Source organism: Xanthomonas sp. fls2-241-TYG-148, assembly GCF_030208815.1.
Taxonomy (GTDB): Bacteria; Pseudomonadota; Gammaproteobacteria; order Xanthomonadales; family Xanthomonadaceae; genus Xanthomonas; species Xanthomonas campestris.
The window spans coordinates 1-115,343 of the sequence record NZ_JARVTE010000006.1; the positions used below are offsets into that span (position 1 = coordinate 1).

The 115,343-nt window shown below is 66.1% G+C and carries 94 protein-coding genes, 2 other RNA genes and 2 pseudogenes (1 of these 98 running past the window's edge); 49 read left to right on the forward strand and 49 right to left on the reverse strand.

Going from position 1 to position 115,343, the window contains the following annotated elements; all coding sequences use genetic code 11:
- Positions 1-305: 305 nt before the first annotated feature.
- The 3 genes from QRM60_RS09205 to folE are packed head-to-tail and all read right to left on the reverse strand — an operon-like array spanning position 306 to position 3,091.
- Positions 306-1,013, reverse strand: coding sequence for a DUF4194 domain-containing protein (locus QRM60_RS09205; RefSeq protein WP_115541491.1), 708 nt, complete (start codon positions 1,011-1,013; stop codon positions 306-308).
- Entirely contained in the window at positions 1,000-2,469 is a 1,470-nt protein-coding gene (locus QRM60_RS09210; protein ID WP_285446050.1) for a DUF3375 domain-containing protein, read from the reverse strand. Before QRM60_RS09210 ends, QRM60_RS09205 begins: the two co-directional genes overlap by 14 nt.
- Positions 2,470-2,488: 19 nt before the next feature.
- Complete coding sequence (gene folE, locus QRM60_RS09215; RefSeq protein ID WP_043922256.1) at positions 2,489-3,091, reverse strand: GTP cyclohydrolase I FolE; 603 nt, start codon at positions 3,089-3,091, stop codon at positions 2,489-2,491.
- Positions 3,092-3,224: 133 nt separating this feature from the next.
- Between folE and QRM60_RS09220 the strand changes: the two genes are divergently transcribed.
- The 5 genes from QRM60_RS09220 to QRM60_RS09240 all read left to right on the forward strand — a co-directional run bounded on the left by QRM60_RS09220 (position 3,225) and on the right by QRM60_RS09240 (position 8,625).
- Positions 3,225-3,668, forward strand: a complete 444-nt coding sequence (locus tag QRM60_RS09220; RefSeq protein ID WP_011039231.1) for a MarR family transcriptional regulator — start codon at positions 3,225-3,227, stop codon at positions 3,666-3,668.
- 73 nt (positions 3,669-3,741) lie between these two features.
- On the forward strand, positions 3,742-3,960 hold the full coding sequence (locus QRM60_RS09225) for a DUF1656 domain-containing protein (RefSeq protein WP_011039232.1): 219 nt from the start codon (positions 3,742-3,744) through the stop codon (positions 3,958-3,960).
- A complete protein-coding gene (locus QRM60_RS09230) occupies positions 3,957-4,880 on the forward strand; it encodes an efflux RND transporter periplasmic adaptor subunit (RefSeq protein ID WP_285446051.1) in 924 nt (307 codons plus the stop codon). The genes QRM60_RS09225 and QRM60_RS09230 overlap by 4 nt, the downstream gene beginning before the upstream one ends.
- Positions 4,877-6,328, forward strand: coding sequence for an efflux transporter outer membrane subunit (locus QRM60_RS09235; protein WP_285446052.1), 1,452 nt, complete (start codon positions 4,877-4,879; stop codon positions 6,326-6,328). The genes QRM60_RS09230 and QRM60_RS09235 overlap by 4 nt, the downstream gene beginning before the upstream one ends.
- Positions 6,325-8,625 carry an FUSC family protein gene (locus QRM60_RS09240; protein WP_285446053.1) on the forward strand — a complete coding sequence of 767 codons (2,301 nt, stop codon included), beginning with the start codon at positions 6,325-6,327 and terminating at the stop codon, positions 8,623-8,625. The genes QRM60_RS09235 and QRM60_RS09240 overlap by 4 nt, the downstream gene beginning before the upstream one ends.
- A 353-nt stretch (positions 8,626-8,978) precedes the next feature.
- On the opposite strand, the gene QRM60_RS09245 is transcribed toward QRM60_RS09240, so the two are convergent.
- The 3 genes from QRM60_RS09245 to QRM60_RS09255 form a co-directional block, all read right to left on the reverse strand.
- On the reverse strand, positions 8,979-10,340 hold the full coding sequence (locus QRM60_RS09245) for an MFS transporter (RefSeq protein ID WP_011039236.1): 1,362 nt from the start codon (positions 10,338-10,340) through the stop codon (positions 8,979-8,981).
- 192 nt (positions 10,341-10,532) lie between these two features.
- On the reverse strand, positions 10,533-11,078 hold the full coding sequence (locus tag QRM60_RS09250; RefSeq protein ID WP_285446054.1) for a YdeI/OmpD-associated family protein: 546 nt from the start codon (positions 11,076-11,078) through the stop codon (positions 10,533-10,535).
- A 110-nt stretch (positions 11,079-11,188) separates the two neighbouring features.
- Positions 11,189-12,091, reverse strand: a complete 903-nt coding sequence (locus QRM60_RS09255; RefSeq protein WP_285446055.1) for a LysR family transcriptional regulator — start codon at positions 12,089-12,091, stop codon at positions 11,189-11,191.
- A gap of 100 nt (positions 12,092-12,191) precedes the next feature.
- On the opposite strand from QRM60_RS09255, the gene QRM60_RS09260 reads away from it, so the two are divergent.
- Together QRM60_RS09260 and QRM60_RS09265 are read left to right on the forward strand one after the other, a co-directional pair.
- The gene (locus QRM60_RS09260; protein WP_285446056.1) at positions 12,192-13,031 is read left to right on the forward strand and encodes an SDR family oxidoreductase; all 840 of its coding nucleotides are present in this window, start codon (positions 12,192-12,194) and stop codon (positions 13,029-13,031) included.
- Between the two features lie 143 nt (positions 13,032-13,174).
- Positions 13,175-14,440, forward strand: coding sequence for a phospholipase D-like domain-containing protein (locus QRM60_RS09265; RefSeq protein WP_043877851.1), 1,266 nt, complete (start codon positions 13,175-13,177; stop codon positions 14,438-14,440).
- A gap of 31 nt (positions 14,441-14,471) precedes the next feature.
- Here the strand turns inward: QRM60_RS09265 and QRM60_RS09270 are convergent, their stop codons facing one another.
- The gene (locus QRM60_RS09270) at positions 14,472-14,987 is read right to left on the reverse strand and encodes a hypothetical protein (protein ID WP_115579730.1); all 516 of its coding nucleotides are present in this window, start codon (positions 14,985-14,987) and stop codon (positions 14,472-14,474) included.
- Between the two features lie 260 nt (positions 14,988-15,247).
- Between QRM60_RS09270 and QRM60_RS09275 the strand changes: the two genes are divergently transcribed.
- The 4 genes from QRM60_RS09275 to QRM60_RS09290 all read left to right on the forward strand — a co-directional run bounded on the left by QRM60_RS09275 (position 15,248) and on the right by QRM60_RS09290 (position 18,887).
- On the forward strand, positions 15,248-15,454 hold the full coding sequence (locus QRM60_RS09275; protein WP_070694021.1) for a hypothetical protein: 207 nt from the start codon (positions 15,248-15,250) through the stop codon (positions 15,452-15,454).
- Positions 15,441-16,556, forward strand: a complete 1,116-nt coding sequence (locus tag QRM60_RS09280) for a type II toxin-antitoxin system RelE/ParE family toxin (protein WP_192884408.1) — start codon at positions 15,441-15,443, stop codon at positions 16,554-16,556. The genes QRM60_RS09275 and QRM60_RS09280 overlap by 14 nt, the downstream gene beginning before the upstream one ends.
- A gap of 137 nt (positions 16,557-16,693) precedes the next feature.
- Positions 16,694-16,948, forward strand: a complete 255-nt coding sequence (locus tag QRM60_RS09285) for an Arc family DNA-binding protein (RefSeq protein WP_115579732.1) — start codon at positions 16,694-16,696, stop codon at positions 16,946-16,948.
- Between the two features lie 319 nt (positions 16,949-17,267).
- Positions 17,268-18,887, forward strand: a complete 1,620-nt coding sequence (locus tag QRM60_RS09290; RefSeq protein WP_115579733.1) for an alpha/beta hydrolase-fold protein — start codon at positions 17,268-17,270, stop codon at positions 18,885-18,887.
- 554 nt (positions 18,888-19,441) lie between these two features.
- On the opposite strand, the gene QRM60_RS09295 is transcribed toward QRM60_RS09290, so the two are convergent.
- Entirely contained in the window at positions 19,442-19,843 is a 402-nt protein-coding gene (locus QRM60_RS09295) for an antitoxin Xre/MbcA/ParS toxin-binding domain-containing protein (protein ID WP_014509620.1), read from the reverse strand.
- 315 nt (positions 19,844-20,158) lie between these two features.
- Here QRM60_RS09295 and QRM60_RS09300 point away from each other — a divergent pair, with 315 nt between their 5' ends.
- A complete protein-coding gene (locus QRM60_RS09300; protein WP_192884409.1) occupies positions 20,159-20,614 on the forward strand; it encodes a hypothetical protein in 456 nt (151 codons plus the stop codon).
- Positions 20,615-20,642: 28 nt separating this feature from the next.
- On the opposite strand, the gene QRM60_RS09305 is transcribed toward QRM60_RS09300, so the two are convergent.
- Both QRM60_RS09305 and QRM60_RS09310 read right to left on the reverse strand, forming a co-directional pair.
- A complete protein-coding gene (locus tag QRM60_RS09305; protein ID WP_192884080.1) occupies positions 20,643-20,981 on the reverse strand; it encodes a hypothetical protein in 339 nt (112 codons plus the stop codon).
- Positions 20,982-21,099: 118 nt separating this feature from the next.
- Complete coding sequence (locus QRM60_RS09310; protein WP_285446057.1) at positions 21,100-21,996, reverse strand: RluA family pseudouridine synthase; 897 nt, start codon at positions 21,994-21,996, stop codon at positions 21,100-21,102.
- Positions 21,997-22,359: 363 nt separating this feature from the next.
- On the opposite strand from QRM60_RS09310, the gene QRM60_RS09315 reads away from it, so the two are divergent.
- The 3 genes from QRM60_RS09315 (at position 22,360) to QRM60_RS09325 (ending at position 26,214) form a co-directional block, all read left to right on the forward strand.
- Positions 22,360-23,196 carry a restriction endonuclease gene (locus tag QRM60_RS09315; protein ID WP_285446058.1) on the forward strand — a complete coding sequence of 279 codons (837 nt, stop codon included), beginning with the start codon at positions 22,360-22,362 and terminating at the stop codon, positions 23,194-23,196.
- Positions 23,197-23,226: 30 nt separating this feature from the next.
- Positions 23,227-25,815: a chromosome segregation protein SMC gene (locus QRM60_RS09320; protein ID WP_147157520.1), complete on the forward strand. Its 2,589-nt coding sequence runs from the start codon at positions 23,227-23,229 to the stop codon at positions 25,813-25,815.
- 138 nt (positions 25,816-25,953) lie between these two features.
- Positions 25,954-26,214 carry a hypothetical protein gene (locus QRM60_RS09325; protein ID WP_146049886.1) on the forward strand — a complete coding sequence of 87 codons (261 nt, stop codon included), beginning with the start codon at positions 25,954-25,956 and terminating at the stop codon, positions 26,212-26,214.
- 409 nt (positions 26,215-26,623) lie between these two features.
- Here the strand turns inward: QRM60_RS09325 and QRM60_RS21475 are convergent, their stop codons facing one another.
- Together QRM60_RS21475 and QRM60_RS09335 are read right to left on the reverse strand one after the other, a co-directional pair.
- A complete protein-coding gene (locus tag QRM60_RS21475; protein ID WP_315968449.1) occupies positions 26,624-27,439 on the reverse strand; it encodes a peptidoglycan-binding domain-containing protein in 816 nt (271 codons plus the stop codon).
- A gap of 551 nt (positions 27,440-27,990) precedes the next feature.
- Positions 27,991-28,548, reverse strand: coding sequence for a hypothetical protein (locus QRM60_RS09335; RefSeq protein WP_103702339.1), 558 nt, complete (start codon positions 28,546-28,548; stop codon positions 27,991-27,993).
- Positions 28,549-28,812: 264 nt separating this feature from the next.
- Here QRM60_RS09335 and QRM60_RS09340 point away from each other — a divergent pair, with 264 nt between their 5' ends.
- A complete protein-coding gene (locus QRM60_RS09340; RefSeq protein WP_115541473.1) occupies positions 28,813-29,145 on the forward strand; it encodes a hypothetical protein in 333 nt (110 codons plus the stop codon).
- A 25-nt stretch (positions 29,146-29,170) separates the two neighbouring features.
- A complete protein-coding gene (locus tag QRM60_RS09345) occupies positions 29,171-29,488 on the forward strand; it encodes a hypothetical protein (RefSeq protein WP_162604188.1) in 318 nt (105 codons plus the stop codon).
- Positions 29,489-29,677: 189 nt separating this feature from the next.
- Here the strand turns inward: QRM60_RS09345 and QRM60_RS09350 are convergent, their stop codons facing one another.
- The 5 genes from QRM60_RS09350 to QRM60_RS09370 all read right to left on the reverse strand — a co-directional run bounded on the left by QRM60_RS09350 (position 29,678) and on the right by QRM60_RS09370 (position 45,198).
- A complete protein-coding gene (locus QRM60_RS09350; RefSeq protein ID WP_119960814.1) occupies positions 29,678-29,968 on the reverse strand; it encodes a HigA family addiction module antitoxin in 291 nt (96 codons plus the stop codon).
- Positions 29,969-30,136: 168 nt separating this feature from the next.
- Positions 30,137-32,434: an AAA family ATPase gene (locus QRM60_RS09355; RefSeq protein WP_285446060.1), complete on the reverse strand. Its 2,298-nt coding sequence runs from the start codon at positions 32,432-32,434 to the stop codon at positions 30,137-30,139.
- A gap of 358 nt (positions 32,435-32,792) precedes the next feature.
- Positions 32,793-36,761 carry an exodeoxyribonuclease V subunit beta gene (gene recB, locus QRM60_RS09360; RefSeq protein WP_285446061.1) on the reverse strand — a complete coding sequence of 1,323 codons (3,969 nt, stop codon included), beginning with the start codon at positions 36,759-36,761 and terminating at the stop codon, positions 32,793-32,795.
- On the reverse strand, positions 36,758-40,162 hold the full coding sequence (recC, locus tag QRM60_RS09365; protein WP_285446062.1) for an exodeoxyribonuclease V subunit gamma: 3,405 nt from the start codon (positions 40,160-40,162) through the stop codon (positions 36,758-36,760). Before recC ends, recB begins: the two co-directional genes overlap by 4 nt.
- 293 nt (positions 40,163-40,455) lie before the next feature.
- Positions 40,456-45,198: a putative Ig domain-containing protein gene (locus QRM60_RS09370; RefSeq protein WP_285446063.1), complete on the reverse strand. Its 4,743-nt coding sequence runs from the start codon at positions 45,196-45,198 to the stop codon at positions 40,456-40,458.
- 316 nt (positions 45,199-45,514) lie between these two features.
- Between QRM60_RS09370 and QRM60_RS09375 the strand changes: the two genes are divergently transcribed.
- The 4 genes from QRM60_RS09375 (at position 45,515) to QRM60_RS09390 (ending at position 47,839) form a co-directional block, all read left to right on the forward strand.
- Entirely contained in the window at positions 45,515-46,060 is a 546-nt protein-coding gene (locus QRM60_RS09375; protein ID WP_115557190.1) for a tail fiber protein, read from the forward strand.
- Between the two features lie 74 nt (positions 46,061-46,134).
- Positions 46,135-46,662, forward strand: a complete 528-nt coding sequence (locus QRM60_RS09380) for a tail fiber protein (RefSeq protein WP_012439714.1) — start codon at positions 46,135-46,137, stop codon at positions 46,660-46,662.
- Between the two features lie 60 nt (positions 46,663-46,722).
- Positions 46,723-47,262 (forward strand): tail fiber protein, encoded by a 540-nt coding sequence (locus QRM60_RS09385; RefSeq protein WP_011039265.1) that lies wholly within the window; start codon positions 46,723-46,725, stop codon positions 47,260-47,262.
- A gap of 64 nt (positions 47,263-47,326) precedes the next feature.
- Positions 47,327-47,839: a GNAT family N-acetyltransferase gene (locus QRM60_RS09390; protein WP_193589201.1), complete on the forward strand. Its 513-nt coding sequence runs from the start codon at positions 47,327-47,329 to the stop codon at positions 47,837-47,839.
- Here the strand turns inward: QRM60_RS09390 and QRM60_RS09395 are convergent.
- On the reverse strand, positions 47,832-48,119 hold the full coding sequence (locus QRM60_RS09395; RefSeq protein WP_040942156.1) for a hypothetical protein: 288 nt from the start codon (positions 48,117-48,119) through the stop codon (positions 47,832-47,834). The two genes, QRM60_RS09390 and QRM60_RS09395, sit on opposite strands and share 8 nt — an antisense overlap.
- A 239-nt stretch (positions 48,120-48,358) precedes the next feature.
- Here QRM60_RS09395 and QRM60_RS09400 point away from each other — a divergent pair, with 239 nt between their 5' ends.
- The 6 genes from QRM60_RS09400 (at position 48,359) to QRM60_RS09425 (ending at position 52,565) form a co-directional block, all read left to right on the forward strand.
- A complete protein-coding gene (locus QRM60_RS09400; protein ID WP_042595386.1) occupies positions 48,359-49,153 on the forward strand; it encodes an ABC transporter ATP-binding protein in 795 nt (264 codons plus the stop codon).
- On the forward strand, positions 49,153-49,902 hold the full coding sequence (locus QRM60_RS09405) for an MlaE family lipid ABC transporter permease subunit (RefSeq protein WP_012439718.1): 750 nt from the start codon (positions 49,153-49,155) through the stop codon (positions 49,900-49,902). The genes QRM60_RS09400 and QRM60_RS09405 overlap by 1 nt, the downstream gene beginning before the upstream one ends.
- 108 nt (positions 49,903-50,010) lie before the next feature.
- Positions 50,011-50,553: an outer membrane lipid asymmetry maintenance protein MlaD gene (gene mlaD, locus QRM60_RS09410; protein WP_014509648.1), complete on the forward strand. Its 543-nt coding sequence runs from the start codon at positions 50,011-50,013 to the stop codon at positions 50,551-50,553.
- Positions 50,550-51,215 carry an ABC transporter substrate-binding protein gene (locus QRM60_RS09415; RefSeq protein ID WP_070694076.1) on the forward strand — a complete coding sequence of 222 codons (666 nt, stop codon included), beginning with the start codon at positions 50,550-50,552 and terminating at the stop codon, positions 51,213-51,215. The genes mlaD and QRM60_RS09415 overlap by 4 nt, the downstream gene beginning before the upstream one ends.
- Positions 51,205-51,498, forward strand: a complete 294-nt coding sequence (locus QRM60_RS09420) for an STAS domain-containing protein (RefSeq protein ID WP_012439719.1) — start codon at positions 51,205-51,207, stop codon at positions 51,496-51,498. Before QRM60_RS09415 ends, QRM60_RS09420 begins: the two co-directional genes overlap by 11 nt.
- Before the next feature lie 11 nt (positions 51,499-51,509).
- Positions 51,510-52,565, forward strand: coding sequence for a VacJ family lipoprotein (locus QRM60_RS09425; protein ID WP_285446064.1), 1,056 nt, complete (start codon positions 51,510-51,512; stop codon positions 52,563-52,565).
- 153 nt (positions 52,566-52,718) lie between these two features.
- Here QRM60_RS09425 and QRM60_RS09430 read toward each other — a convergent pair whose 3' ends face one another.
- From QRM60_RS09430 to QRM60_RS09455, 6 genes are all read right to left on the reverse strand, one after another.
- The gene (locus tag QRM60_RS09430) at positions 52,719-53,072 is read right to left on the reverse strand and encodes a lysozyme inhibitor LprI family protein (protein WP_014509651.1); all 354 of its coding nucleotides are present in this window, start codon (positions 53,070-53,072) and stop codon (positions 52,719-52,721) included.
- A gap of 234 nt (positions 53,073-53,306) precedes the next feature.
- A complete protein-coding gene (locus QRM60_RS09435; protein ID WP_285446065.1) occupies positions 53,307-53,852 on the reverse strand; it encodes a glutathione peroxidase in 546 nt (181 codons plus the stop codon).
- Between the two features lie 83 nt (positions 53,853-53,935).
- Positions 53,936-54,313, reverse strand: a complete 378-nt coding sequence (locus QRM60_RS09440; RefSeq protein WP_161963442.1) for a hypothetical protein — start codon at positions 54,311-54,313, stop codon at positions 53,936-53,938.
- A gap of 462 nt (positions 54,314-54,775) precedes the next feature.
- On the reverse strand, positions 54,776-56,308 hold the full coding sequence (rmuC, locus tag QRM60_RS09445) for a DNA recombination protein RmuC (protein WP_285446118.1): 1,533 nt from the start codon (positions 56,306-56,308) through the stop codon (positions 54,776-54,778).
- A 442-nt stretch (positions 56,309-56,750) separates the two neighbouring features.
- On the reverse strand, positions 56,751-56,990 hold the full coding sequence (locus QRM60_RS09450) for a zinc-binding dehydrogenase (protein ID WP_285446066.1): 240 nt from the start codon (positions 56,988-56,990) through the stop codon (positions 56,751-56,753).
- Positions 56,987-57,994, reverse strand: coding sequence for a zinc-binding alcohol dehydrogenase family protein (locus tag QRM60_RS09455; protein ID WP_285446067.1), 1,008 nt, complete (start codon positions 57,992-57,994; stop codon positions 56,987-56,989). The genes QRM60_RS09450 and QRM60_RS09455 overlap by 4 nt, the downstream gene beginning before the upstream one ends.
- 95 nt (positions 57,995-58,089) lie before the next feature.
- Here QRM60_RS09455 and QRM60_RS09460 point away from each other — a divergent pair, with 95 nt between their 5' ends.
- The 5 genes from QRM60_RS09460 to QRM60_RS09480 all read left to right on the forward strand — a co-directional run bounded on the left by QRM60_RS09460 (position 58,090) and on the right by QRM60_RS09480 (position 61,880).
- Complete coding sequence (locus QRM60_RS09460) at positions 58,090-59,010, forward strand: LysR family transcriptional regulator (RefSeq protein ID WP_285446068.1); 921 nt, start codon at positions 58,090-58,092, stop codon at positions 59,008-59,010.
- Between the two features lie 103 nt (positions 59,011-59,113).
- Positions 59,114-59,344: a hypothetical protein gene (locus QRM60_RS09465; protein ID WP_285446119.1), complete on the forward strand. Its 231-nt coding sequence runs from the start codon at positions 59,114-59,116 to the stop codon at positions 59,342-59,344.
- A 91-nt stretch (positions 59,345-59,435) separates the two neighbouring features.
- A complete protein-coding gene (locus tag QRM60_RS09470) occupies positions 59,436-59,687 on the forward strand; it encodes a hypothetical protein (protein ID WP_285446069.1) in 252 nt (83 codons plus the stop codon).
- 44 nt (positions 59,688-59,731) lie between these two features.
- A complete protein-coding gene (locus tag QRM60_RS09475; protein ID WP_285446070.1) occupies positions 59,732-60,112 on the forward strand; it encodes a hypothetical protein in 381 nt (126 codons plus the stop codon).
- Positions 60,113-60,464: 352 nt separating this feature from the next.
- Positions 60,465-61,880 carry an amino acid permease gene (locus tag QRM60_RS09480; RefSeq protein WP_012439724.1) on the forward strand — a complete coding sequence of 472 codons (1,416 nt, stop codon included), beginning with the start codon at positions 60,465-60,467 and terminating at the stop codon, positions 61,878-61,880.
- Between the two features lie 238 nt (positions 61,881-62,118).
- On the opposite strand, the gene QRM60_RS09485 is transcribed toward QRM60_RS09480, so the two are convergent.
- The 8 genes and pseudogenes from QRM60_RS09485 to QRM60_RS09520 form a co-directional block, all read right to left on the reverse strand.
- On the reverse strand, positions 62,119-64,593 hold the full coding sequence (locus tag QRM60_RS09485; RefSeq protein ID WP_285446071.1) for a GH92 family glycosyl hydrolase: 2,475 nt from the start codon (positions 64,591-64,593) through the stop codon (positions 62,119-62,121).
- A gap of 97 nt (positions 64,594-64,690) precedes the next feature.
- Positions 64,691-67,564: pseudogene (locus tag QRM60_RS09490) on the reverse strand (TonB-dependent receptor).
- 539 nt (positions 67,565-68,103) lie between these two features.
- The gene (locus QRM60_RS09495; protein WP_011039284.1) at positions 68,104-68,493 is read right to left on the reverse strand and encodes a DUF2628 domain-containing protein; all 390 of its coding nucleotides are present in this window, start codon (positions 68,491-68,493) and stop codon (positions 68,104-68,106) included.
- 107 nt (positions 68,494-68,600) lie between these two features.
- Entirely contained in the window at positions 68,601-70,349 is a 1,749-nt protein-coding gene (locus QRM60_RS09500) for a diguanylate cyclase (protein WP_285446072.1), read from the reverse strand.
- A 230-nt stretch (positions 70,350-70,579) separates the two neighbouring features.
- Complete coding sequence (locus QRM60_RS09505) at positions 70,580-71,758, reverse strand: sugar diacid recognition domain-containing protein (RefSeq protein WP_285446073.1); 1,179 nt, start codon at positions 71,756-71,758, stop codon at positions 70,580-70,582.
- A gap of 50 nt (positions 71,759-71,808) precedes the next feature.
- A complete protein-coding gene (locus QRM60_RS09510) occupies positions 71,809-72,984 on the reverse strand; it encodes a glycerate kinase (protein ID WP_285446074.1) in 1,176 nt (391 codons plus the stop codon).
- Between the two features lie 34 nt (positions 72,985-73,018).
- A complete protein-coding gene (locus QRM60_RS09515; RefSeq protein WP_285446075.1) occupies positions 73,019-74,329 on the reverse strand; it encodes an MFS transporter in 1,311 nt (436 codons plus the stop codon).
- A 412-nt stretch (positions 74,330-74,741) separates the two neighbouring features.
- Positions 74,742-75,992, reverse strand: a complete 1,251-nt coding sequence (locus QRM60_RS09520) for a dipeptidase (RefSeq protein WP_285446076.1) — start codon at positions 75,990-75,992, stop codon at positions 74,742-74,744.
- A gap of 309 nt (positions 75,993-76,301) precedes the next feature.
- Between QRM60_RS09520 and QRM60_RS09525 the strand changes: the two genes are divergently transcribed.
- On the forward strand, positions 76,302-78,173 hold the full coding sequence (locus QRM60_RS09525; RefSeq protein ID WP_285446077.1) for an Svx/AvrXca family virulence/avirulence protein: 1,872 nt from the start codon (positions 76,302-76,304) through the stop codon (positions 78,171-78,173).
- Positions 78,174-78,293: 120 nt separating this feature from the next.
- On the opposite strand, the gene QRM60_RS09530 is transcribed toward QRM60_RS09525, so the two are convergent.
- The 3 genes from QRM60_RS09530 to QRM60_RS09540 form a co-directional block, all read right to left on the reverse strand.
- A non-coding RNA gene (locus QRM60_RS09530) (sX9 sRNA) lies at positions 78,294-78,368 on the reverse strand.
- Positions 78,369-78,541: 173 nt separating this feature from the next.
- Positions 78,542-78,859 (reverse strand): hypothetical protein, encoded by a 318-nt coding sequence (locus tag QRM60_RS09535; protein WP_011039291.1) that lies wholly within the window; start codon positions 78,857-78,859, stop codon positions 78,542-78,544.
- A 208-nt stretch (positions 78,860-79,067) separates the two neighbouring features.
- Positions 79,068-80,237: a class I SAM-dependent rRNA methyltransferase gene (locus QRM60_RS09540; protein WP_011039292.1), complete on the reverse strand. Its 1,170-nt coding sequence runs from the start codon at positions 80,235-80,237 to the stop codon at positions 79,068-79,070.
- 263 nt (positions 80,238-80,500) lie between these two features.
- Between QRM60_RS09540 and QRM60_RS09545 the strand changes: the two genes are divergently transcribed.
- Together QRM60_RS09545 and QRM60_RS09550 are read left to right on the forward strand one after the other, a co-directional pair.
- On the forward strand, positions 80,501-81,457 hold the full coding sequence (locus QRM60_RS09545; RefSeq protein WP_050911854.1) for a TerC family protein: 957 nt from the start codon (positions 80,501-80,503) through the stop codon (positions 81,455-81,457).
- Positions 81,458-82,106: 649 nt separating this feature from the next.
- On the forward strand, positions 82,107-82,895 hold the full coding sequence (locus QRM60_RS09550; protein WP_285446078.1) for a rhomboid family intramembrane serine protease: 789 nt from the start codon (positions 82,107-82,109) through the stop codon (positions 82,893-82,895).
- 131 nt (positions 82,896-83,026) lie between these two features.
- Here QRM60_RS09550 and QRM60_RS09555 read toward each other — a convergent pair.
- The 4 genes and pseudogenes from QRM60_RS09555 to QRM60_RS09570 form a co-directional block, all read right to left on the reverse strand.
- A pseudogene (locus QRM60_RS09555) lies at positions 83,027-83,134 on the reverse strand (glycerophosphodiester phosphodiesterase); the annotation flags it as partial.
- Between the two features lie 140 nt (positions 83,135-83,274).
- Positions 83,275-84,375 carry a glycerophosphodiester phosphodiesterase gene (locus QRM60_RS09560; protein ID WP_285446079.1) on the reverse strand — a complete coding sequence of 367 codons (1,101 nt, stop codon included), beginning with the start codon at positions 84,373-84,375 and terminating at the stop codon, positions 83,275-83,277.
- 145 nt (positions 84,376-84,520) lie between these two features.
- Positions 84,521-84,595, reverse strand: a non-coding RNA gene (locus tag QRM60_RS09565) — sX9 sRNA.
- Between the two features lie 173 nt (positions 84,596-84,768).
- Complete coding sequence (locus tag QRM60_RS09570) at positions 84,769-87,084, reverse strand: TonB-dependent receptor (RefSeq protein ID WP_285446080.1); 2,316 nt, start codon at positions 87,082-87,084, stop codon at positions 84,769-84,771.
- A gap of 195 nt (positions 87,085-87,279) precedes the next feature.
- Here QRM60_RS09570 and QRM60_RS09575 point away from each other — a divergent pair, with 195 nt between their 5' ends.
- On the forward strand, positions 87,280-88,122 hold the full coding sequence (locus QRM60_RS09575; RefSeq protein ID WP_259175923.1) for a phosphatase PAP2 family protein: 843 nt from the start codon (positions 87,280-87,282) through the stop codon (positions 88,120-88,122).
- Positions 88,123-88,315: 193 nt separating this feature from the next.
- Here the strand turns inward: QRM60_RS09575 and mnmE are convergent, their stop codons facing one another.
- The 5 genes from mnmE to rpmH all read right to left on the reverse strand — a co-directional run bounded on the left by mnmE (position 88,316) and on the right by rpmH (position 94,833).
- Complete coding sequence (gene mnmE, locus QRM60_RS09580) at positions 88,316-89,656, reverse strand: tRNA uridine-5-carboxymethylaminomethyl(34) synthesis GTPase MnmE (RefSeq protein WP_285446081.1); 1,341 nt, start codon at positions 89,654-89,656, stop codon at positions 88,316-88,318.
- Between the two features lie 22 nt (positions 89,657-89,678).
- A complete protein-coding gene (locus tag QRM60_RS09585) occupies positions 89,679-92,381 on the reverse strand; it encodes a tetratricopeptide repeat protein (RefSeq protein WP_285446120.1) in 2,703 nt (900 codons plus the stop codon).
- An 89-nt stretch (positions 92,382-92,470) separates the two neighbouring features.
- Positions 92,471-94,192, reverse strand: coding sequence for a membrane protein insertase YidC (yidC, locus tag QRM60_RS09590; protein WP_115576265.1), 1,722 nt, complete (start codon positions 94,190-94,192; stop codon positions 92,471-92,473).
- Between the two features lie 15 nt (positions 94,193-94,207).
- Positions 94,208-94,654 (reverse strand): ribonuclease P protein component, encoded by a 447-nt coding sequence (gene rnpA / locus QRM60_RS09595; RefSeq protein ID WP_115557168.1) that lies wholly within the window; start codon positions 94,652-94,654, stop codon positions 94,208-94,210.
- Between the two features lie 38 nt (positions 94,655-94,692).
- On the reverse strand, positions 94,693-94,833 hold the full coding sequence (gene rpmH / locus QRM60_RS09600; RefSeq protein WP_002805908.1) for a 50S ribosomal protein L34: 141 nt from the start codon (positions 94,831-94,833) through the stop codon (positions 94,693-94,695).
- 242 nt (positions 94,834-95,075) lie between these two features.
- Between rpmH and dnaA the strand changes: the two genes are divergently transcribed.
- The 12 genes from dnaA to QRM60_RS09660 all read left to right on the forward strand — a co-directional run bounded on the left by dnaA (position 95,076) and on the right by QRM60_RS09660 (position 109,604).
- Complete coding sequence (gene dnaA, locus QRM60_RS09605; protein ID WP_014505929.1) at positions 95,076-96,404, forward strand: chromosomal replication initiator protein DnaA; 1,329 nt, start codon at positions 95,076-95,078, stop codon at positions 96,402-96,404.
- Positions 96,405-96,679: 275 nt separating this feature from the next.
- Positions 96,680-97,780, forward strand: coding sequence for a DNA polymerase III subunit beta (gene dnaN, locus QRM60_RS09610; RefSeq protein ID WP_011035260.1), 1,101 nt, complete (start codon positions 96,680-96,682; stop codon positions 97,778-97,780).
- A gap of 884 nt (positions 97,781-98,664) precedes the next feature.
- Positions 98,665-99,771: a DNA replication/repair protein RecF gene (gene recF / locus QRM60_RS09615; protein WP_115557167.1), complete on the forward strand. Its 1,107-nt coding sequence runs from the start codon at positions 98,665-98,667 to the stop codon at positions 99,769-99,771.
- Positions 99,772-99,884: 113 nt separating this feature from the next.
- Positions 99,885-102,329, forward strand: a complete 2,445-nt coding sequence (gene gyrB / locus QRM60_RS09620; RefSeq protein ID WP_042595423.1) for a DNA topoisomerase (ATP-hydrolyzing) subunit B — start codon at positions 99,885-99,887, stop codon at positions 102,327-102,329.
- Between the two features lie 67 nt (positions 102,330-102,396).
- On the forward strand, positions 102,397-103,233 hold the full coding sequence (locus tag QRM60_RS09625) for a CPBP family intramembrane glutamic endopeptidase (protein WP_161962882.1): 837 nt from the start codon (positions 102,397-102,399) through the stop codon (positions 103,231-103,233).
- 62 nt (positions 103,234-103,295) lie between these two features.
- On the forward strand, positions 103,296-104,102 hold the full coding sequence (locus QRM60_RS09630; protein WP_011035264.1) for a M48 family metallopeptidase: 807 nt from the start codon (positions 103,296-103,298) through the stop codon (positions 104,100-104,102).
- A gap of 138 nt (positions 104,103-104,240) precedes the next feature.
- Entirely contained in the window at positions 104,241-105,437 is a 1,197-nt protein-coding gene (locus QRM60_RS09635; protein ID WP_011035265.1) for a tetratricopeptide repeat protein, read from the forward strand.
- Between the two features lie 267 nt (positions 105,438-105,704).
- Positions 105,705-106,262: an energy transducer TonB gene (locus QRM60_RS09640; protein ID WP_014505935.1), complete on the forward strand. Its 558-nt coding sequence runs from the start codon at positions 105,705-105,707 to the stop codon at positions 106,260-106,262.
- Between the two features lie 85 nt (positions 106,263-106,347).
- The gene (exbB, locus tag QRM60_RS09645) at positions 106,348-107,109 is read left to right on the forward strand and encodes a TonB-system energizer ExbB (RefSeq protein ID WP_011035267.1); all 762 of its coding nucleotides are present in this window, start codon (positions 106,348-106,350) and stop codon (positions 107,107-107,109) included.
- Between the two features lie 46 nt (positions 107,110-107,155).
- Positions 107,156-107,578: a biopolymer transporter ExbD gene (locus QRM60_RS09650; protein WP_011035268.1), complete on the forward strand. Its 423-nt coding sequence runs from the start codon at positions 107,156-107,158 to the stop codon at positions 107,576-107,578.
- A gap of 3 nt (positions 107,579-107,581) precedes the next feature.
- Entirely contained in the window at positions 107,582-107,992 is a 411-nt protein-coding gene (locus QRM60_RS09655; protein WP_011035269.1) for a biopolymer transporter ExbD, read from the forward strand.
- 1,201 nt (positions 107,993-109,193) lie between these two features.
- Positions 109,194-109,604 carry a biopolymer transporter ExbD gene (locus QRM60_RS09660; RefSeq protein ID WP_285446082.1) on the forward strand — a complete coding sequence of 137 codons (411 nt, stop codon included), beginning with the start codon at positions 109,194-109,196 and terminating at the stop codon, positions 109,602-109,604.
- Between the two features lie 76 nt (positions 109,605-109,680).
- On the opposite strand, the gene QRM60_RS09665 is transcribed toward QRM60_RS09660, so the two are convergent.
- The 3 genes from QRM60_RS09665 to cls all read right to left on the reverse strand — a co-directional run bounded on the left by QRM60_RS09665 (position 109,681) and on the right by cls (position 112,263).
- Positions 109,681-110,451: a pyridoxine 5'-phosphate synthase gene (locus QRM60_RS09665; RefSeq protein ID WP_285446083.1), complete on the reverse strand. Its 771-nt coding sequence runs from the start codon at positions 110,449-110,451 to the stop codon at positions 109,681-109,683.
- A gap of 7 nt (positions 110,452-110,458) precedes the next feature.
- On the reverse strand, positions 110,459-110,728 hold the full coding sequence (locus QRM60_RS09670; RefSeq protein ID WP_115541431.1) for a hypothetical protein: 270 nt from the start codon (positions 110,726-110,728) through the stop codon (positions 110,459-110,461).
- Between the two features lie 74 nt (positions 110,729-110,802).
- Positions 110,803-112,263, reverse strand: a complete 1,461-nt coding sequence (gene cls, locus QRM60_RS09675) for a cardiolipin synthase (RefSeq protein WP_076038001.1) — start codon at positions 112,261-112,263, stop codon at positions 110,803-110,805.
- Between the two features lie 285 nt (positions 112,264-112,548).
- Between cls and QRM60_RS09680 the strand changes: the two genes are divergently transcribed.
- Positions 112,549-113,643, forward strand: a complete 1,095-nt coding sequence (locus tag QRM60_RS09680; RefSeq protein WP_285446084.1) for a PA0069 family radical SAM protein — start codon at positions 112,549-112,551, stop codon at positions 113,641-113,643.
- Positions 113,644-113,737: 94 nt separating this feature from the next.
- Here QRM60_RS09680 and QRM60_RS09685 read toward each other — a convergent pair whose 3' ends face one another.
- Positions 113,738-114,439, reverse strand: coding sequence for a 2OG-Fe(II) oxygenase (locus tag QRM60_RS09685; RefSeq protein WP_285446121.1), 702 nt, complete (start codon positions 114,437-114,439; stop codon positions 113,738-113,740).
- A 643-nt stretch (positions 114,440-115,082) separates the two neighbouring features.
- On the reverse strand, positions 115,083-115,343 hold the final stretch of the coding sequence (locus QRM60_RS09690; RefSeq protein ID WP_042595433.1) for an outer membrane protein transport protein. Its footprint extends 1,080 nt past the window's final position; the window shows 261 of its 1,341 coding nt (coding positions 1,081-1,341); its start codon lies beyond the right edge, outside the window — the gene reads right to left on this strand; the stop codon is at positions 115,083-115,085.

The window sequence follows — 115,343 nt, forward strand, 5'->3', positions numbered from 1 at the left end:
ACTTTTCTTTGCACAAGCAAAGAAAAGTGACTCGCGCCCGTAGGGCGTGAAAGCTCTGCCCAACACTCCACCCAACCTCAAGCAAACCCACAACCCACAGCCCACAACAAACCAATCATCGCCCGACGCCGTACCCTCATCCGCCCTTCGGGCACCTTCTCCCGGAGGGAGAAGGAAGATGCAGGCCCAGGCGCAGAACAAATCCGCACAGCACGGCGCCCGCCCCTGACACCGCACCCTCATCCGCCCTACGGGCACCGTCTCCCGGAGGGAGAAGGAAAATCCCGGCCCAGGCGCAGACGACATCAGTCCGCAGCAACCTCCCCCTCGCGCAACTCCCGATACGCCACCACCAACGCCTGTACATCCTCGGCCGAGAACAACAACTTCAACACCGGCGACACCTCGTAACGCTCCTCGCTGCCGCGCAACCGCGACAGCAACTGGTTCTCGCGCATCTTGCCGATGGCCGTCATCACCCGCCGCGTAAACCCGGCCCTGTCGGTGGACACGTTCTTTTCGTACACCGACAACGCCTCCACCAACTGCGCCTCGTCCACCACCGCGCGCTCGCCGCGCGTATCGGCTTCGGCCAGTTGCTGGCGCAGGAACAGCAGCAGCACCGACTCGATGAAGGTCAGCGGCGCGCTGCGCAGCAAGGTGGGCGATTCCAGCTCGGCGGTGTCGGCCTGGCGGGTGAACGCCACTCCGCCTTCGCGGTCCAGCACCAGCTCCAGGAACAGTTCGCACAGCACCTGCCGCACGGCCGGCTCGTTGCGCAGCAAGGCCGGCCACAAGGCGCCGTGCCGCTGCGCGTCGATGCTGGGGCCAGCCAACAGCTGGCACAGCGCGCGGCGCGCATCGAAGGGCAGCGTGCCGGTGTCGCCGAGGAACAACGCGCCACCCTGCGCGGCGCTGGCGGCATCGCTGGCTGGCAGCCTCAGCGCGCTGGCGTGTGCGTCGGCGTCATCGTCGTCGTGCGTGTCCAGCGCTGCCTGCTCAGACCAGTTCATTGCGTTTCTCCCGGGTAAACCACACCAAGGGAATGCGCGCGCGCCGCAACGTGCCGTCGCCGCCTTCCCATTGCACCGTTTCCATGTGGCCATCGATCACCAGGCCGTGGCGCGTGCCCAGCGACAGATAGCCGATCACACTGCCCAGCCCCTGCACCGCCGGCCGCTGCTGCAGCGCGTCGCCGATAGTGAGCCGCGGGCGCTCGCCCAGCAGCGCGTGCAGATCGCGGCGCAGGCTGCGCACGTCGATCTCCGATTGCGCGACCAAGTCGCCCACGCTGTCCAGCGAGATCTCTGCCGCGTCGGCCGCGTACACGCGGCCATCGACCTGGGTGAGGCGCGGGTCGTGCAGGCGCCACTGCGACAACGAGCGCAGGCGGCTGCCGCTCAATGCCTGCGTGTAGCCGGTGGCGGCGGTGGCATGCAGGCTCTCGCGCAGGTGCAAGGCTTCGCCCTGTGCCTGCTTGAGCAATTGATTGAGCCGGCGCTGTTCCAGATACCCGCGGCTCTGCACGAACCCGCGCAGGCTGCGCGCGAAGTGCTGCATCACCGTGTGCACCTCGCCGCCGCGCTCCAGCAAGGTACCGGTGAGCCCGCGCAGGAAGGCGCGTTCGCGGCGGTCGAGCTTGCGTGCGAAGCCGCGTGCCAGCAGTGCGTCCAGCGCCTGGTCCAGCTGGCTGCTCTGCTGGGTGTCGTTGAGCAGGCTCCAGAACGCCTCGAAGGTGCGTCCGGCCTCGCTGTCGGCAATCACGTCCACGCCGTTGAACAACTGCTCCAGCACATCGCCGCGCGCGCCTTCGTCGTCGATGATGCGTTCGCGAAATTGCCGGTTGAGTTGTTCGAAGTCATCGCGAACGCGATGGAAATCTTCGGCCAGTTCATCGGAGAGATGGATCAGGTCGCGGGTGCGTTCCAGCGCGCGCTTGCCGTCCAGCGCACCGACGCGGCCGGCGGCCACCCGCTCGATCTCGGCATCGATGCGCTCGCGCTCTGCGCGCAGCGCGGCCAGGCGCGCGTCCGGGTCGGCTTCGGTCTGGCCGGCCAGTTGCACCAGCTGCTGGATCACCAGCGACAGCCGGCTTTCGGTGGCGCTGCTACCACTCTCGCGCAGGCCGGCAATGAAACGGATGGCCTGGGTGGCGGCACGCGAGAGTTCGTATTCTTCTTCGGCCGCGCCTTCGGGCAGGCGACGTTCCAGCCAGCCCTGCGCCAGCCAGTGCGCCAGGTAGGCCTGCGCGGTGCGCGGCAGCTCGCGGGAGAGTTCGTCGCCGCGCAAGACATCCAGCTGGCGCTGCAGGCGCGCATGCAACACCGCCGATGGCAGCCGGCGTTCGCCGTCCATCAACAGGGTCTGCAGCAGGCCGATCAGCTCCGGTGCGTGATCGGCGGCGAGCAATTTCCACGCCGGCTGGTCGCGCAAGTGGCGGTAGCCGGCAATCCGTGCCTGATGCTTCATGACGCCTGCCGGAGCTGCCTCAACGCTTGCCGCCCACTTCGATGAACTGCAGGAATTCGGCGCGGGTGCGCGCGTCCTCGCGGAAGCTGCCGAGCATCTTGGAGGTCACCATGCTGACGCCGCGCTTGTGGATGCCGCGGGTGGTCATGCATTCGTGCGCGCCTTCCACCACCACGCCCACACCGCGCGGTTGCAGTACGTCCTGGATGCACTGGGCAATCTGCGCAGTCATCTTTTCCTGCACCTGGAAGCGGCGCGCGTAGCTTTCCACCACGCGGGCCAGCTTGCTGATGCCCACCACCTTGCCGCGCGGCAGGTAGCCCACATGCACCTTGCCGATGATCGGCGCCATGTGGTGCTCGCAATGGCTTTCGTAGGAGATGTCGCGCAGCACGATCAATTCGTCGTAGCCGGCCACTTCTTCGAAGGTGCGCTCCAGGTATTCGCGCGGTTCTTCGCGGTAGCCGCTGAACCAGTCGCCATAGGCTTCGGCCACCCGGCGCGGGGTGTCCAGCAGGCCTTCGCGGGCAGGATCCTCACCGGCCCAGCGCAGCAGGGTGCGCACGGCCTCTTCGGCCTGGGCCTGGGTAACGGATGAATCGGGCTGGTCGGACTGGCTCATGCGCATGCACCCAAAGGGGGCGTGCATGGTACCCGAGGACGGGGCGGCGGCCCCAGCAGTGGCCCGCCCTGCCTGCCAGGGGTTTAGTTGACAGTTGATTCATTGTTGAATTGATAGCATCCTATCTATTGTAATGACTACCTATCTCCCTCCCCGCGCCCAGCTCAGTGCCGGTCTGCTGGTTGCCAGCCGCCAATGGCAGCGACTGGCCGACCAGGCATTTGGCGAGTTCGGCCTGTCCAGCGCCTGCACCGGGCCGTTGCTGATGATTGGCCGCTCCGGCGGCGGCATCCGCCAGGTGGCCCTGGCCCAGCAGCTGGGCATGGAAGGCCCTTCGCTGGTACGGCTGCTGGACAAGCTGTGCGCGCAGGCGCTGGTGCGCCGCGAAGCCGACAGCAGCGACCGCCGTGCCAACCAGTTGTGGCTGACCGAGGCCGGCCAGGCGTTGGTCGGGCAGATCGAGGCGCGCCTGGTGGCGCTGCGGGCCGAGGTGTTCGGCGCGCTCAGCGATGCCGAGGTGGAGGTGGTGTTGAAGCTATGGGGCCTGATCGCCGAGGCGAACGCGCGCCTGCCCTAGTTGTGCCGACGACCCGCCGTGGTTGCCGCGTGGCCTGGCCGCGCCGGGCGTCGTTGTTCCCCTTCCCCAGCATATGTGGCCGATGTACGGAGAATTCAGTCTCTACGGTGTGTTCGTTCCCACCTTGCTGGCGTTGATGACGCTGGCCTACCTGCTCAACAGCGCGGTCGGCGCGCTGCTGACGCGGGCCGGAGCGTATCGCCACATCTGGCACCCGGCCCTGTTCAACCTGGCGCTGTACATCGCCCTGCTGGGCGGCCTGTTTTCCCTCATGCGTTGGATGCAATCGTGAAGAAGCTGATCAAGACGGCGGGGCCGGCGATGCTGACCCTGGCAATGGTGGTGGTGGCCGCGGTGGTGCTGCAGCACCTGTGGCGGTACTACATGGATGCACCGTGGACGCGCGATGCGCATGTGGGCGCCGATGTGGTGCAGGTGGCGCCGGATGTGTCCGGGCTGGTGGAGCAGGTGGCGGTGGCCGACAACCAGGCGGTCACGCGCGGGCAGCTGCTGTTCGTGGTGGACCGCGCGCGTTATGCGATTGCGCTGGAACAGGCCCGCGCCGCGCTGGCCGAACGCCAGGCCACACTGACCCAGCTCCGCCGCGAGATCGCACGCGACCGCAGCCTGCAGGACCTGGTGGCCGCCGAAGACGCCGAAGTGCGCCGCTCCAACGTGCAGAAGGCGCAGGCCGCCGTGGCCACCGCGCAATCGGCGGTGGATTTGGCCCAACTCAACCTGGACCGTACCGAAGTGCGCAGCCCGGCCGACGGCCATGTCAGCGACCGCACCGTACGCGTGGGCGACTACGTCAGCGCCGGGCGCCCGGTGGTGGCAGTGCTGGACACCGGCTCGTTCCGCGTCGATGGCTATTTCGAGGAGACCCGCCTGCAGGGCGTGCACCCGGGCCAGCGCGTGGACGTGCACCTGATGGGCGAGCCGGTGACGCTGCACGGCCACGTGCAGAGCATCGCCGCCGGCATCGAGGACCGCTACCGCACCGGCAGCGCCGGCGCCCTGCCCAACGTCACTCCCGCCTTCGACTGGGTGCGGCTGGCGCAGCGCATCCCGGTGCGCATTGCGCTGGATGCGGTACCGGCGCAGGTGCAGTTGATCGCCGGGCGCACCGCCACCGTCACCATCCTGCCCGATGCCGCGCGCGCCGCAGCGGCCAGTGCGCCTGCCCGCGTGCAGGCGAAGGCCGCGCCATGAGCCGCGCCGCGTTGCGTCACCTGGGTCTGGCGGCGGCGTTGACCGCACTGAGTGCCTGCAGCACCGTCGGCCCCGACTACGCGCTGCCGCGCGAGGCGGTCTACAACCGGCCGGCCGCCAACGCGCCGTTCCTGGACACCGGCAACGCGCAGGTGCAACCGGGCGCGCCACTCCCGGCACGCTGGTGGGCGCTGTATCAGGACCCGATGCTCGATGGCCTGGTCGAACAGGCGCTGCGCGACAACGTCGAGCTCAAGGTGGCCAGCGCCAACCTGCGCCGCGCCGCGGCCGTGTACGAACAGGCGCTGGACGCCGGCGGGTTCGACTATGAAGTGGAAGCCGGCGTCAGCCGCGCGCAGGTCTCGGCCGAAGCCTTCCTGCAGGAAGAAAAACTGCCCGTGTTCAATCTGGCCGACGGCAAGTTCGGCGTGTCCTACCAGTTCGATCTGTTCGGCAAGCTGCAACGCGGCGCCGAAGCTGCTCACGCCGACACCCAGGCCGCGCAGGCGGCGATCGACCTGGCCCGCGTCAGCGTGGCCGCGCAGGTGGCCGGCAGCTATGTAGAGATCTGCAACGCCAACCACGAGCTGCATGTGGCCGAGCACTCGCTGCAACTGCAACAGCGCAGCCGCACGGTGACCCAGCGCCTGATCAGCGCCGGCCGCGGCACCCCGCCGGATCTGGCCCGCGCCACCGCGCAGGTGGCGATGCTGGAAGCCGCATTGCCGCCGCTGCGTGCACGCCGCCAGGCCGCCGGCTACGCGTTGGCCGCGTTGCTGGGCAAGACCCCCGGCGAACTGCCGGCCGGGGTGGACAGCTGCGCGCACGCACCGGCACTGCAACAGCCGATCCCGATCGGCGACGGCCGCACCCTGCTGGCGCGCCGCCCGGACGTCCGCCAGGCCGAACGCCGGCTGGCCGCGGCCACCGCGCGCATCGGCGTGGCCACCGCCGAGCTGTATCCGGACATCCGCTTGGGCGGCTCGATCGGTGCCACCGGTCTGCTGGCCGATATCGGCGAGCCGGCGACCCACGCCTGGTCGATCGGCCCGCTGATTTCCTGGACGCTGCCGTCCAGCGGCGCGCATGCCCGCGTGCGTGCCACCGAGGCGGGCGCCGACGCGGCGGTGGCGCAGTTCGACCACACCGTGCTGCAGGCACTGCGCGAAGTGCAGACCACGCTCTCGCGCTATGCGCAGGACCTGGACCGCCTGCGCCTGCTCGAACAGGCGCAGCAACAGGCCGAACTGGCCTCGTCGCAGAACCGCCGGCTGTACCAGGGTGGGCGCACGCCCTACCTATCCAGCCTGGATGCCGAGCGCACCCTGGCCACCGCCGACATGACCCTGGCCGATGCGCAGGCGCAGGTGTCCAAGGACCAGATCCAGTTGTTCCTGGCCCTGGGCGGCGGCTGGGAACCGGCCACCGACGCGACCGCTGCGCGATGAACGCCTTGCTGCGCGACCGCCAGGCGTGGCTGTTTTCGGCCAAGACCTTCGCTGCGGCGATCGCGGCCTTGTACGTGGGCCTGGCCGGCAATCTGTCGCGCCCGTACTGGGCGATGGCCACGGTGTACATCGTCTCCCAGCCTCTGCTCGGCCCCACCCGCGCCAAGGGCGTGTACCGCGTGCTTGGCACCCTGCTGGCCGGCGCGGCCACGCTGGTCATGCTGCCCAACCTGGTGGAAACACCGCTGCTGCTCAGCGCGGCGATGGCGCTGTGGTTGTCGGCCTGCCTGTTCCTGGCGCTGCTCAATCGTGGCCCGCGCGGGTATGCCTTCCTGCTGGCCGGCTACACCACCGCCTTTATCGGCTTCCCGGCGGTGACCGCGCCGGAAGGCATTTTCGACACCTTGGTGGCGCGCAGCGAAGAAATCATTCTGGGCACGGTGATGGCGGTGCTGTTCGCCGCGCTGGTGTTCCCGGCCTCGGTGCGGCCGATGCTCACCGCGCGCATCGGCAACTGGATGCAGGACGCGGCGCAATGGTGCCGGCAGGTGCTGCAGCGCGGCCCGGCACAGGCGCCGCGCAACCGGCTGGCTGCCGATCTGGTGCAGTTCGAGGCCTTGATCGCCTTCGTGCGGCATGACGACCCGCGCCACGCCGGAGCCGCCCCCGCGCTGGAACAATTGCGCGCGCGCATGTTGCTGCTGCTGCCGGTGCTGTCCTCGATCGCCGACCGGCTGGATGCCTTGCACGCAGCCTCACGCGCGCTGCCGGGCGAGCTGATCGCGCTGCTGGAGGACATCGGCGCCTGGGTGGAGCGCGCTGGGCCCGATGCCGCGCAGAACGCGGCTGAGCAGCCCGAAATGATCTCTGCAGGCGACGCCGATGCGGACGCGGCGGTAGCCGGCCTGCGTGCCCGCATCGCTGCACTGCGCCCGGCGGTAGATGACGACCTGCAGCATCTGCTGCTGGCCAGCCTGCTGCTGCGCCTGGAGGAACTGCTGGATCTGTGGCAGGACTGCCGCGCGCTGGAATCCGCCTTGCTGCAGGGCACTGCGTTACCTGCGTTGGCGGCTGCAGCACGCGATCGCGCTGCACCGGAAACCGAAGCCGGGGCCGGCGCCGAGGTGCGCCTGCGATCGATACTGCCGCAACGCGTAGACGGGTCTGGCGGCAACGCATCGGCAAGTGCTCCCGCACACGCGGACACCGCGCCCAGCGCCGCGCCCAGCCAGCCCGCATCCCTGCTACAACGCCTCACCCGCTCTTCCAGCCGCCTTTCCGCCGATGCACCGGCCACGGCAGGTGACGCACGGCATATCGACTACGGCATGGCGGCGTTTTCTGCGTTGAGCGCCGGCTCCGCGCTGATGGCGTACTGCGTGCTGTGGATCGGCATCGGTTGGGAAGGCGGCGGCAACGGCGCGATGATGGCGGCGGTCACGGCCGCCTTCTTTGCCGCGCAGGACGACCCCGCGCCCAGCATGCTGTCCTTTCTCACCTGGGCGGTGGTGGCCAGCGTGGTGGCAGGCATCTACCTGTTCGGCATCTTCCCGGCCATCCACGATTTCCCGATGCTGGTGCTGGTACTCGCCGCGGTGTTCCTGCCGCTGGGCGCGTTGCTGCATCGGCCCAAGACCATGTTGATCGCGCTGCCGCTGGTGGTGAATCTCACCGCGCTGCTGAGCCTGCAGAACACCTACAACGCCAACATCCAGAGCTTCGTCAACGCTGCGGTGGCGATGGTGCTGGGAATTGGATTTGCCGTGGTGCTGACGCGGCTGTTCCGCTCGGTGGGTGCCGAATGGAGCGCGCGCCGGCTGGTGCGGCAGGGCTGGCGCACACTGGCCGCCGCTGCCGATGGCCGTGGTGCGCAGGACCGCCACCAGTTCGCCGCACGCATGCTCGATTTGCTCGGCCTGCTCGCGCCGCGCCTGGCGGTGGCACCGCCCGGTAGCGACCTGGCATCGGTGGACATGCTTACCGAAATCCGCGTGGGCTTGAACATCCTGCAGCTGCGCCGCGCCCGGCATGGCCTGCCGCCAGCGAGCATCGCCGCGGTGGACGCGATCCTGGCCGATGTCGCTGCGCATTACCGGCAGCAGGTGGCGCACAAGCGCCCGCTGCCCGGCCCCGACACCTTGCGCACACGCCTGGACGCCTCGCTGGCGCGCGTTGGCCAGGTGCCGGCCGGCACGCACCGCGATGAAGCCCTGCTCGGCTTGATCGGGCTGCGTTCCAGCCTGTTCGTTGACGCAACCGTGCCGGACCACGCGACAGGGCATCCGCAGTTGGCGTGAGGGTGGCTTCTTTCAAAGCGATCAAGCAGTGCTTGCATGCCACTGGCGCGCGTTGCCTTGTGTGCCGGTGTTGCGACACGGAGCCGCGTGTGGCGAGTCATGAGTACGCAAGAGACAGCACCGACACGTGCGGTGCAGATCGTCATCAACCACCGCGCGGCTCGTGGACCGAGACAGCGCGCTCACCACCATCTCAAGACGCCATTTGACGCAGCAGGCGCCTCATCTTCAAAGACGTGTGGCGGCAAGGTAGTCCTCGCCGCCACCTGGCAGTGCGCTGAGCCGCACCCTCATCCGCCCTTCGGGCACCTTCTCCCGATCGGAGAAGGATCCCCAAGACACGCCAGCACGCCTCAGCGCTTGCGCGTATGCATCACGTCTTCGTGGTCCAGCCAATTGCTGCCCTTGTTGGTCAGGAAGAAGATGTAGACCACCAGCGACACCGCGATCACCGCCGTGGCGTAGATCACGAACTCGCTCACGTGGCCGGTCTTCAACGAGGCCTGGTACAGCAGCGGCGCGGTGCCACCAAACGCGGAATTGGCCAGCGCATAGCCCAGGCCGACGCCCAGCGCGCGCACATGGGTGGGGAACAGCTCGGCCTTCACCACCGCGTTGATCGAGGTGTAGCCGGTCAGGATCACAAAGCCCACGGTGAGGATCGCAAACGCGGTGAGCCAGTCGGTCTGCTTGGGCAGTTCCATCACCAGGAACCAGGTGTAGAGCACGCCGCCGATGCCGAAGAACACCAACAGGCTCTTGCGGCCCACGATGTCCGACAACCAGCCACCCACCGGCTGCATCAGCATCAGCACCGTCAGCGCAACCAGGTTGATGATGGTGCCGGCCATCACGTCGCCACCGGCGAACGCGGTCTGGATCATCTTCGGGCCGGTCACCGAGTAGGTGTAGAACGCGATCGTGCCGCCGGCGGTGATCAAGAAGCACAGCAGCAGCGGGCGCCACTGGTTGACGAACAACTCGCGCATCGAGCCGGACGCCTTGGCCTTGCCGGTGCGCGAATCGGCAATCGATTCGGAGCTCAGCGACTCGTCCATGGTCTGGCGCAGCCAGAACACCACCAACGCGCCGATACCGCCCAGGCCGAACGCCACGCGCCAGCCCCACTCCGACACCTGCGGCGCATCGAAGAAATGCAGCATCACCAGCAACGTGGTCTGCGCCAGCACGTGGCCGCCCACCAGGGTGACGTAATGGAACGACGACAAGAATCCGCGCCGGCCGGGAATGGCCGCTTCGGACATGTAGGTGGCGCTGGTGCCGTACTCGCCACCGGTCGCAAAGCCCTGCAACAGGCGCGCCAGCAACAGGATGATCGGTGCGGCAATGCCAATGGTGGACACCGTCGGCGTGATCGCGATGACGAACGAGCACAGCGCCATCATCGACACCGAAATGGTCAGCGCCAACCGGCGGCCATAGCGGTCGGCGAAGCGGCCGAAGTACCACGCGCCGATCGGCCGCATCAGGAAGGTCATCGCGAAGATCGCCCACACGAACATGGTGGCGTTCTTGTCTTCCTTGGAGAAGAACTGCGATTCGAAATAGGTCGCGAACACCGAGTAGACGTAGACGTCATACCACTCGACGAGATTGCCGGCCGATCCCTTGAGCGTGTTGGACACCGAGCGGCGAAGGCTGCCGGGTGCTGCGCCAGAACCGGCGGCAATCGGAGACGATGGGGGTGCGCTCATGCGGTCAGAACCTCTTGGTGGGACAGCCCCGGAGTATAGGTGCGCGCTTGTGTGACGCATGTAAGCATTTCGGCGCATAGGCAGGCGCCGCGCAAGCGGCTAGTCCGCCGGTGTGTGCGGCTGGAAACCACTACGTTGCAGGCGCGCTGCGCCTGTTCCATTGCCACGCGCCATTGCGTGAGGCGTGACGCTTCAGCTCGCTTTCGGCGTGGGTGCGCTCAGCGATTTGCTGTACATGCCCGAGCGATCGAAGCAACACGCGCGCCGCTTGCCGGACGCCAGCATGTCGCAGGCGGTGGCAATGCGCTTGCTTCGCGTCTCGGACTTTTTCCCCGAGGTGACCCAGAAAATCCAGTCGCGCCGCGCCACCGCAGTGATGTCATTCCAGGTCGCCTGCGCGGCGGGATGCGCGGCAAGCGCGGCGTGCAGATCGTCGGGCACCACCGGCTCGGGTTCCACCTCCGCCGGTGCGATCTCCAGCGTCACCGTGTCGCCGGCGGCCACCCCGGCGGCGCGCTGCAGCGCGGCGTCCAGCTTCAGCCAATGCCCGCCCTGCCCGTCCGGTTGCAGCGTGGCCTGCAATGGATGCCCGGCCAGGCTGCCGCGCACGCTGACCATGCTGCGCGTCGGCAATGCGCCGCTTGCGTTGGCAGGCAGCACTAGAAACACCCACGCGGCATCGGCCGGCATTGCCGGTTGCAGCAAGGTGGCGGTGCAGCGGATGGCGGCGGTGCCCATGGCGCGGACGATAGCACCGCAAATGGCTGGCATCTGCTGCCTGCGCGGTGCGGTGCTGGCGCGTGCGCAGGCATGCAAACAGCCACACGCTCGAGGCCGTATGCGCGCGCTCACGCCTCCTGCGGCAGCAGTTCCTTGAGTGTATCGATCAACGCGCGCAAGCCCGGCGGCACCTGGCGTCGCCCCGGGTAATACAGCACCAGCCCCGGAAACGCCGGGCACCACGCCTCCAACACCTGCACCAGCGTGCCGCGCTGCAGTGCTGCGCGCACCGCGTATTCGGGCACATAGGCAATGCCCAGCCCGCCTTCGGCGGCTTCGCACATCAGCGGGATCTGGTCCAGGGTGAGCCGCCCGGGCACATCGATCACCATGTCCTCGCCACGCCGTTCGAACTCCCAGCGGTACAGCTTGCCGCTGGGCATGCGGTGGCGGATGCAGGCGTGCCGCTGCAGGGCATCAGGCGTGTCGGGTGTCCCGGCGCGTGCGAGATAGTCCGGTGCGGCAACTGCCACGAAACGCGCCGGCCCACCGAATGGCACCGCCACCATGTCCTGCGGCACCGACTCACTGAAGCGGATGCCGGCATCGAACCCGGCCGCCACGATATCCACCAGCCGGCCTTCGCTCACCAGATCCACCGACAGCGCCGGGTAGCGCGCCAGCACCTGCGGCACCACCTGCTGCAGCAGCAACTGCACCACCACTTCGGGCGCGTTGATCCGCACGGTGCCGGTGGGCCCGCCGCGGAAATCGTCCAGCTCCAGCAACGCCTGGTCCACGTCCTGCAGCGCCGGGACCAGCTTTGCGTACAGGCGCGCGCCGGCTTCGGTGAGCGACACGCTGCGCGTGGTCCGGTGCAGCAGGCGCACGCCGAGGTTGCGCTCCAGCGCGCTGATCACATGGCTGAGCGACGACGGCGCCAACCCGACCTCGCTGGCCGCGCGCCGGAAGCTGCGGTGCGTGGCCACGGCGGTGAACGCGGCAAGGTCGTTGAACGAGGGCTTGGGCATTGGTGGCAAAACCGCATCAACTCATTCGAATTCTATGCCATAGACCCAGCAATCCGCGGTTTCTAGAGTGGGGCTCCTCTCCGAACCACAGGCCATTCCCATGTCCAAGACCTGGCTCATCACTGGCGCCTCCTCCGGCTTCGGCCGCGGTCTGACCCAGACCCTGCTGGCGCGCGGCGATCGCGTCGCCGCCACCGTGCGGCGGCGCGACGCCCTGGCCGATCTGCAGGCAGCGCACGGCAACGCATTGACCGTGCTGCAGCTGGACGTGCGCGACACCGCCGCGGTGCAGGCGGTCCTGGCACAGGCATTCGCGGCGCTGGGCCGCATCGATGTGGTGATCAGCAACGCCGGCTACGGCACGCTGGGCGCGGCCGAGGCCGCCACTGACGCGCAGGTGCGCGCGTTGATCGACACCAACCTCATCGGCTCCATCAGCGTGATCCAGGCGGCGCTGCCGCACCTGCGCCGGCAAGGTGGCGGGCACGTGGTGCAAGTGTCCTCCGAGGGCGGGCAGATCGCCTATCCCGGCTTCAGCCTGTACCACGCCAGCAAGTGGGGGATCGAAGGCTATGTCGAAGCGGTGCGCCAGGAAGTGGCCGGCTTCGGCATCCAGTTCACCCTGGCCGAACCCGGCCCGGCGCGCACCAACTTCGGCGCCGCGCTGGAACGCACCGCACTGCCGCCCGACTATGCCAACACCCCGGTCGACGCACTCCTCCGCGCGCTGGACGACGGCAGCTGGGTCATCACCGGCGACCCGCAGCGCATGGTGGACGCGATGATCGCCTGCACCGAACAGACCCCACCGCCACTACGCCTTGTCATGGGCACCGCGGCGTATCACGCCATCCACGCCGCCCTCAGCAGTCGCCTGGCCGCGCTCGAAGCCCAACGCGCGATCGCGTTTTCCACCGATGCACCGGCGACGGCGCACTAGCGCAAGCCGCAGCGCTGATAACGGCCGCTCGCACCTCTCTGCCAGCACGCAGTTGCCGCTCCCCTTCACAACCTCCACCGCGCCGGCTTGCCAGAATGCCGGCCGCTTGAGGCCGCGACGGCGCGGGAAACGGGAGTGGATGCATGACATGGATCATCGTGGCTTCGGTCATTGCCACGCTGGTGGGCGGGTTGCTGGCGCTGAACTTCGCCACGCCGGAAAAGAAGCTCCAGCACATCCCCAAGCATCTGTACGACGTGGCCGACCCGCAGTTCAAGCGCGAGATGTCGGTGTTGCTGGGCCCGGCGATCCTGCCCGGCAACAAGGTCGATGTGCTGCAGAACGGCCAGGAGATTTTCCCGGCGATGCTGGCCGCCATTCGCGCAGCAAAGCGCACCATCACCTTTGAAACCTATATCTACTGGTCGGGCGAGATCGGCCGCGAGTTCAGCGAAGCACTGTCCGAGCGCGCGCGTGCCGGGGTGGAGGTGCGCGTCACCATCGACTGGGGCGGCAGCCTGAAGATGGATCACGCGCTGGTGGACACCATGACCGAGGCCGGTGTGGAAGTGCACCGCTACCGCCCGCTGGCCTGGTACAACCTGCACCGCATCAACAACCGCACCCATCGCAAGTTGCTGGTGATCGATGGCCGCATCGGCTTCACCGGCGGCGTGGGTGTGGCCGATCAGTGGATGGGCGATGCGCAGGACCCGGAGCACTGGCGCGATACGCATTACCGCATCGAAGGGCCGGTGGTAGCGCAGGTGCAGACCGCCTTCAACGACAACTGGATCAAGAGCACCGGCCGCGTGGTCAACGGCGCGGACTATTACCCGGCGCTCACACCTGCCGGCGACAGCGACGCGCAGCTGTTCGTGGCTTCGCCCTCCGGTGGCAGCGAGAGCATGCACCTGATGTACCTGGTGGCCATTGCCGCGGCGTCCACCTCCATCGATCTGGCGGCAGCGTATTTCGTGCCCGATGCCCTGATCACCCGCGCGCTGCTGGAAGCGCGCACGCGCGGGGTGCGCATCCGCGTGCTGCTGCCCGGCCCGCACATCGATGCGATTTCGGTGCGGCTAGCCTCCAAGGCCAGTTGGGAACCGCTGCTGCAGGCCGGCATCGAGATCCACGAATACCAGACCACCATGCTGCACACCAAGTTGCTGATCGTGGACGGGCTGCTGGTGTCGGTGGGCTCGACCAACTTCGACATCCGCTCGTTCCGGCTCAACGACGAAGCCAGCCTCAACGTGTACGACCGCACGCTGGCCGCGCGCATGACCACGGTGTTCGAACGCGACCTGCAGCAGGCGCAGGCCTACAGCCTGGAACGCTGGCGTGCGCGCCCGCTGCGCGAGAAGCTGGCCGAGAAACTGGTGATTCCGATCCGCTCGCAGGTGTGAGCTAGCAGCACGCCGACCAACGCCGGCTTTTTCAGTAACCCGAGGCCTGCAGGCGCAGCTGACGCAAGCGCCACCACACCCCGCCCACGTGCACCAGCGAGTACAGCACCAGCGCCGCGGCGATGCCGAGCGTGAGCGGGCTGGCCTGCGACCCGGCCACCGCCGCGCCGCCGCTGAAGGCGCCATCGGCCCAGCGCCACGCCAGGCGGCCAAGCAACACCAGCATCAGCGCGCCGCCAATCCACGGATTGGGCGTGTACCAGCCGCGGCCGTCCACCCATTCGGCATGCGTGTAGCGCAACGACACCGCACCCAGCCCCGCGCCGACCACCGCGCCCAGCGCCACAGCGGGCGCCACCCCAGGCAACCCGTAGGCGGCGTAGCCCAAGGCTGCAGTGGCCACCAGCAACAGGGCGGTGCGCAAGGTCGCGGCCACCGGCTTCCAGGGTTGGCGCCCGAAGCTGCGGCGGATGCGGCGGTAGTAGAAAAAGGCAACCGCAGCCATCGACAGATAGGGCGTCAGCGGGGCAATGGCGAAGGCGGGCATGCAACATCCTTTGCGGGGTGAGGTGGGTGAAGCAAGAGCTGCAGGATGAAACCCAGCCCGGGCACGAACAAGGTGCCAAGTGTCACTTTCTGCAGCCATCCGCGCCCGCCGTACCCCCAGCTCCCCGGCAACGCGCGTGGCGGCTTCGCACACACCGCGGCCGGCCGGTGAACGCAACGCCCGCCTGCGGCAGCCGTTGCCACACGCGGATCCAGGCGGCGGCGGTAGACTTGCCGCCAGTGTTCCCCCACCGCAGTGCCATGTCCCCCATCAAGCAACACGCGCACCAGCTGATCGACGCGCTGCCCGAGGCCGCCGGGTGGGACGACCTTGCGCGCGCGGTGGACGGCGCCGGTTTCGAGGCCGCGGTGCATGCAGGCATGGCCGCTGCCGACCAGGGCCAGATCGCCAGCCCGGCACAGGTGACGGCGATGTTCGCCAGATGGGGTGTTGATGTTGCGGCGTGACTGGACCGTCCCGGCCGCCACGCAGCTCGCCCACGCCCAGGATCACTACCACGCGCTCAACCCCACCGCGGCCGCGGCGATGGCCCGGCAGGTGCGCGAAGCCACCCGCACCCTGGCCGAGCAACCCGGCCGTGGCCGTACCGGCCGGGTCGCGGGCACCCGCGAATGGACGGTGAAGCACACCCCGTACGTGCTGGTGTACCGCGTGCGCGACGACGCCCTGCAGCTGCTGCATGTGCGGCTGGAGACCCAGGACTGGCTGCCGCGCACCGAGCCGGTGATCGAGCGCATCGAACCGTGGATTGCCGCGCTGATCAGCGCGCTGCTGCATGTGCTGATGCTGCTGATCCTGTTGTCGGCCTCCACGCCCAGCATGACCCCGCCGCAGGGCTCGGCCAGCGGTGGCCGTACCAAGGTGGACTTCGTCGGCGACACCTCCCAGCCCGATCAACCGGTGCCCTCGCCCACCCCGGTACCGCCATCGCCCACACCCACGCCCGTGCAACCGCCGCCGGCTGCCTCGCCGGTGCAGTCCACGCTGGTGCAGCAGGCCAAGAACCCGGTGCCGCCGCAGGGCGACACCGCGCCCGGCAGCCTGGCCGAACGCCGCCGACAAACCCGGCGCCAGACCCGTCCCACCCCGCCGCAACCGCCTGCGCCGCCGGCCGCCTCCACCCAGCGCCGCCCGGAAACCTGGACCGGCCGCCCGCCAGGCATGCTGGAGGAAGAGGCCGACGGCGCCGAAGACGGCACCGCCAACACCTCCACCATCAGCCAGGGCCGCCGCAACGACCGCAACAACGCCCAGCCCAGCATGGATGTGGGCGGCTTCCAGGTGTATTACGAAGTGCGCAGCGAAACCCAACTGCGCGCCTGGAAGGAGCAGGGCATGCAGGAGATCGCCATCATCCTGCCCGGCACCCAGCAACGCATGGTCTGCCCGCTGGACGTCGCGCTCAAACGCGGCTCCAGCAAATGCCGCCTGCTGCCGCCGGATTCGCCCGAGCTCAAGAGCATTGGCGACGCACGCGAAGTCATCAACATGATGGAGGTCTACCGCCAGGGCGAACCGGTGTGGCGCGGGCCTGGACCGTATCGGTAAGCGGTGGGACTGGTGGGCCCGGATTCCACTTACCTGCACGTGCCGGAATGGCTCCATCGATACCGGGCAGGTTGAAGTCGCCACAGTGCTTGCGCTTTTCTAAAGTGCAAGCAACCTGATTTCACCGGAAGGGCGATATGCCTTCTTTCACCGTCCGCAACATCCCGGAGGATGTGCATCGCGCCATCCGGGCACGTGCTGCCCAACACGGGCGCAGCACCGAGGCGGAGATCCGCGCGATCCTTGAATCAGCAGCCAAGCCAGCCGACCAGGTCAAACTGGGCGCGTTGCTGGTGGACATCGGCCGCGACGCTGGCCTGACAGCAAAAGAGGCCGACGCCTTCGCCAAGTTACGCGAGAAGGCCGCGATCAAGCCGATCGGTTTGAAGTGACCCTGCTCGATACCAGTGTCATCTCCGAGCTCTGGCGGCCTCAGCCCAACCCGCGTTGTCGGCTGGATCGATGCGCAGGCGGTTGAGACACTGTTCCTGTCGGTCGTGACCGTGGCCGAATTACGCTTCGGCATTGCCGTCATGCCCGAGGGCCGCAAGCGGTCCACATTGCATTCGCGGTTGGAACAGGTCCGCACCAACGGCAAGTCGCACCAAGCGACGTCCTCTCGCCCCCAGAGCACGTAAGCGGCGGGAAACTGGCTACAGTCTGCCCAGGGCGGTGTCGCCCACGCCATCCACCCGCTACCAAAGGATCTCCATGCTCCTGCATCGTCTTGCCCCGCGTGTGGGCCTGGCCATTGGCTTGTTGTGTGCCTGTTGCGCGCACGCCGCCACGCCGGTGGCGGCCCATCGCTTGCTGCGCGTCACCCTGGGCGGCGCCAGCGACCAGGTCGCGTCTGGCCGCTTGCTGGTGTTCGCCACCCTGGCCAAGGACGCGCAGGCGGCGGCCAAGGAGCGCAACAAGGACGGCAAGGTGGAACAGGTGGACGCAAGCCCGTTCCGCCCCAGCGCGGTGGCAGTGGCGGCGCAGGAAGTCACCGGCCTGGCGCCCGGCGGCAGTGTCAAGATCGACCTGGATAACCTCGCCTTCCCCAGCGCGTTTTCCGCGCTGCCGGCTGGCGAGTATCTGCTGCAGGCGGTGCTGGATGCGGACCACAACTACGGCTACAGCGGCCGCAGTGGCGGTGACCTGCTGAGCGCGGTCACGCCGGCCACGCTGGGCAAGAACGCCGCGCTGCCTACGCTGACCCTGAGCACACAGGTGCCGGTCTCCGACGACCCCTGGCAGGTATCGCCACGGGCGCCGCAGGCAGTGCGCGATGCCGTGCCCGAGGCCAAGTTGCACAGTGCCGATGCGTCGATGGTGAGCCCGGCGCTGAGTGCGTTCTGGGGCCGGCCCACGTCCATCCGTGCGCGCGTGCTGACACCGCCCGGTTACGACGCCAAGGCCGCCGCGCGCTATCCCACGGTGTATGTCACCCACGGCTTCGGCGGCGGCTATAACAGCTTTGCCGGCAGCATCGCCTCCACCTGGAGTGCGATGGCGGCCAAGCAGATGCCGCCAATGATCTGGGTATTCCTGGACCAGGCCACGCCCACTGGCACCCACGAGTTCGCCGATTCGGTCAACAACGGGCCCTGGGGCACCGCGCTCACCGAGGAGCTGATTCCGGCGCTGGAAAAGCAGTACAAGATGGACGGCAAGGCCAGCGGCCGGTTCTTGAACGGGCATTCGTCCGGCGGCTGGGCCACGCTGTGGTTGCAGACGCGCTACCCCAAGCTATTTGGCGGCACCTGGTCCACCTCGCCGGATTCCAGCGACTTCCACGACTTCACCGGCCCGGATCTGTACGCGCCCAACGCCAACGTTTATCGGCGCGCCGATGGCAGCCAGTTCCCGCTGGTGCGTGACCAGGGCAAGGTGTTGGCCGACCTGGAAACCTTCGCCAAGCTCGAACGCGTGCTCGGCCCCTACGGCGGCCAGCTCACCTCGTTCGAGTGGGTGTTCTCGCCGCGCGGCGCCGACGGGCGCCCGGTGCCGATGTTCGACCGCGACACCGGCAAAGTCGACCCGGCCGTGGTGGCCTACTGGCGCACCCACTACGACATTTCCGCGCGCGTGGCCGCGCAGTGGCCCACGCTCAAGCCCGACCTGGACGGCAAGATCCACCTGATCGTGGGCACCGCCGATACGTTCTACCTGGATGGCGCGGCGCGTAAATTCCAGGCGGTGCTGGACGGCCTGGGCGCCAAGAGCGACTTCCGTTATCTGGAAGGCCGCACCCACTTCGATCTATACAAGGAAGGCGAGGACAGCAACGCCTTGATGAAAAAGATCGCCTGGGAGATGTACGCGGTGGCGCGACCGAAGCGCTGAGCGTGCCGCTGCGTTGATGCCTGAGCTGTTGGGTGTGCCGGCCGTGCATGCGACGTGCGGCCGGTGTGTCAGGGCATGACGATCGCGGTGGCAGCGCACGTAGCAGATCGCCCGATCGCTGCGTGCGCTGGCATCGCCAATGACAGCAAGTAGCGCAGCCACACGCGCGACGACGCGTCGTTGCAGCTCGCTGCGCTGCGTCCCACCAAGCATCAACACCACTCACAGTGCAGCGCAGTTCTTCGTTAGACAACACTCACTCGCCCGCACGGGCGACAACGCACAACACGCATCAACCCAGCAATAACAGCACGCTGCGCAGCCACACGCGCAACGAACGCGTCATTGCAGCTTGCTGCACTGCGTACCGCCAGCATCAACACCACTCACGGTGCAGCACAGTTCTTCGTCAGCCAACACTCACTCGCGTGCACGGGTGACAACGCGCCACGCCCATCAACCTGCACCGGGGGACTCAGCCGCGCGCAGCGGCGCGTTGTGATGTGCACCATCCAGGCGCCGGCCCTGCAGCGGCGCTGTTACACATCAGTGACTCACGCCGAGCGCCTCGGCAACTCCCACTGCGCCTGTTGCCGTAGCACCAGCAGCAAGACCTGCAGCCGCCCGGCGCGCACCATGGATGCGGGTGTCTGGCCATCCAGTGCGTTCATCGGCTCACGGAACCAGCGGATCAGCGCCTCGTTGTTGCCGCCGTTCAACGCCCATGCGTGGCAGACGATCTCGCCCAGGGCCTCGATGCCGGCGCTGCCCAGCAGCTTGAGGTGATCGGGCGTGAACGCGAACAGCGACAGCACCAGCTCGGCATCGGCGGCCTTGCCGTGGTCGTGCTCCATCTGCTCGCTGTGCGCGGTGCGGTACGACGACGCCTGCGCGCGAAAATCTTCGGCACGCCGCATGCCGGTGAGCAGTGCTGCAATGAGGTCGGCGCGTTCCATGGGGCAGTCCACCAGTGTGATAGAGCGCACGCTATCTGCCGCACCGCCGCCGCTCAATCAGGAGTCTCCCGACAGCCGGTGAAGGCGTCAGCTTGCGTTGTCATTCGCGCCGGCCCGCCACGGCCATGTGCGCCACGCGGTGGCGGCGCTGTCCAGGCGCGGCGTGCGCTGCGTGGCGGCCCCTGCATCGCTGGCGCGGCGCCCCGCGTTCCCGGTGCTTAACGAACGGATTGCTAGGATCCGGGCGCGTCACTGGCAGCAGCCCGCGCTTGCAGGGCTGCAGGATTGGAGTGTCACCTCATGAGGAGTTGTCAGATGCCCTGGAAATCCGCTCTCACCGTGCTTGCCCTGTCCACCGCCGCCTTGCCGGCCTTTGCCCAGCCCGACCGCCAGGTGGTCGAAGACATGCTCACCCGCTCGGCCAACGTCTGCCCCGGCCACAGCACCGACCGTACCTCGCCCACCGTCAAGGCCGTGCCCGTCGGCGCGCTGCGCGTGATGCTCGAACGCGGCCTGGTGATGTGCCCGGACCGCCGCCTGGATGCCGCCGCGCCGGCGGTGTTCTATGGCCGCCTGGGCGTGTTCGCCTGGAACCCGGAAGTGCCCGCCGCCAAGACGGTGATCGTCCAGCAGATCAGCAACATGACCCGCAGCGAGGACTACCCTGTCGAGACGCTGGTGTGGGACGCCAAGGGCAAGGCCCTCACCCAGCAGACCGTGCCGATGTTCGAGCCCAGGCCGGGTGCGGCGGTGTTGTACAAGGTGCGTTGAGGCTGACCCGACTACACGCGGCGCCCAGTCAGACCCTGGCACCGCGCTGCCGGCTCGCTTCGGCCGCATCGGCCGGGCCATCGCCACCTAGCCGCTGCTCGTAAATCTCGTCGACCACGCTGCGTACCGCGCGGGCGGCATTGAAGATGCTCTCGCCCAGAACCGACAGACTGGTGGCATCCAGCGGCTTGCCGCTGCACACCGCCACCATGTCGCTCTGCGCGGTGATCGTCCGCAACAGCGTGTGGAACCGGTCGATCTGCTCGATGGTGACGCCGAAGGTGAAGTGTTGTTCGTGCATTTGCAGCTTGGCCGCTGGCGTAGTGCTTCGCCGAGCATTGGTCGAAAGGGCTTTCGAAGTGGTCATGGCGTCCGTCCTCGACGTGAGCGGACGGGATGTCCGCAAGGCCACCGTAGCGCGCTCTTTCGGATATCTGAAAACCAGATATTTCGTCTGATTTTTTGGCGAAGCACAGGTTCGCGTCTCAAGCCGATCTTGTCGGTTTGATCGTCGCGGTGAAGCGCCGAGGCTCTCCAGTAATCGGGTCATCGAACGCCAACGTGCGTGCGAACAACTGCAGCGGCCGCTCAGGGTCATCGGGCCGCTGATCTTCCAAGTCGGGATAGAAGCGGTCATGCAGGATCGGCGCGCCCAGCGCGGCCATGTGCACGCGCAGTTGGTGCTTGCGGCCGGTGACCGGCTCCAGCCGGTACGTCCACGTGTTTGCGCCACGCGCGATCACATCGATCACCGTCTCGCTATTCGGCTCGCCCACACCCTCGCGCATGCGGAAGAACGGCTGGCCCGGCTCCAGCCGGCTGCGATGCACATACGGAAACGTCAGCCCCGGTAGTGGCGGCGCCACCGCCAGGTAGTGTTTGTGGATGCGTCGCTCACGAAACAACGCCTGGTAAATCCCGCGTGTTGCCGGATTAGCTGAGAACAGCACCAGCCCGGCGGTATCGCGGTCGATGCGGTGCAGTGGCACCAGCGACGGATTATCAAAGCGCCGCACCAGCCGGGCCAGCAACGTCTCGCGCACATACGCACCCGCGGGGACGACCGGCAGGAAGTGCGGCTTGCAGGCAACCACAAGATGCGCGTCGGCATGCACTACCGTCTCTACCGCAGAGATGATGGGCTCATCCACCACCTCGCGGAAATAGTAGATCTCCGCGCCCAGCCGATAGGGCGCAGAAACCTCCAGTGCCTGCTGCTGCGCATCCAGCACACGCCCGCGCGCGAAGCGGTCACGCCACGTGGCAGCAGCCACGCTCGGAAAGCAAGTGCATAGCGCCTCAAACACCGTCTGCCAGGGGCCAGCGGGAAGTTGGAACTGGCTGGCGGGAATGCCATCGCGGATGGGGCGTGGAACGGACATGGCAGCGGCGAAAGCGCACTCAAGCAAATAGACGGGAATCGTACCTTGCCGCGACGACACCATCTGCAACTGTGCCGCGCCTCGCCAACGTCACGCGACGTTCGAGCGCTTTCCATGACACACGAGATTGGACAACCCACACAGCACTCTTGTGCGGCCTGGTTGAGGGTATCGATGCTCATGCGCGTGCGAGTAAGCCGATGCACGTGCAAGCGAACTCAAGCTGTAGCGCCGAAATCAGGCTCGTGTGCGCTCAAAACCTCGCGCCGATAGCAGATGCGACATTGCGCGCATCAGCACCGATGGTCTGCTGACAAAACCCGTTGCAGCGGCTATGGTCAAAGCTGGAACGGGGGTTCTTGCATGGGACGCAGAAAGAAACAAAGCGGGTTTGAAGCGTTGGCTACGTTGCCGTGGCCGGTGGGCGTTGTTGCAGGAATCGTTGCGTATCTTGGCGTGCGCTACGGCATTGGCTGGTGGTTCTCGCATCACGGCGGAATGCTGTCGCAGGGCATTGCACAGCAATCAACGGCGATGTTTGGACCACTGGCGTGGATGCTGCTTGGCATCTGCTGGCTCGCCGGGCTGTTCTCCTATCTGGGCGCACGCAGCCGGCGGCGCTTTCTGGAAACACGCACAAGCCTGGAGAGCCTGGCCGCCGGCGGCTGGCGACAGTTCGAACAATTAGTGGGCGAAGCATTTCGCCGCCAGGGCTACAGCGTTGAAGAAACCGGCCTGGGCGGCGCCGACGGCGGCATCGACCTGATCCTGCGCAAGGACGGCTGCCGCACACTGGTGCAATGCAAGCAATGGAAGCGCCAGCAGGTTGGCGTCAGCGTCGTGCGAGAGATGTACGGCCTGCTAGCCCATCACCAAGCCCACGCAGTAAAGATCGCCTGTATCGGTACCTACACGAAGGACGCTGAGCGCTTTGCCGAAGGCAAGCCGATTGAGTTGATTGCCGGCGAACAGTTGTTGGACATGATCCGAGCGGTGCAACAGCAAGGGGCAACACAACTTGCTGCGTCACCAGTACGCATCGACCCTGTCTTTGCCTCAACTGGGTCCACTGTCTCCGCAACCGGCACTGCCCTAGGCTGCCCACGCTGTGGCAGCGCGCTTGTGCACCGAAGAAACCGGCGCACTGGCGAGAACTTCCTAGGCTGCATTCAGTTCCCGAAGTGCAGAGGAACTGCATAAGTGGACCTGCCCCCCGTTTTTTAGGAGAAGATGAATATGGAAAACACCACAACAGCAGCCTCGGTAGAGGGCTGGCTCGACACCCGCGCAAGCTGGTTGCGAGTTGCAGCTCAAAATTTAGTATCCAAGGGTAAGATGCCCGATAACGCAGCCATCGATGCGTTAGCGGATCATTGCCACGCAGAAGCTACAGGTAAACTTCCCGTTCCATATCCATCGCTCATCCCGGGCATAATCCAAGCTACGCCGGTGGGTCCTAAACTCAGGATCAATAAGCTTTCCCATATCCACGGAGTCAATGCATTTGGCCCTCGGGCCGAGCTAAATCTTTCAGGCGACCTGACAGTAGTTTATGGCCCTAATGGAGCTGGAAAATCTGGCTACGCACGGCTTATGAAACACATGTGCGGCGCGAAAACGGCAGAACCTATATACGGTAACGTATTTGCAACTACTAATGAACCCGTTTCTGCTACTGTGCGTTACTCGGCAATCGGCATGAAGGATAGCAAGCCCTTCACAGATGAGAAGGACGTTGTTTGGCAAGCATCCCAGGGCACCCTCCAGCTTCTTGCGTCGGTTCACGTTTTTGATAGTGCTACTGCGACCCACTTAGGGCAGACTGCCTCGACAGCCACGCATTTGCCTCGGACTATGCGTTTCGTAAACCTGCTAATTGATATCTCCGACCAGGTTGCAGAGCGACTGCGGCTGCGCACTCAAGCGCTGGTGTCAACCTTGCCGCCTATTCCCGTGGAGTTCGCAAATACGCAAGCAGCTGCTTTCCATAAAAGCCTTGTAGCAACCACCACGATCAAAACGATCAACGAGGGCTGCCAGTTCACCGAAGCCCAACTAGCTGATCGCGTGGGTCAAGAGTCAGCTCTAGCCCAGGCTGATCCAGCAGTGGCATACGCCAAAGTTATTGCAGACCTCCAGCGCATCAAGGAATTAAGCCATGGAATCACAGCATGGGCGGCCACCTTTGGCGATGACCTCGGCCTAGCCCTGGCCGACGCCCAAGCAGCGGCTACTGAGGCCCGACAGGCAGCTATAGACCATGCCAAATGTTTTTTAGATGGCATTCCTCTGCCTGGAGTCGGCGAGAAGTCTTGGCAGCGTTTATGGATGGCTGCAGCGGACTTTGCAAAGACAGCCTACCCAGAACACGTGTATCCGAACATCGACGAGGGGGCTAGATGCGTGCTATGCCAGCAATCATTAGAGCTAGATGCTAAGAAGCGGATGGCCGATTTCACAGCCTACGTAACTAACCAGCTCCAATCTCAAGCGGCGGTAGCAGAGAAAACGTTAACTGACCTGATAGCCACCATTCCAGGCTCGCATCCCAGCACCTATTGGCTCTCCGTCGCATTATGGAGTGGAATGACACCAGAAGCAGCGATTTTAATGGGATTGCAGATCGATCAGCGCTTAGCGCGCCTGCGGGCATATGATGCTGAAGCCCCGCAGGTGGATTGGAATCCTTTTCAGTCGGCGGTTGAGTCTACTATGGCAGCACTAACCGCAGAAAGAGACATATTGGCTGCTCTCATCGACCCAACAGGTCGGGAGCATAAACACGCTCAGCTACTCGAACTGCGGGCTCAAGAGTGGGTTTCTAAAATTAAAGATGCCGTTTTGGCCGAGGTAGACCGCAAAAAGCATGTTTCCGAATTAGAAAACAGTGTGCGCTTGGCTCAGACCCATGCGCTCACCAAGTTTAGTAACGAGGTGGGAAAATCTGAACTAGCGGGCGGCTTTGTCGAAAGATTCAACACTGAATTGAAAGCACTAGGTGGAACTACTATTCCTGTTAATCTCGTGCACAAGTTAGAGGGAAAGGGCATCTTTTCGTTTTCCATCGGTCTCGATAGCGCGATTGGGAAGGTAAAGAGTCGCGATGTCTTGAGCGAAGGCGAGCAGCGCGTTGTGGCTCTAGCTGCATTTCTTGCCGATGTAACTGGGACAGATCGTTCATTGCCTGTCATCTTTGATGATCCCATTTCCTCCCTCGATCAGCGTTTCGAAGAAGCAGTGACCGCAAGGTTGGTCGAGCTGGCAAAGACCCGGCAAACAATTGTATTTACGCACCGCCTTTCTATGGGCGTACTCATTGAGCATGCTGCCGAGAAGCAAGAAGCTAAAGGCACAGTAGTCGTAGATGTTGTCGCTATTGACAGAAAGGGTACGGAAGCTGGTGTTCCTGCCACCATAAAAGTTTTTACGCAGTCGCCAAAGAAGGGGCTAAACGATTTAGATGGCAAGGTTCGTGCCGCTATGAAGTTGGACGACGATCAGCAACAAGAGTTACTCAAAGCCGCGTGCGGCAACTTTCGTATCTTGGTTGAGCGCGTAGTCGAGGACCACCTGTGCGCGAAGGTCGTAATGCGCTATCGAAGAGAGATAAAAACCAATGGAATGCTGAACCGGTTGACCGTGATCTCGAAAGATGATTGCGCCCTCATCGAAAAAATGATGACTAAATACTCAGCATTTGAACACGCACAGCCTTACGACACACCCTTACCTTCAATTGACCCACATAATATAATTTCGGATATCGCCGACATGTCAGTGTGGATCAGAGAATTTGAGGGAAGGGCGGCCGCAGCGTGATTTAGGAAAATTGATTAATATCACAAGAACGACATTTGGAAAATTGCCCGCTTGTTAATTTTACTTAAGCTAATGGGCCACTTTAGATAGCTCCACAGCTGATTTCGATGGTCGTTAGCAACTTAAAATGGATAGATTATGTCGCGTAAAATTAGTGCAAGCAACGGAATTAGTGTTACTGGTTATGGCCATCAAGCCTTCTTAAGCCAGCACGAGATAATAGGCGATAAAATCCACGATAACACCGATTTCATACTTATATACGAACATATAAGCCGGCTCGCTGGAGAACATGTGGCTCAGCAGCTGGTGCAGGCCATCGAGGACACAGCCAGTGGAGATTGGAAGGTAAAATCCGTTGCTGGTTTTGAATTATCAGTCGTCGAATTTGATGACTAGATTAATCTGAATTATCCTAGCTGAATCTTTCTTTTTGACTAAATGTGTAGCCGCACGGGTCACTCATATCTTTGAGTTCTCCTGTTGAGAATGAAGAGGGTCATGGGCACGTAGGTGGTCTAGCAAAATCAGCTTATTTCTCTGTTCCTTCCTAACTTGCGGGTAACGGGGTCAGGTTGACTTTCTCTACCCCCGCTAGCGCTCACGTGAGAAGGCCTGGTCGGGTCCACCTTGGCCTCCCGCGCATCCCCTCCGCCATGCTCACCCCTAGCCTCACCGCGAGAACGCACGATGATGAAGTGGATGGGAACCGCAGTGGCGCGGCAATGCTGGTGAGCGGTTGCGCCAAGGTGGAGGTTGAAAGCTCGTCGGCCACTGAGTCAAACTGCCAGACGAAAATTTCAGCTGCTCAGACCATTCGATGCTGGGGCGCGCTCAGCTGCTGTTGTTGATCCTGCTGCTGACTTTGCTGCTGGGCCTGTTGCTGCCGCTGCGTTTCGCTAAGCGTCTGCAGCTGCGATAGAGATTGCTCTACAGGCTGAGCGATAGCATCGCTGGTCTTCATGTGCGCCATCAGATGGGCGGGGTTATCCAATGCGCCCTGGACCACAAACACGTTCTCGCCCCTCCCCACGGACGCTGTTTGATTGCTCAACACGACATGGTCGATCTGCGTTAGTCCGTTCGCTTTAGCCAGGTGGGCGCTACTGGCCGCCAGCCGCGCGCTGTTGTCGTCATAGTCGCGGCCAAGGTTCTGTTCCAAGCGCCGCACGGCCTCTTCGGCCTGACGATGTAGTGGGTCTAGCGAGGGCACGGCGCCCTGGATATTGCGATAGGTTGGCGTGGCGTTGTGATCTTCCCGATTCAACTCGGGCGGGAAGGTACGCGGAGCAATCTGCTGCAATGTCGCGGGGTCGATGTCGCCTGTTTGAGAAAGGCCATGCGCCTGCTGGTAGTTGATCACTGCTGCCTGCATCGAAAGACGGTAGACACCATCTTCTTGAAGTGGCTGATTGTCTGCGCCGCGATAGCCTTCGGCATTCAATGTTTGCTGCACCTTTTGAACCATCTCGGACGATTCACCGATGCGGATTGTTCCGTCATCCACGAACGGCCTGGGTTCAATGCCACGATCCCGCCTTTCTGTATCGATCGACAGGCGACCGCTGACCAAATCGCCTACATAGTTCTCGTATTGTTGGTAGTAGCGACTGTCCACCTCCATATGCACGTGAATTGCTCCTGTTGCCTGCTTGCCTTGCACGCCTAACGCCTGGCCGTACTCGACCTGATCGCCAGCCTTTACGTGGAGTGGCGACATATGCCGGACACGGAGGATGACATCACCACCTTCCCGATCCAGCACATCGACCAACCCCTTTGACGTATTGACCGTACCAACAACGCCGGCAACGGGCGACGGAACATCCAGCGACCTTGAAGCAGGCCCAGAAGGCAACCTGGAATCCTCAAGCATGAAGTCCTTCTTCAACAATACCTGATCAGGACGAAGGCCATAGTCCTTACCTGCCTTGGAGACTTCGATCTCCTGGATTTCGCCACCAACCACTCCCAGCGTCCGACCTGCTTGACCGCCCACGACTTTGCCGTCGACCAGATGAGCATCACTGTTGCTTTTGGGATGGTGCGTAACTAACTCGTCGAAGTTTCCGACAGCCTCGTTGTGCTCTCCCCTTTTCGCATCCCACTCAAGTTGAATGACGCGATAGGGGGTCTGCTGTTTAACATCCTGTGCTGCCATATCCCAACTCCTTGTCAGTCCCTGAGATTAATCGCCCGTGTCAGGTACCAACAGCCCTGACGCTTCTCGAATACGTAGGTATCTACTTCGTATTCCATACCGAAATTTACTTTACGACCTTCGTTAGCCGTCAGCTCTACGGAGACATGAGAGCCAACCTCACTTTTTGGCTCAGGCTTGCTTCTTCCTGCGGCTAGTTGATCGAATACTTTTGCATCCTTGAAGTACCGGTAGGGGAATAATTCAAGGCGAGAGGGGCCGGTTCGCTTGGAGATATGCGTATCTGGTGATGACTCAGTTTCTTCTTCAACCGTATGAGTCGGAACCTCGTACTCCAACGGGTCGTTAGTGAAACGGCGACGTGCGTCGTCATTGGCAACATCGGCATATCGCTGAAGAAACGTGTTGAAATCCTTCGAGGGACAAGCGACCGGAGCTTGCTCCTTGTGCTGACTCAAATGCTCGCGCTGCGACGCAACTGCCTGCGCAGGCGAAGTACATCCCGCCGTCGAGATACAAATCACTGCAGCAAAGGCGAGATATGGATTCAGGTGATAGGCGCCCATACTCATTATTTCTCCTTACTTCATGGCGGAGGCATCTGAAAGCCCCCCTTGGCGGGGCTGCAAGACGACCTCAGCTTACCCATAGCTCAAGCTGTTTGGTGATCTTCCAGCCTTTTTCTGTGCGCGCAAGGAAGTAGCGGGTAACGCGGTGAGGTTGTGTTTTTTCAGGGTATGAGGGGCGCTCATATTCGGCCTGTCATTGTGCGGCCTTGACCTCCCGTACATCCCCCGCCCGCCATCCTCGCCGCAGACTCAACGGGAGAACACACGATGATGAAGTGGATGAGCACCGCGCTGGCCGCGGCACTGCTGGTGAGCGGTTGCGCCAAGGTGGAGGGCGAGAAGTTCGTCGGCCACTGGGTCAACGTGCAGACGCAGGAAGAGACGATGGACATCGAGCGCAATGGCGAGACCTTCATGGTCCGCAGCACCACGCCGAAGTTCTTCAGCCGTAAACCCAAGACCGAGAGCTACCCGGCGGTCTACAAGGACGGGGCGCTGCAGGTCACCAGCGATGGCGAGACGGTGAACTTCGCCATCGATGAGGCCAACGGCCACCTCAATACCGGCAGCGAGCAGTACCAGCGCGTGCCGGCCAAGTAGGGCCGCCGCTGTCGCCAGCGCCCGCGTGCCGACCTTCACCGTCGCACGCGGGCGTTTTGCGTTTTGGGGCTTTACCGGCCGCGTCGATGGGCAGCTGGGCCTGCCACCAAACGCCATGCCTGAGGCGGCCCTTCTCCCGGCGTGCCAATCCCCCCTGCCCTCCGCCACGCGCACGTCGTACAGTGCGCAGGCACGCCAGGCCATGGCGCTGCCCACCGATCAATCCAACAACTACGAGGGTGTCATGAGCAAGGGGATGGACCAGAAGAAGAGCCAGAAGAAAGAGCCGACCAAGACGCTGAAGGAAAAGCGCGCGGCCAAGCAGGAAAAGAAGGGCAAGTAAGCCGCCCTGCCTGCTACCTGGCAGACGAGGTCAGGTGGATCGCCTGACCTCGCGTTTAGGGTGACACCAGTCATCAGTGTGCGCGTTCCTGCCTGTGCATGCTCACGCTGCGCTGCTCCGCCATCGACAGGCCTTACAGGTCACTGGGCGTGCTCCGTTGTCAGCGTGACGTGCGAGACACCCTTCCCCTCAAGCCGCCAGCCGCTTGATCCGTGACGGCAGATCGCCCAGCGCGCGGTGCGCCTGTTCCAGCTCGTAATCGGCTTGCAGGCCCAGCCAGAAGCGCTCGGTTGTGCCCAGCGCGGCGGCCAGACGCACGGCGGTGTCGGCGGTGATGCCACGCTTGCCCAGCACGATCTCGTTGATGCGGCGCGGCGGTACATCAGTGGCCCGCGCCAGTGCGTTCTGGCTGATGCCCATCGGCTCGAGGAACTCCTCGAACAGGATTTCGCCGGGGTGGATGTTGGGTAGGACTGTCATGGACAGATGCCTCGTGCTCATTGGCGATGATCGCCGCGATTTTGATGCTTGGTGTCGCAGCTATTGCTGTCGGCGGCAGTTATTCGAAAGTTTCGAATAACTGTCTTTTGCTACAGCTCTTTGCCTGAGAACACTTTTCCCTGCTGCCATTGCGCCGGCTCGCGCCCATCAGAACAACGACCCCTGCACGGGCAACGCAGTGGATGGTTCTGTTGCTGGCTTGGCGGGTGCCGCCTGCTGCTCCCCACCCAACCGCCACGCCAGGCCCGAGATCCGCGCGGCGTGCCGTGCGAGCGCTGCGCGCAGCACTGCCTCGCTGCCGGCAAGGTGCAGGGCGCGGCGGGCGCGGGTGATGCCGGTGTAGAGCAGTTCGCGGCTGAGCACGCGGGCGTCGCGGGTGGGCAATTGCAGCCAGACGGTGTCGAATTCGCTGCCTTGGGCTTTATGCACGGTCATTGCGAAGGCGCTTTCGTGCGCGGGCAAGGCGGCGGGGTGGAAGCCGCGCACCTGGCCGTCGCCGTCGCCTTCGAACCAGGCGACCAAGGGGCCTTGGGCACGGCGATCGGCGACGGGGTCGGCGCGATTTGCGGTGCCGATGCTGTGGCTTGGGCCGGAAGACGTAGCTGCGTCGCTACGCGCTGTAACGGTGCTCGCGTCGCTGCGCTCCGAGGGAGCGTTTGTGTCGCTGCGCTCCGAAAAGGGACTCGCTTCGCTGCGCAGGCAGATGCCCACGTCGCCGTTGAACAGGCCGTGGCGGTAGCTGTTTTCGGTGATCAGCAGCAGGCGGCCCTGGAACCAGGGCGAGGCGCTGCCGAGGCGGCGGGCGCCGGAGCCGGATTCGGCCAGCAGTTGTTCGATGCGGGCGTTGAGGCCGCGGGCGCCCTGCGGGCCGGCGCGTACGGCGGTGAGCAGGCGTAGGCGACCCGCCTCACGCAGGGCGGCGGCGGGGTCGTGTGCGTCGGCCAGGGCGCGCCAGTGGGCGAGCAGTGCGTCGCGGCCGAGTGCCAGCGGGTCTTCGCCGTCTTCGTGGAAATGCACGCCGGCCAGGGTGCCGCTACGCAGCAGGGCCAGGGCGGTGTCGGCGTCGCCGGCGCGCACGGCGTCGGCCAGCGGGGCGAGCGCGAAGTCTTCCGCCTGCCGGTAGCCGCGCAGCAGGTGCACGCGGTGGCCGGCAAGACCGCCGCTGTGGGTGGTGGCCGGCGTGGCCGCTTTGGGTGTGACGTCACCAGACAGGTTGCCGAGCAGTGGCTGCAGCGCCTGGGCATCGTCTTGTTGCAGGGCATCGCCGGGGCCGGCGGCCTGCAGGATGGCGGCGAGCACATCGCCGGCTTCCACCGAGGGCAGCTGGTCGGCGTCGCCGAGCAGGATGAGCTGGGTGCCATCGGCCACGGCGTCGACCAGCTTGCACATCAGCGGCAGGTCGACCATGGAGGCCTCGTCGACCACGATCAGGTCGAACGGCAGCGGGTTGTCGGCGTCGTGGCGGAAGTGCGGCGAATCCGGGATGACGCCGAGCAGGCGATGCAGGGTGCTGGCGCCGGTGGGCAGGGCGTCGGCCAGGGTGGGGTCGACGCCGCTGGCGATGGCACGCGCCACGGCGCCGCGCAGGCTCTCGGCCATGCGCTCGGCGGCGCGGCCGGTGGGCGCGGCCAGGGCGATGCGCAAGGGTGAGACAGGGGCCGTGGTGGATGCGCTTGGTGGTGGTGCGCTGGCACCCCTTGAGGCGGGATGCTGCGTGGCTTCACCGGCAGATGTGTTGCCGACGCCGGCCGCAGTAGCCACGCCGGAGTGCCTGGCGTGCAGCGCCTGGGCGATTCGCAGCAGCAACAGCCGGGCGATGGTGGTGGTCTTGCCGGTGCCGGGTCCGCCGGTGACCAGCAGCAGCGCGCGACGCAGTGCGAGCGCGGCGGCCTGGGCCTGGCGGTCGGTGGAGGGCACTGGCAGCTGCGTGCCCTCACCCGCGCGTCGGGCACCCTCTTCCGAAGAGAGCGGGGACGCTTGGGGGAACAATTGCGCGAACAGCGGGACCAGCGCGGCCGCGTCGAAGGCCGGCTGCGGGTGGGCGGCGATGCGACGCAGGCCCTGGGCCAGGCGGCGTTCGTACTCGCGGTAGCGGCGCAGGTAGAGCAGGCCGTGTTCGAGCACCAGCGGGCAGTCGGCCGCGGCTGGCTCGTCGGGAGTGGGCTCGGCCACCCAGCGCGAGGCGGCCAGGGTGCGTTGCCAGTCGGCCGGGGTGGGCAGCGTGGGCGGCGGGCCGTCGCGGGGGTCGAGCAGCACGCTGACGCGTGCCGGGTCCAGGCCGGCATGGCCGCTGGCCACTGCGAGCGAGGCCAGCGCGGCGGCGCCCAACACGTCGCCGTGGGTGTCGGGTTCCAGCCGCTGCAGGCTTTGCGCCAGCGCCAGGTCGATGGTACGCAGGCTGCCGGCGCGTTGCAGGGCGTCGAGCAGGGAGGTGGGTTGGGTCATGGTGCAGTGCCTCCCGAGGTCGACGTGCCCCCGCCGTTTTCCTCACTCGGCACCTGCGCACGCGCGTGACCGCGTGGCCGCTCCCATGCAAGCACGTCGTAGCGCGCACGCGGAGCCTGCTCGCCACGGTGAGAGAGGGAATTCGATGCAGCGCTGGAGAGGAATGAAGGCTGGTCGGTCATGGTGCTGTCCATTCCAAAAGCAGACGTGCCCTCTGCCCAGCGCTCGTTCCGCTCCGCTGCACGCGCTACCACGTGGCGGTAACAGGCAAGCCCACCGTGGCGCGTACGCGCTGCCTGCTCGCCCCGAGGGGAGAGGAAATCCGGCGCAGCGCTGGAAAGGAATGACGCCTGGTTGATCATGGTGCGGTCCTTCCCGGCGCGGACGTGCCCTCATCCCGATAAGTCGCCCGGTTGGCCGAAGGCGCTGATGCGTCCGGAGTCTCCGGCGCGCCGGCGAACAGGGCATCCAGGGCGGTGACCAGGGCGGGGTCGAAGCGCCAGGCGTGGATGCCGGGCGCAGGCTGGCCGTCGGCGGCCGGGCGGGCGGCGTCCAGGCCGCGGCAGAACAGGTAGCGCACGCCGCCGAAGTCGCGGGCGTAGTCGTAGCCGGCGCCCAGGCGGAAGCGCAGCCAGCGGTGCAAGGCAATGGTGTAGATCAGCGCCTGCAGTTCGTACTCGCTGTGCGCCATGGCCCGTGCCAGGGCGTCGGGGTCGTAGGCCGGCAGGCGGTTGGATTTGTAGTCGAGCACATACCAGCGCCCGTCCGCGCAGTAGGTGAGGTCGATCAGGCCGGTCATCAGGCCTTCCAGGCGTTGGCGCGCGCCGAAGGCCTGGCGCTCGGTGACCACGCCAAAGCGGTGCAGCAGCGCCAGCAGGGCGTCCACGCGGGTGGGCCGCATGGCGAAGTGGAATTCCATCTCGTTGCGGCGCTGCGGCTCGGGCACCGCGGCCAGGCAGGTGCCCTCGGGCAGGGTCACGGTGAGGGTGTGGCCGACCAGGCGGGTGAGCATGGCCAGGCCGTCGTCCAGTTCGTCCTGGGCGTAGCCGCCGCGTTGCAGCGCTTCGAGGATGGCCGCGGCCTGGCCCTCGGGCGCGGGCTGGCCGGGGCGCCAGTTGCGCCAGGCGGCGAAGTCGCAGCGTTCGAACACATCGTGCATGGCCACGCCGAAGCGGTTGCCGGCAAAGCGGGGGTCGAACGCCTCCACCTCGGCGGGCGCGCTCACCGGCTCGCTGGCCGGCGGTTCGTCGCTGCCGCCGCTGCTGGCGAGCGTGGCGCTGGCCATCGGGTCGCTACCGGCGTCGGCATTGGCCAGCTGGGTGAAGCTGTAGACCCACCAGTCCGGCACCACGTGGCGCTGCGCCACGCGCGCGGCGGGCACCTGCACCGCGTCGTCGGCGGGCAGGCGCGGCAGCGTGGCCGGCGGCGCGGTGTCGTCGAGGGCGATCACCCCTGCACCGGCGCTGGCCTGCAGTGCGGCCGGGTCGCGCAGCATCGGCGCCAGCGCGGTGCGCTCGTGCTGGTGGAAAGCACCGGTGGCGATCCACAGCGCGTGCTCGGCGCGGGTCAGGCCGACGTAGAGCAGGCGTGCGTCTTCGGCGCGCTGTTCCTGCTTCCACGCCGTCTCGGCGGTGCTCCAGCTAGCAGTGTCGTCGGCGCTCAACTTGGAGGTGTTCCAGTGCAGCTGGCGGCCATGCGGCGGCGCGTGCACCACGCAGTGGCGGCCCGGGCTTTTATCAGCGCGGCCGATGCCGATGTACGGCAGGAACACCAAGGGGTATTCCAGGCCCTTGCTCTTGTGCAGGGTAACGATCTGCACGCGGCGCGCGTCCGATTCCAGCCGCAGCTGCTGGGTCTCGTCGTTGTCGTCGGCATTGGCGATGCGGCGCGCCAGCCAGTCGACCAGGCCGTGCGGGCCGAGCGCGCGGGTGTCGGCCTCCTGCAGCAGCTCGGCCAGTTGCAGGTAGTTGGTGAGGCGGCGTTCGCCATCGACCAGGGCCAGCAGGCGTTGCCCATGCGTGGCACCCAGATCGCCGACCAGGGCCAACGGGCCGCCGCGCTGCCAGCGCTCGCGCCAGTCCAGCGCCTGCTGCTGCCAGCGGCGATGACGCTCGCCGTCGTGTTCGAGGGCGGCAATGGCGGCGGCGTCTTCGCCGATCAGCACGGTGGCCAGCGCGGCGCGCAGGCGGCTGTCGTCGCCCGGGTCGAGCAGGGCCTGCAGCAAGGCAAGCAGTTCCAGCGCTTCGTCGGTGGCGAACAGGCTCTGCTTGCCGGCCGCCACCGCAGGAATGCCCACCGCGCCCAGCGCTTGCTGGATGCGCGTGGCCTCGCCGTGGCTGCGCACCAGCACCGCGATGTCGCCGGCCTGCACCGGGCGGCCATTGACGCTGGCGCTGCCGTCGCGGCCACCGGCCAGCCAACCGCGGATGGCGGCCACGCAGGCAGCGGTGCACAGCTCGCGCGCGCGGCCGGCGCTCCAGGGTTTGGGTTTGCCTTTTGCCGGCGGTGGCGGCGCAGGTGCGCGCCACAGCGTCAGTGCCGGGGCAGCGGCGCCATCGCGCTGCAGATCGGCGTCGCTGCGTTTGGTGCCCGGCTGCACCGGATGAAACGCGATGCCCTCGGTGAGGAAGGCCTCGGCGTAACCGGCCTGCGCGTACAGCGCGTCGATGGCCGCCAGCACGCCGGGGCGCGAGCGGAAGTTGTGCTCCAGCGGCGGCGCGCGTTGTGCGGTGGTGGCCGCGGCCAGATAGGTCTGCACGTCGCCGCCGCGGAAGCCGTAGATGGCCTGCTTGGGGTCGCCGATCAAGGCGAGCAGGCGCGGCGGCGCGGCGCCGGCAGCGTTGTCGAAATCCGCGTCATCGTCTGGCGCGAGTGCCTCGCCGGAGGCAGCGTGCTCAGGCCCGAACACACGCGAGAAGATCTGCCACTGGCGGTCGTCGGTGTCCTGGAATTCGTCCACCAGCGCAATGGCGTATTGCGCGCGCAGCCGCTGCACCAGCGCCTCGGCCTGCGGGCCCTGCAATGCGCGGGCAACGCCATCGACCAGGTCGTCGTAGGTCTGCACGCGGCGCTGGCGCTTGCGCTGCGCCAGCTGCAGCACGGCATCGTCGCGCAGCGCATGCAGCAGGCGGATGCGGCGCTGCCCTTCCCACTGGCGCACCACTGCATCGGCCTTTTGCCACACGGCGAGCGCGTCGAACAGCGGCGAGCACGGCACGCGGTCGTGCGCGCCGTCCTTGCAGAATTCGCGCAGGCGCTGCGGCAGCAATTTGTCCAGATGGCCGCCGTCGTCCAGCACCCAATGCGCCTCGGCACTGCCCTGCCACAGTTGCTCGAAGGCCTTGTCGAAACTGGGGCGGCGCGCGCGGCGGCCATCGAAGATCTTGTGCTCGAACGCGGCGGCCACCGCGTCGTAGGCGGTATCGCCATGCGCACGCAACGCGGCCACCACGGCCTGCGCGGCTGCCTGGCGCGCGGGCTGCGGGTCCGACGTTGGTGCGGCGACAGCGGGCAGCAGTTCGGGCTGCTGCACCAGCGCGCGCAGGTCGCTGGCCAGGGCGCTGTGGCCGGCCGGCCACAGCGCCACCAGATCGTCGGCCATGGCGGCATCGGCGGCGCGCTGCCGCCACAGGTCGGCGGCCACCTCGCCGAGCAGTTCGCGGTCGTTGGCCAGCAGTTGCGGCGCGGCAAACGCCTGACCACTTTCCAGCGCGTGTTCGCGCAGCACGCGCGCGCAGAAGCCGTGGATGGTGAAGATGGCCGCCAGGTCGATTTCTTCCACCGCCTGCTGCAGGCGGCGGCGTAGCGCGGTGGGAGTTTCGGTGCCGGTGGCCAGGTGTGCGGTGAGGATGGCGCGGGTGAGGACGGCGTCGGGTGCGTCCTGTGCGTGTGGGTGCGGGGGTGTCTGCGCTGGGTGGTCGGCGGGCGCGGTCGCGGGCGGGGCCATGTTGATCGCAGGCGATGGCGCATCGCTCGCCTGGGTCTGGGTGGGTTCGGTCGCGGCCAAGGCCGCTCCTGCACCAGCCGATGAGGCGTTGGGCAGCAGCGTTGTCTGCGGTTCGGTTGCGGCCGCGTCTGCGCGGGCGTCGGGGACCAGGGTGGCGGCCAGGGCCAGGCGCTCGCGGATACGACGGCGCAGCTCCTGGGTGGCGGCTTCGGTAAAGGTCACCGCCAGGATCTGGCCGATGCGCAGGCGCCGCTCCACCACCAGCCGCGCAAACAGCGTGGCCAGGGTGAAGGTCTTGCCGGTGCCGGCGCTGGCCTCGATCAGGCGCACGCCGTGCAGCGGCAGGTGCAGGTACGGGTCGGTCACGGGGCTGTTGCTCATTCGGCGTCGTCCTGCGCGCCACGCCACTGCCGCCAACTCTCGATCACGCGTGCAGGATCCAGCGGTGCCGGCGCGCTGCCGTGTTCGAGCAGCGCAAACAGCTGATGGCTGGTGCGGGCGAAGTCGGCGAACTGCTGCGCATCGCCGAACGGGTCGCGGCCACGGGTGACCAGGCGCAGCTCCGGGCTGTGCGATTCGCTCCAGCCGAAGCTCGATTGCCACTGGCCGTGCGCGTCCTTGATGGCCTTGTCCCATTCGTCGTTGCGGGCGGCCTGGTGGTATTTCCAACTGCTGTACGGCGCGAACGCCAGCGGCGTCTGCAGGCCGTGCCGGTACAGCTGCAGCAATTCGCCCAGGGCCGCGCGTGCCTGCGTCTGCGACAGCGGCTCGGCGTCGATCGGATGCGGGCCCAGGCTGTCGTCGTGCTCGAAGAAGCGCACGAACGGCACGCGCTCTCCGGCCGCGCGCAGCAGCAGCCATTCCAGGCCGTCGCGAATCGCGCTGCGGCCGCTGAGCGCGCCCACCTGCACACGCCCTACCCCGTTCGCATACCACCCGGGCACGCGGCCGTGGACGTTGGTACCGTCGATCTCCACCTGCAGCCGGTGCGACTGCGCCGGTTCATCGCCACGCCACTGCCGAAATACGTCGGCATACGGGCGCAACTGGCGCAGGCGCTCATCGAGCTGGCGCCGCCCCAATGGTCCCGATGGCAGCAGTGCGCGCGCACGCAAGCGCTCGTACAGGCCATCGGCATCGCCGGCCACGGCGGCCTCGAACACCTGCTGCTGCAAGCCGTACTGCTCCAGCCCGCGGGTGGGCGCCAGCAACGGCTCCAGGTCGCTGTCTTCGCCGGCCGGGTCCGGCAACCGCATGCCCAGGCGATGGCGCAGGAACTGCCCGGCCGGGTCGGCGAACAGGCGGCGCAGGTCGTCGATCGAGACACTGGCCGGCAACGCGCTGGGGTCGGCCGGCAACGCACCGGCCACCCACGGCGCCAGCGGCTGGCGTTGCCCGGCCAGGCTGTCGACGGCCGGCCGCCATTGCCGGCGGTAGCTGAAACGGCGCGGGTCGGCGCCGTCTTCGCCCACCGCACCAAACGCGGCGGCAGCGAACGGCTGCAACGGGTGGCGCACCACCAGCGCATCGATCGCCTTTGGATCGGCGTGGTACTGCGCGGCGCTACCCAGCAGCTCGCTCACCAGCACCGAGGGTTCGCGCACCGTGCCATCGCGCGCATCGGCACCGAGATAGCTGAGATAGAACACCTCCTGCGCGGAGGCGAACAACTGCAGGAACAAAAAGCGATCGTCTTCGCGGGTGGAGCGGTCGCCATGGCGGCGGCGCTCGGTGCCCAGTTCGGCGGTGAGGCGATTGAGCCCGGCAGCCGGGTCGCGACGCGGGAAGTCGCCATCGTTCATGCCCAGCAGGCAGATGGCGCGGAACGGCAGCAGGCGCATCGGCACCATGCGGCCGAAGCTGATGCCGCCGGTGAGCAGTGGCGCGCGCGTGTCCGACTCGCCCAGCACCGCGGCAAAGTGCGCACGCACCACCTCGGCTGGCACTTTGCCGGCGTACTCGGCGCGCACCGCGTCGCGGGCGAACTGGTCGATCAAGGTACGCAGCCGCTCCAGCGCGCGCTGCGCCCGCGGCGCCGAGGGGGCGGCCGGGATCAGCGCCTCCAGCAGGCCGAGCAGGCATTCGCGCCACTGCACCGGCGTCATCGCCTCGGCCAGCGCGGCCTGGTGGCGATCGAGCACGCGCAGCAGCCGCAACAAGGTGTCCAGCGCGGCCAGCGCGCTGCCTTCCAGCTGCGGCCAGGGCGCCACGCCGTCGATGTCGTCCTCGGCACCGCTGGCGTGGCCGAGCAGCAGGCGGTCCAGCGCAAAGCGCCAGGTGTAGGCATCGTCGCCAGGCGCCTGGTGCTGGCGCCGATGCACTGCATCCAGCCCCCAGCGCGCGCCGGCGCCGTGCAACCAGCCACGCAGGCGCTCCAGCCCGGCTTCATCCAGCCCGGCGGCCTCGGCGATCGGCGCACTGGCCAGCAGGTCCAGGATCTCGTGCAGGCCAAAGCGCGAAATCGGCAGGCCCAGCAAGGTGAGGAACACATCGGCCAACGGCTCGCTGGCCAGCGGGCTGGCGTCGGCCAGTGCGTACGGCAGCCCGTCGTCGCTGCCATGGCCACCGAACACCGCGTCCAGATACGGCACGTACGGGTCGATGTCCGGCGACAGCACCGCGATCTCGCGCGGCTGCAGCGGCGGGTCGAAGCGCGCATCGTCCAGCAACGCGCGCAGTTGGTCGTGCAGCACCTGCAGCTCGCGCAATCGCGTGTGGCAGGCGTGCACCTGCAGGCTGGGGTCGTGCAGGTTGACCGCCGGCAACACGGGCGGCACGGCCGGGGCGTGGCGATGGAACAGGTCGCTCTGCATGCGCCGCAGCAGGCTGTCGCCCAGGCCACCCTCGGCCAGCGTGCGGCGGCCGGCGTCCAGCGGGTCGGCGTAGGCGGCGATCTCGGCCAGCGGGTGCACCACTTCGTAATCGCCGACCAATGCCATGAAATCGCGCCCGGCCGCGCCCCAGGCCTGCAGCAACGGATTTTCCTGCACCTGCTCGGCGAACAACGCCACCGCCCCGCCCTCGCGGCGGCGCTGCCACAGTGTCTGCAGATCGCCCCAATAGCCTTGCGTGGGCGTGGGCAGATAGAAATGCAGCGTGCCCACCCTCGCCTGCGTGGCCAGCACGCGCAGCACGTCCGGGGACACATTGAGGATGGCGAAGGCGAACAACCGCTTCGGCAAGCCCTGCGGCAGCGGGCCGTCCGGGCGCGCATAGCGGTCCAGATACTGGCCGATGCGGCGCGCGCGGTATTGCCGCCCGCCGGCGATGCTGCGCCACAGCCGCGCCTGCGGGTCGTCCGCGTCGGCACCGCTTTCCCAGCGCAGCAACCAGTCGCGCCGCCAGGCCTGGTATTTCTCGAACACGCCGCCCAGCTCGCCGGCCAGCGCCCACGGCTTGAGCGCATCGCCATCGGCCAGATACCCGGCCAGCGGCGCCAACGCCGCGTCGCTGCCCAGTTCGCCTTGCAGGGTCTGGTACAGGCGCCACTGCGTGGTGGCCATATCCAGGTCGTCGTCGGCCGGGCCGAGATTGCGTTCCAGCGCGCGCGCGACGAATTCGCCGGGCGTGAGGAATTCCAGATTCGCCGCCACCCCGTGTTCGGCCGCCAGCGTGGACTGCAGCCAGCGCCGCATCGCCACCTGCGGAATCAGCACCACCTCCGGCTGCAACACCGGTTGCTCGGGCACCGGCCGGCGCAGTTCTTCGGCGAGCAAGGCGGCCAGGGTATCCAGCGCATTGGACGGGTACAGACGGAAATCGGGCGCGGACGTGGCATGCATGCGTGCGGCATTGTGCCGGATGCAGGCGAGATGCGCAGTCTGGGGAGGCGTATGCGTGCATTGCGCACTGCGCCCCGCAGAGCGGCGCGGCACGTTGCCTGGTGCCGCTACATCGCCACTGCAATGATCGCTGTCATGCCCTCTGTATGGACCTACAGCGCTGCACCACTAGTCCCGGCGAAGTGCGCACCCACTCGCCGGCTGCACGCTCCTAAGCGACGCACCCGACAAACGCGAAGGGCCGTACATCTGCACGGCCCTTCGCATTGCTCACTGCCCGTCGACAGACGCGATCAGTATTTCTTTTCCAGGTTGATCATCCAGGTCTGATCGTTGCCGCTGTCGCCGTCGGTGATGCCGCGGTATTCCAGCCGCGTCGACAGGCCTTGTTCGGTCAGCAAGGCCGCACCGATACCGACCATCAGGCGGTTGCGATCGAACGCGTTCTGACCGGTGCGATACACCGGGCCACCGATGATGTCGGCATAGCCCAGCGTTGCGTCGCCGCGGCCCTGGAAGTCGCGCTGGTATTCCACGCGGACCTGCGGGGTCAGGCGTCCCCAGGCCACATCGCGGCGCCATTCCAGGCGCAGGCCCAGGTTGCCGGTGGTGGTGGCCACATCCATGTCGTCATAGCGCAGCGCGAACGGCGCGATGCCATCTTCGACGTACCCATCCAGGGTTGCCCGGGCCACATCCACCCGCGCATACGGGGTGATCTGCAGATTGCCGCGTTGCAGGTCCGCACCGCTGGACAGCGAGGCGATCCACTGCTTGCCGTCGCGGCTGCCTTCGGCCATCGAAGCGTCGTCGGTGACGAAACGACGCAGGTCGTAAGACAGCAGCTGATAACCCACCAGGGTGTCGAAGAAAAACGCCTTGCCCGGATGGAAGCTGGCATACAGCGCCATGGTGTAGGCGGTGGCCTTGGAGTGGCTGCCGTTCCTGCCTACATCGCTGTCGTCGCGGCCCCAACCCAGGCCCGCACCCACTGCCAGCGACGGCGCCAGCCGGTAGTCCGCACCCACGCTCAAGCCATCGGTCTGGAAGTCCACGCCGTTGGTGTTGGCCTGCCTATTCAGGCTGCCGGAGCGGATCGCACCGCCCACCCACAGGCCCAGGTCGCCCTGGCCCTGCGCACCGCCGGTGCTGCCGGTTGCCATCGCCGGCGCATCGCGGAACTCGTTGTCGGCATCCTGGGTGTCCGGGCTGCACGGCTGCGCGCTGATGCCGCGATCGGCCTGGCGGCAATGCGAGGTCGGCTGGAAGGTCACCGCATTGCTCAGCGTGCTGCCGCCACGGTGGGTGGCTTCCAGACGGCGCTGGAAGTTGTCGATCTGCGCCTTGGCGAAGCGCCGCGTCGACTCGGACTGCGCATCGATCAGGCCACGCACTTCCGCATCCACACTCGGGTCGCGCCGCGGCGCCACGGTGAAGGTCACGCTTGCCGCCGCCGAGGTGGCGAACGCGTTGGACAAGGTGAACTGCACGGTGGCCTGACCGACGAAGGCCGGGTTCGCCACGAAGGTCAGCATGAAGCTGGGGGAAGAAGCCTGCGCAGTGGCCGCAGGCGCAAAGCCGGAAGTGCGCGCCGCTGCCGCCGCTGCACCCACCTGGGTGATGGTGGCGGTCCCGGCCGAGGCCGGCAGCACTGCGACCACCGCGGCAGCCACGAACGGCCCGCCGGTAGCATTACGGGTCAGATCGACCTGCGACGCCGCACCCGGCACCGCCTCGGCGGTGACCGACACGGCAATCGGGCGCGCATTGACGGCGATGGTCACCGTTGCTGCGGCCGAGGTTCCACCGCTGCCGGCGACCGTGTAGCTCACCACATCGGTGCCGACAAACCCGGCCGCCGGCGTGTACACCAGCTCCAGCCCATTGACCACGGCGGTGCCGTTGGTCGGCGCGGTCGCAATGGCGATCGCAGTGATGTTGCCGGTGTCGTTGGCGGTCACCGGCACCGTCACCGCCGCATCGCTCATGGTGGCCGCGGTATCGGCCACGGCAACCGGGGCCGCAGTGCTCACCGTGAAGGTGTACGCCTGCGTCGCAGTAGCGTTGCCGGCATCGGCCACCGCGATGGTGAAGGACGTGCTGCCCTCGGCGGTGGGCGTGCCTGACAACACGCCGTTGCTGGCCAGCGTCAGACCGGCCGGCAAGGTGCCGCTGGCAACGCTGTAGGTGTACGGCGCAACGCCACCGGTGGCAGTCAACACCTGGCTGTACGGCGTACCACGCACCGCTGGCGGCAGCGTGGATTGACCCGGCACCAACGTGGCGCCGGCAATGCTCAGTGTGTAGCTCTGGCTCGCCTGCGCGGCCGGGCTGGGCGTGCTGTCGGTGACCGTCAGGGTGAAGTTGAACGTGCCAGACACCGTTGGCGTGCCGCTGAGCGCGCCGGTTGCGGCGTCCAGCACCACACCGCTCGGCAATGCGCCCGCGGTCAGTGCATAGCTGTACGGCGCGGTGCCGCCGGTCGCCGGCGAAATCGCCGCCGTGTACGCCTGCCCTGCCGTGCCGGCCGGCAAATTGCTGGCCGGCAAGGCCAGGTTCGGTGCCGCCACCGTCAGGCTGTAGGCCTGGTCGCCGGTGAAGTTGCCCGCGTCGGTGGCCCGGACGGTGACAGTGAAGCTGCCTTCCGCTGTTGCGGTGCCCGACAACGTGCCGTTGCTGGCCAGGGTCAGACCGGCTGGCAGACTGCCGGCGCTGAGCGTGTAGGTGTACGGCGCGGTACCACCGCTGGCGCTCAGTGTCTGGCTATAGGCCGTGCCGCGGGTGGCGGTCGGCAGCGCGGATGGGGCAACCACAATCGTCGGCGCGGCGATCGTCACCGCGTAGCTCTGGGTGGCCTGCGAGGCCGTGCCGCTGGTGCTGTCGGTCGCGGTCACGCTGAAGGCGAAGTTGCCCGCGCTGGTAGGCGTTCCGGTCACGGCGCCGGTGGCGCTATTGAGCGTGATACCCGCCGGCAAGGCGCCGGCCGTGACCGCGTACGTATACGGTGCGATACCGCCGGCTGCTGGCGTGATCGCGCTCGAATACGCCTGGCCGGCAGTGCCGGCCGGCAGGGTGGTTGCCGGCAGGATCACGTTCGCCCCGGCCACCACCAGCGCATAGGCGCGACTGCCGGTGGTGGGGTTGCCGCTATCGGTGGCGCTGGCGGTGAAGTTGAAGCTGCCGGTGGCCGTGGGCGTGCCGGACAGCACGCCGGCAGCGCTCAGGGTCAGCCCGGCCGGCAACGCACCGGCAGTGACGGCGAAGCTGTACGGCGCAGTGCCGCCGCTGGCGCTCAGGTTCTGGCTGTAGGCGCTACCGGCGGTGGCCGACGGCAGCGATGCCGGGCCGACCGTCACCACTGCATCGTCATTGATGATGGTGCCGGTGCCGGTGGCGCGGGCAATGGACGCGTTGCTGACGCCGGACAGGGCGACACTGAAGGTCTCGTTCGGCTCGACCGCGGTATCGCCGTTAACGGTGATGGCCACGCCTTGCGCGGTGGTGCCGGGCGCGAACGTCAGGGTGCCGGAACGCGCGACATAGTCGCTGCCGGCGGTGGCGGTACCGTCGGCGCTGGCGTAATTGACCGACACGGTCTGGCCGCTGGCCGCGCTCAGGGTCACCGTGAAGGTGGCCGTGGTGGTGCCGCTGTTGCCTTCGTTGACGCTGACGTCGTCGATCGACAGCGAAGGCAGCGCATCGTCGTTGACGATGGTGCCCTGGCCTTGGGCGTCGCTGACCCCGGCGCCGCTGACGTTGCTGACGTTGACGAAGAAGGTCTCGTTGGGTTCGCTGAGCGTGTCGCCGTTGACCAGCACGGTGAAAGTCGCGCTGCTACTACCAGCGGGGATGGTCTGCCCGGTGAGGCTGGAGGCGACGTAGTCCACGCCTGCGGTGGCGGAGCCATCGGCGGTGGCGATATCGAAGCTGACGCCGCCGGCACCGGCCGGCTGGCTGAGCGAGACGGTGAAGGTGGCATTGCTCGTGCCGGCATTGCCTTCATTCACCGAGACGTCGTTGATCGACAGCGTCGGCTGGTCGTCGTTGGCGATGGTGCCGATGGCGCTGTTGGGCGACCCTACGCTGTAGCCGCTGCCCGCAGCGAGGCTGATCACCACGGTCTCGTCCGGTTCGATGGTGGCATCGGCGGTGGGATTGATGGTGATGGTGCCGCTGATCTGGCCGGCGGCAATCGTCAGCGGCGAACTCACGGCCGCGTAGTCGCTGCCCGAGGTCGCGCTGCCGCCGACATTGAAGGCAATCGACACCGCGCTCTGCGCAGCCTGGTCGAGCGTGACGGTATAGATCAGGTTGGCCGCGCCGTCCTCGGGCACGCTGGCCGGAGACACCGTGATCGATGCGGTCGGAAAGTCGTCGTTGACGATGGTGGCGGTGGCGCTGGACGGGCTGCCGATGGCATAGCCGCTGCCGCTGACCACGCTGATCACCACCGTCTCGTTGGCCTCCACCGTGGTGTCGGCGACCGGGGTGACGGAGAAGGTGGCCGTGGTGGCGTTGGCGGGCACCACCACGCTGTTCGGCGCACCCGTGTAGTCGGTGCCGCTGGTGGCGGTGCCGCTGCGGCTGAGGTTCACCGTGGTCGCCGAACTGCTGCTCTGGCTCAGCGTCACCGTGTAGGTGAAGGCGGCGCCGCTGTCTTCGTTGCGGCTGGCTGGGCTCACCGCGATGCTGGCCGACAGCGACGGGGTGATGGTGATGTTGACGGTGATGGTGTCGCCCCGGCCATCTTCTAGCGGGAACGTGTCGCTGGTGGCGCTGTCACCGTTGTGGGTGTAGGTGACGATCTGCGTGCCCTGCGCGCCACTCGGATTGGGGACCACGATCGTGCCGTGCGCAGGTTGCACACCGTTCCAGCCAACGCCGATATCGTCTACGCCCGTGCCATCGCAGGTCGTTACGTCGATCTGTACCGAACCGCCCCGCACCACAGTGGCGTTCAAGGTCGGGCAGTAGGTCGAGGCTTGCGCCATCGCCCAGCCTGGTGCAAAGAGCGTCATCGCGAACAGGACAAACATCACGACCAAACGTGCGCGGCCGCCGGTGGCGTCCGCTAGAAACCTACGCTGCTTGTTCACTGTCCACACCCCTGGAGCGCGCCATCCCCGGCGCCGGCAACGATCCTCGTGCCTGAAGGCAACGCCGCCCTAGAGATTTCCCCCTTCGGCATTGCGAGCGTATTTGAACAGGAACTGACTGACGAATAAACAATGAAAACTTAATACTTCATTCCAGTTCCAGATATTCCAGGCTTGCTCAATCAGAACTGGACAAGTATCTGTACGAATAACCCCGACACGCGGTCGGTGTTGCACTTACGGGAAGGAAATCCGCATGAGCGAGTTTTTCATGGGTCAGATCATGATGACCGGCTTCGTTTTCGCGCCAAAATATTTCGCGCAGTGCAATGGGCAGTTGCTGCCGGTCAACCAGAACCAGGCGCTCTTCAGCTTGCTTGGTACGCGCTTCGGCGGCAATGGAAGTACCACCTTCGCGCTGCCGGACATGCGCGGGCGCACACCGGTCGGCTTTGCGCCATCTGCAGATCCGGCCTGGCAACCGCCGCCGCTACCGATGGGCCAGAACTCCGGCGCCGAGAACGTTTCGCTGCTGGCCGACAACCTGCCAGCGCACAACCATTTGCTGGAGGGTTCCAGCGCTGCGGGCAACAACCGTAGTCCCAGCGGCCGCTCTTTCGGCACCAATGCCAGCACGACCGGTCCGGCCACCGCGCTGTATGCGGCGCCGGGACCCCTGGTGGCAATGAATCCAGCAACCGTGGCTCAGGCCGGTGGCAGCCAGCCGCATCCGAACCTGCAGCCGTACACCACGCTCAATTTCTGCATCGCGCTGTCCGGCATCTTTCCCTCGCGCAGCTAGCGCGGGGGCTGCATTTCATAAACGCAGCGTGCCACCGCCGCGGGGCAGCGCGCCCGTCGACCAGAAAGGACACCATGGCCACTCCATTCATCGGCGAGATCCGCATGTTCGGCTTCGGGCGTACTCCGCAAGGCTGGCAGGCCTGCGACGGCAGCCTGTTATCGATCTCCGACTACGAGGTGCTGTTCATGCTAATCGGCACCACCTACGGCGGCGATGGGCAGAACACCTTCGCGGTACCGGATCTGCGCGGGCGCGTGCCGCTGCATCAGGGCCAGGGCCCGGGCCTGAGCAACTACGTGATCGCCCAGACGGCTGGCACCGAGACAGTTGCACTGACCGGACTGCAGTTGCCGGCGCACACGCATACGTTGGTGGCCACAACCGCTGCCGCGACGGCCACCGCGCCGTCCGGCCTATTGCCTGGCACAGTCACCGGCGACGTGTTCTACGCGACCGACACCACCGGTGCCACGGCAGCGCCGATGGCCACGCAGTCGACCACGATCACCGGCGGTGGCCTGGCGCACGAGAACACCATGCCGACCTTGACGGTGCAGTACTGCATTTCCACTGTCGGCATTTTCCCGCAGCAGAGCTGAGCCCATTCACCGCGCCGCGCTCGGTGCGGTGCCTGCACGTTCTACAGAAGGACCTCGTTCATGACCGAACCCTATATCGGCGAAATCCAGCTATTCGGCTTCGATTTCAATCCCGTCGGCTGGGCGTTGTGCAACGGCGCCACGCTGCCGCTGCAGCAGAACACCACGCTGTACTCGCTGCTCGGCATCGTCTATGGCGGTAACGGCACGACCACGTTTCAACTGCCGAACTTCTGTGGACGCGCCGGCTGCGAGCAGGGGCAGGGCCCGGGACTGAGCAGCCGGCAGTTGGGTAATAGCTTCGGCACGGCCGCCGTGAGCCTGTTGCCCACGCAGATCCCGCCGCACCAGCATGGCGTCAGCGCGTTCACGCAACCGGATTCGACCAAGAAAAGCGGCACGCCCGCCAATGGCGCAGCGCTTTCAGCGCTGGGCGGCAGCACAGCACGCCCGTTCGTGACGGTGACACAACCCGACACCCAGTTCTCGCCGGCGGCGCTGCTGCCAACCGGCAACGGCCTGGCCCACCAGAACCAGCAACCGTATCTGGCGGTGAATTTCTGCATTGCATTGTCTGGCACCTATCCACAGTTCGATTGACGCCATGCAGGGCGATGCTTCCGCGACTCCAACGAGCGTGTATCCGCAAGCAGCGTGCGAGCGCATGCCTGCACTGCTTGCGCACCGCATCGCACTGCGCGCCGAACACGACACCGATGTGCCTTGGCTACGCGATCTCTATGCCGGCACACGCAGCGACGAACTGGCGCACGTCCCCTGGCCGGAGGCGACCAAGCGCGCGTTTGTGGATCAGCAGTTCGCACTGCAACGCACGCATTATCGGCAGCATTATCCCGACGCCGACTTTCTGATCGTACAGACGCCGGACGAACGCATCGGCCGGCTGTATCTTCAACGCGCAGCCGTGCAGCACGTGCTGGTCGATATCAGTCTGTTATCGCATTGGCGCGGCAAGGGCGTGGGCACCGCATTGATCATGCATGCGCAGAGGTTGGCGCAGGCCGCAGGCTGTGGCGTGGCATTGCACGTCTTGCATGCCAATCCTGCGGCGCGCCGGCTTTATGCGCGCCTGGGCTTTCTCGCACGCGACGCCAGCAGTACCCACCTTGCGATGCACTGGCAGCCCGCCGGGAGGGCGGCCACGCCACTCAGTTGAAGATCGCCTGATACAAAAAGCCGTCGCGCTCGCGTGCTACCGGCACAAGAAACACCCCGACCTCGCCCAGCCGGCTGTGCCGTAGCTGATAGATCTGCTGTGGAAACAGAAACGCCGAACTGTTGCGGAACAGCAGCGAGAACGGCGCCCGGTGCACCGCCTGCGTGGTCGGCAGCGGGCGTGCCTCGACCAGCACAAAGGGAATCTCGCCGTCGTTCAAGGCAGCAGAGAAGGTGTCGTTGACGCTTCCTGCGAAGTGTTCCAGGGTCAGCAAATCCATCTGCACGCTCGGGCTGGCTAAGGCGGCTCCATCATCTACGTGCAGGCATACCTCACACAACGTAACCATGTACGAACCCCGTGCTGCGTCACGCTCGTGAGACGGGGCGTTGCAGTTGTGGGGACGTTGGCCATCTGTCTGCGGTACAGGCGCATGCGACAATACTGCACGCACCGGTTCGGTTATGTTCAGCCGTGTGACGGTTACTCTATCGCGTTGGAATTCTGTTAAAGGCTGCAATGACGGCGTCCGAATCCCCTGTCGTGCAATTGTCCGGTGTCCGCATCGATCGCGGCGGACGCGCGATCCTGCGCGATGTGTCGCTGGATGTCCCACGCGGCAGCATCACGGCCGTGCTCGGTCCCTCCGGCAGCGGCAAGTCCACCTTGCTGGCGGCACTGACTGGCGAATTGCGCCCGGTGGCCGGCCGCGTGACCTTGTTCGGCCAGGAAATTCCGCGCGGTAGCCGGGCGCTGCTGGAGATGCGCCGCAATGTTGGCGTGCTGCTGCAGGGCAATGGCCTGTTGACCGACCTGAGCGTGGCCGACAACGTCGCGCTGCCGCTGCGCACGCATACCCGCCTGCCGGCGCCGGTGCTGCAGCGCCTGGTGCAGATGAAACTGCATGCGGTCGGCCTGCTGGCCGCGGCCGATGCCTGGCCGCGTGAGTTGTCCGGCGGCATGGCGCGGCGTGTGGCACTGGCGCGCGCCCTGGCGCTGGACCCGCCGCTGATGATCTACGACGAGCCGCTGACCGGGCTGGACCCGATCGCCTCGGGCGTGATCATGAGCCTGATCCAGCGCCTCAACGACAGCCTGGGCCTGACCAGCATCATCGTCAGCCACCACGTGCACGAGACGCTGCCGATCTGCGACCAGGCCGTGGTGATCGCCAATGGCGGCATCGTGTTCGCCGGCACCCCCGAGCAGCTGCAGGACAGCACCGACCCGCTCGTGCAGCAGTTCCTGCACGGCCAGCCGGACGGCCCGATCCCGTTCGATGCGGCGCCGCGCCGCGACCGGAGTGCTGCCTGATGGCTATTGCCGAATCGATCCGTGCCTTCGGCCGCGCCGGGCTGTTCTCGCTGACCGTGCTGCGCGGCTCGCTGCCCACACGCGATTTCATTGCCGAGCTGGTGCGCGAGATCTACAAGGTCGGCGCGCGCTCGCTGCCGATCATCGCCGTGGGTGGCGCCTTCGTCGGCTTGGTGCTGACGCTGCAGGGCTATCGCACGCTCACCACTTATGGCGCCTCCGATGCGCTGTCCACCTTGCTTGGCCTGTCGCTGTACCGCGAGCTGGCGCCGGTGCTCACCGCGTTGTTGTTCATCGGCCGCGCCGGCAGTTCGATCGCCGCCGAGCTGGGCCTGATGCGGGCCACCGACCAGATCAAGGCGCTGGAGTTGATGGCCATCGACCCGGTGGCCAAGGCGGTGGCGCCGCGCTTCTGGGCCGCGGTGCTGACGGTGCCGTTGTTGACCGGCGTGTTCTGCTCGCTGGCCATTACCGGCGGCTATTTCGAAGCCGTCCACGTGCTGGGCATCGACAACGGCACCTTCTGGTCGGGGCTGAGCAACAGCGTGGATTTCTGGGACGACTTCGGCGTGGCGATGCTCAAGTCGGCGATCTTCGGCGGTACTGCTGCGCTGGTGGCCGCCTACGTGGGCTTCCATGCCGAGCCCACCATCGAAGGCACCTCGATCGCCACCACGCGTGCGGTGGTCAACGCCTCGCTGCTGGTGCTGATGTTCAATTTCGTGCTGTCGGCCATGTTGTTCCGATGATCTACCGCTCTTCTCGCACCCGCCCGCAACCTGCGGTGTGTGGACCCACCGAACCATCCGCTCCGATCCGCATCGGGGCACCTGCACCACCAGGAGTGAGATAACCCCATGGCCATGCGTGGACCACGACTCGAATTTGCCGTCGGCGCGTTTCTGCTGCTGACCCTGGCCTCGCTGCTGGTACTGGCGGTGGCCTCGACCAACCAGCGCTGGGGCTTTGGCTCCAGCCAGTACACCCTGATTGCGCGCTTCAGCCAGATCGGCCAGCTGCGCCCGCAGGCGCCGGTGAAGATCGGCGGCGTCACCATTGGCAAGGTCTCCGACATCAGCCTGGATCCGACCAAGTTCGATTCGGTGGTGACCCTGTCGCTGGACACCAAATACAAGGATCTGCCCGCCGACACCTCGGCCGGCATCTTCACCAGCGGCCTGCTGGGCGAGAGCTATATCGGGCTGCAGCCGGGCGGCGACCCGGAGACGCTCAAGCCGGGCGACGAAATCGGCTTCACCCAACCGGCGGTGGATCTGCTGCAGCTGGTCGGCAAATACATGTTCAGTGGTGGCGGCGGCAGCAGTAATGCCCCCGCTGCCAACGGCCAGGCGCCCGCGCCTGCGCAGCCCGCCTCCCCCTCTACGGAACCAACCCCATGAAGACCACCCTGCTCTCCGCTGTCCTGGCCTCGACCCTGCTGGTGTGCGCACCGGCCACGGTGCTGGCACAGCCGGCCACCGCCAGCGCGCCTGCTGCCCAGGGCGCGGCCACCAAGACCGTCATCGACAGCAGCACCCGCATCCTGTCCACGCTGGATCAGCGCCGCGCCGAATTCCGCGGCAACCCGGCCGCCCTGCGCCAGTACATCAATGGCGAATTGAACAAGGCCTTCGATCGTGATTACTCGGCCCGCCTGGTGCTGGGCGTGCACGGCCGCGGCGCCTCCGATGCGGACGTCAAGCTGTTTGCCGATGCGCTGGCCGAGAACCTGATGCAGCGCTACGGCACTGCCCTGTTGAACTTCGAAGGCAAGCCGACCTTCCGCGCCAAGTCTGAAAGCGCGCTGCCGGGCAACCGCGGCGTCAAGGTCTCCACCGACCTGCTGCGCGCCGGCAACGACCCGACCCCGGTCGACTACCTGATGCGCAACAGCGGCGGCCAGTGGAAGATCTTCGACGTGATGATCGAAGGCATCTCCTATGTACAGACCTTCAAGACTCAGTTCGACGGCCCGCTGCGCGAAAAGGGCATCGCCAAGGTCGCGGCCGACCTGCGCAGCGGCAACCTGCAGGTGGGTGCGGCACCGGCCAATGGCCAGTAACGACCAACTGCAGCGCAACGGCGACACGCTGGCGGTAAGCGGCGTGCTCGACCGGGCCGCGGTCACGGATCTGTGGCCGCGCGCGCTCGCGCAACTCGCTGGCGCCCGCACGCTGGATCTTTCCGGTGTACAACGCCTGGACAGCGCCGGCGTGGCGATGCTGGCCGAACTGGCCGCGCGCCTGCGCAGCAACGGCAATGGCACGGTAGTGGGCAAGGCGTCCGGTCTGGACGAATTGTGCGCCGCCTACCGTTTGTCGCCCTCTCTCGATTTTCAGGCCTGAGTGCCACCCCCATGAATCAGTTCCGCTCCCTTTCCCTGTTGGCCTGCCTGCTGCTGGGCGCCTGCGCGAGCCAGACGCCCAAGTCTGCCCCGCCCGCCGCCGATGCTGCTGCCAGCGCCTCCGACACCGCCGTGCGCGACGATGCCGGGGTGACGGCGCAGCCGGCCTCGGCTGGTTTCGCCGCGCCCGACGCCCTGCCCGCCACTGCGGCGACTGCAGAGGCCGAGCCGGCCAGCAGCGCTGCCGACAGCGGCACGCCTGGCGCGCCGACCGCGGCCGAAGATGATTTCGACGCCTTGTACGGCTCCACCACGCCGCAAGCCGGCGGCGCAGCCGCAGGCCCGGCCCTGCCTGGCGGGGCCCCGGCCTACGACCCGTGGGAGCGCTACAACCGCGGCATGCACCGCTTCAACCTGGCGGTGGACCGCGGCGTGGCCCGGCCGCTGGCGACCGGCTACACCAAGGTGGTGCCGCGCCCGGCGCGCCTGGGCGTGACCAACTTCTTCGACAACCTGGGTTCGCCGCTGACCATGGTCAACCAGCTGCTGCAGGGCCACCCGGTCTACGCGGTGCAGACCCTGGGCCGCTTCGTGATGAACTCCACGCTGGGCGTGGCCGGCCTGTTCGACCCGGCCAGCGCCGCCGGCATCCCGCGCCGTAGCGAAGACTTCGGCCAGACGCTGGGCGTGTGGGGCTGGCGCAACTCGCGCTACTTCGAGCTGCCGCTGTTCGGCCCACGCACGGTGCGCGACACCTTCGGCCTGGGCGGCGACATTCCGCTCTCGCCGCTACGCCAGCTCGACGACAGCGGCGCACGCTTCGCCCTGCAGGGCCTGCAGCTGGTGGACACCCGCGCGCAGCTGATGTCGCTGGATTCACTGCGCGACCAGGCCCCGGACGAATACGCCCTGACCCGCGATGCCTGGATGCAGCGCCGCAACTACCAGATCACCCGCGACCTGCGCAGCCAGCGCAAGGAAGACGGCGAGTTGCCGGACTACCTGCGCGAAGACAAGGACAGCACGGTCCCGGTGGACGCCATGCCGATCCCGCAGTGGATTCGCTGATGGGTGGGTGAGTAGTTTGCTGCACAACAAAAAAGCCCGGGAGCGATCCCGGGCTTTTTTGTTGCGGCGCATGCCGCCCTGCTCCGCGTGATACGTGCAGCGTGTTGGTACCGATGCCTTCTGCTTCAGGCAGGCGTTCGTCCGATGGCAGTGTTATTTACCGGACCGCAGCGCCGGTTCGGGCATGACGGAAGGAGTGCGATCGGCGTAGGTGAGGTAGCTCTTCCATAGATCATGGGAGCGCTGATCGTTGAGATCGACGCGACAGCTCGCCGCTTTCGCCAGCGCGACTGATGCGGTGCCCCACAACACACGCACATTGCCGCATTGCCTTTCGCTATAAGTCCGCCAGGCAGCTTGCGCTGCATCGAACGCATCGGCTGACAGACCGAAATCTGTCAGCGCCCTTGTGCGTGCCGCCTGTAGATAGTCGTCGAGGTGTGCCTGCGACTGCGCAACCTCTTTGGTCCAGCAAGCATTGCTCTGCGCAGTCGTCGCAAGGTCCACACATAGATCAGATGCATGTGCTGAACCGCAGCAAAGAAGGCTCAGGAGTGGAAGTAGGTGCCTCACGGTGCCTCTTTGGCTTTCACGCATTGCTCTTCTCTACGTCTGCACGGTCAGTCAACATGGGCTGCAACTGCTGAGACCGCCCGCGTGGCAGCGCCCTGTTCGACCGAACTCGAACAGGTGGCTGACTGGATGACGAGTCGCAACATGTCTTTGTCCAAGCAGCCCGGGTTAGTGCGCCAACGCCGCATCCACGGCCTGACGCAGGCGGGCGTCATCGGCGGCGACGTCGGGTGCGAAGCGTTCGATGACCTGGCCATCGCGGCCGATCAGGAATTTTTCGAAGTTCCACAGCACGCCCGGTGCCGGATTGGCGGCGACGCCGTAGCCGGCCAGCTTTTCGCGCATCGGGCCATCGCCGGTGGCCTGCGGCTGTGCGCTGGTCAGCGCCTGGTACAACGGATGGATCTCGGCGCCGGTGACGGCGATCTTGGAGAACAGCGGGAAGGTGATGTCATAGGTGAGCTGGCAGAACTGGGCGATCTCCGCCTCGCTGCCGGGCTCCTGCCCATTGAAGTCGTTGGCCGGGAAACCCAGCACCTCCAGGCCCTGGGCCTGCTTGTCGCGGTACAGCGCTTCCAGGCCTTCGTACTGCGGGGTCAGCCCGCACTTGGAGGCGACGTTGACCACCAGCAGCACCTTGCCGCGATGCGCGGCCAGGCTGGTGGCGCCACCGTTGATGTCGGTCACGGGAATGTCGTGGATGCTCTGGCTCATCGGTGCGTCCTGTTGGAGGAAGCGCCAGAGCATAACCGCCGGGCGAGCGCGAGCGCTGCACCCGGCGCGCCGAGGTCAGCGGATCAATCGATGCACAGCGCTGCCTGACCCATGCCGCCGACCACTTCCTGGCGGCAGCCGAAGCGATCGCTGTCGCGCTGGCAGGTGCCGCTGGTGGCGGTGCCGGTGGGCACGATGCTGGTGGCCAGGCAATCACCGCTGCAATCCGAATTGTCGGTGCAGGTCTTGCCGGCATCGGCGTAGGGCACCACACACCGCGGCGTCTGCATGCGGCCTACCGGACGCATCTGACCGCCTTTGGCGGTGCAGGCGGCAGCGTCTGCGGATGTTGATGGTGCAGGTGTCACACCCGCCGCCTGGGACGGTTGCGTGGTGGGCGTATTGCTGCAGGCGGCCAGCAGCAGTGCGGACAGTGTCGTGTACATCCATCGGCTCGACATGCGGGCTTCTTCTTGAACAAGGTGAGGCAAGCATCGCGGCTGGTGTGTCTGCGTGGCGTGCTCGGGGTGGACGATGTCTGCGGCTGCGGCGTGGGGGCGTAGCCGGGAGCACTGCGGCGTCACAGGGAAGGCCTCATCGCGCCCGAGGGCGCTCCCACGGGAGATCCGTTGCGAGGTGAGAGCTTGCCGATTACGTGGCTTGTGCGTCGATTTGCAGCGGGGTGGATCACTACCAAACGCGCGGCGGCTACGAGATGGCTTCGGCCGTGTAGGAGCGCCCTTAGGCGCGATGGGGCGTTATCGGGAATGCCTCGTCGCGCCCGAGGGCGCTCCTACAGAAGGCGGTTCGATGCGCCGGGTGCGGCTGTGCGGTGAATGGCTTGCCCGCGCTGGTTACGGTGTGGCCGGCTCACCGTTGGGCGTGCGCACGAAAGATCCGCACTGGCACGCTGCCCGCCACACTCATTCCTGCTCGTCACCGGCCTCGTCATCACTGCTGCCGGTGTCGTCGTTGCCGGTGTCGTCGAGCAGCGCCTGCGATTGCTCGCCGGCCAGGGTTTCCACGCCGCGCAGGCGGCGCTCGATGGTGCGGGTCTTGCGGCTGGCTTCGCCCAGGCTCTTGCCGACCGTGGTGATCTGCCGCTCGGCCTTTTCGAGAATGCCGGCGAACTTGCCGAACTCGCTCTTCACCGCGCCCAGCACCTGCCAGACCTCGCTGGAGCGCTTTTCGATCGCCAGGGTCCGGAAGCCCATCTGCAGGCTGTTGAGCAGGGCGGTAAACGTGGTTGGCCCGGCCAGCACCACGCGATGTTCGCGCTGCAACAGGTCGACGAGCCCGGCACGGCGGATCACTTCGGCGTACAGGCCTTCGGTGGGCAGGAACATCACTGCGAAGTCGGTGGTGTGCGGCGGGCAGACGTACTTGTCGCTGATGGATTTGGCCTGGATGCGGATGGCGCGTTCCAACTGTGCGGTCGAACTCTTGATCGCGTCGAGGTCGCCCTTTTCCTGCGCGTCGATCAGGCGTTCGTAGTCCTCGCGCGGGAACTTGGCATCGACCGGCAGCCACACCACCGTGTCGTCGCCTCGCCCTGGCAGGCGGATCGCGAAATCCACCGCTTCTGCGCTGTCGGGCTTGACCCGTACGCTGCGCGCGTATTGCTCCATCGTCAGCGTCTGCTCCAGGATGTTCTCCAGCTGCACTTCGCCCCAGCCTCCGCGGTCCTTGACGTTGGTGAGCACGCGCTTGAGGTCGCCCACGCCGGTGGCCAGCTGCTGCATTTCGCCCAGGCCGCGCTGCACCTGCTCCAGCCGCTCTGATACCAGCTTGAAGGAGGCGTCCAGGCGCGTGTTGAGGGTGGTCTGCAGTTTCTCGTCGACGGTGGCGCGCATCAGTTCCAGCTTGCTGGCGTTGTCGCTCTGCAGGCTGGCCAGCTGTTGCTCGAGCGTGGCGCGCATCTCGCCGATGCGCAGTTCGTTGCGCTGGGTCAGCTCGGTCAGGCGTTGGCCCAGCGCTTCGGTGAAGCGCTGCTGCGACTCGCCCGCTTCGGCGCGGCCCTTGCGCGCGTCCTCGGCGAGCGCTTCACGCAGCGCGGCCATGTGGGTGTCGGTGCGTGCGATCAGCTCGGTGAGTTGCTGCCCGAACACGTGGATACGGGCTTCCTGCTGCTGGCCAAAACCATCGAGCTGGGTGCGCAATTCAGTCAGCCGCCCGGTGAGCAGCTCGCCGGTGCGCAGCTGCGCCTGGGTGCTTTCTTCGCGTGCCTTGCGGGCATCTTCGCCGAGCGCGTCGCGCAGCAGGTCCAGGCGCTGGTCGGTGCGGGTGGAGAGCTCGGTGAGATTGCGCGCGAAGGTTTCCAGGCGGCCATCCTGCTGCCGCGCCAGGCCTTCGAGTTGTTCGCGTAGTTCGCCGCGGCCGTCGCGTTGTTCGGCGCGCAGCGCCTGCTCCAGCCCGGTGGTGGAAGAGCGCCGCAGCAGCATGGCCAGCTGCAGCACGAAGACTGCGCACAGCAGCCCGATGAGGATGAGGGATTCGGATGACATGCGCGCAGTGTAGCGGTGCCGGTCGCAGCAGCTGCGTCAGTGGGTGGCCGGCTGCAGGGTCGGCGTAGCGGCTGCCTGATGTCGGGAGGGCGCGCGCTGGTTCGGGGTGAACTGCGTGGCGCGCGCTGGCGGTGCACTGCGACCTGCGCCGTACTGCAACGACCGACTGCGCGGCCGTCTGCCACGCGCAATCGGTCCTTAGCGGGATTGATCGCAACACCATGCACAGACCGATGCCGCCATCCACACATCGCGTGCCATCGCTCGCAATCCAGGCCTCATCACCGCAGCGCAGCCGCCGCCGACCTGGTGCCCGCCCTGCATCGCGCGCGAAGGCGAGACGCGCTGTGGCGCCACATCCGCAGCGGCCACCGCCATCACGACTACCGCTCGTTCAAAACCCCTCCAGCACCAGCTTGCCGCGGGTGCGCTGCGATTCCAGCGCCGCGTGCGCGTGGCACAGGTTGTCCACGGTGATGCAGCCGTCGTGCTCGCCCAGCGTCGTGCGCAGCACGCCGGACTCCACCAGTTCGGCGATACGGTTGAGCAGGTGATGCTGGGCGATCGTGTCATCGGTGGCGGACAGCGAGCCGGTGAACATCAACGCCCCGCGCAGCGGCCACCGCTCGCTCAAAACCCTTCCAGCACCAGCTTGCCGCGGGTGCGGTGCGATTCCAGCGCGGCGTGTGCGCGGCGCAGGTTGTCCACGGTGATGCGGCCGTAGTGCTCGCCTAGCGTGGTGCGCAGCACGCCGGACTCCACCAGCGCGGCGACGCGGTTGAGCAGGTGGTGCTGGGCGATCATGTCGTCGGTGGCGAACAGCGAGCGGGTGAACATCAGTTCCCAGTGCAGCGACAGACTCTTGCGCTTGAGCGGCAGCGCATCGAGCGTGGCGGGGTCGTCGATCAGCGCCAGCTGGCCTTGCGGGGCGAGCACCTCGACCAATTGCGCGAAGTGCTGGTCGGTATGGGTGAGGCTGGCCACATGTTGCACATGGGCGATGCCGATGCGCTGCAGGCCGGCGGCCAGCGGCTCGGTGTGGTCGATCACATGATGGGCGCCGAGCGCATAGACCCAGTCCTGCGTCTGCGGGCGCGAGGCGGTGCCCACCACGGTAAGCTGGGTCAGCGCGCGCGCCAGTTGCACCAGGATCGAGCCGACCCCGCCGGCCGCGCCGACCACCAGCAGGGTCTGGCCTGCGCCGCCGCCTTCGGCAATGCCGAGCCGGTCGAACAGCAGTTCCCAGGCAGTAAGGGCAGTCAGCGGTAACGCGGCGGCGGACGCGTCGTCGAGCGTGGTGGGCTTGCGGCCGACCAGGCGCTCGTCCACCAGGTGGTATTCGGCATTGGTGCCGGGGCGGGTCAACGCGCCGGCGTAGTACACCGCATCGCCCGGCTGGAACAGGGTCACCTCGTCACCGACCGCGTCCACCACGCCGCTGGCGTCCCAGCCGAGCACGCGCGGCGCCTCTACCGGCGCGGTGGCGCGCACCTTGGTGTCGACCGGGTTGACCGAAATGGCGTGGATGCGCACGCGCAGATCGCGCGGGCCGGGCGTGGGCAGTGGCAGGTCGAGCGCAACCAGCGCGCGCGGGTCGTCGATGGGCAGGCCGTGTTGCGGGTAGGCGATGGCTTTCATGGCGGTGGCCGTGGGGCGAGGAGCTGCAGCGTGCGCCATCGCCATTTCCGGAAAAACCGGCAAACTGCGCAAGCAGTTTCACTGTTGGAGAGAAGATGGTCCGGTTCGATGATCTGGCGCTGTTCGTGCGCACCGCGGCGCTGGGCAGTTTTTCCAGTGCCGCGCGCGAGGCCGACCTGTTGCCGGGCCAGGCCAGTGCCGCAGTGGCCCGGCTGGAACGGGCGCTGGACCTGCGCCTGTTTGCACGCTCCACCCGCAGCCTGCGGCTCACCGCCGAGGGCGAGCAGTACCTGCCGTACGCGCGCCAGGTGCTGGAGTTGCTGCGCGATGGCCGCGAGCAGGTGCGCGGCGGCGACCGGGCGCTGCACGGGCTGCTGCAGGTGACCGCGCCGTCGGACCTGGGCCGCAATGTGCTGCTGCCGTGGCTGACCGCGTTCCGCGCCGCGCATCCACGGCTGACGCTGCGCCTGCACCTGTCCGACCAGGTGGCCGACCTGTACCGCGCACCGGTGGATGTGGCGTTCCGGCTGGGGCGCATCGACGACGCCGACCACGTGGCACTGCCGCTGGCGCCGGACAACCGCCGCGTGCTGGTGGCCGCACCGAATTATCTGCACCGGCATGGGCGGCCAAGCACGCTGGAGGCACTGCGCGAGCACGCCTGTCTGCTGTACGTGCTGGCCGGGCGCCCGTACGACCGCTGGCAGTTCGAGGGTGATGGCCGCCGCCAGACCGTGCCGGTGCGTGGGGCGATGCTGTGCGACGACGCCGACGTCGTGCGGCGCTGGGCGGTGGCGGGCGAAGGCATCGCCTATAAGTCGTGGCTGGATGTCTGCGCCGATGTGCAGGCCGGGCGCCTGGAAGTGCTGCTGCCGGCCTACGGCGACCGGCTGCCATTGCAGCTGGTGTGCCCGCATCGCAAGCAGTTCTCGCCCGCCATTCGCCAGCTGCACGCAGACTTCGCGCAGCGCTGTCAGGCGTTGACTGCGCTGTTGCCAGGTCTGCCGGCGAGCTGAGCCACCACCGCGCGCACAGTGGCGCAGGCGGCCGCGTCCGTTGAACGCATCCTCACCGTGGCCGCCCTAGCCTGTGTGCATGGTCACGCGCCGTACTCCCTCGCTGCAGCGCTACGGCAACCGCGATGGCGACTCCGGCGTGGTGGCCTATGCGATCACCACCGGCGCGATCGCGGTGCGATTTCGCAGTGGCGAAACGTACGTGTACACCGACGCCAGTGCCGGCGCCGAGGCGATCGCCACCATGCAACGCCTGGCCGCGGACGGACGCGGATTGAGTACCTACATCAGCCAGCATGTGCGCGAGCGTTACGCCGGCAAACTCGAGCCTTAGCAGTTCGACATGTGCCATGCACACTGGCGTGTTGCATCGCCATGCATGCGGCAACTCGAACGGCAACGCGACAGCAGCGCCACGTTGCAACATGTACGACACCGCCGCCATCGTGATGTTTGCGGGTCCATCGCATCGGCAGTACACAACAACCGCATCCCATTGGGATTGGCCAACGATATCAATGACGCATCAACCGGCCACCAGCGCGATGGCGCTTGATGACGCAACCGCCTGTTTTTTGCGCACATGCAGCGCCGACTGCATCGCAGCAGCACAAGCGGCCCGAAGCAATGCTGCGAAGGCGCGGCATGCAGGCGCACGCGCATTGACCTCAACGTGACCTGCGCGTCGGTAGGCTGACGTTCTCACCTGCGAGGCTGCCTGATGACCACCGTCAAGACCCAAACCCGTTTGCTTGCCCTGGGCCTGTTCGCCTTTCTGGGGCTGTTTGGGGCGATCATCTGGTACCTGATGCGGCCGTACGGCACGGCGTATTTCTTTCCGGTGCATTTCCTGATCGGTGCGGCGCTGCCGTTCCTGATCTATGCCATCGGCGCGACGCGGCTGTGGTTCTGGCTGGGCATGATCGTCACTGCGATCGTGCTGCTGTGGTTCAACTTCTGGGGCCACAATGCCAATGGCGCGGCGCCACGCGTGCTCGACTGGAGCCACTTTGCCGCCGGCGCGATCGGCCTGGCCAGTGCCTGGGCGGTGCAGTTGTTGTATCGGCGCGCACGTCCGCCGCATCGTCCGTCGATCGATTGAGGGTGGCCGACCTTCGCCAGTGTTGGCCGGTGTCGCGCAGCGCGCGCATCACCAACCAATCCGGTCGTCACTGTTGATGGCGATCACCCGCGTCGGCAGAGCATGCCGTGGGAACGGCCGCCGCCATCCATTGCCAGACAGCTCGCACCACCGATGACGCGCCAGCGCTGCTCAAACCGCAACGCCTCACGCGCATCTGCATCGCCACCAGCGGCTGCGTTTCCAGCGCGTCGATCTACTTAACTCCGCGCTGCCACAGCCCGCGCCCGGCGTCGCGTGACCTTGGACCGATAGCTTTGCTGCGCCGCGTTGGGCGACACTCGGGAATTCTTTTGGTTCCTGCGAGGTCCCCATGTCGTCTTGGCTCAGGCGCAAATCCATCGATCAGGTCACCGTGCACGAGGCCGGGCGGCAGCTGGTGCGCAGCCTGAGCTGGCCGCACCTGATCGCACTGGGCATCGGCGCGATCGTCGGCACCGGCATCTACACGCTGATCGGCGTGGGCGCCGACAAGGCCGGCCCGGCGGTGCTGCTCTCGTTTGTGGCCGCCGGCATCGTGTGCGCCTGCGCGGCGCTGGCGTATGCGGAAATGGCCACGATGATGCCGGCCGCCGGCAGTGCCTACACCTACAGCTACACCGCCCTCGGCGAGAGCATCGCCTGGGTGGTGGGCTGGAGCCTGGTGCTGGAATATTCGCTGGTGGTGAGCACGGTGGCGGTGGGCTGGTCGGGCTATTTCGTCGGGTTCCTGCAGTGGTTGGGAGTCAATCTGCCGCATGCATTGATTGCCGGGCCGCACGCCGGCGGCATCGTGAACCTGCCGGCGGTGGTGATCACCTTCCTGGTGGCCGGCATGCTGATGGCCGGCACCAAGGAAAGCGCCACGCTCAATGCGGTGTTGGTGGTGCTGAAGATCATTGCGCTGGGCGTGTTCGTGGCCATTGCCTTGCCGGCGTTCAACAGCGCCAACCTGCAGCCCTTCATGCCCTATGGCTTCTCCAAGGCGATGGGCCCGGATGGCGTGGAGCGCGGGGTGATGGCGGCGGCGGCGATCATCTTCTTCGCGTTCTACGGGTTCGATGCGATCTCCACTGCGGCCGAGGAGACCAAGAACCCGGGGCGCGATCTGTCGATCGGCATCGTCGGTTCGATGATCGGTTGCACGCTGATCTATGTGCTGGTGGCGTTGTCGGCGGTGGGTGCGATGAGCTTCACCGTGTTCGGCAAGAGCCCGGAGCCGTTGGCGCTGATCCTGCGCGAACTCGGCCATGGCAAGGCGGCGCTGGTGATTGGTGCGGTGGCGATCATCGCGCTGCCGACGGTGCTGCTGGCGTTCCTGTACGGGCAGAGCCGCATCTTCTTTGTGATGTCGCGCGACGGGCTGTTGCCGCGCGGCTTGTCCAAGGTCAACGCACGCACCGGCACGCCGGTGGCGATCACCTTGTTCACCGCGGTGCTGGTGGCCGCGTTGGCGGGTGTGGCGCGGCTGGACGAGATTGCCGCGTTGGCCAATGCCGGTACGTTGGCGGCGTTTACGGCGGTGGCGGCGTGTCTGCTGGTGTTGCGCGTGCGCGAACCCACCCGTGCGCGGGCGTTCCGCACGCCGCTGGCCTGGGTCGTGGGGCCAGTGGCGATCCTGGGCTGCCTGTATCTGTTCTGGAGCCTGCCGAGCACCACGCAGGGCTGGTTCCTGGTGTGGAACGCGCTGGGCGTGGTGGTCTACCTGGCCTACGGGCGGCGGAATAGTCGCTTGGGGAAGGTTGGGTAGTTACCTCTCCCGCCGGGAGAAGGTATCCATAGGGCGGATGAGGGGCGCCTCAAATATCTTTCAGTGCCAGCTATGACGAACGCGTCGCCACGCGCCTTCAAGAGTGAATCATCGATGGCGAAGGTTTAGCGGTGGAAGTCTGCTGCCGCGCGTGAGTCAGTGGCTTTGCCTCGTACCCTCACTCCAACCCCTCTCCCTGCGGGAGAGGGGCTTTCATCCGTCAGCCTGATGCTTGCGGTCACTGTGCGGCGGCAGGCGTTGCGCAGAACGAGGTGGGCAATGCGTCCGTTTGCGTGCCCCAGCCCTGAGTGGGCGCCTGCTTGGTGAGCGCAAACGACAGCGTGCCGCCTTGCTGCAACCGGGCCCAGTCCAGGAATACCTGCGGCTGCGGCTTGCCGTTGACGCGGACGCCATCGACGTACTGCAGCGTGCGGCCATCGGCGCCGGGGGCGTCGATGCGCAGGCGCTTGCCGTTACCCAGGTCCAGCGTGACCCGCTTGAAGCGCGGCGCATGCAACAGGAATTCGCCGCTGCCCGGCACCGCCGGATACAGGCCGAAGGCACTGAACAGGTACCACGCCGACATCGTGCCCAGGTCATCGTTGCCGGTGACGCCGTTGGGCGCATTAGTGAACAACTGCTGCGCGGCGCGCACCACGGTGGCGGTCTTCCACGGCTGGCCGATCAGCGTGTACATCCACGGGGCGTGCAGGTCCGGTTCGTTGTTGGGGTTGTAGCGGTACTGGTTGTAGTAGCTGTACGGGCCCACCACCCAATGCGTGCGTGCGCCGTTGCCGAGGTCCTTCAACAGGTCGTCGTAGGCGAAGAAGGTGTCCAGGCGTTTGCCTGCCTGTTCGCTGCCGTGCATGGCCTGCAGCATGCCGGGGATGTCCTGCTGCAACAGCCACTGGTATTGCCAGGCGGTGCCTTCGTGGAAGCCGTGCTGCGAGCGCGGGCTGTAGTGATCGTCCGAGGGTGCGTACCAGCTGCCGTCTTCCAGCCGCGGGCGCGGAAAACCGCTGAAGCCGGTGTCGGCATCGCGCACGTCCGCATCCCAGACGCGGTGCCAGTTGCCGCCGCGTTGGCGCAACTGCGCGCTGTCCTGTGCATGGCCCAGCGCAGCGGCCATCTGCGCCAGGGCGCAATCGGCCAGCGCGTATTCCAGCGTGGCCGAACCGCCGTGGTGCGGGTCCACGTCCATGCCCTTGGAGGGGAAGGCGCGGTCGTATTGCACGTAGCCGTTGGCCAGGTAACTCGCGTTGCCGGAGCGGCCGGCGTGGCGCGAATTGGTGGGCGGCTGGCCGAAGGCGTTCTGGCGCAGCGCGGCGTAGGCCTGCGCCTCGTTGCCTTGCAGCGCGCCGAAGCGCCACAGGTCGACCAGGAAGGGCGTCACCGGGTCGCCGGTCATGATGTTGGTGTCGTAGTTGGCGTAGCCCCAGCGCGGTAGCCAGCCGCCCTGCTGGTGGATGGCCAGCAGCGAGCGGCCGATGTCGCGCGCGCGCTGCGGGCGCAGCAGGGCGAGCAATTGGTTCTGCGAGCGGTAGGTGTCCCACAGCGAGAAATACTCGTAGTAGGTCCAGCCGTCGGCGCGGTGGATCGCATCGTCGTAGCCGCGGTAGCGGCCGTCGGCATCGCTGCCGGTGAGCGGCTGCAGCAGGGCGTGGTACAGCGCGGTGTACAGCACGGTGCGGTCGTCGCGGCCCGCGCCCTCCACCTGCACGCTGGCCAGTTCGGTGCGCCAGGTCTGCTGCGCGCGCTGGCGCATCTGCTCCAGCCCCAGCAGCGTGCCGCCCTGCATGCCGTCGGCGCGCAGATTGGTGCGCGCGCCCTCGGCGTCCACGTGCGAGATGGCGCTGACCACGGTCACCGCGCGCGCGTTCTTGCCCTTGCCCAATGGGAAGCTCAGCCAGGCGCCGTTGGGCTTGAGCTCACCGCCCATGCTGTGGCGCGCGCCGGGCACGCCGCCGTCTTCGCCCCACACCCCGAACGCGGTGAACGGGCGGTCGAATTCCAGCCGGAACCAGGTGGTGTATTCCTGGCCGCCGCAGAAGCTCTGCGTGGTCAGCTTGCCTTCCACCACGCGGTCACCCACCAGTTGCACCTGGCTGCCGATCACCACGTGGCGGTCGTTGGCCTGGGCCACGTTGATCAGCACATGGCCGGTGTCGGCGCCGGGCGCGAAGGTGTAGCGCTCGGCGGCGGCGCGGGTGAGCGCGGTGGCCTCGGCGTCGATGCCGCCGTAATCGGTCAGGCGCACTTTGTAATAGCCGGCCTGCCCCACTTCGCCGTCGTGGGTGTAGCGCGCGGCATAGCGCTTCTGGTCGAAGGCCTTGGCGTCGCCGGTATCGAAATCACCACCGGGGCCGATGCTGCCGGTCACCGGCAGGATCGACACCTGCCCGCCCTGCTCCCAGCAGCCGGCCCCGGACAGGAACGAATGCCCGAAGCCGCGGATGCTGGGGTCGTCGTAGCGCCAGCCGGCGTAGTGCGCGCCGATCGGGCTGACCTGGATCAGGCCGAACGGCGCCGACGCGCCGGGGAAGGTATTGCCATCGTCCTTGCTGCCGATGAAGGTGTTGACCTGCGCCGGGTCCTGCGCGGCCAGTGGGCCGGCGAGAGTGACACCGAGCAGGCACAGGCCGGCGGCGGCGCGGCGCCACCAGGGGCAGGCAGCGGATACGGCAGGGGTGGCGCTGGGCACGACAGACAACATGCGGGAATCACCTCGGGGGAGAGGGCGACGCGGACGTCGCAGGTGGGAAGCGTGCCTGCCGCAGCAGGGCGCCGGCAGGCACGCGCGCAACCGCGTTCTAGAAATCGAACACGTATTCTGCCGCGATCTCGCGGCCAACCGGGCTGAACAGGCGGCTGTTGTAGAACTCGTAGTCCAGCTTGTACGGGTCCTTGTGGTTGTAGCCGGTGCTGTTGAAGACGTTGTTGACGTACAGGTTGAGCTTCATCGCCGGAGTGATGCGCTAGCCGACATTGACGTTCCAGGTGATCGCCGGGCCTACGCGGCCGAAGTACTTGCGTGTGCTCTGGCCGAAGGTGGGGCTGTTGGGATCGGTGTCGGTGCAGTTGGCGCGGTCGTCCGGCACCCCGCCATCGGCAAACGGCACGCAGCCGCCGGGGTTGTCCAGCCGGTCCAGGCCCCAGTGCGAGCGCACGCTGGGCACAGCGCCGACGCGGTCGCCGTAGACGGTGGCGTTCCAGTTGCCATACAGCCAGCTCACACTACCGCGCAGCTTGCTGCGGATGTCGCGGTCGCGGCGCTCGGGGTTGGGGTCGGTGCGGTAGGTCTGCTCGCGCATCGAGCGCAGGTTGGTGTAGTCAAGCCCCATCTGGAAATCGCCGAAACCGGTCTTGAGCTGGTAGCGCGCCGACAGGTCGATGCCGCTGACATCGCGCTGGGCCAAGTTGATCGGGCCGCGCTCGATCGCGGTGATCGCGCCGCTGCCATCGCGCTGCACGCGCGCCAGGATCGAGGCGCAGTAATCGGCGCCGCCCGGGTTGGACCAGGCCTGCCCGGGCGTGATGGTCAGCCCGGTGCGGCAGCCGGCCTCGTCGCGCAGGATGGTAGTCTCGTCGATATCGCGGATTTCTTCGTCCAGGTGGATGCGCCAGTAGTCGGCGGTGAAGGAGAAGTTCTCGAACGCATCCCAGACAAAGCCCACCGTCCACGAGTCGCCCAGTTCCGATTCCAGATCCGGCGTGCCGCGGCGGTTGATCGCAAACGGATAGGTCACCGCGGTGTTGTCGCCGGTGCAGTTGTTGGTCTGGTAGGCGCCGCTGGCGATACAGCGGTACTGGTCCAGCGTGCGCACCTGCGCCGAGCTGGGCTGGCCGAGCAGGTAATGCATGTCCGGGGCACGGAAGCTGGTGGCGTAGCTGCCGCGCAGCAGCAGGCTGTCGATTGGCCGCCATTGCAGGCCGGCGCTCCAGGTGGATTCCTTCTGCGTGCCGATATCCAGCAGGTTGGCGTCATCGTTGAACGCCTCGTAGTCGCCATAGCGGTCGTAGCGACCGGCCAGCGTGGCGGTGAGCGTGGTGGTCAGCGGCACGCTGAACTCCAGGCCGCCCGAGTAACGGGTGCGCTCGCCACCGCCGCGGTCCACGTTCTGCACTTCGTAATCGAGGTTGGCGCGCGGGTCCGGGTTGAGCCGGTAGCCCTGCTGCGCGGCTTCGACCACCGCGGCAAATTCGATCGGCCCGGCCCAGCCGTCGAACAAGGTGCCGCTCAGGCTCAACGCGCCCTGATTGACCCAGGACGCGGCGCGGTTCACCGAATGCGCACCGATCTGCGCGTATTGCCCCGGCGTCAGCGGAGTCCACCAGCGCGCGCGGTCCAGGGCGTAGGCCGGCAGGCCGTCCACGGTGCCCAGCTGCGGGCCGAGGAAATAGTCATTGGCGCGTTGCCAGTCCACGGTGGAGATGCGTTCCTGCACGCGGTAGTACGAGCGGCCCAGCGAGGCATCCCAGTCGAAGCGGCCGTCGGCCAGGGTGCCGCGCAAGCCGGCGCTGATGTCCCAGGAGCGCTCGCGGTTGCGGTTGCGCAGGCCGGCCTGGCTGCCGACTTCGTTGGCGGTGAACTGGCGCACGCCAATCAACTGCTGGCCGCTGGTGACGTCGTAGAAGGCCGGGTAATCCAGCCCGGCCGGCAGCTGCACATACGGCGGCGAGGTGCCCCACTGTGCTTCGGAATCGAACACCGCCAGGTTGGTCCAGGCTTGCACGCCGTTGCCGAATTCCCAGGTGCCGTACAGATAGCCGGACAGGTCCTTGCTGCCGCTGCGCAGCAGCCAGTCGCCGTAGTCGGCGCTCAGCCCGCACAGCTGGCCGGTGTTGGTGGTGGTGTCGGTATTGCGGTTGTAGAGCAGCCGATCAGCGCGGTAATAGGCGCCGCCAAACTGTTCGCACGCGCCCGGTGGCGGCGCCTGGCGGGTGCCGGTGGCGTTGTCGATCAAGGCAATGCCGCTGCTGGGGCGAAACCCCACCCGGCGCTGCTCGGTGGTCCAGGCGCTGTAGGGCGCGTCGCTGGCGTCGTCCATCTGCGGGCGGTCGCGGCCGAACAGCGGGTCGCGGCTGGTGTACTGCAGCGCGTAGGTCACGCTCCAGTTGTCGCCGGTGCGCCCGCCGGCCCAGGACACATCTGCGGTATCGCGCCCGCCCTCGGTGGCGGTGCCGCCGCGCATGCGGAACTGGTCGCCGCTGTAGTTCTGCTTGAGGATCACGTTGACCACGCCGGCGATCGCGTCCGAGCCGTAGATGGCCGAGGCACCACCGGTGAGCACTTCCACCCGGTCCACCGCCGCGGCGGGGATGTTGCTGTAGTTGGAGACGTTGCTCTGCCCGTTATAGGGCAGCGGGTAATCGGCCACGCGGCGGCCGTTGACCAGCAGCAGGCTGCGGTTGGGGCCGAGGTTGCGCAGGTTGAGCGGGCTGGCGTTGGGCGTGTGCGAGCCCCAGCTGACATCCGCCTCCACCGTGCCGATCGCCTGGTTCAACGTGCCGAGCATGTCGTAGACGGTGGTGAAGCCCTGGGCGCGGATCTCCTCCGAGCCGATGATCTGCACCGGCGCCGGCCCTTCGGCCTGGACACGCTTGATGCGCGAGCCGGTCACGGTGACGGCGTCGAGTTGTTGCGGATCGGCCTGCTGCGCCAGCGCCAGCAACGGCGACAGCATGGCGAGCAAGAGGGCCTGGGACAGCACACGCGGGCGGTGACAACGGGAATCGGTCATTCAAGCGTCTCGTCGGGGGTGGTGGTGCGACGGAAAGACTTCGTCTTTTCAAACACTTGCGGGGGACAGTGTGCTTTGGATCGATCCAAATCTGGCGCGACGTGTGTCACGGTGTGGCAAAGATTAAGCAAGGCTAAACCGTGGCGCCATACTGCGGCGCAACAGACCGTACGGACTCAAGCGGAAGGCCACGCCCGGATATGTAAGGAATTCAGGCAGTTGCCGTGGGCTCAGTACGGGAGTTGACGGCGTGCAAGCGCCGCTAACGGTTTTGCCCGCTTGTAGCCCCACTAAAAGCGGTCAAATGGCTTGATCGTCCGTCATTAGCGGTTCAAAGCCTGCTTATTCTGCGTACGAGCGAGTGTCGGCTCATGGACCCGCTGCGCAGGCTCAGCAAGCCACAGGCATAAAAAAGCCCGGTCGAGACCGGGCTTGGCAACGCTGCGCAGCGGCGGGAGGGGCCGGCGCGGCCATGCCATGACTTACCAGCGCATGCCTTCGAACGGGTTGAAGCTGGTGCTGCCCTTCACCTTGTCCAGGTAGTAGGCGTAGTTGGCACTCATGCCGGCCAGCAGGGCCAGCGGGATGCTCAGAGCGTTGCCCAGCGAGCCGGGCAGGAACGAGGCGATGATGCCCACCACCAGCCCGATGCCGATCAGGCCCAGCGCCTTGCGCCACAGGCCCAGGATGAAGAAGTAGATGAAGCCGAAGAACAGCGCGTAGAAGTTCATGCCGACCTTGAGCTTCTCGCCGAACGGCAGCGTCTTCAGCGTTTCCTTGTAGGCAGGATCCTTCGGGCCGCCATGACGGTCGAAGAAATCGAAGCGGAACTGCCACTTGGGGCTGAGCTGGGTGCGATCGAAGGTGTCCATTCCGTACCAATGTGATTGAAAACGTTTACATGATAGGCGATCGCGTATTCATGAGCACGATTTTTCGGCACGCGGGACATCACCAGGGAACGAGGGGCGCTGCGCCGTCAGCGCTGGTCGGTGGAGCTGCTGCCGCGGCGGGAGCGCCGCAGCGCATACAACGACTTGTCGGCACGGTCGACCACCGCCGCCAGCGCCTCGCCGTCCTGGCGCAGCGCGTTGCCCAGGGTGAAGCGGATCGGCGCATTGTCCGCCGCGTCCAGATAGTCGCGCGCCAGCGCGCTCAGCTGCGCAGGTGTGGGCTGATGCAGCAGCACCAAAAACTCGTCGCCGCCCAGTCGCACCAGGCGGTCCTGGGTGCGCAGCGGCTGGTTGAGGAACCAGGCCATCTGCACCAGCACTTCGTCGCCGCGCTGGTGGCCGTGGGTGTCGTTGACCAGCTTGAACTTATCCAGGTCCACCACGATGCAGCCCCAGCGCACGCTGGGGTCGCGCTTGTCCAGCTCGTCCAGATAGCGACGGTTGAAGCAGTTGGTCAACGGGTCGGTGAAGGACCATTCCAGCAGCTGCTTTTCCTGCTTGTATTGGTTGGTCACGTCCTGCGCATGCGCCAGCACCACGGTGCCATCGGCTTCCACGTCGAGCACGTTGTGGTACTGCCAGTGGCGCAGGCTGCCATCGCCGGCGACCAGCTCGATCACGCCCGAGTCCTGGCCATCGAGCACCATCCGCGACAGATAACCGTGCAAGGCGGCATGCCGTTCCGGGCGCACCAATTCCACCAGCGCGCGGCCTTCCATGTCCTCGACGCTGCGCCCGAGCGAGCGCGCGGCGGCCGGGTTCACGCTGATCAGGCGGCCGTCCATGTCGTGGGTGCAGATCAGCCCCAGGCTGTACTGGAACATCTTGCGGAACTTGCGCTCGCTGGTGGCCAGGGCGTCCACCGCGCGGTGGCGGTCGGTGACGTCCTGGACGGCACCGATCAGGCGCATGCGCCCATCGGTCATGTCCATCGCACCGGTGCTCTGCACCCATAAGTGGCGGCCGGTGCTGCTGATCAGCGGCAGCTCCAGGTCCCACGGCGTGCCGTCGCGCACACAGGCTTCCACCGCCTCGGTGATCACCGCGCGCGCGTCCAGCGGATAGAACGCGATCGCCTCGCCCAGGCTGGGCCGGTAGCCCGGTGGCAGATCGTGCAGGCGGCAGGTCTGGTCAGACCAGCTCAAGGTGCCGCTGGCCACATCCACCTCCCAGCCGCCCACGCCGGCCACTCGCCCGGTGCGCTCCAGGAACGCTTCGCTCTCGCGCAGGCGCTGCTGCAGCTGGGCGTTGGTCTCGGCACGCTCCAGCATCAGGCGGCGCTGCTCCAGGCCTTCGGCCGCCACCCGTGCCAGATGCCGCAGGACCTCCAGCTGGGCCGGTTGCAGCTGTCGCGGGCGCTGGTCGATCACGCACACCGTGCCCATGCGCAGGCCATCGGAGAGCACGATCGGGGCACCGGCGTAGTAGCGGATGCCGGGTGCGTCGGTGACCAGTTCGTTGCCGCTGAAGCGCGGGTCGTCCGACGCATTGGGCACTTCCATCACTGCGTCATCGAGAATGGCGTGCGCGCAGAACGCCAGCTCGCGCGGGGTCTGCGACACGCCCGGCAGGCCGACGTTGGCCTTCCACCATTGGCGGTGCTCGTCCACCAGCGACACCAGTGCGATCGGCGTGCCGGCAATGGCCTGCGCGGCGGCGGCCAGGGCGTCGAAGAACGGTTCGGCTTCGCTATCGACCACCTGCAGCAACGCCAGCCGCGCCAGGCGGTCGGTCTCGTTGGCCGCAAGCGGCGCTGCTACGTGACGCTGTTTCAACGTGGTCGCTCGCCCGATGTCATCCGCGCAGTCTAGCGGAGCAGGCAAGCAAGACCGCGTGGCCGTTCCGTGCGCTGCCACGCAGATGTGCCGCTGGCCGAGGGGTGCAACGGCATGTGCGGCTGCATCCGGCAGCAGTGCGCGGCAACCGATGCAGCAGTGCCGCATACGCGTGGAATCTGCACGGCATCGCCCGCGTCGTGGCACACGCAGTGACTGCCTGCGCAGACCTACTGCGCGCCCTCGGGCGCGGCCGCGGCGCTGTCCTGGCGCATCTGCAGTGCCAGATACAGGCGCATGCAATCGTCGGTGGTACTGAGGTTCACCGCACACAGGTCCTGGATGCGCTGCATGCGGTAGTCCAGCGTATTTCGATGAATGCCCAGCGCCTTGGCGGTGGGCGCCATGCGCATGCCGTTGGCGAACCAGCACGACAAGGTCTGCAGCAACTGGCCGCGGCGGTCCTGCGTCAGCAGCGCCTGCAGCGGCTTACGCAGTTCATCGGCCTGCCAGGCCTGGCGCAGGTCGTCCACCAATACCGGCAGGCGGTAATCGTCGAAGAAGAAGGCATCGGCGCCCGGCGTGCGCGCCTTGCCGATGCGCATGGTGGTGCGCGCGATCTGGTGCGATAGCGCCAGCCCGTTGGGCTGCGGAAAATACTGGCCCAGCGCCAGGCGGATGCGCAGCGGGCTGCTGGCACGCATACGCTCGAGCAAGGTGTGTGCACGCCGGCGTTGTTCGTCCACATTCCATTGCCCGCGCCGGTCCAGCGCCGGTTTCAGCACCACCAGCTCGTTGAGCGCGGTGGCGGCGATCAGGTTGCCGCGCTCGGGCGTGGACAGCAGCGTATGCAGGCGCTGCAGCTCCACCAGCATGGCGTCCAGATCCAGGGTGTCGCTTTCTACTTCGATCACCGCGGCCACGCGCGGCAGATCCAGCGCGATGCCCAGCCGTTCGGCCCAGCCGGCCAGCGCCGGGGTCGGCCCGTCGGTGCGGATCAGCCCCAGCGTGACCTCCTCGCGCAGGCGCGCGTCGCGGGCCAGCAGGCGCAGCAGCCCGGCTTGTTCGAGCATGGCCTCGGCGGCCATGCGCACCAGTTCGGCCTGTTGCCCGATGCGCGCAGGGTCGCCGGTCAGGCCCACGCAGCCGAGCACGCGGCCATCGACGATCAGCGGCAGGTTGACGCCGGGACGTACTGCGTCGAGCTGCTGCGCCAGCGCCGCGTCGATCTCCACCCGCCCCTGCCGCGACAGCACCAGCAGCGCGCCTTCATGCAGCTGGCCGATGCGCGCGGGGTCGCCGCTGGCAACGATCACGCCGGTGTGGTCCATCACGTTGACGTTGCCGTCGATGATGGTCATCGAACGGTCGACGATGGACTGCGCCAGGGTGCGGTCGAGCGTAAGCATCGCCCTATGCTAAGGGGAACCCGGCGCCGGCCGGCGTGCGCGGCGCACCATCAAGACGCGCGCGCCGGGACCGGAAAGGCCGGTTGTGCCAGCGCCATGCCCACCTGCAACGCCGCGGCCACGTTCCGCGCGGCGATGCGCACATTGCTGGCCGCCTCGGCCAGGGCCTGCTCCACCGTGCAGGCGCGGTGCACCACCGCAAACATCGCTGCGATGCCGTGCGCATGCAGCAGGCCGGCGCCGTTGCCCAGGCACCCGGCAATGGCAATCACCGGCTTGCCGTGGTGCTGCGCCACCCGCGCCACCCCCACCGGGGTCTTGCCATACAGGCTCTGGCTGTCGATGCGGCCTTCGCCGGTGAGGACCAGATCCGCCTGCGCAATGGTGGCGTCCAGGCCCAGTGCCTGCGCCACGATCTCCACGCCCGGTCGCAGCTGCGCGCCCAGAAACGCCACCAGCGCAGCGCCCAGCCCGCCGGCCGCGCCGCCACCGGGCAAGCCGTGCAGGCGCAGGCCGAGGTCGCGCTCGAGCAGGTTGGCGTAGTGCTGCAGGTTGGCATCGAGCTGCCGCACCATGACCGGCGTTGCGCCCTTTTGCGGGCCGAACACCGCCGAGGCACCAGTCGGGCCGATCAGCGGGTTGTCCACATCGCAGGCCACTTCGATGTGGCATTCCTGCAGCCGCACGTCCAGGCCGTCGGTCTCGATGCGGGCCAGCGCCGCCAGCGCACCGCCACCCGCGCCGATCGGCTCATTGCGCGCATCCAGCAGGCGCGCGCCTAGCGCTTGGGCCATGCCGGCGCCGCCGTCGTTGGTGGCGCTGCCGCCAATCCCGATGATGAAGCGCCGCGCGCCGGCATCCAGCGCGGCCAGGATCAGCTCACCCACCCCGGCCGTGCTGGCCTGCAGCGGCGCGCGCTGCGCCGGGGGCACCAGCGCCAGGCCGCTGGCGGCCGCCATCTCGATCACCGCGGTGCGGCCATCGCCGGTCAACCCGAAGAACGCCTGCACCGGCGTGCCCAGCGGGCCGCTGACGGTGCAGGCGATCACCCGCCCGCCGGTTGCGGCGACCAGCGCCTCCACCGTGCCCTCGCCGCCGTCGGCCACCGGCACCTTGGTGTAGCTCCAGTCGGGGAACACCTCGCGGAAGCCAGCTTCGATCTGGGTGGCCACCTCTAGCGCGGACAGGCTTTCCTTGTACGAATCGGGCGCGATGACGATCTTCATGACGGAATGGGCTCAACGAAAAGGGGCACGGGCATCACTGGTTCACCGCCCTGGCCGGTACCCGCAGCACCAACGCGGCGCCCAGCACCATGGCCGCGGCCAGCACGTACAGGGCCAGCTCGGTGCTGTGGGTGGTGTCCTTGATCCAGCCCACCAGATAGGGGCTGACGAAGCCGGCAACCTGCCCGGTGGAATTGATCAGCGCCAGCCCACCGGCCGCGGCGGCGGCGGTCAGAAAGCCGTTGGTCAGCGGCCAGAACAGCGGCAGCCCGCTGACCGCGCCCATCGTGGCCAGGGTCATGCCCAGCAAGGCCAGCCACAGGTGGTCGGTGAGCGCGGCGGCCAGGCACAGGCCGGCGGCGCCCATCAGCAACGGGATCACCAGATGCCAGCGGCGCTCGCGGCGGCGGTCGGCCGAGCGCCCCATCAGCACCATGAACACCGCTGCGGCCAGGTAGGGGATGGCACTCATCAGGCCGATCCGGGTCGGCTCGGTGACGCCGCTGCCCTGGATGATCGACGGCAGCCAGAAGTTGATCGCATACACCCCGCTCTGGATGCAGAAGTACACCGTGCCCAGCATCCACACCGCCGGGTTGCGCAGCACGGCCGCCAGCGAGGTGGACGCCCCGGCTGGCTTGCCCGCTTCATCGGCGTCCAGCGCGCGGGTCAGCGCCTGCTTCTCGCCCGGGGTCAGCCAGCGGGCCTGCTGCACGCCATCGCTGAGCAGAAACCACACGCCAACGCCCAGCAGCACGGTGGGCAGGCCCTGCAGCAGGAACATCCACTGCCAGCCGGCCAGCCCGCCCTGCCCGGCCGAAAAATGGCTCAGGATCCAGCCCGACAACGGCCCGCCCAGCACCCCGGAGATGGGAATGGCCGACATGAAGATGGTCATGACCCGGCCATGCTGCGCGCGCGGGAACCAGCGCGTCAGGTACAGCACGATGCCCGGGAAGAAGCCGGCCTCGGCCGCGCCGGTGAGCAGGCGCAGGGTGTAGAACCCGGCCGGGGTGCGCACGAACATCAGGCAGGTGGAGAGCAGGCCCCAGCTGATCATCATGATCGCCACCCAGCGGCGCGCGCCCAGCCGCTGCAGGATCAGGTTGCTGGGCACCCCGCACGCCAGGTAGCCGATGAAGAAGATGCCCGCACCCAGCCCGTACACGGTCTCGCTCATGCCCAGATCGCCCAGCATCTGCAGCTTGGCGAAGCCGACATTGACCCGGTCCAGGTAGTTGAACAGGTAGCAGACGAACAGGAACGGGATCAGCCGCAGCAGGATCTTGCGGTAGGTGGCGGCCATGCCGTCAGGGTGCGGCAGGGGCCGGGAGACTGGGGTCATCGCACGCTCCAACTCAGGGGTCATCCAGGCGAACCGGACGCCAAAGCGCCCGCATCGCAGAAGGGGTGGACGCATTCTAGTTGGCGCTTTTTCCTGAAATCTTCGGCAGAGCGTTGCCTGTAGTGGCGCTGGCAACCGCCGGTTTTTGTGCAAACACCCAAACGGAGCGCTTCAGCCCTGTCAGCCAAGGCAGCCCACCTAGCCAAGCCAGCCGCTGGCCGCCGCGGGCCCGACCGCTGCCAGACAACCCCCACCATCAGACGCGGCGAGCGCTGCCGCTACCTCAGCACACGGACGCAGGCACTCCCCAGCCGAATCACGCCGCAGCCATCACCCCATCCACCCACAAGCCATCCAGCCCCACCGCTCTCCCTGCACAACGCCCTGCCCCCACCGCGCACGACCAACCGCTTCAACGATTCCCCACTCCCGATTCCCGATTCCCAGCCGCATAGGCCTGCGCCTGCTCCATCACCCGCAGCAGATTCCCACCCCAGATGCCGGCGATCTGCGGCTCGCTATAGCCCTTGCGCAGCAGCCAGGCGGTGATGCGCGGCAGGTCGGACACGTCTTCCAGCCCGACCACGCCACCGCCGCCGTCCCAGTCCATGCCGATTCCCACATGCGCGGGCCCGGCGATCTTGAGCACATGCTCCAGATGCGCGAAGAAATCCTCTTCGGTCGCGCGCTTGACCGGGTAGCGCGCATCCAGTGCCTTGAGCGCTTCACTCAGGGCGGTGCCGTCGGACATCTTCAGATGCTCCCAGCCGCCGTATTGGTCGGCCAGCGCCTTCTCGGCGGCCTTGCGCTCGGGGCTGGCGCCGCTGTCGATGAGATATCCGCCATACGAATTCACCTGGATCACTCCGCCATGCGCGGCCAGCACCTTCAGGCGTGCGTCGTCGATGTTGCGCGGGTGGTTGTAAACCGCCCGCGCGCCGCTGTGCGAGAGCACGATCGGCACCGGCGACAACGCGATCAACTGGTCGAACACCGCATCGGAGGCATGCGATTGATCGATCACGATGCCCAGTGCCTGCGCCTGCTGCACCAGTTGCTTGCCGGCCGGGCTCAGGCCTTTCCACTCGGCCCCTTTCGGGTCGGTGGCCGAATCGGCGAACTCGTTGTTGAGAAAATGCACCGTGCTCATCAGCCGCAGGCCCTGCGCGTAATAGAAGCGCAGCAGCGACGGGTCGGCCACCAGCGGGCTGGCGTTTTCCATGCTGATGTAGACCACGCGCTTGCCGGCGACCTTGATGCGCGCGGCATCGGTGGGCGTGGTGGCCAGCGCGAAGCGTTGCGGCTGCGCGGCCAACAGGTTGTGGATCTTGATCAGCCGCTGCAGGCCGGCGTCGCGGTCATCGAGATGCGCGGCCGCACTGCGATTGCCTTGCCCGGTATAGACCGCCCAGAAGCCGCCATCGAGCGCGCCTTCGAGCATGCGCGGGTAGTCCACCTGCGACAGCCGATTGCCGGCATGGCCCTGCATCACATCGAAATCGGCGCGCTCCAGATTGGCCGGCGTGTCCAGGTGCGAATCCAGCGTGACCAGGCGCTTTTGCAGTGCGCTGGCGCGGGCCAGCTCGGCGGCGGAAAACTCCATCGCGTGTGCCGAGGTGGTGGCGGCCAGCAACAACGACAAATACAGCGTGTGCAGTTTCATGCGGTCTCGCTTGCAGGGGGGGTCACCGGATCATAGCCGCAGGTGTCGGCGCGGCGGGCGCCCGCACTGCGTCATCGGCTGGCCGCCATCGGGCGGGCGCAGCGGCGCAATGTCCACCGGTGCCACAGCACGAACGCCGACCGCGTTGCAGAACCGAATAATCCATCTTCAAACCAATTGCAGACCCGTGCGCGCTGCGCACACTTGCGCCGCCGCCCCTCCAACGGCCTGCCACCGCCTCGCTTCGCCACACCGCCTCGGCGTGTGTGCGGTGGCGTGCGCGCCTTCACTCATGCCCCGAGCGCCCTCATGCCCAACGCATCGCCTGCATTGCCCCGCCGCCTGCCCGCCCGCCGTCTACTGGCCGCCGCCCTGATCGCCACCGGGCTGCTGGGTGCCGCCTCCACCGCCAGTGCGGCCTGCACGGCCGGTACCTGGACTGCGCGCGCCAACGAAGCCGGCATGCCACCGGTGCGTTATGAAACCACGCACTTTGCGTTCCGCTGGAATGGCGACGGCGTGTCCAGCGCCGACGTCCGCGCGGCTGGCGAGCACCTGGAGATGGTCTGGGACAGCTTCATCAATCGCCTGCAATTCCCCGAGCCGGCCTGCACCAGCACCACCAAGACCAAGGCCAGCATCCACCTGGATCCGAGCTTCGGGCTGAGCGGTGGGGTCACCGGCAGCGGCAACATGGGCATGTGGATGGCACCGGGCGGCCTGCGCGATCACTGGGGCCTGGCACACGAACTCACGCACGCACTGCAAGGGCAGACGCAAAGCCTGCGCGACTCCGACTACACCGGTTGGATCTGGGAATCGCACGCCAACTGGATGACCCACCAGCTGCCGGAATTCCACGCCAGCGACGTGCATTGCTCCAGCATGCTGGTGAACTACCCGCACCTGTATCTGGGCTCCACCCGCGATCGCTACTGCAACTGGCAGTTCCTGGAGTACCTCAAGAACCGCTACGGCTACGCCATCATCAACGACCTGTGGGCCAAGGCGCCCAAGCCAGGCGATCCGGCGCAGCGTAGCGCCGATCCATTTACGGTGATCCGCACCAACATGGGATGGACGCAGTCGCAACTGAACGATGTGTTCGGCGATTGGGCACTGCGCAACGTCAACTGGGACTACACCAACCCCGATGGCAGCGATCAGGGCGCGCTGTATCGCGCTCGCTATGGCGGCAATGCATCGTTCGATCCGCAACGCACCCAGGACTGGGACAACCGCGATCGCGCGTTGCGCATGACCGTGCTCGACCCGGTCGCCGGCCAGGCCAACCGCTACCGCGTGCCGTTCGAATGGGCGCCACAGCGCTGGGGCTACAACCTGGTGCAGCTGATCCCCGCTGCCGGCGTCACCAGCATCGGCGTGAGCTTCGAGGGCCAGGTGCAGGCTGCGCCCGCGGTCACCGCATTGCCCGGCCTGGTGACCGACCCGGCCAGCATTCCAGCCCCGGATTCAGACTGGCGATGGGGCGTGGTCAGCATCGACAGCAGCGGCCGCGCGCGCTACAGCGCCCTGCAGCGCGGCGCCAAAGCCAGCGTCACCGTGGCCCTGCGCAGCGGCGACCGCGCGGTGTACCTGATGGTGATGGGCGCGCCCACCACCATGCACAAGATCAAGTGGGACCAGTCCTACTACGCGATCTATCGCTACCCGTGGAGCGTGACCCTGAGCAACGCCGCCGCCGCTGGCAGCCAGCCCGGCGCGCCAACGCCCACGCCGGTGGGCCGCCGGCATGCCAACGGCGGCGGCTGGGTGGCCAACACCGCCACTGTCGCCTCCACCGCCTATGTGGGCCCGTTCGCGCGCGTGCTGGCCGGCAATGTGCTGGGCAATGCGCGCATCGACGGCCACGCCACGGTGATGGGCGGCACCGTGCAGGGCAACGCGGTGCTCGGCGGGCTGACCGTGTGGCACCCCGGCGCGGTGATCGGCAACACCGCGCAGGCCCAGACCGTGTTCATGGGCCCGGGCGCCTTCGGTGCGGTCACCGTGGCCGGCACCACTCAGGTGCGCGGCGATCTGGAGCTGCGCGAGGGCACCACACCTAGCCAGGGCGTGTTCTACGGCTATGCCGACACCGAGACGATGCGCAACCCTGAGTTCGGTGCAGACCTGCGCCAGGCGGTGCCGGAGATCACTGCGCGGCCGGCGGGCTGGTAATCATGCTGTTGCGCTGAGCGTTGGCTGCACCGCAGACAGCGCGCGCTGGCCAGGGAGGCCACGCGTGCGGTGCTGGCGCGATCACGGCCGTGGATCGCGCAGCACGCATGTCTTTAGAGCGGCCAACAAAACGTAGCGAGCAGCCGTCAGGTGGGTGCGGACGGCGCGGAGGAACCGAAGTGTACGTGGGTACATGCCGATTCCGAGCACCGGCCGCGCCCGCCTGGCGGCTGCGCAGTCGTTTTGATAGCTGCTCTTATGTTTGCGCGTGCGGTGACACGCGTGAGTAGCCGAGCAACGCGCGCATCTGACACCCGTCGCGTGCCGATCAACAGCCTGCGCTCACACTGCAGCGCGCACCGGCCCGCTCAGTCGTCGAGTTCGGCCAGCCGTGCACGCACGCTGTCGGCATCGATGTGGTCGCGCAGGTGCGGCCACTGCCGTGCCCACACCGACAGGAACACGATCCAGGCGCCAAACACGCCCAGGCAGGTCGAACCCAGCGCCAGGATCAACGGATGCAGCGGCGACTGCACGCCGGTCTTGAACAGATACATGAAGGCCCCGGCGAACAGCAGCCACACACCGAACACTGGCCAATTGCTGGCTAGCAGGCTGGTGTTGGGGCGCTCGATCTGCCGCAACAACCGGCGCAGCGCCTTGCGTTCGTCGTCGTGGGTGGTCATCGCCAGGCCTCTGCTGCGGGATGTGGAGGGCGGCAACCCACTGGCTGCCAGGCGCCGGTAATGGCGCACCTGCAGCGCGGCAAGGGGTGGCCGTGTGCTCCCGTGCATGGTGCGAGGGCATGGCGCGGGCATCACGCCTCGATCGTACTGCGACCCGCGTCATCGCCCCCGCCGATACCCACGGCACCGGCAGGGAGCAAGGACATTGTCAGTCGACCACGCGGCAGAACACCGCCTTGAGATAACGCGATTCCTGCACGTGCGCCATGAACGGATGGTCCGGGCCGGCACCGGCGACTTTCAGGATCTGGATGGTGCGCCCGGAGAAATACGAAGCGCGCCGCAGCATGTCCAGAAACTCCTGCTCGGCCACCAGGCCGGTGCACGAGAAGGTCGCAAACAGGCCACCCGGCTTGACCACGCCCAGCGCCAGCTTGTTCATGTCCAGATACTTCTTCAGCGCTGGAATCACCTGCTCGCGGTCGCGGGTCATCTTGGCCGGGTCCAGGATCACCACGTCGTATTTCTCGCCGCGGTTGGCCGCATCGCGCAGCCACGGAAAGATGTCGGCCTGCACGAACTTCGGGCGCACGTTGTTGAGCTTGGCGTTGCCCTTGGCAATGGCGATCACGTCTTCGTCGATGTCCACGCCCAGCACCTCGGTGGCGCCGCGCGCGGCCGCATACACCGCAAACCCGCCGGTGTTGCAGCACAGGTCCAGCACGGTCTTGTCCTTGACCTGCTCGCTCAGCCACTGGCGGTTCTCGCGCTGGTCAGCAAAGAAACCGGTCTTGTGCGCACCGGCCGGGTCGGCACGGAACTTGATGCCGTACTCGGTGATCACCGAGGCTTCGGTGGTGGTGTTGCTGTGGAAATCGAAGCTTTCCTGCTTTTGCACATGCTCATCGGCAAAGCTGTGGAAACGGCAGCCGGGGAACTGCTCACGCAGCGCCTCGTAGATCCATTCGCGGTGGCGGAACATGCCGGCGGCGAAGAACTCCACCACCACCAGGTCGCCATAGCGGTCCACCACCAGCCCGGACAGACCATCGCCTTCGCTATGCACCACGCGCCAGGCATCGGACACGCCATCGAGCTGCAGCCAATCGCGGCGCAGGCTCACCGCCGCGGCGATCTTGCGCGAGAACCAGCCCGCATCCACCGGCACCGACTGGTCGGTTTCCAGGATGCGCACGGCGATGCGCGAATGGCCGTTGTAGAAGCCGCGGCCGATCCATTCCCCGTCCACGCCGACCACATCGACAATGGTGCCGGGCTTGGGCTTGGCGGCGGGCTTTTCCACCAGCTTCTGGAAGATCCACGGGTGGCTGGAGCGCCACGCATTCTTGAGTCGGACGACGGGGACAGGAGTATTCATTCACCTATTGTATCCGGCTGGATTGACGCGCCCGCCCCCGGCCCGCAGAATCGGCCGCAGAAGGGGAGTAGCTCCCAGCGTTGTCGCCGTCATTACGAGCCCTGCCTGTCAGGCGCTCCGGTGCAACGGCAACCGGCCCAGCCGGTTGCGAGCGAGACCTTCGCCGCGCAGGCGAAGGTCCGTCACCCGGAATCCACGATTTCCGTGTCACAAGGCCTCAGCCCCACCGGCTGTCCAGGTCGTTTTCACTTTTCGGGATTCTTATGCAAACCATTGGCAATGTCTGGTTATGGGGTGGCTTCGCGGTCGTGGTGATCGCGGCGCTGATGATCGATCTGGTGCTGATGCGCCACGGCGGCGCCCACAAGGTCACCTTCAAGGAAGCCACCTGGTGGAGCATCGGCTGGGTGCTGCTGGCGCTGGCCTTCAATGCCGGGCTGTGGTGGTACCTGCAGGGCAGCGTGGGCGATGCGCAGGCCGACCAGATCGGGCTGCAGTTCCTCACCGGTTACCTGGTGGAAAAATCCCTGGCAGTCGACAACATCTTCGTGTTCCTGATGGTCATGACCTACTTCGGCGTGCCCGAGGAACAGCGCCAGCGCGTGCTGATCATCGGCGTGCTGGGCGCGATCGTGCTGCGCGCGATCATGATCTTCGCCGGCTCGATGTTGCTGGCCAAGTTCCATTGGCTGCTGTACGTGTTTGGCGCGTTCCTGCTGCTGACCGGCATCAAGATGTGGTTCTCCGCGGGCAAGGAGCCGGACCTGGAAGCAAACCCGGTGCTGCGCTGGATGCGTGGCCACCTGCGTCTGAGCCCGCAGTACCACGGCAACCTGCTGAGCGTGATCAAGGATGGCAAGCGCTGGTTCACGCCGCTGTTTGTGGTGTTGATCCTGATCGCGGTGATCGATGTGATCTTCGCGGTGGACAGCATCCCGGCGATCTTCGCGATCACCACCGACCCGTTCATCGTGCTGACCTCCAACGTGTTCGCGGTGCTGGGCCTGCGCGCGATGTTCTTCCTGCTGGCCGGCATGGCCGACCGCTTCCACCTGCTGCCGTACGGGCTGGCGGTGATCCTGGTGTTCATCGGCACCAAGATGATGATCATCGATCTCTACAAAATCCCGGTGCTGGTCTCGCTGGCCGTCGTGGTCGCCATCCTCATCGCCACCATCGTGCTGAGCCTGCTGCGCCCGGCAAAGCCGGCCGGGCACTGAGGGGCTGGGATTGGGGAATCGGGATTGGGGATTCGTGAATGGCAGCGCCGCGTGCGCTGCTCGTCTCTGGCGCACCGACCATCTTGAGGGGTCCCTGCCCGCCCACCATCGCGGGCCCTGACGCGGCATGGATGCCGCGTCAGCGCTTACAGGGATGGACTTGCGGCGTGTCCCGCGATGGTGGGCGGGCAAGGGCCCTGCAGCCAAGCGACAGATCAACAATCAGAAGCTAGGTGAGTCGAGGGCGCGGTGCCCTCACCGCTCGCGGGACACGCCGTGAACCCGTCCCTGGGGGCTCGGTGGCGGCATCCATGCCGCCACACGGTCCCGCAAGCGGCGAGGACACCGCACCAAAAAGTCTGCTGGTTGCTTTGTTGAAAGCCATAAACACCGACCATCTCCGATGGTCCCTGCCCGCCCACCATCGCGGGCCCTGACGCGGTATGGATGCCGCGTCAGCGCTTACAGGGATGTACTTGCGGCGTGTCCCACGATGGTGGGCGGGCAAGGGCCCTGCAGCCAAGCCGCAGATCGTCCAGGCTGATGCGCCAACGATTGACGCCGGGAGTGGATTATCCCGTCGCCGGGCCTGCTTATCCCGAGCCGGAGAGGCTTGTAAAAAAACCTGTGCGACGCCATCCGTGAAGGCATGACCTCGCATCCTGTTGCCACCGCCGATGCCACCACGCAAGACCGCCTGGATCGCTCCCGGGTGCTGCGTGCCTTCAACCTCAGCCTGGCCGCCGTGCTGCTGCTAGTAGCCGTGTTCACCGGCCAGGGCATGTTCGACTGGCGCGCGTGGGCGGTGGCGCCACTGCAAGCCGACGGGCTGATCGGCATCCTCACCGCGCCACTGTTGCACGGCTCGCTCGCGCATCTGGGCGCCAATGCGGCGGCACTGCTGATCCTGGGCACCCTCGCCGGCAGCGTGTATCCGCGTGCCACCGCGATGGCGTTGCCGCTGCTGTGGCTAGGCTCGGGCCTGGGTGCATGGCTGCTGGGCGACCCCGGCAGCCGCCACCTGGGGGCGAGCGGTGTCACCCACGGGCTGATGTTCCTGGTGTTCGTGCTGGGCCTGCTCCGCCGCGACCGCCCGGCGATCGCCACCAGCATGATCGCGTTCCTGTTTTACGGCGGCATGCTGATGACCATCCTGCCGCACGAAGCCGGCGTGTCCTGGCAATCGCATCTGGGCGGCGCAGTGGCCGGCCTGATTGCCGCCCTGCTGCTACGCCTGCGCGACCCGCAGCAGGCCAAGCCGCGCTACAGCTGGGACGACGAGGACGAAGACGCCGCGTGGGAGGTCAGCAACCCCGAGCACGCCATGCTGGAACCGCCGCCGCCGCGTCAGGTGCCGGTGCTGTGGCAACGCCAGGACGACGGCTCGGAAAACGTGGTGCTGCATTTCCCGCCACGCGAGCGCCCACCGGGCGCGTAGTGCGCGTTCTGCAGGCGACTAACCAAGTAATCAGTGCTGTGCCGCGTTTGTAGAAGCGCGCTTGCGCGCGATGAAGCGTTATCGATAACGCCCCATCGCGCGCAAGCGCGCTCCTACGCACTCCGCGTTATCTACCGCGGTGTCTGCCCGCTCAACGCGCGTCGCGCCAAGCCCGTGTTGCCGGCGAAGAATGCGTCGATGCCGGTGTCCAGATAGCGTTTCAATTCCGCAAGCACACCAGGCACGTAACACCATTCCTTAAGCGAACTACCGACCAATCCACGTCGCCGCCCGCCTCACGTAGGAGCGCGCTTGCGCGCGATGAAGCGTTATCGGTAACGCCCCATCGCGCGCAAGCGCGCTCCTACGTATGCGTTGCTTACCGCGGTGTTTTCCCGCTCAATGCGCGCCGTGCCAGGCCCGGGTCGTCGGCGAAAAACGCATCGATGCCGGTGTCCAGATAGCGCTTCAATTCCGCCAGCGCACCCGCTTCGTTACGCTCGGTCGGCGCACCGCCACTGCGGTTGTCGGCGGCGAGAAAATAGTTTTCCGGACGAAAGGTGTACGGCTGCACCTGCAATCCCGCCGCATGCGCATCGCGCACCAGGCTGGTCGGTTGACCCAGGCGCTGCTGCGCATCCAGCGGAATGATCGCGCGGATGTCCGGGCCGATCGCGTCGGCGTAGGTGGCAACCTGCTTGAGCCCCGCAGGTGTCATCAGTTGCGCATAGGTGGCTGGCGCAGCGCCCTTGCCCGCATCGGGCAGCGCCATCTGCGCACCACTGAGCAATTGCAGCAGCCGGATGTTGCTCTGCCGCCCGATCTTGCCGCGCAGGTAGCGCAGGTTAGTGGTCTCGAACGACTGGATCGTCACCGGCGCCGTGCGCGTATACGCGTGCGCTTGCAGTGTGGCCAGCACCTTGTCTTCCATCGCCAGGCCCAGGCTACTGAAATAGCTCGGGTGCTTGATCTCAGGAATCAGCCCGATCGTGCGCCCGGTGGCGGCCGACTCCGCCGCAACGAAGTCGATGATCTCGTCCAGCGTCACGATCTGAAAATGGCCATCCCACCGCGTGCCACGCAACTGCGGCAACCGCTCACGCGCGCGCAGGGTCTTCAACTCGGCCAGGGTGAAGTCTTCGGTGAACCAGCCTTCCAGCGCCTGGCCATCGATGGTCTTGCGCGTCTTGCGCGCGGCAAACTCCGGATGGCTGGCCACATCGGTGGTGCCGCCGATCTCGTTCTCATGGCGCGCCACCAGCACACCATCCTTGGTCGACACCAGATCCGGCTCGACGAAATCAGCGCCATCGACGATAGCCTTGGCGTAGGACGCCAAGGTATGTTCCGGGCGCAATGCGCTGGCGCCGCGGTGCGCGAAGATCTGCACCGTCTTGGCCAGCGGCGCCTCTGCAACGGCGGGACCGCTCATGCCGGCCATCATCGCTCCCAAGACTAGAACACGGTGGAACTGCATCATGCCTTTCTCCAACGAAAAAGCGGCCATCAAAACCAAAGCATGATCGCCAGGCGAACGCGGCCGATTGGCGGTGCGGCATGTACGACACGTACACCCCGCTTTCTCCGCATCGTTCGTATCCGCCTGACAACCACGCGCTAAGAGCGGCTAACAAAACGTAGCGAGCAGTCGTCAGGTGGGTGCGGACGGCGCGGAGGAACCGGAGTGTACTGGCGTACATGAGGATTCCGAGCACCGGCCGCGCCCGCCTGGCGGCTGCGCAGTCGTTTTGATAGCTGCTCTAAGTCTTGTCAGCCACTCTAAAACTAACAGCGTCCATCAGCATCGGAAATCCGTAAGCAGCAGCAAGACCCGCCGTTACGAATCCCCAGTCCCGATTCCCCAATCCCTAACTCAGAACTTGGCATCCAACGTCAAGAACACCTGCCGCGGCGCACTGGCGTGGAATGCCAGCTGGCGGCCATTCGGATCGCTGTTGGCGAACGCGGTGAGGTTGGAGGCGTAGCGCTTGTCGGTGAGGTTGGTCACGTTGAGCGAGAGCTTCAACGACTGCAGCATGCTGACCTGACCAAACTCATAGCCGGCGCCGGCATCGAACGAGGTGTAGCCGCCAAAGCCCTGATCATTGGTGTAGGTGTAGAAGCGCTCACCGGTATACTTGCCACGCAGGTTGACGTTCCAGCCGGCGTAGTTGAAGGCGATTTCGCTGGCGAGCATGCGCTTGGGCGTATCCACCGTGGTCTTGCCGGCGGTGGGAATGGTCACCCCGTTCTGCACATAGTTGTCGTCGTAGTTGGAGCGGTTGATCGAGGCCGAGTTGTACCACTGCAGGTAGCTCGTCGGTTTCCAGATCACCGTCAGCTCGCCACCGCGGCTGCTCACCGAGCCCACGTTGAAGAAGCGCGTGGTGCAGGCCGGCGTGGTGCCCTGCTGGATGCTGGCGCAGGGGTTGAGCGAGAGCAGGCGGTTGTCGAAAGTGACGTCGTAGCCGACCAGCGAGGCTTCGAAGCGGTCACGCACGAAGCGATAGCCGGCTTCCAGCGTGCGCGACTTTTCCGGCTCCAGCGCGCCCACGCTGGCATCGAACGAGGCCTGCGTCACCAGCAGCGGGCCACCGGCGCCGCCGCCCTGGAATGCGGCGATGTTTTCCGCGTACGAGGCGAACACTTCCTGCCCTTCGGCAAGGCGATACCCCAACCCGATCTGCGGCAGCACCGACTCGCTGGCCTTGATCGAGCCGGTAGCCACCGGCGCTTCCACTGCGATGCCCGGCGTCTCGCGCGCGGTCATTTCCGTGCTCGGGCTCTTGATGCCCAGATCCACGCTCAGGCGGTCGTCGAGAAACTTGAAGTTGCCCTGCACGTAGAACTGCCGCGTGGTGATGATGTAGTTCTGCGAGAACAGCCGGCGGTCGGGATCCTGCAGGAACTTGTCATCGCTGACCGGCCCATCGATCCAGTAGAAATTGCGCTCCACATCGTGGTGGTTGCGCTCGTACCACAACCCGGCTTCCAGATGATGCGGGCCCAGATCCCAACCGAGCGAGGCGATACCGCCGGTGCGATTGATCCAATAGTTGGTGCTGCGGATCGAGATCGGCAGTGCCTGCGGCGTGCCCGGGTTGGATGCCTGCCCAGGCGACCACCAGTGGCCCTGACCCTTGTTTTCATGGTGATACACCTGCGTGTGCAGGCTGATCGCATCGTTGGGCTGGAAGTCGCCGGCCACGTAGAACAGGTCGTCGTCGCGCAGCGCGCGGCTCTGGTAATACGCATCGTCCACGTTATCCACGCCACCGCTGAAGCCGCAGCGCGCCGCATTGCGCGTGGCCGGCGCGCAGTACGCCGCCGCCAGTGCACGGTTCCAGTCCGGTGCGTACAAATTCCAGTCCCAGCCCAGGCCACGCGCCATGCCGCTCTTGGACAGGTAGGAATAATCGGCTTGCGAGGTGCGCGAGGTATCGGCAAATGCGGTCAGCTTGCCGCCGTCGAACTGATACACGCCCTTGGCATTGAACTGCCGGGTGGTGGTCGGCGACTCGGGGCGCGCCCACATGTCGGCTTCGGCATTGATGCCGGACACATACGCCGAGAACCCGTTGTAATCACCGGTATCAATACGCAGGAAGGTGCGGCGGTTGGCATCGGAGCCCACCGTCTGCGACACCTGGCCGCCGAATACGCTGGACGGATCGGCCGAGTAGTACTGGATGGTGCCGCCGAGGTTGCTGGTCGACGCGGTACCGAGCGCACCGATACCCGAAGCCAGCTCCACCCCGCCGAAATTCTCGGCGATCAGCGCGCGGCTGATGTTGAGGCCGTTGTAGTTGCCGTACGCGTTATCGCCCAGCGGCAACCCATCGAGCGTGTAGCCCAGACGCGTGCCGTTGAAGCCACGCAGGCTGATTGTTTGCGACTCTTCGTTCGCGCCGAAGGCATCGTTGGACTGCACGTTGACGCCCGGCATGCGGTTGAGCAGCTTCTGGATGCTGGTGCCCGGCGGCAGCACCGGAATGTCCTGCTGGGTGATGCGCTGCACCTGACGGGTTTCGCCCTGACCGATCACCGACACCGCATCGAGTTGCTGCACGGTTCCCGTTGCGGCAGACGCGTCGGCACCTGCCTCGGTAGGCGTATCGGCGGCGCGCACGGCCGGTGACAGCACGAGCGCGGTAAGGACGGCGGCACTGAGGAGATGGGTCTTGGGCATGAGCGGCGTGGGGGAAGAGTCAAAAGATGGCGGCAAGCGTGCGACAGCTGTCTTGCGCCGATGCGACGGCCGCATGACAGTGCGGCGACAGTCGCTGCGTGGCGCGCGCCGTCACTGCGTGGCGCCGGCATGCAGCTGTCATCTGCGCGTCGTAATCTGCGCGTTCTTCCCGTTGTGTCGTTTGAGGAGTGTTCCATGCCGCAGCGCCGTGCTCGCTCGTTCCATCCGACGCTGACTGGCGCCGCCATTGCCACGTTGCTGATCGGCAGCGGCCTGGCGGGTGCGCGGGAGACGCCAGCTTCCGCAGGTTCGGTGATTGCTACCGACGCGCGTGGTTATCTGCAGAAAGAGCAATTGCCCGACAGCCTGCAGCTGGTCCCGCCACCGCCGCAGGATGGCAGCGCCGCGCTTGCCAACGACGAAGCAGTGGCCAAGGCGATGCTGCAACTACGCGGCACACCACGCTGGGACCTAGCCACGCGCGACGCCGCGCTGGGCTTCCCGGCGGCGGCTGGCCACTTCAGTTGCGCATTGGGCGTGCAGATCGACCAGGCCACGACGCCACATCTGCTGCGCCTGCTCGAACGCAGCCTGCGCGATGCCAGCACCAGCACCAGTGCGGCCAAGGCGCGCTATCAACGCCCGCGCCCGTTCATGCGCAACGATCAACCGATGTGCACCCCGGCCGACGACGACAGCCTGCGCAAGAACGGCTCCTATCCGTCCGGTCACACCGCCATCGGCTGGAGCTGGGGCCTGATCCTGGCCGAACTGGCACCGGCCAGGCGCGATGCCCTGCTCGCCCGCGGCCGCGCCTTCGGCGACAGCCGCCTGGTCTGCAACGTGCATTGGCAAAGCGACGTCCTGCAGGGCCGCATCATGGGCGCCGCCACCGTCGCGGCACTGCATGGCAACGCCGAGTTCCAGAACGACCTGGCCGCCGCCCGCCGCGAAATCGCCAAGGCGACGCCGGCGAACTCCACGACATGCGCGGCAGAAGCCGCCGCCCTGCAGACGGTGTTGCCGGGCGTGCTGTAGGCCAGATCGCAGTGATGCGCGCCTGCGCGATGTGCAGGTCGTCGGCATGCAACGCATGGCGTTGGGTAAGTTCGGCAGTTGCTCGGATCTAGATCGCCTAACCCCAGCGCAAATCCGCGGGATCGGTTGCCTGTTTCATTGAACGGCGAGGTACTGCTCGCGCTCGCACCACGCATGGAGCATCACCACCACATCACTTCCCGATACAAAAACTCGAAAAGATCTTGCCGAGTAAATCGTCCGCGCTGAGCTTGCCGGTGATTTCACCGAGGGCTTCATGCGCCAGGCGCAGTTCTTCGGCGGCCAGTTCGAGCTGCTCGTAGCGCAGTTCCAGATCTGCGGCGTCGGCATGTTGTTCGGCGCGGTGCAATGCATCGACATGCCGCGTGCGCGCTGAAAATTCGCCATCCACGCTTTCTATGCCATCGCCCAGCGCCAGTTCGCGCAGGCGGGTGTGCAGGCGCTCCAGCCCCTGCCCGGTCATCGCAGACACCGCGATCGCATCGGCGTCCATTGGCCCAGCCACAGCCAGCAGGTCGCATTTGTTGTGGATCCACAACCGGCGCGGTACCGCATCAATGGCATCGCCGAGGGCATCGCGCGCGGCCTGCGGGTCACGTGCATCCAGCACGATCAGCGCCAGGTCGGCACGCTGCAGTTCGGCGCGCGCGCGGCGCATGCCTTCGCGCTCGATTGCATCGCCGCCCTCGCGCAGGCCTGCGGTATCCACCAGGGTCAGTTCGAAACCGTCGAGCTGGATCGCTTCATGCAAGGTGTCGCGCGTGGTACCGGCAACATCGGTGACGATCGCCCGCTCGCTGCCGGCCAAGGCGTTGAGCAAGGAACTCTTGCCGGCGTTGGGCGGGCCGATGAGTACTGCGTGCAAACCATCGCGCAACTTGCGTCCACGTTCGGCATCGCGCAACAGCTGCGCAAGCAGTGCGCGCGTGCGGGTGAGCTCCTCGCGCACCTGCGCGCCGCCCAGTGTGTCGAGGGGCTCGTCGGCAAAGTCGATCGCCGCTTCCACATGGATGCGCAACCGCGTCAGGCTCTCACTTACCGCATCCACGCGTCGCGAGAACACACCGTCAAGCGATCTGCGCGCCGCACGCGCTGCGCGCAGATCGCCAGCGGCGATCAGGTCGGCAATCGCTTCGGCCTGAGCCAAATCGAGTCTGCCGTTGAGAAAGGCCCGCTCGCTGAACTCACCCGCACGCGCCTGGCGTGCACCCACCGCGATGCAGCGGGCCACCAATTGCCGTAGCAGCACCGGGCTGCCGTGGCCCTGCAGCTCCACCACCTCTTCGCCGGTGAAGCTGTGCGGCGCGGGGAACCACACCGCGATGCCGTCATCGATCACCTCGCCCCGCGCATCGCGAAACCGCGCGTAACGCGCATGCCGCGGTTGCAGTCCGGCGATGCCCAGTGCGGCGGCGATCTGTACAGACTGCGGGCCGGACAGCCGCACGATACCGATACCGCCAGTTCCGGCAGCAGTGGCGATGGCAACGATGGTGGAAGGCGAGGCATTCATGCGAAGAGAGAACGAAGAGAAATCACAGAGTCTGCAACTGTGCGCGTGCCTGCTCGGCACCGGCACCTTGCGGCTGCAAGGCGAGATAGGTGGTGTAGGCCTTGCGTGCCTTCTCGCGATCGCCTGCCTTGGCATAGGCATCGCCGAGGTTGAGATAGGCCACCGCGCGCGAGGGATCGATCTTCAAGGTGTTTTCCAGCCAGCGTGCAGCTTCGGCATAGCGCTCCTGGCGGTAGTACACAAACCCCAGGTTGTTGGCAGCCAATGCAAAGTCCGGCCGCAGCTTCAGGGCTTCGGCGAACTGCTCGGCGGCATCGGCGTAGCGTTTTTCCTTGTACAGCTGCAGACCACGTTCGTTGGCCAACTGCGCACGCTGACGGTCGCTGCTCTTCACCGCGGTTGGCAGCACCAACGTGGCTTCGCCGCCCTGCAAGGTCTTGACCGTCACCGGCGCCGCGTTTGCCGGTACGCCGGCACTCACTGCAGCGGGACGCACCGCATCCACGCGGCCATTGAGCGCGATCGCCGCCGCCGACAACTGCGCGGTGTCGGCGGTGAGGAATTCTTCGCCGCTCGGCACCTGAAACACAAACTCACCGCCCTGCGATCCCGGCAAACTGCCGAATGCCGGCGTCTGCGCCGACACCGCCGACACGGCCGGCGCGACATACGCGGCCAGCTCGGTTCCGGTGATCAAGCCATCACCATTGAGATCGCCTTTGCCGGCCAGTGCCTGCAAGACCACCCAGGTAAATACCGAATGCCCGTTCGGGCCACTGTCGGCCACCTGTTGATCGGCGCCGCCAGCGGTGAGCATCTGGCGCGCGATGCGGCGGGCGTTCTCACGCAGGTAGGCGCTGGAACTTGGACCACCACGGGTCAATCCCAAACCGCTGTAGCAGGCATCCATCACGAACAGCACGTGCTTGGCCTGCAGGCTTTCGGCGATGTTCTGCAGGTCGCTCATCGCGATCGCGTCGTTGGCCAGATGCTCCGGGTCCGAATCCACCGGGATGATGTAGCCCAGGTCGCGCCCGGAGGCGAGCCGGCGCGTGGCGCCATGCCCGGCGAAGAACACGAACACGCGGTCGTTGGTCTGCGCGCGACCATCGCCGAGCCGGTCATGGAACGCGGCCAGGATATTGTTGCGGGTGGCTTCGGCATTCTTGAGCACGATCACCTGCGACGACGGAAACCCCAACGGGCCGGTCAAGGTGTTGGCAATCGCCTGCGCATCGTTGGCGGCGTATTCGAGCTTGGGCCAGCGCGCGTAGTCGTCGATGCCGATCACGATCGCCCACGACTTGGCATAACCGGTGGTCACCGTTGCGGACGCGGTTGCGCTGGGCGCACGTGCCACCGAGAAATCGCGCCCGTTCCAGCCGGCAAACTGGTAGCCATCGGCAATTAGGCGATCCAGGATCTGCGGCAACGCTTTCACGGCGCGGTCGTGGATATCGTGGAACAGCACGATGCCGCGCTGTTCCTTGTTCACCTGGTCGAGCACGCGCTGCACGATCGATTCCGGCACCGGGTCGGCCCAGTCCATCGAATCGATATTCCACATGATCGATTTCAGGCCCGCTTCGCCAAGCAATTGCAGCCCCTCGGCGTTGCGCGCGCCGTATGGAAACCGAAACAGCGGCGCGCGCTTGTCGTCCACCGCACGCAACAGCGTGTCGGTATCCAGCACCTGGCTGCGCAAGGCCGCACCGGTGGTCTTGGACAGCTGTGCATGGGTGAGGCTGTGATTGCCCACCGCATAGCCCTCTTCCATCAGGCTGTGGCTGATCTTGGCCAGCGGCGCCAGGGTCGGCTTGCCTTGCGCATCCAGGTTGCCCAGATTGCGGCCCACTTCGAAGAACACCCCAGGCACGTCGTAGCGTTTGAGGATGGCCACGATCTCTTCGGTATAAGCCTTATGCGGGCCATCGTCGAAGGTCAGCACCACCGTCTTGGGCGGCAGATCGCGGCCGAAGATCTCGCTCTCGCTGTCGCGCGCGGAGAACGGATACGGCTCCACCACGCCGTGGTCGCGCAGGATCTTTTCGCGCGTGTACAGCGTGCGCAGATGCGCCACGTAGTCGTCCCATTTCTCGCGCTTGGGCGTGATGGCGCGGCTGCGATCGAAGCGGGAGAAGATCTGGGTCAGCTCGGTGTTGTAGGTGCGCTCGATTTCATCCAGCGCCTCCAGGTCTTCGCCGATGCGCTGGTGCAGTTTCACCGCCGGCAATGCCGAATCGCGGCCAATGCGCGCGTGCAAATCGCGCAGCACTTCGCGAAACGCCAGCCGATCGGCATCGTAGAGATCGGGCGCCGACTCTACGTCATCCAGCACCGTGGCAAGGGTGGCGAAGCGGGTCGACGCCTTGGAGGCCAGCACGGTCTCGAACCGTGCAGCAATACGCTCGCGCTGCTCCAGGTTCTCATGGAACAACTGCTGGCCCACGCTGCTGGAGGTGGCACGGTCGCGCGGCGATTGCGTGGCCTCATCGGCCAGCAACACGATGATACGGCGATGCCGGTCGAGTTGTTCGCGCAACTGCGCGATCAGGGCGCGCGCATCTTCGGCAGCGGGATCGTTTTGCGCGGCAGATGTGACGGATGCGGCCGACTTGGCAGCCTGCGCATCGTGCCCGGCCTGCGGTTTGCCGCAGCCCGCCAGCAGCAACAGCCCCACACAACTGGCGCACAGCAACAGGCGGTGCAGCGGCGATGACATCACGAACGCATCCTTGGCAATGGTCAGCACGTGCGGTGGTGCACTGCGGGGGCACATGTACAAAGCCCGCCTTGCGGCGGGCCTTGTTCCACTTACTTGGCGTTGGCCTGGATGATCTTGCTCGGCTTCTCGCCGTGCTGGCGGATCATCCACCACTGGATCAACAAGCCCAGACCGCCGTTGACGACCCAGTACAGCACCAGGCCGGCCGGCATGAAGGCCATCATGACGCCGAACACCAGCGGCATGAACTGCATCATCTTGGCCTGCATCGGGTCCATGCCCGGGGTCGGGGTCAGCTTCTGCGTCGCCCACATGATCGAAATGTTCAATATCGGCAGGATGAAGTACGGATCGCGTGCGGTCAGGTCCTGGATCCAGCCCAGCCACGGCGCCTGACGCAGTTCCACCGATTCCACCAGCACCCAGTACAGCGCAAAGAAGATCGGCATCTGGATCAGCAGCGGCAGGCAGCCACCCATCGGATTGATCTTTTCCTTCTTGAACAGCTCCATCGTCGCCTGCTGGTACTTCTGGCGATCGTCGCCGTAGCGCTCCTTCAGCTGCGCCAGGCGCGGCTGGAAGCGGCGCATCTTTGCACCGGACTTGTACTGCGCAGCCGACAGCGGATACAGCGCCAGGCGCAACAGCACCACCAGGCCGATGATCGCCCAGCCCCAGTTGTGCAGGAAGCTGTGCAGATGGCTCAGCACCCAGAACAGGCCCTGGCCGATGATGGCCATGATCGAGAAGCGGCTGTAGTCGACCACGCGGTCCAGACCCTTCACGTCTTCCTTGGCGAGCAGGCTGACCAGCTTCGGGCCCACCCACAGGCGCGCCTCGGTGCTGGCGCTCTGGCCCGGTGCCACAGTGAAGGCCGGGCCACGCAGCTCTGCCACGTCACGCGGGCCATCCTGCGCCAGCACGTACAGCGAGGCCTGGTCCTTCTGCGGGATCCACGCAGTAAAGAAGTGATGCTGCAGCAGAGCCACCCAGCCGCCGGTGATCTGGCGATTCAGTCCACCGTCGTCCATGTAGTCCTTGAACGCGCGGCGCTCGTACCCTTCCTGCGGGCTGTACCAGGTCGCGCCGTTGAAGCTGAAGGAATCCGGGTTGGTCATGCCGCGGCTGAGGATGGTCGGCACCCGGCTCAGCTTGCGGAACACATAGCCGTTCCACGCCGCATCGCTCTTGTTGATCACCTCATCCTTGATCGAGATCGCGTAGCTGCCGCGCTGCAAGGTGAAGGTGCGGCGGATCGACACACCATTGGGGCCGTTCCACACGAACGGCACCACCAGGGTGTTCTGGCCCTTGGCCAGTTCAAACGTGGTGCCCGGCTGCTCGGCACGGAACCCGCCCACGCCCGGCACCGGCGAGCGCTCGCTGGCCCAGCCGCTGGTGGCGTTGTACGGATGCGCGGCGTCTTCGGTCAGCAACTTGACCGGCTCGGTGCCGTCCTTGGTCTGCGGGAACTGCAACAGCTCGGCGTCGAGCACGCTGCGGCCGTCCAGCTTCAGGCGCAGCACGTCCGAGGTCAGGGTGATTGCCGGCGCGGCACCTGCCGCCACGGGCGTGGCCGTGGTGGTGCTGGTCGCAGGCAGCGCGGCAGGGCTGCCGGCTTGCGGAATTGCCTGTGCCGACGGCACGTTCGTCGCCGGGGCCGCGGCATCCGGATCGCGCGCCGCCGGGACCGCCTGCGAGGCGATCGGCGTCGGCGCATTGGCGGCCGCCTTGTCCTTGCCCCACTCCATCCACAGCAGTGCCGCGACCATCAGCCAGGCAAAAATCAGGAAAACACGGGTCTGGTTCATCGGGCAGCAACTCGCTCAGTCGGAACGGGGGTCCGGCTCTGTCGGGGAAAGGGAGGATGGGCGCGGTGCCCTGGCGGGCGGCATTGTGCCGGGCGCGGCAGGCAGGGGCAATGCGCCGGCACGGCGCAGCAGACGCACGAAGGCGTCGCGGATCTGTGGATTGGTCGCTTTGGCGGCCGCCGAACGGGCCACGATGACGTAGTCACCGCCGGCAAGCTCCGGCAGCAGGTGGCGCATGGCATCGCGCAACACCCGCTTGATGCGGTTGCGCCCCACCGCACGCGTATCGACCTTGCGCGACACCGCCATGCCCAGGCGCGGCGGCGTCTCGCCACTGCGCCAGTGCAGGCTCAGCAACGGGTCCGAAGTGCGGCGTGCAGTATCGAAGACGACCGTATATTGCGCACGCGTACGAACCCGCGCAGAGCGAGGAAATCGCCTGCACGGGTTCGCTGCGTTCACTGAAGGGATTGCCTCGGCCGCAGGGAGCGGCGCGGCAATCAAGCGCTCAGGCGCTTGCGGCCCTTGGCGCGGCGGCGAGCCAGGATCTTGCGGCCGTCGGCGGTTGCCATACGTGCGCGGAAGCCATGGTCGCGTGCTCGCTTCAGGTTGCTGGGTTGGAAAGTACGCTTGGTGGCCATGGGGCCCTCTGCATGGATGGAGACGAATAGAACCGGAAATTCTATAGGAGCTGTTGGGGCCGGGTCAACTCCCTGCTGGCTTTACCGCAAGTGACGGTGTGCATGGCCTGTGGATGGACCTGTGAATAACCCTGGGAAAACCCTGCCCCGGGTGCTAGTCTGGTCCATCCTCTTTTCACGACCGGGCTGCGAGCACGGCGCTTTTCTGCGCGCCGCAGCCAGCAACAGATGATCACACTTTGATGGATGCTTGGCCCCGCTGTCTGGAACGTCTCGAAGCTGAATTCCCGCCCGAAGATGTCCACACCTGGTTGAAACCCCTGCAGGCCGAAGATCGCGGCGACAGCATCGTGCTGTATGCGCCGAATGCCTTCATTGTCGAGCAGGTCCGCGAGCGATACCTGCCGCGTATCCGCGAGTTGCTGGCGTATTTCGCCGGCAATGGCGAGGTGGCGCTGGCGGTCGGTTCACGTCCGCGTGCGCCGGAGCCGCTGCCGGCACCGCAAGCCATCGCCAGTGCGCCGGCGGCCGCGCCGATCGTGCCCTTCGCCGGCAACCTGGATTCGCATTACACCTTTGCCAACTTTGTGGAAGGCCGCAGCAACCAGCTCGGTCTGGCCGCGGCGATCCAGGCCGCACAGAAGCCTGGCGACCGGGCGCACAACCCGTTGCTGCTGTACGGCAGCACCGGGCTGGGCAAGACCCATCTGATGTTCGCGGCCGGCAACGCGCTGCGCCAGGCCAATCCGGCGGCCAAGGTGATGTACCTGCGCTCGGAACAGTTCTTCAGCGCGATGATCCGCGCGTTGCAGGACAAAGCGATGGACCAGTTCAAGCGCCAGTTCCAGCAGATCGATGCGCTGCTGATCGACGACATCCAGTTTTTTGCCGGCAAGGACCGCACGCAGGAAGAGTTCTTCCACACCTTCAACGCGCTGTTCGACGGCCGCCAGCAGATCATCCTGACCTGCGACCGCTATCCGCGCGAAGTCGAGGGCCTGGAGCCGCGGCTGAAGTCGCGTCTGGCCTGGGGCCTGTCGGTGGCGATCGACCCGCCGGATTTCGAGACGCGTGCGGCGATCGTGCTGGCCAAGGCGCGCGAACGCGGCGCCGAGATTCCCGACGACGTGGCGTTTCTGATCGCCAAGAAGATGCGCTCGAACGTGCGCGACCTGGAAGGGGCGCTCAACACGCTGGTGGCCCGCGCCAACTTCACCGGCCGCTCGATCACCGTGGAGTTCGCCCAGGAGACGCTGCGTGACCTGTTGCGCGCGCAGCAGCAGGCGATCGGCATTCCCAACATCCAGAAGACCGTGGCGGACTACTACGGCCTGCAGATGAAGGACCTGCTCTCCAAGCGCCGCACCCGCTCATTGGCGCGCCCGCGCCAGGTGGCAATGGCGCTGGCCAAGGAGTTGACCGAGCACAGCCTTCCCGAGATCGGCGATGCGTTTGCCGGCCGCGACCACACCACCGTGCTACACGCCTGCCGGCAGATCCGCACGCTGATGGAGGCCGACGGCAAGCTGCGCGAGGACTGGGAAAAGCTGATTCGCAAGCTCAGCGAGTGAGCGTTCGGCGCCCTTCTCGCCGGGCTTGGAAAAAAGCGTGGATGAGTTGGGGCCAAATGCGGGAGAATCTGTGGATAAATGCGGCTGCAGCGTTGAGGCGAAAACTATCCACAGGTTTTCCCACCGCTCCAGGGGCACTAGTCCATAGACTTTCAAGCTCAGAAAGGTCTTTGGAAACAATACGTTAGTGTGGTTGTCCGCCGAAAACGGCCCTACCATCACCACCAAGCTTTTGATTTATTCCACATCTTTAAAGCATAGGGGCACGGAACCACATGCGTTTCACACTGCAGCGCGAAGCCTTCCTCAAGCCGTTGGCCCAGGTGGTCAATGTCGTCGAACGGCGTCAGACATTGCCGGTACTGGCGAACTTGCTGGTGCAGGTGAACAACGGCCAGCTATCGCTGACGGGGACCGACCTGGAAGTCGAAATGATCTCGCGCACCATGGTCGAGGACGCCCAGGACGGCGAAACCACGATCCCGGCGCGCAAGCTGTTCGACATCCTGCGGGCCCTGCCTGACGGCAGCCGCGTCACCGTCTCGCAGACCGGAGACAAGGTCACGGTGCAGGCCGGGCGCAGCCGCTTTACGCTCGCCACGCTACCCGCCAACGACTTCCCGTCGGTGGACGAAGTCGAGGCCACCGAGCGTGTGGCGGTGCCGGAAGCCGGGCTGAAGGAGCTGATGGAGCGCACGGCGTTCGCCATGGCCCAGCAGGACGTGCGTTATTACCTCAACGGCCTGCTGTTCGACCTGCGCGATGGCCTGCTGCGCTGCGTGGCGACCGACGGTCACCGCCTGGCACTGTGCGAGACCGAGCTGGAAAAGTCCGGTAGCGCGAAGCGCCAGATCATCGTGCCGCGCAAGGGCGTGACCGAGCTGCTGCGCTTGCTGGAAGCGGCTGATCGCGATGTCGAGCTGGAACTGGGCCGCAGCCATATCCGCGTCAAGCGCGGCGATGTCACCTTCACCTCGAAGCTGATCGACGGCCGTTTTCCGGATTACGAGGCGGTGATACCGATCGGCGCAGACCGTGAGGTCAAGGTCGACCGCGAGGCGCTGCGTGCGTCACTGCAGCGTGCGGCGATTCTGTCGAACGAAAAGTATCGCGGCGTTCGCGTCGAAGTATCGCCGGGCCAGCTGAAGATCAGCGCGCATAACCCTGAGCAGGAAGAAGCGCAGGAAGAGATCGAGGCCGATACCAAGGTCGATGATCTGGCCATCGGCTTCAACGTGAACTACCTGCTGGATGCGCTGTCTGCACTGCGCGACGAGCACGTGGTGATCCAGCTGCGCGATGCCAATTCGTCGGCGTTGGTGCGTGAGGCCAGCAGCGAGAAGTCCCGCCACGTTGTGATGCCGTTGCGTCTCTGACGCTGCGTTCCACGTGGAACATGAAGGGGCCCGGCTTACGCCGGGCTTTTTTATGGGCCGACGGAACATTGAGGCAGATGGCTCGCTGCCATCAACGTACCTAGCCCTGTACTCGGCGTACCTCGAGCCAACGTGCGTGCCCTGGTTCGATCTGAGATGTCGTGAACGACCGTTGGTGCGAAGTCATGCGGATCGGCTGGGGCAGCGAGCTTCCGCGCAGGCGGGTCAGCTGCTGACTTGTGTCCCGTGGCAACTGGCGGATGTTCCTCGCGCTTGCTCTGGGCCGGCTCTAACGACAGTAAGAGCCATCACGAGCAATCAGGAAAGCGATTGTCGGCTCTCTGCCAATCAAGGCTCCAAAGCACTCGCGGTCGCGTGGCTAGAACACGGCGGCTATCGGCACATGCTCTCTGCCTCGGTTCGCCCTGCTCCGTAAAAGAACTGCCATTGGCATTTGATCTAGGCCATCAGAGATAGAGGTAACCAGCTAACATCTAAGAGACCAGGTCTTCGGAAAGGGATGTCCGTGCGATTGGAGCACGGCTTCGCAAGGCGCTTTTGAGTTATGCACAACGCTCAAAGCTTTTAAATCTAGATAAATCTTAAAAGCTTGGTGGTGATGGTAGGGCCAGATTTCGCCGAAAAGTAGGTTAAGCATCTGTTCTTAAACACTTTTGTGGCCTTGAAACCCTGTGTCTAGACCCGCGCAAACGGCCTGATTACCTGTGGATAAGCGAAACGACCACGGTGGGCGCCAAAACTGTCCACAACTTGTCCCCAGTTTGTTGCCGCGTGACGGAAATGTTTGCCGAAGCACGTCCACTGCCGATCACGTATGCTCCGCCCCGTCCGATGCCGGACTTCAAGGCCAAGCAGACCGATCGATGCATGTAGCGCGGTTGTCCATCCATCGACTTCGTCGCTTCGAAGCAGTCGAGTTTTATCCAGCCAGCACGTTGAATCTGTTGACCGGCGACAACGGTGCCGGCAAGACGAGCGTGCTTGAAGCCCTGCATGTCATGGCCTACGGGCGCAGCTTTCGCGGCCGGGTACGGGACGGGCTGATCCGCCAGGGTGGGCAGGATCTGGAAATCTTCGTCGAATGGCGCGAACGTGCGGGCGACAGCACCGAGCGCACACGCCGTGCCGGCCTGCGGCATAGCGGGCAGGAATGGACCGGCCGCCTGGATGGCGAGGACGTGGCCCAACTCGGGTCGCTGTGTGCCGCACTTGCGGTGGTGACTTTCGAGCCTGGCAGCCATGTGCTGATCAGCGGTGGCGGCGAACCACGGCGGCGTTTCCTGGATTGGGGCTTGTTCCACGTGGAACCTGACTTTCTGGCGCTGTGGCGCCGGTACGCGCGCGCACTCAAGCAGCGCAACGCCTTACTCAAGCAGGGCGCACAGCCGCGGATGCTGGATGCCTGGGATCACGAACTGGCCGAATCCGGCGAAACCCTGACCTCGCGGCGCCTGCAGTACCTGGAGCGGCTGCAGGAACGCCTGATCCCGGTCGCAACGGCCATTGCCCCCTCGCTCGGCCTATTTGCACTGACGTTCGCACCCGGCTGGCGCCGCCATGAGGTTTCGTTGGCGGATGCCCTGCTGCTCGCACGCGAACGCGACCGCCAGAACGGCTACACGTCGCAAGGCCCGCACCGCGCCGACTGGGCGCCGCTGTTTGACGCCCTGCCCGGCAAGGACGCGCTGTCACGGGGGCAGGCCAAGCTCACGGCACTGGCCTGCCTGCTCGCCCAGGCGGAGGATTTCGCGCATGAGCGTGGCGAATGGCCCGTCATGGCGCTGGATGATCTGGGTTCCGAGCTGGATCGTCACCATCAGGCCCGGGTGATCCAGCGTTTGGCCAGCGCGCCGGCGCAGGTGCTGATCACTGCAACTGAACTTCCCCCCGGACTAGCCGACGCCGGCAAGACTCTGCACCGGTTCCACGTGGAACACGGTCAGCTTGTGCCCACGGCCGGCGCCGACTGATCCGCCGCGGCTGGCATGAGCCGGCTGGTATAATTGCCGCGCTATCCCCCTTTTCCCACGCGCGATACGGCTTCCGCCGTCCTCGTGCGTGTTGTGGAGCCAACGGCACGCGCATGACCGACGAACAAACCACACCGCCAACACCCAACGGCACCTACGACTCCAGCAAGATCACCGTGCTGCGTGGCCTCGAAGCCGTCCGCAAGCGCCCCGGCATGTACATCGGCGATGTGCACGACGGCACCGGCCTGCACCATATGGTGTTCGAGGTGGTCGACAACTCGGTCGACGAGGCCCTGGCGGGCCACGCCGATGACATCGTGGTCAAGATCCACGTGGATGGCTCGGTAGCGGTGTCGGACAACGGCCGCGGCGTTCCGGTGGACATCCACAAGGAAGAAGGCGTCTCCGCAGCCGAGGTGATCCTCACCGTGCTGCACGCCGGCGGCAAGTTCGACGACAACAGCTACAAAGTGTCCGGCGGCCTGCACGGCGTGGGCGTCTCGGTGGTCAACGCGCTGTCCGAACACCTGTGGCTGGATATCTGGCGCGACGGCTTCCACTACCAGCAGGAATATGCGCTGGGCGAGCCGCAGTACCCGCTCAAGCAGCTGGAAGCCTCGACCAAGCGCGGCACCACGCTGCGCTTCAAGCCGGCGGTGGAGATCTTCAGCGACGTCGAGTTCCATTACGACATCCTGGCGCGCCGCCTGCGCGAGCTCTCGTTCCTCAATTCCGGCGTCAAGATTGCGCTGATCGACGAGCGCGGCGAAGGCCGGCGCGATGATTTCCACTACGAAGGCGGCATCCGCAGTTTCGTGGAGCATCTGGCCCAGCTCAAGACCCCGCTGCACCCGAATGTGATTTCGGTGACCGGCGAGCACAACGGCATCGTGGTGGACGTGGCCCTGCAATGGACCGACGCCTACCAGGAAACCATGTACTGCTTCACCAACAACATCCCGCAGAAGGATGGCGGCACGCATTTGGCCGGCTTCCGCGGCGCGTTGACGCGCGTGCTGAGCAACTATATCGAGCAGAACGGCATCGCCAAGCAGGCAAAGATCACCCTGACCGGCGACGACATGCGCGAAGGCATGATCGCGGTGCTGTCGGTGAAAGTGCCCGACCCCAGCTTCTCCTCGCAGACCAAGGAGAAACTGGTCAGCTCGGACGTGCGCCCGGCGGTGGAAAATGCCTTCGGTGCGCGCCTGCAGGAATTCCTGCAGGAAAACCCGAACGAAGCCAAGGCCATCACCGGCAAGATCGTCGATGCCGCCCGGGCCCGTGAAGCCGCCCGCAAGGCGCGCGATCTGACCCGCCGCAAGGGCGCGCTGGATATCGCCGGCCTGCCGGGCAAGCTGGCCGATTGCCAGGAAAAGGATCCGGCTCTGTCCGAGCTGTTCATCGTCGAGGGTGACTCGGCAGGTGGCTCGGCCAAGCAGGGCCGCAACCGCAAGAACCAGGCGGTGCTGCCGCTGCGCGGCAAGATCCTCAACGTCGAACGCGCGCGCTTCGATCGCATGCTGGCCTCCGACCAGGTGGGCACGCTGATTACCGCGCTGGGCACCGGCATCGGCCGCGACGAGTACAACCCGGACAAGCTGCGCTACCACCGCATCATCCTGATGACCGACGCCGACGTGGACGGCTCGCACATCCGCACGCTGCTGCTCACGTTCTTCTACCGGCAGATGCCGGAGCTGATCGAGCGCGGTTACATCTACATCGGCCTGCCGCCGCTGTACAAGCTCAAGCAGGGCAAGAGCGAGCTGTATCTCAAGGACGATGCCGCGCTCAACGCCTATCTGGCCAGCAGCGCGGTCGAGGGTGCAGCGTTGATCCCGGCCAGCGACGAGCCGCCGATCACCGGCGAGGCGCTGGAAAAACTGCTGCTGCTGTTCGCTGGCGCCAAGGAGGCCATTGCCCGCAATGCCCACCGCTACGACCCGGCGCTGTTGACCGCGTTGATCGACCTGCCGCCGCTGGACGTGGTGCAGCTGCAGGCCGAAGGCGACGTGCATCCCACGCTGGATGCGCTGCAGGCAGTGCTCAACCGCGGCACCCTGGGCACGGCGCGCTATCAGCTGCGCTTCGATCCGGCCACCGACAGTGCCGCCGCCTCGCTGGTGTCGGTGCGCAAGCACATGGGCGAGGAATTCACCCAGGTGCTGCCGATGGGCGCGTTCGAAAGTGGCGAACTGCGTCCGCTGCGCGAGGTTGCGCTGGCGCTGCATGGCTTGGTGCGCGAAGGCGCTCAGATCCTGCGTGGCAACAAGAGCCACCCGATCACCAGCTTTGCGCAGGCGCAAGCCTGGCTGCTGGAAGAGGCCAAGCGGGGCCGCCAGGTGCAGCGCTTCAAGGGCCTGGGCGAAATGAACGCCGAGCAGTTGTGGGAAACCACGGTCAATCCGGACACGCGGCGCCTGCTGCAGGTGCGCATTGAAGACGCCGTGGCGGCCGACCAGATCTTCAGCACCTTGATGGGCGATGTGGTGGAACCGCGCCGCGACTTCATCGAGGACAACGCGCTGAAGGTTTCCAACCTGGATATCTGATCCGCCGCCTGCACCGCCGCATCGCCACGCGCGATGTGGCGGTGTGCGCCGGCCTGCAGGGATGACGATGAGCGCAGTTCTTCCGCCTTCCCCGGCGCCGGTTTCGGTGCCCGGTCCACCGTCACTGCGGTCCGCCGTGCTCGGTTTCTGCATCGATCTGCTGATCGCCATCGGCCTGTTGCTGCTGTTGAGCGTGGCCGGCTTTGCGGTGTGGGGCTTTCTGCGCAGCATGGGAGAGGTGCAGGCCGTGCGTGCGCAGGGCGGCAGCCCCTCCCCGGCCGCGATCATGGCCGCCATCGGCCAACCGGGCGTCATGGTGCAGCTGCTGATCGCGCTGGTCAGCACTGCGACTCCGGCGGTGCTGCTGTACTTCTGGCGTCGCCGTGCCACGCCTGCCGAACAGGCGACGTCGCGTGCCGCGATCCGGCGCCGGTCGACCTGGGGCTGGATTGCGGCCGTGGCCGCCAGCGTGTTCATGCTCAGCAATCTGGTCAGCGTTCTGGCCTCGGCGCTGGGCATCAAGCCGGTGCCGACCAACCTGCCGCTGATGGAAGAAGCCATCAAGCAATGGCCGCTGGCGCTGGTCGTCTTTGCGGTCGCCATTGCACCGGCCTACGAAGAACTGCTGTTCCGGCGCGTGTTGTTCGGGCGTCTGCTGGCGGCCGGGCGGCCGTGGCTGGGCGTGGTGCTCAGCAGCCTGACCTTCGCCCTGGTGCACGAAGTGCCCGGCATCAGCGGCAATGGCGTGGTTGCCATCGCCCAACTGTGGCTGGTCTACGGCGGCATGGGCGCGGCGTTTGCATGGCTGTATTGGCGCACCGGCACGCTGTGGGCGCCGATCCTGGCGCATGGGATCAACAACGCGACCGCCCTGGCAGCCCTGTACTTTTTCGGTCTCGGCTGACCCGCTTGACGAAAAGTTAAGACGACCCTGCCAAAATGCCCCCAGGGTTCAAGGGGGATTGAATGAAAGCCAGGTTGTTGATCGTTGTTGCCGTCCTCGCGTTGACGGCGTGCGCCACCACTACTTCGCCAACCGGCCGCCGTCAGGTGGTAGGCGGCGTGACGCAAGACCAGCTCGACAAGCTTGGCGCGGAGTCCTTCGCGCAGACCAAGGCCAAGGAAAAAGTCAGCACCGACGGCAAGCAGAACGCCTATGTGCAGTGCGTGGTCAATGCCCTGGTCGCGCAGTTGCCGCCGCAATGGCGCGAGACGCGTTGGGAGACCGCGCTGTTTGTCGACGACGAAGCCAATGCCTTCGCCCTGCCCGGTGGCAAGGTCGGTGTGAACACCGGCATTTTCACTGTGGCCAAGACCCAGGACCAGCTGGCCGCCGTGCTCGGGCATGAAATCGGGCACGTGATCTCGCGCCACCACGAAGAACGCATCACCCGCCAGCTCGGCGCCCAGACCGGCCTGGGCATCATCGGCGCGCTGGCCGGCGCGGCCTATGGCGATGGCGCCGCCAGTGCGGTGAACCAGGTGGGCGGCATGACCGCGCAAACCGTCTTCCTGTTGCCTGGCTCACGCACCCAGGAAAGCGAGGCCGACGTGGTCGGCCAGCGCCTGATGGCGCAAGCCGGCTTCGACCCGGCCCAGGCGGTGAGCCTGTGGCAGAACATGATGGCCGCCAGCGGCAACCGTCAGCCGCAGTGGTTGTCCACCCACCCGGACCCGGCCAACCGCATCCGTGAACTGCAGGCCGACGTCAATGCCTTGCAACCGGTGTATCAGCAGGCCCGACAGGACGGTCGAGTGCCCCGTTGTGGGTAATCGCGCCGATGCTGCACCACAGCACGGAAACCGTTTTCGGGAACTGAGACTTTCTGCTAAGTTTGCCGGCTCAGAATTTTCGTACAGCTTCCATTCCGCTTTTCGTACCGCCCAACGGCGGCTCGTCCGAGGTGAATCATGAAACTGCTCAACCGCAAGCACGCCCTGTTGTCCCTGATCATCGCCGCATCGCTGGGCGGGGCTGTCGTTACCGATGCGGTCGCGCAGTCGGACCGCTCGACCGAGCGGGCCAACCGCAAGTCCAAGAACAGCGGCAAGGCCGAAGAGCTGTACCCGCAGTCCACCCGCACCGCGCCGACCATCAAGCCGTCGTCCAAGCTGGGCAGCAAGCTGCAGAAGCTGATCGAAACCTTCAACAAGGGCGAGGATTTCCCTGCGGTGCGGGCACAGGCCGACGAGATCCTGGCCAACAGCGCTGCCAACGAAGCCGACAAGGCGCTGGCCGGCCAGCTGGCCGCCCAGGCGGCGTACAACATGGACGACACCGCCGCTGCCAAGACCTATCTGCAGCAGGCCATCGCACTGAACGCGCTGGACAACAACGGCCAGTTCCAGTCGATGCTGATGCTGGCGCAGCTGCAGTTGCAGGATGACCAGCAGGCCGAAGGTCTGGCCACGCTGGACAAGTACCTGGACGAGAGCAAGTCGCAGCGCCCGGAAGATCTGATCCTCAAGGGCCAGGCGCTATACCAGGCCGAGCGCTACAAGGAAGCCATTCCGGTGCTCAAGCAGGCCATCGCCGCCTCGCCCGAACCCAAGGACACGTGGAACCAGCTGCTGATGGCGTCCTACGCCGAAGCCGGCCAGACCGGTGAAGCCGTGGCCGCCGCCGAAGCGCTGGCCGCCAAGACGCCCAACGACAAGAAGGCCCAGCTCAATCTGGCCAGCATGTACATGCAGGCCGACCAGATGGACAAGGCGGCCGGGGTGATGGACAAGCTGCGTGCCTCCGGTCAGCTGACCGAAGAGAAGGAATACAAGCAGCTGTACTCGATCTACGCCAACACCGAGAACAAGGAAAAGGACGTCATCGCCGTCATCACCGAGGGCATGCAGAAGGGCATTCTCAAGCCTGACTACCAGACCTACCTCGCGTTGGCGCAGTCGTACTACTACAGCGAAGACGTGCCGAAGGCGATCGAGAATTGGCAGAAGGCCGCCCCCCTCTCCAAGGACGGCGAGACCTATCTGAATCTGGCCAAGGTGCTGCATTCGGAAGGACGCATCCCCGAGGCCAAGCAGGCCGCACAGCAGGCGATCGCCAAGGGTGTTAAAAAACCCGAAGACGCCAAGAAGATCATCAATCTGAAGTAAAAAAAGAAAATAAACCCCCGAAATCCCTGTGTTTTTAGTGGTTACAGGACTCGGGATTGGTATAAGCTTGGGAGTTCCTGCGGTGTCAAAGCCGTCCGAAAACCTGGGGATCATCACAGTGATCCGGGCCCCCACTGAAAGAGCCATTGGCGCATGACGGAACAACTCGTTATCCACAGGCATGACTATGATGCCGGGAACCAGGGTCTGAGCTGGGCCCGCATTATCGGCATTGCTTTCGTAATTGCCCTGCACCTTACTGCATTGATGATGTTGCTGATCCCTGCAGTCGCGCCGAAGGCTCCGGCCGAGAAGGAGCGCACCACCATGGTCACCTTGGTGGATGCACCGCCTCCTCCCCCGCCGCCGCCGCCGCCGCCGCCGCCGGAAGACAAGCCGCCACCGCCGGTCAAGAATCTGTCGCCGCCGAAGCCGTCACCGGTTCCGCCGCCGCCGGAAGCTCCGGTGGTCGACGTTCCCGAACCGCGTCCGAGCGATATCGTCACGCCGCCGAGCCCGCCAGCTCCGCCGGCTCCACCGAGTGACATCGGTGCCAGCGTCGATATCTCGTCCAAGAACATGAACCCACCGAAGTACCCGCCGGCCGCATTCCGTGCCGGTGTCCAAGGTGAGGTCATCCTGATCGTGGATGTGGATGCCAACGGCAACGTGACCAATGTGTCGGTCGAAAAGTCCAGCCGCAACCGCGACCTTGACCGTGCCGCGATGGACGCAGCACGCAAGTGGAAGTTCAACGCCTCCACTGTCAATGGGCAGAAAGCCGCCGGCCGCGTCCGCGTTCCGGTCAACTTTGCTCTGAACTGATCCCACGGGCCGGCTGCGGCCGGCCCAGGATCCTGTCTTCCTTTCGCTCCACCCTTCATCACCACACACAACAAAGGTAAGCGTCATGCTGCAGGAATTCGTTATCGCCGCCGCTGCAGGGGGCTCCAATCCGTCGGCCGCTCTTTCGCAGATGGGCTTTGAGCACCTGATCACCGAAATGACCTCCAGCCCCGGCGACTTCGCCGTGTCCTGGGTCGTTCTGATCACCCTGATCGCCATGTCCGCTGCCTCCTGGTACTGGACTGTCATCAACATCTTCCGCGCCACCCGTCTGAAGAGCGCGGCTGACCGCGTCACCACCGCGTTCTGGGATGCCCCGAATGCACAGGACGCCATCCGCGCTATGGAAGAGCAGCCGGCTTCCGAGCCGTTCTCCAAGATCGCACTGGATGCAGCCCAAGCTGCTGCGCACCACCAGCGTGCCGAAGGCAGCACCGGCGGTATGGGCGAGAGCCTGAGCCGTTCGGAGTTCGTCGACCGCGCTCTGCGTCAGGCCGTGACCCGCGAAAGCACCAAGCTGCAGTCGGGCATGACCCTGCTGGCGACCGTCGGTGCAACCGCGCCGTTCGTCGGTCTGCTCGGTACCGTGTGGGGCATCTACGGCGCGCTGATCAAGATCGGTGCAACCGGTTCGGCCTCCATCGACGCCGTTGCCGGCCCGGTGGGTGAAGCGCTGATCATGACCGCGATCGGTCTGTTCGTCGCAATCCCGGCCGTGTTCGCGTTCAACTTCTTCTCCAAGGTCAACAGCTCGGTGATCGCCAAGTTCGACACCTTTGCCCACGACCTGCACGACTTCTTCGCAACCGGTTCGCGCGTTCGCTAATCCGGTAGTAAAGAACGCCTTCGCAACGATTTAGACGGAGCCCGTTATGGCCTTCAGTAGTGGAAACAGCGGCGGCCCGATGGCCGACATCAATGTGACGCCCCTCGTGGACGTCATGTTGGTGCTGCTGATCATCTTTATCATTACGGCACCGCTGATGTCCCACAAGGTCAAGGTGGAGCTGCCAGAGGCCAACTTGATCCAGAAGGAAGATGCGGAGAAGCGCGCCGCACCGATCACCCTGGCCGTCAAGGAAGACGGGTCGCTGTACTGGAACGACGAGCCGATCTCCAAGGAAGCCCTGGAGTCGCGCCTGTCCACCGCCGCACAGCAGACCCCGCAACCGCCGCTCAACTTGCGCGGCGACCGCACCACCAAGATGCGTACGATCAACGAGATCACCAAGATCGCGCAGGGTCAGGGCATGTTGGACGTCGGCTTCGTTGCAACCAAAGAGAAGGGGCAGTAAGCCATGGCATTCAGTACCGGTGGAAACCGCGGCCCAATGGCCGACATCAACGTCACGCCCCTCGTGGACGTGATGTTGGTGCTGCTGATCATCTTCATCGTGACCGCGCCGATCATGACCTACCCGATCGCCGTGGATCTGCCGCAGCGGGTGCTCAACCCGCCACCGCAGACGACCGAACCGCCGCCGCCGATCGAATTGCGGATCGACGCCAGCAACCAGGTGTTCTGGAACAACAGCCCGACCCCGGTCGCGCAGTTGCAGCAGAAGATGGAAGAAGTGGTGCAGGCCGATCCGACCAATCAGCCGGAGCTGCGCATCGATGCCAACGAGGATGCTGAGTACGAGGTGATGGCCAAGGTCCTCGCCGCGGCGAAGAACTCGCAGATGAAGAAAATCGGCTTCATGCAGTAAGACATCGCACGACCGCAACACAACAGTCATGACGCGACTGCAAACGCCACCGGAAACGGTGGCGTTTTTTGTGTGCGGTGATGACGGAAGGGTGCTGCGCATGCACGTTCGATGCTGCCAATCAAATAGTGGATGCAATCGATGCGTTGTTGTTGATCCACATGTGCGGATGGCAGCGATGCGATGTTGAAACGACCTCGCTGATGAAGCGTTGATTGGCAGCCATCGCCCGCTGCTGGTGTTTCTGTAGGTGCAGCGGTGCGTCTGATGCAGGCCATACTCAAGGCATCTTGCGCTGCGTACCTATCAAGCGAGTCTTGAGAAAAGGCGTGCGTTGCGATGCGTTGGCAAGCAATCGCACTAGCTGCAGATCGCTTTTATCGCATCGCATCAAACGTCGTGCGTTATCGCCGAAATGCGTTTGCACACAGAGATGCACTAAGTAGTGCCGCGCACACGCAACGAGCTTGTGACTCGTTCTTGCGATTTCCATGACCAACCAAACAGCTGACACGTGCATTCGAACGTGTGTGCAGTGGCTTGATGGGATGCCTTGATGAGCTGACATGCAGAGCGACGTTCGCATGAGATCGACGAACGCTCGCACATGCAAACCTGACGTGCGTGTCCGCACATTCCGCTCCAAGTCTGGTCGTCATTCGTCTTGAGCGTACTTTCTCTCGAAGTACGGAGCATGCAGTTTCGTTAGAACCTGATTCCGCCCAATACGCGCCACCTGCTGGCGTCGGCCGTGGCAACACCCAAGCGGCAAGCGCCATCCAATGGGTAAGTAGTGAAGCGATGGATGACATGCCGAGCGGCGTTCGCATGCGATCTGCGGACGCTCATACATTCAAACCTGACATCCATTTAGAAACGCACTTCCACTCCACCGAAACGCATCCGCCTTTCGGGCAACCTCTTCTTGAACATAGAATCTGATGCCTAGTCGGCGCTGAGTCCATCAATGCTGGCAACATCGTGTTGCCGCCTCCAAAAGCTCATGGCCATTTCGAGTACGGAGAGGCACGGGCTGAGTGGGTACGAAAGTGCTTGGGCGAAGCGCGATTGCACGCATCGCAAGCTCGACTGCGCGGCCGATGCGCTATGTGAGCCACAGCTGCCCCGCCCCTTCCAACCCGCAATCCCGGGTGTATGCTCGATCGTGCAGCACCCACAACCACAGCACGGGAGGCAGGTCATGGCTTTCAGTACGACAGGGAACCGGGAGCCACTGGCGGATATCAACGTCACGCCATTGGTCGATGTCATGTTGGTGTTGTTGATCATTTTTATCGCGACCGCGCCCATGCTGGCCCGGCCGATCGTGGTGGATCTGCCACAGCGCACGCCGCAACAGTTGGTGCAGGCCGCGCCGCCCGAACCAATCGCCTTACGGCTGGATGCCGACGGCCAGGTATTCTGGAACGCCAGCCCATTGCCGCTGCAGCAACTGCAGGCCCGCTTGAGCGAAGAAATGCAGGTGGCAAGCGGCCAGCAACAGCCGGAGTTGCGCATCACCGCCAGCCCTGACGCGCAGTACGCGGTGCTGGCCAAGGTGCTGGCGGCGGCCAAGAACGCGCAGGTCAACCGGATCAGTTTCGTGCAGTAAGTCCCGCAGCTGCGCGCCCATGACGCCGCGCAGCTGCATGTTGCGTGGACTGCGCGCGGCTCGCTAAATCCCGTGCCTAGGCGGCTGTGGTTGCGCCGTTAGCTATGATCGCCAGGTAGGCGCGCACGGTCGGTTCCAGGCCCTGATACAGCGCCTCGCCGATCAAGGCGTGGCCGATCGAGACCTCCAGGACGCCGGGAACGCCGGCCAGAAAATCGGCCAGGTTGTGCTGAGACAGATCGTGGCCGGCATTGATCCCCAGGCCGGCCGCGTGGGCACGCCTGGCGGCACCGGCGAACAGGGCCAGGGACGGTTGCGCTTGGCCGTGTTGATGGGCCTCGGCATACGGGCCGGTGTACAGCTCGATGCGATCGGCACCCAGCGCGGCCGCCTGCGCAATCTCAGGATTACCGGCATCCACGAATAGGCTCACGCGGCAGCCGAGAGTCTTGAAGGCGGCAATCAACGGCGCTAGCCGCGCGCCGTCGCGGGCGAAATCCACGCCATGGTCGGAGGTGAGTTGGCCGTCGCCATCCGGCACCAGGGTGACCTGTTGCGGCCGCGTGGCCTGGCAGAGTTCCAGCAAACCCGGATAGCCGGCGCGCGGCGGGGCGAACGGATTGCCTTCGATGTTGAATTCCACGCCATGCGTGCGCGTCAGTGTGCTGAGCGCGTAGACATCGTCAGCGCGGATATGCCGTTGGTCCGGGCGCGGATGCACGGTGATGCCCTGGGCGCCGGCTGCAATGCAGCTGCGCGCGGCCTGCACCACATCCGGGTCCAGACCGCCGCGCGAATTGCGCAGCACTGCGATCTTGTTGACGTTGACGCTGAGGTGAGTGCTCACGTGCTGCTCAGGCCTGCGGCTCGCCGTCGCGTGCGGCAGCCAGTGCAGCGGCCTTGCGGGCTTCGGCCAGCTCGCGCAGCCGGCGCAGTTCGGCTGGATCGATCATGCTGCCGGTGTCGCGCTGGGTATCGCCCATGCGTACGGCGAACCAGCCGCGGGTCCACAGCAGCAACAGCAGCAGTGCCACCAGCAGCGACACCACCAGCAACCACACGTGCGGCGTGCTGAAGGCCAGCACCAGCGCACCCAGTGCCATAAGCAGAAACAGCCAGTGCATGACGAGCTCCCCGTTGAGTGGCGGCAGTGTAGCGCTGCGCCCGGCGTGGTTCCACGTGGGGCGCAGCGCGGTGGTCAGAGCAGCGGCGACAGCAGCCGCGCGAAGGCTTCCGGCAGGCGCGAGCGCCAGAACGGCCGGCGCAGGTTGAAGCGCACCTCCTGCGCCTGGGCCATGTCGGTGCCAATCATGCCGGCGAGCTCGGCGGCCACTGCCTGGTCGCGGAACAGCATCGACAGCTCGAAGTTCAGCCGGAAACTGCGGCTGTCGAAATTGGCGCTGCCAACGATGCAGACATCGTCGTCTGCGATCAGCGCCTTGGTGTGCAGCATGCGCGGGCCGTACTCGTAGATGCGCACGCCGGCCTCCAGCAGTTCATCGAAATACGAACGCGCAGCATAGGTGACCAGGCGCGAGTCGCTGACGCGCGGAATCAGCAGGCGCACGTCCAGCCCGCCCAGCGCCGCAGAGGTGAGCGCCATGCGCGCGGCCTCGCCCGGAACGAAGTACGGCGTGACTAGCCAGACCCGATGCCTGGCCTCATGGATGGCGGCCACCATCAGCCGGTGGATCGCCTCCCAGGACGAATCCGGGCCGGACACCAGCACCTGCGCATCGATGCTGCCCTGCTTGCGGGTGGGCACATCCTCCGGCCACAGCTGCTGGCCATGGAAGGCGCCTTTGGCCTGGCGGGTGGCGTAGAGCCAGTCCTCCAGGAACACCAGCTGCAGGCTGCGCACCACGTGGCCCTGCAGACGCACATGCAGGTCGCGAAACGCGTCGGGGCGAACCTGTTCGTTCTCTTCGTCGGTGACATTGATGCCGCCGGTGAAGGCGATGCGGCCGTCGATGACGATCAACTTGCGGTGCGTACGCAGGTTCAGCCACGGGCGCTTGAACGGCTTGAGCAGCTGGGTGGGATGGAACCAGGCGGTCTCCACGCCGGCCGCACGCAGCGTGCGCAAGGTGCGCCGGGTCATCGCCGAGGAGCCGACCGCATCCATCAACAGCCGTACCTTGACCCCCGCCCGCGCGCGCTCCATCAAGGCCTCGCAGATCGGCATGCCGCTGCGGTCGGGCTGGAAAATGTAGTACTCCAGGTGGATGTGGTCGCGCGCGCGCGTGATCGCCTCGATGATCGCCGCATAGGTGGACGCGCCATCCACCAGCCACAGCGCTTCGGTGGCGCTGCTTGGGGCCAGGCCGGTGGTGGATTGGGCGATCTTGGCCAGCTCGGTGCAATCGGCATCGGGCGGACACACGCTGCTGTAGCTTTCCATGCCCGAACGCGACCGCCCGCGGCGTAGACGCTGGCGTTTGACCTTCTGGGGGCCCAGCCAGTAGTAGATCAGCAGGCCCAGATACGGCAGCGCGGCCAGCGACAGCACCCAGCTCAGCGTGGCCACCGGCTCGCGCTTCTGCAGGATGATCCAGCTGACGATCCACAGCAGATACAGCACGTAGGCGGCGAAGAGGAGCGCTTTGAGGTGGGGAATGTCGGCCAGCCAATCCCACGCGCCCTGTGCAAGTGCGAGCATGCGCGGATTCTACGGCGCACACGCTCTGCTGCGATGACTGCCGGCTGCTGCCCTGGCGATCCTGGCAGCACATGCGCGGGCGAGCTGGGGATTCGGGCTCAATGAGCGAAGCCACGTCTTGTTTTCGGTATGGGGCCGACCGAACGTCGTGCTGCAGTGCCCGTTGCCGAGGCGAGCGTTCTACCCAGACATTGCAGGCAGCACATCGAACACGAAGGCTGAAACCTTTATCCGTGCAGCGGGCTGATCCCAGCAGGTGAGACGCGGCCGCCGTAGCATGCCGGCATGGCAAGCGCGATCAAGGGCCGGGGTGCGACCGGCCATCTGCCCGGACGGTTCGAGGTCACCACGCCGCAGGCGGTGGACGATGGCTGGCACGTGGACGACAGCGACGAGTTCGCGCCGCCCGCATTGCGCACCCAGGTCACCGACGAGACCGCGCGCAGCATCATCAGCCGCAACCAGTCGCCGGACATCGGGTTCTCGCAGTCGGTCAATCCGTATCGCGGCTGCGAACATGGCTGCAGCTACTGTTTCGCACGGCCCTCGCATGCCTACCTCAACCTCTCGCCGGGGCTGGATTTCGAAACGCGGCTGTTCGCCAAGACCAATGCGCCGGAGCTGCTGCGCCGCGAACTGGCGCGGCCCAGTTACGTGCCCAGCCCGATCGCACTGGGCATCAACACCGACGCCTACCAGCCGATCGAGCGCAAGCGCGGGTTGACCCGGCAGTTGATCGAAGTGCTGTGGGAGGCGCGGCACCCGTTCACGCTGATCACCAAGAACGCCCTGGTCACGCGGGATCTGGATTTGCTGGTGCCGCTGGCACGCGCGCGCCTGGTCAATGTGCACTTCTCGGTGACCACGCTGGATCCGCATCTGTCGGCCAGGCTGGAACCGCGTGCGTCCGCGCCGCATGCGCGCCTGCGCGCGATGCGCAGCCTGCACGAGGCCGGCGTGCCGGTCGGGGTGATGGCCGCGCCGGTGATTCCGTGGATCAACGATCACGAGCTGGAAGCGATCCTGCAGGCCGCCGCCCATGCCGGCGCCAGCAGTGCCGGTTACGTGCTGCTGCGCCTGCCGCACGAGGTGGCGCCGTTGTTCCGCGAGTGGCTACAGACCCATCACCCGCAGCGCGCCGAGCACGTGATGAGCACCATCGCCCAGCTACGCGGCGGCAAGGACTACGACAGCACCTTCGGCACACGCATGCGCGGCCAGGGCGTGTACGCAGATCTGCTGGCGCGCCGCTTCGCGCTGGCGCATCGGCGCGCCGGCTTCGACACCCGCCGCGCCCCGCCGTTGGATACCGAACAATTCCGCCGCCCTGCACCGCCGCCCAAACCGGTCAAGGACTCGCCGCAGGGTCAGCTGTTTTAGAGCGGGGAATCGGGAGTGGGGAATCGGGATTCGCAACGGCGATAGCCACCGCAACAGCGCAGGTCTGCTGGTGCGATTCTCCATTGCCGATTCCCTATTCCCCGCCGTACAGCGCCTGCGCCGATTGGAACAAAATCCAGCTGGTGGCGATGAACTTGTCGCCGCCGACCGGGCGGTTGCCGCGGTGGGTGTGGGTGAAGGCGGTGGGGGCGATCAGCAGGCTGCCGGTGCGTGGGCGCGCCTTGCGGTGCTGGAACAGGAATTCGGTCTCGCCCTGTTCGAACTCCTCGTTGAGATACAGCGTCCATAGCAAATGGCGGTGCAGGGTCTCGGCACCGGCGTCGCGCGGATACAGTTCGCAGTGCCAGTACGGGTAGCCGCCCTGGTCGGCCAGATACCACTGCAGGTTGATGGCGCCCGGGCGCAGGCAGGTGCGCGCCAGGTCGCTCAAGGCCGCATCGCTCATCTGCGCGATGTCCTCGGCGACCAATCGGTGCGGAGTGCCGTCTGCGGTGGTGACCTGCAGCATCAACGGCGAAATCAACGCCTGCGGATACTGCCGCAGGTAGCGGAGCAGGCCCTCGAAGACGGCCTGTTGCAGACGGCTATCCACCGCCGCCCAGTCGGCCAGGCCGCTGATGCGTAGATCGCGGCTGTGCTTGAGGTCCGGGAACACGCCGCTGCCGATGCGGCCCGGCTGCAGCTGCTGGCTGTCGCGCATGCGTTGCACGATCGCCGCGCAGTCGTCGCGCGAAACGGCATCGTCGGTGATCTGGATGAAGTCGGGTTGGTCCATACGCAGGACCATAGCAACGTCGTCGCTGTGCTGCACAGCTCTGGCTGCCGGTGCGGCACGCTCACGCACGCGGCGTCTGCGCAGCGACGATGATCGTTGCGCTGCGCCACGGCGAGGCCAGAGCGATGTCGTGCCATTGGTCGTGGTGTTGATGCCCGCGGCGGCGCACCGCAATCAGCGACCAACATGCAGGAGCGACGATGCATCACTGGCTGCAACGCGAGGTCGCGCAACTCGCCTGTTCCGTAAAAGCAAAGTGGCTGTTGCGCATGCGCGCAAGGTCGGCGGTGCGGTTGCGCTGCACTAACCTTCGGCCGGGATCTTCGCGCCGACATGGGGAGGTCCTGGATGTTGCATCGCCAAGCTCCCGTGCGTGCCAGTGCGCGCGTCGCTATCTGCCACGCCGTAGCGCGATGTACTGCTGCCATAACCAGGAAAACAGTGCTCGGGCTTTGATCGACTTTTACAGCGCATTCGCAGCCGCGCCTCAAAGCAAACGGCCCATTGAGGCGACGCCCTACGGCTCCGCCAGCTCACAGATGCCAGCTTGCCACGGCACCTCGAATCCAGGCCATGAGACGCCTGCGCCCAACAAAAAACCCCGCCGAAGCGGGGTTTTTCGTACGTCATGCAGCAGCAGCGATCAGAACTTGTAGTTGATCGATGCGGCCAGCACGTCGCCGTGCACCTTGTAGCTGCCGGCCAGCGCGTTGCCGGTGGCAGTGGTGGTGTCGCTGGTCGGATCGCTGGTGAACAGGTGCGTGTAACCGAAGTTGTACTCGGCTTGCTGCGACGGACGCCAGCTCAGACCCAGCGACACCCACTTGCGGCTCGCGTCCGGCACGCGCACGTCACGGTGCTCGGCGGTAGTCGGGGTCTGGTCATACGCCACACCGCCACGCAG

Coding starts and splice junctions, on each gene's coding strand:
- QRM60_RS09205 (WP_115541491.1), bottom strand. CDS start 1,013: ATGAACTGGTCTGAGCAGGCAGCGCTGGACACGCACGACGACGATGAC.
- QRM60_RS09210 (WP_285446050.1), bottom strand. CDS start 2,469: ATGAAGCATCAGGCACGGATTGCCGGCTACCGCCACTTGCGCGACCAG.
- folE (WP_043922256.1), bottom strand. CDS start 3,091: ATGAGCCAGTCCGACCAGCCCGATTCATCCGTTACCCAGGCCCAGGCC.
- QRM60_RS09220 (WP_011039231.1), top strand. CDS start 3,225: ATGACTACCTATCTCCCTCCCCGCGCCCAGCTCAGTGCCGGTCTGCTG.
- QRM60_RS09225 (WP_011039232.1), top strand. CDS start 3,742: ATGTGGCCGATGTACGGAGAATTCAGTCTCTACGGTGTGTTCGTTCCC.
- QRM60_RS09235 (WP_285446052.1), top strand. CDS start 4,877: ATGAGCCGCGCCGCGTTGCGTCACCTGGGTCTGGCGGCGGCGTTGACC.
- QRM60_RS09240 (WP_285446053.1), top strand. CDS start 6,325: ATGAACGCCTTGCTGCGCGACCGCCAGGCGTGGCTGTTTTCGGCCAAG.
- QRM60_RS09245 (WP_011039236.1), bottom strand. CDS start 10,340: ATGAGCGCACCCCCATCGTCTCCGATTGCCGCCGGTTCTGGCGCAGCA.
- QRM60_RS09250 (WP_285446054.1), bottom strand. CDS start 11,078: ATGGGCACCGCCGCCATCCGCTGCACCGCCACCTTGCTGCAACCGGCA.
- QRM60_RS09255 (WP_285446055.1), bottom strand. CDS start 12,091: ATGCCCAAGCCCTCGTTCAACGACCTTGCCGCGTTCACCGCCGTGGCC.
- QRM60_RS09260 (WP_285446056.1), top strand. CDS start 12,192: ATGTCCAAGACCTGGCTCATCACTGGCGCCTCCTCCGGCTTCGGCCGC.
- QRM60_RS09265 (WP_043877851.1), top strand. CDS start 13,175: ATGACATGGATCATCGTGGCTTCGGTCATTGCCACGCTGGTGGGCGGG.
- QRM60_RS09270 (WP_115579730.1), bottom strand. CDS start 14,987: ATGCCCGCCTTCGCCATTGCCCCGCTGACGCCCTATCTGTCGATGGCT.
- QRM60_RS09275 (WP_070694021.1), top strand. CDS start 15,248: ATGTCCCCCATCAAGCAACACGCGCACCAGCTGATCGACGCGCTGCCC.
- QRM60_RS09280 (WP_192884408.1), top strand. CDS start 15,441: ATGTTGCGGCGTGACTGGACCGTCCCGGCCGCCACGCAGCTCGCCCAC.
- QRM60_RS09285 (WP_115579732.1), top strand. CDS start 16,694: ATGCCTTCTTTCACCGTCCGCAACATCCCGGAGGATGTGCATCGCGCC.
- QRM60_RS09290 (WP_115579733.1), top strand. CDS start 17,268: ATGCTCCTGCATCGTCTTGCCCCGCGTGTGGGCCTGGCCATTGGCTTG.
- QRM60_RS09295 (WP_014509620.1), bottom strand. CDS start 19,843: ATGGAACGCGCCGACCTCATTGCAGCACTGCTCACCGGCATGCGGCGT.
- QRM60_RS09300 (WP_192884409.1), top strand. CDS start 20,159: ATGCCCTGGAAATCCGCTCTCACCGTGCTTGCCCTGTCCACCGCCGCC.
- QRM60_RS09305 (WP_192884080.1), bottom strand. CDS start 20,981: ATGACCACTTCGAAAGCCCTTTCGACCAATGCTCGGCGAAGCACTACG.
- QRM60_RS09310 (WP_285446057.1), bottom strand. CDS start 21,996: ATGTCCGTTCCACGCCCCATCCGCGATGGCATTCCCGCCAGCCAGTTC.
- QRM60_RS09315 (WP_285446058.1), top strand. CDS start 22,360: ATGGGACGCAGAAAGAAACAAAGCGGGTTTGAAGCGTTGGCTACGTTG.
- QRM60_RS09320 (WP_147157520.1), top strand. CDS start 23,227: ATGAATATGGAAAACACCACAACAGCAGCCTCGGTAGAGGGCTGGCTC.
- QRM60_RS09325 (WP_146049886.1), top strand. CDS start 25,954: ATGTCGCGTAAAATTAGTGCAAGCAACGGAATTAGTGTTACTGGTTAT.
- QRM60_RS21475 (WP_315968449.1), bottom strand. CDS start 27,439: ATGGAGGTGGACAGTCGCTACTACCAACAATACGAGAACTATGTAGGC.
- QRM60_RS09335 (WP_103702339.1), bottom strand. CDS start 28,548: ATGAGTATGGGCGCCTATCACCTGAATCCATATCTCGCCTTTGCTGCA.
- QRM60_RS09340 (WP_115541473.1), top strand. CDS start 28,813: ATGATGAAGTGGATGAGCACCGCGCTGGCCGCGGCACTGCTGGTGAGC.
- QRM60_RS09350 (WP_119960814.1), bottom strand. CDS start 29,968: ATGACAGTCCTACCCAACATCCACCCCGGCGAAATCCTGTTCGAGGAG.
- QRM60_RS09355 (WP_285446060.1), bottom strand. CDS start 32,434: ATGACCCAACCCACCTCCCTGCTCGACGCCCTGCAACGCGCCGGCAGC.
- recB (WP_285446061.1), bottom strand. CDS start 36,761: ATGAGCAACAGCCCCGTGACCGACCCGTACCTGCACCTGCCGCTGCAC.
- recC (WP_285446062.1), bottom strand. CDS start 40,162: ATGCATGCCACGTCCGCGCCCGATTTCCGTCTGTACCCGTCCAATGCG.
- QRM60_RS09370 (WP_285446063.1), bottom strand. CDS start 45,198: ATGTTTGTCCTGTTCGCGATGACGCTCTTTGCACCAGGCTGGGCGATG.
- QRM60_RS09375 (WP_115557190.1), top strand. CDS start 45,515: ATGAGCGAGTTTTTCATGGGTCAGATCATGATGACCGGCTTCGTTTTC.
- QRM60_RS09380 (WP_012439714.1), top strand. CDS start 46,135: ATGGCCACTCCATTCATCGGCGAGATCCGCATGTTCGGCTTCGGGCGT.
- QRM60_RS09385 (WP_011039265.1), top strand. CDS start 46,723: ATGACCGAACCCTATATCGGCGAAATCCAGCTATTCGGCTTCGATTTC.
- QRM60_RS09390 (WP_193589201.1), top strand. CDS start 47,327: ATGCCTGCACTGCTTGCGCACCGCATCGCACTGCGCGCCGAACACGAC.
- QRM60_RS09395 (WP_040942156.1), bottom strand. CDS start 48,119: ATGGATTTGCTGACCCTGGAACACTTCGCAGGAAGCGTCAACGACACC.
- QRM60_RS09400 (WP_042595386.1), top strand. CDS start 48,359: ATGACGGCGTCCGAATCCCCTGTCGTGCAATTGTCCGGTGTCCGCATC.
- QRM60_RS09405 (WP_012439718.1), top strand. CDS start 49,153: ATGGCTATTGCCGAATCGATCCGTGCCTTCGGCCGCGCCGGGCTGTTC.
- mlaD (WP_014509648.1), top strand. CDS start 50,011: ATGGCCATGCGTGGACCACGACTCGAATTTGCCGTCGGCGCGTTTCTG.
- QRM60_RS09415 (WP_070694076.1), top strand. CDS start 50,550: ATGAAGACCACCCTGCTCTCCGCTGTCCTGGCCTCGACCCTGCTGGTG.
- QRM60_RS09420 (WP_012439719.1), top strand. CDS start 51,205: ATGGCCAGTAACGACCAACTGCAGCGCAACGGCGACACGCTGGCGGTA.
- QRM60_RS09425 (WP_285446064.1), top strand. CDS start 51,510: ATGAATCAGTTCCGCTCCCTTTCCCTGTTGGCCTGCCTGCTGCTGGGC.
- QRM60_RS09435 (WP_285446065.1), bottom strand. CDS start 53,852: ATGAGCCAGAGCATCCACGACATTCCCGTGACCGACATCAACGGTGGC.
- QRM60_RS09440 (WP_161963442.1), bottom strand. CDS start 54,313: ATGTCGAGCCGATGGATGTACACGACACTGTCCGCACTGCTGCTGGCC.
- QRM60_RS09455 (WP_285446067.1), bottom strand. CDS start 57,994: ATGAAAGCCATCGCCTACCCGCAACACGGCCTGCCCATCGACGACCCG.
- QRM60_RS09460 (WP_285446068.1), top strand. CDS start 58,090: ATGGTCCGGTTCGATGATCTGGCGCTGTTCGTGCGCACCGCGGCGCTG.
- QRM60_RS09470 (WP_285446069.1), top strand. CDS start 59,436: ATGTACGACACCGCCGCCATCGTGATGTTTGCGGGTCCATCGCATCGG.
- QRM60_RS09475 (WP_285446070.1), top strand. CDS start 59,732: ATGACCACCGTCAAGACCCAAACCCGTTTGCTTGCCCTGGGCCTGTTC.
- QRM60_RS09480 (WP_012439724.1), top strand. CDS start 60,465: ATGTCGTCTTGGCTCAGGCGCAAATCCATCGATCAGGTCACCGTGCAC.
- QRM60_RS09485 (WP_285446071.1), bottom strand. CDS start 64,593: ATGTTGTCTGTCGTGCCCAGCGCCACCCCTGCCGTATCCGCTGCCTGC.
- QRM60_RS09495 (WP_011039284.1), bottom strand. CDS start 68,493: ATGGACACCTTCGATCGCACCCAGCTCAGCCCCAAGTGGCAGTTCCGC.
- QRM60_RS09505 (WP_285446073.1), bottom strand. CDS start 71,758: ATGCTTACGCTCGACCGCACCCTGGCGCAGTCCATCGTCGACCGTTCG.
- QRM60_RS09510 (WP_285446074.1), bottom strand. CDS start 72,984: ATGAAGATCGTCATCGCGCCCGATTCGTACAAGGAAAGCCTGTCCGCG.
- QRM60_RS09515 (WP_285446075.1), bottom strand. CDS start 74,329: ATGACCCCAGTCTCCCGGCCCCTGCCGCACCCTGACGGCATGGCCGCC.
- QRM60_RS09520 (WP_285446076.1), bottom strand. CDS start 75,992: ATGAAACTGCACACGCTGTATTTGTCGTTGTTGCTGGCCGCCACCACC.
- QRM60_RS09525 (WP_285446077.1), top strand. CDS start 76,302: ATGCCCAACGCATCGCCTGCATTGCCCCGCCGCCTGCCCGCCCGCCGT.
- QRM60_RS09535 (WP_011039291.1), bottom strand. CDS start 78,859: ATGACCACCCACGACGACGAACGCAAGGCGCTGCGCCGGTTGTTGCGG.
- QRM60_RS09540 (WP_011039292.1), bottom strand. CDS start 80,237: ATGAATACTCCTGTCCCCGTCGTCCGACTCAAGAATGCGTGGCGCTCC.
- QRM60_RS09545 (WP_050911854.1), top strand. CDS start 80,501: ATGCAAACCATTGGCAATGTCTGGTTATGGGGTGGCTTCGCGGTCGTG.
- QRM60_RS09550 (WP_285446078.1), top strand. CDS start 82,107: ATGACCTCGCATCCTGTTGCCACCGCCGATGCCACCACGCAAGACCGC.
- QRM60_RS09560 (WP_285446079.1), bottom strand. CDS start 84,375: ATGATGCAGTTCCACCGTGTTCTAGTCTTGGGAGCGATGATGGCCGGC.
- QRM60_RS09570 (WP_285446080.1), bottom strand. CDS start 87,084: ATGCCCAAGACCCATCTCCTCAGTGCCGCCGTCCTTACCGCGCTCGTG.
- QRM60_RS09575 (WP_259175923.1), top strand. CDS start 87,280: ATGCCGCAGCGCCGTGCTCGCTCGTTCCATCCGACGCTGACTGGCGCC.
- mnmE (WP_285446081.1), bottom strand. CDS start 89,656: ATGAATGCCTCGCCTTCCACCATCGTTGCCATCGCCACTGCTGCCGGA.
- yidC (WP_115576265.1), bottom strand. CDS start 94,192: ATGAACCAGACCCGTGTTTTCCTGATTTTTGCCTGGCTGATGGTCGCG.
- rpmH (WP_002805908.1), bottom strand. CDS start 94,833: ATGGCCACCAAGCGTACTTTCCAACCCAGCAACCTGAAGCGAGCACGC.
- dnaA (WP_014505929.1), top strand. CDS start 95,076: ATGGATGCTTGGCCCCGCTGTCTGGAACGTCTCGAAGCTGAATTCCCG.
- dnaN (WP_011035260.1), top strand. CDS start 96,680: ATGCGTTTCACACTGCAGCGCGAAGCCTTCCTCAAGCCGTTGGCCCAG.
- recF (WP_115557167.1), top strand. CDS start 98,665: ATGCATGTAGCGCGGTTGTCCATCCATCGACTTCGTCGCTTCGAAGCA.
- gyrB (WP_042595423.1), top strand. CDS start 99,885: ATGACCGACGAACAAACCACACCGCCAACACCCAACGGCACCTACGAC.
- QRM60_RS09625 (WP_161962882.1), top strand. CDS start 102,397: ATGAGCGCAGTTCTTCCGCCTTCCCCGGCGCCGGTTTCGGTGCCCGGT.
- QRM60_RS09630 (WP_011035264.1), top strand. CDS start 103,296: ATGAAAGCCAGGTTGTTGATCGTTGTTGCCGTCCTCGCGTTGACGGCG.
- QRM60_RS09635 (WP_011035265.1), top strand. CDS start 104,241: ATGAAACTGCTCAACCGCAAGCACGCCCTGTTGTCCCTGATCATCGCC.
- QRM60_RS09640 (WP_014505935.1), top strand. CDS start 105,705: ATGATGTTGCTGATCCCTGCAGTCGCGCCGAAGGCTCCGGCCGAGAAG.
- exbB (WP_011035267.1), top strand. CDS start 106,348: ATGCTGCAGGAATTCGTTATCGCCGCCGCTGCAGGGGGCTCCAATCCG.
- QRM60_RS09650 (WP_011035268.1), top strand. CDS start 107,156: ATGGCCTTCAGTAGTGGAAACAGCGGCGGCCCGATGGCCGACATCAAT.
- QRM60_RS09655 (WP_011035269.1), top strand. CDS start 107,582: ATGGCATTCAGTACCGGTGGAAACCGCGGCCCAATGGCCGACATCAAC.
- QRM60_RS09660 (WP_285446082.1), top strand. CDS start 109,194: ATGGCTTTCAGTACGACAGGGAACCGGGAGCCACTGGCGGATATCAAC.
- QRM60_RS09670 (WP_115541431.1), bottom strand. CDS start 110,728: ATGCACTGGCTGTTTCTGCTTATGGCACTGGGTGCGCTGGTGCTGGCC.
- cls (WP_076038001.1), bottom strand. CDS start 112,263: ATGCTCGCACTTGCACAGGGCGCGTGGGATTGGCTGGCCGACATTCCC.
- QRM60_RS09680 (WP_285446084.1), top strand. CDS start 112,549: ATGGCAAGCGCGATCAAGGGCCGGGGTGCGACCGGCCATCTGCCCGGA.
- QRM60_RS09685 (WP_285446121.1), bottom strand. CDS start 114,439: ATGGACCAACCCGACTTCATCCAGATCACCGACGATGCCGTTTCGCGC.